Source organism: Mesorhizobium sp. WSM1497 (assembly GCF_001672455.2).
GTDB classification, from domain to species: domain Bacteria; phylum Pseudomonadota; class Alphaproteobacteria; order Rhizobiales; family Rhizobiaceae; genus Mesorhizobium; species Mesorhizobium ciceri.
This window is the reverse complement of the sequence record NZ_CP021070.1, coordinates 4,480,562-4,594,638: the sequence shown is the minus strand read 5'-3', so window position 1 is coordinate 4,594,638 and position 114,077 is coordinate 4,480,562. Positions and strand designations below refer to the sequence as shown.

The following is a 114,077-nucleotide window of genomic DNA, read 5'->3' as shown; positions in this document are numbered from 1 at the left end:
ATCGGCGCATCCGCCATCGACCATGACGGCGCCTTGCTCGACTTCGATTTTCGCGAGGTCAAGGTGGCGCAGGCGATCATCGCCAATGCAAGGCATGTCATCCTGGTTTCCGACCAGACCAAATTCGAGCGAACCGCACCGGTGCGCATCGGCCATCTGTCGCAGGTCAACACCTTCATCACCGACCGCTGCGACATCCCCTCGGTGCGCAAGATCTGCCAGGAGGCCGAGGTTCAGCTGATCGAGACGTCGCTCGCCTAGGCGGTTTTTCAGCTGATATCACGCGCCCGTGATATTTCGTTTGACATTCGTTATCATTTCGAAATAATTCCGACACGGTTTCGTAAAAGCCCAAAAATGGTGCAATGCGAAATCGCTGGAGGAATTTGTGGACGCATCTCCGATCCGTGACATTTTCGTCATAGGCGGCGGCATCAATGGCTGCGGTATCGCCCGCGACGCCGTCGGGCGTGGCTTTTCCGTCTTTCTCGCCGAGATGAACGACCTCGCCAGCGGGACCTCCTCGGGCTCGACCAAATTGATTCATGGCGGCCTGCGCTACCTCGAATTCTACGAATTCCGCCTGGTGCGCGAGGCACTGATGGAGCGCGAGGTTCTGTGGAAGAACGCGCCGCACATCATCTGGCCGATGCGCTTCGTGCTGCCCTATGCCAAGGGCCTGCGCCCGGCCTGGCTGATCAGGCTCGGTCTCTTCCTCTACGACCACATTGGCGGGCGCAAATTGCTGCCGGCGACCCGGACGCTGGACATGGCCAGGGATCCGGCCGGCAAGCCTTTGAAGCCGCTATTCAAGAAGGCCTTCGAATATTCGGATGGCTGGGTCAATGATGCGCGGCTGGTGGCGCTGAATGCACGTGATGCGGCCGACCGCGGCGCAACGGTCCGCACCCGCACGAAAGTGACCGGCGCGCGCCGCGAAAACGGCTTGTGGACGGTCCAGGTCGAGGATCTGCAGACCGGCGAGACCGAGGAGATCAAGGCGCGCCTGCTGGTCAATGCCGCCGGCCCCTGGGTCGATCATGTGCTTTCCGGCGTCGTCGGCCTCAACGATGTGCACAATGTCCGCCTCGTGCAGGGCAGCCACATCGTCATCGCCAGGAAGTTCGACGATCCGCGCGCCTATTTCTTCCAGAACAGGGATGGTCGAATCATCTTCGCCATTCCCTACGAGGAAGAGTTCACCCTGATCGGCACCACGGACCAGGATTATCCCGGTGATCCGCATGACGTGAGGATCAGCGACACCGAGATCGACTATCTCTGCGCCGCAGCAAGCGAATATTTCGCTGAAGCCGTCAAGCGCTCGGACATCGTCTGGACCTATTCCGCCGTCCGTCCGCTCTATGATGACGGAGCCTCCAAGGCGCAGGAAGCGACGCGCGACTATGTGCTCAAGGCCGATGGCGGCGAGGGTGCCGCCCCGATCGTCAACGCCTTCGGCGGCAAGATCACCACCTATCGCCGGCTGTCGGAATCGATGCTGGAAAAGATCGAGGGTTTTCTGGGTAAACGCGGCAAGCCGTGGACGGCAAACGCGCCGTTGCCGGGCGGCGATTTCCCGGCCACCGGTTTCGATGCCGAAGTGGCGAAACTGAAGACTGCCTATCCGTTCCTCGACGCGCGCCTGGCTCGCCGGCTGACCCGGCTCTATGGCACCCGCGCAAGGATGCTGCTGGGGCTGGCCAAATCGAACGTCGATCTCGGCCGCAACTTCGGCGCCGATCTCTACGAGGCCGAGGTGCGCTATCTCGTTCAAAACGAATGGGCCGTCACATCGGAAGATGTATTGTGGCGCCGTACCAAGCGCGGTCTGCATCTCAGCCGCGAGCAGGTGGCGGCTCTCGATGAATTCATGCACGGCATAAGCCGGCGCCATGTCGCGGCTGCCGAATGAAGAGGGGTTTGAGCTGATGCGGAAGGCCTGGGAGGAGGCGTCATGCTGGAACTGAGAAACGTCACCAAGACGGTCGGTGCTGTCGCGCATATAAGCGATGTGTCGCTGACGCTCCAGCACGGCTCGCTCAATGTCCTGCTCGGACCGACGCTTTCGGGCAAGACCAGCCTGATGCGGCTGATGGCCGGCCTCGACGTGCCAACCTCCGGTTCGATCTGGTTCGACGGCCAGAATGTCACCGGCGTGCCGGTGCAGAAGCGCAAGATCGCCATGGTCTACCAGCAGTTCATCAACTATCCGGCGATGACCGTCTACGAGAACATCGCCTCGCCGCTCAGGGTGGCGGGAACCGATCAGGCGAAGATCGACAAGGAAGTGCGCCATGCCGCAGCACTTCTCAAGCTGACGCCCTATCTCGACCGCACGCCGCTGAGCCTGTCCGGTGGCCAGCAGCAGCGCACCGCACTGGCGCGCGCCATCGTCAAGAACGCCAGCCTGGTGCTGCTCGACGAACCGCTCGCCAATCTCGACTACAAATTGCGCGAGGAACTGCGCGCCGAATTGCCCAGGATCTTCGCCGCCGCCGGCACCATCTTCGTCTACGCCACGACCGAGCCGCACGAAGCGCTGCTGCTCGGCGGCAACACGGCGACGCTTTCCGAAGGGCGCATCACCCAGTTCGGACCGACCATCGACGTGTTCCGCAAACCGGTCGATCTGGTGACGGCCAAGACTTTCGCCGACCCGCCGCTCAACACCATCGTGCTGGCCAAGAAAGGGGGGGATTTCCTGCTCGAAGGTGGGGTCAAACTGCCGGTGCCCGCCGATCTCGCCGGCATTGCCGATGCCATGTATACGGTCGGTTTTCAGCCGCATCACCTGTCGCTCGATCGGCCCAATGCCACCGCTGTGCCGGTGCGCGCCAAGGTGACGATCACCGAAATCACTGGCTCGGAAAGCTTCATCCATCTCGATTTCGCGGATGCACGCTGGGTGATGCTGAGCCACGGCATCCGCGACTTCGAACCCGACGCCGAGATCGAGGTGTTCATTGATCCGCGCCACATCATGGTCTTCGACGAGCACGGCCGTGCCGTGGCCGCGCCGAAGCTGGCGGCTTGAGGGGAAAGATATGGCACGCATAGACGTCAACCATGTCAGGCATTCCTATCTGCCGAACCCTCGGAAGGATGCCGATTTCGCGCTCAGGGAAGTGCACCACACCTTCGAGGACGGCGGCGCCTATGCGCTGCTCGGGCCATCGGGCTGCGGCAAGACCACGCTGCTCAACATCATTTCGGGATTGCTGCACCCGTCGCACGGTCAGTTGCTGTTCAACGGCAAGGACGTGACCAATTTGTCGACGCAGGAGCGCAATATCGCGCAGGTGTTCCAGTTCCCGGTCATCTACGACACCATGACCGTCTACGACAATCTGGCCTTCCCGCTGCGCAATCGCGGCGTGCCGGAAGCCGATGTCGACCGCAAGGTGCGCGAGACGCTGGAGATGATCGACCTGGCGTCCTGGGCGAAGAAGAAGGCGAGGGGGCTGACCGCCGACCAGAAGCAGAAGATCTCGCTCGGCCGCGGGCTGGTGCGCTCCGACGTCAACGCCATCCTGTTCGACGAGCCGCTGACCGTCATCGACCCGCATATGAAATGGGTGCTGCGCTCGCAGCTGAAGCAGCTGCACCGCCGCTTCGGCTATACCATGGTCTATGTGACCCACGACCAAACCGAGGCGCTGACCTTCGCCGACCAGGTTGTGGTCATGTATGACGGCGGCATCGTCCAGATCGGCACGCCAGCCGAACTGTTCGAACGGCCACGCCATACCTTTGTCGGTTATTTCATCGGCTCGCCCGGCATGAACGTCATGCCGGTGGCCATCGACGGCAAGACGGCGACGCTCGGCTCGCAGCGCATCGAACTGCCGGGCGCGCCAAAAGCGGGCAGCGGCGCCATCGAACTCGGCATCCGTCCCGAATATGTCCGGCTTGGCCGCGACGGCATGGCCGTGCAGGTCAGCAAGGTCGAGGATCTCGGCCGCCACAAGGTGGTCCGCGCCAAGCTAGAAGGCCGCGAGATTGCGGCCGTCATCGGCGAGGACGAGACCGTGCCGGCCGATCCGAAGGTGCGGTTCGAGCCGGCCGGCATCAACATCTATGCCGATTCCTGGCGCGTCGAGATGGGGGCATAGATGGAAAAGACCTGGAACAACAAGGCCTGGTTCCTGGTGCTGCCGGTGCTCGTGCTGGTGGCGTTCTCGGCGGTCATCCCGCTGATGACCGTGGTCAACTATTCGGTGCAGGACACGTTCGGCAACAACGTCTTCTTCTGGGCCGGCACTGAGTGGTTCGAGGAACTGCTGTCTTCCAGCCGTTTCTGGGAAGCGATGGTACGCAACCTGATCTTCTCCTTCATCATCCTGGCCATCGAAGTGCCGCTCGGCATCTTCATTGCGCTCAACATGCCGAAAAAGGGGTGGGGCGTGCCGGTCTGCCTGGTCCTGATGGCGCTGCCGCTGCTGATTCCGTGGAACGTCGTCGGCACCATCTGGCAGGTCTTCGGCCGCAACGACATCGGCCTGCTCGGCTACTACGTCAACGCGCTCGGCATCGACTACAACTACGTGCAGGATCCGTTCGATGCCTGGGTCACCGTCATCATCATGGATGTCTGGCACTGGACCAGCCTCGTCGTGCTGCTCTGCTATGCCGGCCTGGTCTCCATTCCGGATGCCTTCTATCAGGCGGCCAAGATCGATGGCGCCTCGCGCTGGGCGGTGTTCCGCTACATCCAGCTGCCGAAGATGAACAGGGTGCTGCTGATCGCCGTGCTGCTTCGCTTCATGGACAGCTTCATGATCTATACCGAACCCTTCGTGGTGACGGGAGGCGGTCCCGGCAACTCGACGACATTCCTGTCGATCGACCTCGTCAAGACCGCGCTCGGCCAGTTCGACCTCGGTCCGGCCGCAGCCATGTCGCTTGTCTACTTCCTCATCGTCCTTCTGCTGTCATGGGTCTTCTACACCGTGATGACCAACTACGACGCGGAGCGCTGAGATGACCGGCGCCAACGAAAGAGCCGATAGAGTGAGCGAGACCACAGCAGCGGGCAAACTGGCGAGCACACTGTCGCAGGATCAGGTCGCCCGGCTGATGCGCAAACGCGGCGAGGAATCGCGCTGGTGGTGGATCGTGCCGACAATCTACATCGTCGTGCTTTTGCTGCCGATCTACTGGCTCATCAACATGAGCTTCAAGACCAATGCCGAGATCGTCTCCTCGCTGACGCTCTATCCGCACCAGCCGACGCTCGCCAACTACGTCACCATCTTCACCGACGCCTCCTGGTACTCGGGCTACATCAACTCGATCACCTATGTGGTGATGAATATGGTGATTTCGGTGGCTGCCGCGCTGCCGGCAGCCTACGCCTTCTCGCGCTACCGCTTCCTCGGCGACAAGCACCTGTTCTTCTGGCTGCTGACCAACCGCATGGCGCCGCCGGCGGTGTTCGCGCTGCCGTTCTTCCAGCTCTATTCGGCCTTCGGCCTGATCGACACCCACATCGCCGTCGCGCTTGCCCATTGCCTGTTCAACGTGCCGCTGGCGGTGTGGATCCTCGAAGGCTTCATGTCGGGTGTGCCGAAGGAAATCGACGAAACCGCCTATATCGACGGCTATTCGTTCCCGCGCTTCTTCGTCAGGATCTTCATGCCCCTGATCGCCAGCGGCATCGGCGTGGCCTGCTTCTTCTGCTTCATGTTCTCGTGGGTGGAACTGCTTATCGCCCGTACGCTGACCACCACCGACGCCAAGCCGATCGCCGCCACCATGACCCGCACGGTTTCGGCCGCTGGCATGGACTGGGGCCTGCTCGCCGCCGCCGGCGTGCTGACGTTGATCCCCGGCGCGCTCGTCATTTGGTTTGTGCGCAATTATATCGCCAAGGGCTTCGCCCTGGGGAGGGTTTGACGATGAATTTCGACCTCACCTGGATGGCGTGGACGTGGCCGACGGCGGCCTTTTTCGGGACCATCCTTCTGCTGCTTTGCGGCATGGCGGCGTGGGAATACGCCTCGCCGGGCGGCAATCCGCGCGTCGGCGTGCTGCGCTTCGAGACAACGCGCGGCGACCGTCTTTTCCTGTCGCTGCTTGGCAGCGCCTTTATCCATCTCGCTTGGTTGGGTCTTGTCGGATCCAACCTGTGGTGGGCTCTCGCTCTCTCCGTGGTCTACGCCATTGGCGTGTTCCGCTACGTATAGAGGGGGAAACTGTTGGAGCGACCGCGTGCCGGCGGCCGCTCCAGATCGCACTTGAACCTTAAAACTGTGGAGGAAACACATGCGAAGGCAATTTTTAACATCAACGACGGCCCTTGTCCTGTTGCTGGGCGTGGGCAATGCCTATGCCGGGATGGACGAGGCAAAGGCTTTCCTGGACAAGGAAATCGGCCCGCTCTCGACGCTCGACCGCGCTGGCCAGGAAGCCGAAATGCAGTGGTTCATCGATGCCGCAAAGCCTTTCGCCGGCATGGACATCAAGGTCGTTTCGGAAACCATCGCCACGCACCAGTATGAATCACAGGTGCTGGCGCCGGCCTTTACCGCCATCACCGGCATCAAGATCACGCATGACGTCATCCAGGAAGGCGACGTCGTCGAGAAGATCCAGACCCAGATGCAGACGGGCCAGAACCTTTATGACGGCTGGGTCAACGATTCCGACCTGATCGGCACCCACTGGCGCTACCAGCAGGTGCGCAACCTGACCGACTGGATGGCGGGCGAGGGCAAGGATGTCACCAACCCGAACCTCGACCTGAAGGATTTTATCGGCACCTCGTTCACGACCGCTCCGGACAAGAAGCTCTACCAGCTTCCCGACCAGCAGTTCGCGAACCTCTACTGGTTCCGTTACGACTGGTTCAACGACGAGAAGAACAAGGCGGACTTCAAGGCCAAGTACGGCTACGACCTTGGCGTTCCCGTCAACTGGTCTGCCTATGAGGACATCGCCGAGTTCTTCACCGGCCGCGAGATCGACGGCAAGAAGGTCTATGGCCACATGGACTACGGCAAGAAGGACCCGTCGCTCGGCTGGCGGTTCACCGACGCCTGGCTGTCGATGGCCGGCAATGGCGACAAGGGCCTGCCGAACGGTCTGCCTGTCGATGAGTGGGGCATCAAGGTCGACGAGAATTCGCGTCCGGTCGGCTCCTGCACGGCGCGCGGCGGCGACACCAATGGCCCGGCCGCCGTCTACTCGATCCAGAAATACCTCGACTGGCTGAAGGCCTACGCTCCGGCGGAAGCCCAGGGCATGACCTTCTCCGAATCCGGCCCGGTTCCGGCGCAGGGCGCGGTTGCCCAGCAGATCTTCTGGTACACCGCCTTCACCGCTTCGATGGTCGATGCCGGCGCCAAGGCGGTGCTGAACGACGACGGTACGCCCAAGTGGCGCATGGCGCCGTCGCCGCATGGCGTCTACTGGAAGGACGGCATGAAGCTCGGCTATCAGGACGTCGGCTCCTGGACGCTGATGAAGTCGACCCCGACCGACCGCGCCAAGGCCGCCTGGCTCTACGCGCAGTTCGTCACCTCGAAGACAGTCGACGTGAAGAAGAGCCATGTCGGCTTGACCTTCATCCGCGAGAGCACGATCCACGACAAGAGCTTCACCGAGCGGGCTCCGAAGCTCGGCGGCCTGATCGAGTTCTACCGTTCGCCGGCCCGTGTCCAGTGGTCGCCGACCGGCACCAACGTACCTGACTATCCGAAGCTGGCACAGCTCTGGTGGCAGGCGATCGGTGATGCGTCGTCGGGCGCCAAGACCGCGCAGGAAGCGATGGACTCGCTCTGCGGCGAACAGGAAAAGGTCATGAGCCGCATCGAGAAGTCGGGCGTTCAGGGCGATATCGGCCCGAAGATGGCCGAAGAGCATGACCTCGCCTACTGGAACGCCGACGCGGTCAAGAAGGGCAATCTCGCTCCTCAGTTGAAGATCGAGAACGAGAAGGAAAAGCCGATCACCATCAACTACGACGAACTGGTGAAGAGCTGGCAGAAGTAGCCTTGGTTTCGGCGCTCGCGCCAGCATCATGAGAATAGGGGGAGGCGGCATCTTGCCGTCTCCCCTGTTTGTGTAAAAGACTAAAGCGCGTCGCGTTGAGACGGATTCATGCAACGCGCTTTAGGTCTTTGTTTTTGTGCATGTCGTTCTCCCAAAACCGAGGTCATTTTTGGGCGACATGCATTAAGCGGGGAAGCAGAATGACCGGATACATCCTTGCCATCGACCAGGGCACGACTTCGACCCGGGCGATCCTGTTCGACGGCGATATGAAGGTTGCCGGCAGCGGGCAGAAGGAATTCACCCAGCACTATCCGGCCTCCGGCTGGGTCGAGCACGATCCCGAAGACATCTGGGCGAGCGTGGTGACGACCGTGAAGGCGGCGCTGAAGAATGCCGGCCGGGCTGCTTCCGAGGTGGCCGCGCTCGGCATCACCAATCAGCGCGAAACCGTCGTCATCTGGGACAAGGCGACCGGCAAGCCGATCCACAATGCCATTGTCTGGCAGGACCGGCGCACCACGCCGCTGTGCCAGAAACTGAAGAAGCAGGGACTGGAGAAAAAATTCACCAAAAAAACCGGCCTGCTGCTTGATCCGTATTTTTCCGGTACCAAGATCGCCTGGATGCTGGACAAGGTAAAAGGGGCGCGGCGTCGTGCCGAGAAGGGCGAGTTGCTCGCCGGCACCATCGACAGCTTTCTGATCTGGCGGCTGACCGGCGGCAAGGTCCACGCCACGGATGCCACCAACGCGTCGCGCACGCTGGTCTACAATATCGAGAAAAATGCCTGGGACAACGAACTGCTGTCGATACTGAACATCCCGGCGAAAATGCTACCCGAGGTAAAGGACTGCGCCGATGACTATGGAATCACGGAGAAAAATCTCTTCGGCGCCGAGATAAGAATCCTCGGTGTTGCCGGCGACCAGCATGCGGCGACCATCGGCCAGGCCTGTTTCGAGCCGGGCATGATGAAATCCACCTACGGCACGGGCTGCTTTGCGCTGCTCAACACCGGCAGCGACCTTGTGCGTTCGAAGAACCGGCTCTTGACCACTATTGCCTACAGGCTGAACGGCAAGACCACTTATGCGCTGGAGGGCTCGATCTTCATTGCCGGCGCCGCGGTCCAATGGCTGCGCGACGGCATCAAGGTGATCGGCAAGGCCGAGCAAAGCGGCAAGCTGGCTGCCGAGGCTGATCCAACGCAAAACGTCTACCTTGTGCCGGCCTTCGTCGGGCTCGGCGCGCCGCATTGGGACGCCGAGGCACGCGGCGCCATTTTCGGGCTGACGCGCAATTCCGGGCCGGCGGAATTCGCCCGCGCCGCACTCGAATCCGTCGCCTACCAGACGCGCGACCTGCTCGACGCCATGCGTAAGGACTGGAAGGGAGCTTCGGCCAAGACCGTGCTGCGGGTCGACGGCGGCATGGTTGCGTCGGACTGGACCATGCAGAGGCTGGCCGACATCCTCGACGCGCCGGTCGACCGTCCGACCATCCTGGAGACGACGGCGCTGGGTGCCGCGTGGCTCGCCGGGTCGAAGGCAGGCGTGTGGCCGGATGCCAAGAAATTCGCGAAGAGCTGGGCGCTGGAGCGGAGGTTCCAGCCGGCCATGGATGGCTCCGCGCGCGCAGCCAAACTTGCTGGTTGGCGCGATGCTGTGCGCCGGACGCTGAGCGTGTAGTGAGCAGCCATCAGGGTGAGGGGGAGAATGAAGCCAGACTGGTATCCTGCTTGGCGCGACGGCCGTTGAGCAACTGCATGCCAAGAATGACCGCTTGCATAGAGATTTTCGCCTCGGCAGTTGGTCACGCTATGACTATGACCTCACGGCCGGAAAGCTTCTGTTCTCGGATGAAGGAGGCGTCAAGATCGTCACTGAGATCCAGATTGCAGGCTCCACGAGCGCCAAGGCCAGCAATTGGCTGTGGGCTTGGGCAAATTCGAATTTGCCCAGCGAGCTTCTCAGCGACGCCAAGCTGGTTCGCTCCTTCGGCGAGAAGAACAGCATAGATGAGTTGGCCCAGGCCTATGTGCCCAACGCCGGCAATGACCTGGAAGCGCTGGGTTGGGAATTGACGGGAACAATGGTTCGAATTTGCCATGCTCTCGGTGCGTATCGCTCACCGCGTGGTGAGGGTGGAGCGCTCTATTTGATTTTCAAAAGTATCAGCTGGGCGAACTGACCAGCACTCTCGCGCCTGGGCACGTCGAAAAATGGCCCGCGCTGTTGCCGGCGCAGGCCATTTTTACTCGGTACTCACACTTCGGATCAGTAAGGCGAGCGGCACTCCTTGCGAGGGCCGTAATTCGGCTGGAACGTGTTGTCCGAAGCACGGTAGCTGCGATAGCGGTCGTAGCACCACTGGACGTGGGCGTTGCCCCCGTAGACGCGGTTGTTTTCGTTGTTGATGATTGCCCCGGTAATCAGCGCGCCGGTAGCGAAGGCCGCAAGCGGGAACCAATAATCGCCGTGACGACGGTAGCCGGGGCGATATTCACGATAGCCCCGATGGCCGTTCCAATACGCGCCGCGATTGCGGGAAAAATTGCGGTCACGCGAAAAACTGCGGTCACGCGAAAAATTGCGATTGTAGCGGTCCTTGCGCCACTCCCGGTACTGGACTGTCTGTACATCCGGCACCGCGACCTGGGACTGCGGCACATAGTTCGGTTGGGCATTAACCGACACCGCCTCCGCCGCAACGAATGTGGCGGAGAGAGCGGTCGCCAGCAGGCTCGTTGTGATTCTGTTCATTGGTCTTCTCCTCGATGGTTTGGCGGACGTCCCTGTGCCCGAAAAACGAGCGGCGCATACAATTGTTCCCCAGACTGGATGCCACCGTCAGGCATAAATGGCAGCGTTCCTTGGCCGTTCTCCCCCGACAGCGCGTGGGACAAGTGCCGCGACAGGGCGAAGCCGCCCGTGTTTGCGAGACCTCTTTTTCCGGTTGACCGGTCGAGGCACTCTCCCTATGTTCCGCGCAATTTCGAGGGCCGCCTTTCGCCCGCGGGAGCGCGTAGCTCAGCCGGTAGAGCAACTGACTTTTAATCAGTAGGTCATGGGTTCGAATCCCATCGCGCTCACCATTGTTTTAGCGTTAAATATCAGCCACTTAGGATCTTTGAGCCTTTGAGAAAAGCAGCGACTGTGCGAGTTTTCACGGTCTGCACGCCCTTCTCAAGGATCTCGCCACGGGCAACGCATGACAAGATCGTCCGACTTCGGATCGTTGATTCTACAAGTCTTTGATTTTGTTGAACGGCGGCGGTGGCTCCCACCGCGATCCGACAGTCACTGCTGCCATTGATCGACCTTACCAACCGGGACGAAGCCGTCAGCGCTTCCAGAAATCGCGGTGCGGTGCGAGCATCTCGTCGGCGATTTCGGGGAAGGGGCCAAAGACCTCGATCTTTTTCTGGCCGGAGCCGAGGACGGTGCGCGAAGAGAGGCTCATCGTCGGATTCTCCGCGTGATCCCCGGTGAGCGCCAGGAGCTCGGTCTCCTCTACCCCGTAAACCAGCCGCCCGATATTGGCCCAATACATCGTGCCGGCGCACATCGCGCACGGCTCGAAGGTTGAGACCAGCGTGCATTGCCATAGGAACTCCGGCTCGTAGGCAGCCGCGGCGCGCCGGGCGAGCTCCGTCTCGGCATGGCGCACCGTGTCGAGATTGCCCTGCCGCATCAGCACGCGGTCATCCGGCCCGACCAGAACGCAACCAAAGGGATGATGCCCATGTGCCGCCGCCTCGCGCGCGACCGCGTCGGCGGATCGAAGGTGGGCGAGCATCTGATCGCGTGTCATGGCAAAACCCCGGGACGCCGACATCCACCCGATGAGCGGCTCTTTGATCCGAGATTGCTGCCAAGCGATGCGAGTGGCAAGAGCGAACCGTGGCTTGAGACCTTTGCGCCGGGATATCAGACCTTTGCGCTAGAATCGCCGACCGGTCTTGGCGTCGAACAGATGAGCACAGGCGCGGTCGATCTCGATGCGCATCTGCGCGCCTTGCTTTAGCGCAAGCCGCTCCCGGAACAGGCAGGAGATTTCCTCGCCGGCGCAGTCGACCCTGGCGAAGATTTCCGAACCCGTGGCTTCCAGAAGCACGATCGTGCCGGCAATACCCTGGGAAATCGTTGCTCGGATATGTTCGGGACGGATGCCGTAGATGAGTTCACCCGCGGGAATTTTTGCCAGGTTGATGCCTTCCGGCAACGGTAGGGTTAGCCCGCTGGCGCTGCGGAAAACGCCTTCCTCGACGCGGCCGGCAATGAAGTTCATGGCCGGCGAGCCAATGAAGCCGGCAACGAACAGATTGGCCGGACGGTCATAGAGGTCGAGCGGCGCACCGATCTGCTCGACAAGGCCGTCATGCAGCACGACGATCTTGTCGGCCATGGTCATGGCCTCGATCTGATCATGCGTGACGTAAATGGTGGTGGTGCCCAGCCGCTGGTGCAACGCCTTGATCTCGCCGCGCATCTGGACGCGCAATTTGGCGTCGAGATTGCTGAGCGGCTCGTCGAACAGGAAGACTTGCGGGTCGCGCACGATGGCGCGGCCCATGGCGACGCGCTGGCGCTGGCCGCCGGAGAGCTGGCGCGGATAGCGGTCGAGCAGCTTGTCGAGGCCCAGGATGCTGGCGGCCCTGCCGACGCGGCTTGCGGTGTCGGCCGGATCGGCTTTCTTGATCTTGAGGGCAAAGCCCATATTGTCCGCCACCGTCATGTGCGGATAGAGCGCGTAGTTCTGGAACACCATGGCGATGTTGCGGTCGCGCGCCCGCAGATTGTTGACGGTGCGATCGCCAATGGCGATCCTGCCGCCCGAGATCGTTTCAAGTCCGGCAATCATGCGCAGCAGCGTCGACTTCCCGCAGCCCGACGGGCCGACCAGGATGACGAACTCGCCGTCAGCGATATCGACGCTGACATCGTGGATAATCTTGGCCGTTCCGAAAGCCTTTTGCACGTTGTTGATTGTGACCGATGCCATTGGGTTTTCCTCGAAAAAGAGTGCGATGTCGTAGCGTGCCTTCAGCCGCCCTTGACGGCGCCCGCGGTCAGTCCGGCGACGATCTGCCTTTGTGCGAACATGGTCAGGACCAGTACCGGCAGTGTCACCACCAGGGCCGCGGCGGCGAGCGGCCCCCAGCTCACTTGCTCGTAGGAGAGCATGTTGTAGACGGCGACCGGCAGCGTGCGCGTCTCACGGCTGGCGAGCACCACGCCGAAGACGAAATTGTTCCATGAGAAGATGACGGACAGGATAAAGGCGACCACTATGCCCGGCTTGGCGATGGGCAAGGCGACCAGCCGGAACACCTGCCAGGAACTGGCGCCGTCGATGTTGGCGGCCTCTTCCAGTTCCATCGGGGTGGTCTCGAAATAGCCGATCATCACCCAGACGACGATCGGCACGGTCACCACCAGATGGATGATGATCTGCGGCCACAGCGTGCCGAGAATGCCGACCCATTGGAACAGCAGGAACAGCGGGATGAGATAGGAAAGCCCCGGCGTCATGCGGGCGATCATGATGACCACCGCCGACCGCTCGGCCTTGAGCCGCGCGATGCCATAGCCGGCCGGCACGCCGATCAGCAGCGCCAAAAGCGTCGCCGTGCCGGTCACCAGAACCGAATTCCAGAGATAGAGCAGGAAATTGTTCTCCTCGAACACTTTTGCATAGTTCGACCAGGCGAGATGTTCGGGGATCAGGATCGGCGGATAGGCGCCGTTGTCGATCTCGAATTTCAGCGACAGCGAGATCATCCAGAGGAAGAACAGGATCGCCGGCGAGACGAAGACCAGGGCCGCGAAGAACAGCCCGATCCGGTTGAGCAGTCGTGAACTCATCTATTTGCCCTCCACGCCGATCCACTGCGAGCGCTGGCGCAACATCAGGAGGATGAAGGACAGGGCGACGATGACGATGAAGAACACCACGGCCATGGCCGAGCCATAGCCGATGTCGTAGTAGGAGAAGGCGGTGTTGTAGAGATAGATGTTGATGGTCTCCGAGGCCGTGCCCGGCCCGCCCTGGGTCATCGCATAGATGATGTCGAAACTCTTCAGTGCGTCGATGGTGCGGATGATCACCGCGATCATCAGGAACGGCGCGATCATCGGCAAGGTGAGATAGCGGAATTGCTGCCAGGCATTGGCGCCGTCGATCTCGGCGCTTTCGAACGGCTCGCGCGGCACGGACGCCAGGCCGCCGAGCACGATCAGCATCACCAGCGGCGTCCACTGCCAGGTCTCGACCGCAACCAGCGACGGGATGACCGTGTTGGCGTTGAAGATCCATTCCTGCGCCGGAATGCCGACCAGCGACAGAAGATAGTTGAGGACGCCGAGCTGGGGGTGGAACATCATCGTCCAGACCAGCGCCACGGCGACGGGCGTTGCCATCATAGGCATCACGAAGACGCCGCGCAGCAGGCCACGCAGCGGAAACCTGGCGTCGAAGATCAGGGCGGCGATGGTGCCGAGCAACATCGGCGCGGCAACCGAAAGGAAGGTGTAGCTCAACGTATGGAGAAGCGATTCCCAGAAGCGTTGGTCGTACGCCAGCCGCAGATAATTCTCCATCCCGGCAAAGCTTCGCGACTGGCCGAGCGTCCAGCGGTTGACGCTCATCCACAGCGTGAAAGCCCAGGGAAAGACGATCACGGCGCCGACGACGACGAGCGCCGGAACGACGAAAGGCCAGTAGTTGGGAGCCAGCCGGATCGTCTGGCTCCCTTCGATGGCTTGCGTCGTCACCCCGGTGCGTTCTGGGGTGGTGGCGGACATCAGCCTTGCTCGCTCCTGTCGAGGACCGGCTGGAATTGGTCGGTAGCCTTCTTCAACTCCTCGGCGGGATCGGCGCCGGCGATCAAATTGGTCAGCGCCACGCCGTAGATGTCGCGGAACTCTGTGACCGGGATGATGACCGGCAGCGACAGCCGGCTGACATTGCCGGAGCCGACCACCGCATCGAGCCAGCTTGCCGGCATGGTGACACCTTCGCGCACCTTTGGATCTTCGAGCACCGATTTGCGGAACGGTACGCCGGCGCCTGCCTGCAGCAGGCGCGCGCCCATGACCGGCGACACTGCCCACTGGCAGAACAGATAGGCGGCCTCCTTCTTCTCGCTGGTGGCCGTCACGCCGATACCGTCGCCGAAGGTGCCAGCCGCGTGCGCCTTGGGACCCTTGGGCATGACGCCATAGCCGACCTTGCCGACCACCCGCGATTTTTCCGGATTTTCCATCGGCGGGGCAAAGCCGACGCCATCGAACCACATGCCGATCTTGCCTTGCAGGAAGGCGGACTGCGCTTCGGCCCAGTTGAAGCCAGTGACGCCTGGAGGCGCGGATTTGGTCATCAGCCGCTGGTAGAGGCTGGCGGCCTCGATCGCCTCGGGCGACGTCGTGCGCAGCTTGCCCTGAGCGTCGAGTGGCGTCATGTCGTAGCCGAGCATGAGCGATGTCCACACCGGCGTGTTGGCGTTCTTGATGCCGCGGGCGACGAAACCGTAAGTATTGGTCGACGGGTCGGTCAGCGCCTCGGCCGCGGCCACCAGCTGCTCGAAGGTTTCGGGATATTTGAGGCCCTTGGCCTCGAACAACTCCTTGTTCCAGTAAACGATCCAGTAGTCGACCGAGAAGGGCAGCGAGCGCAGCACGCCCTGACCGTCCTTGGCGAACAGCATGCCGGCGTCGGCGAAATCGTTTTCGACCAGACCCGGATCGGTAAGGGTGGGGTCGGCGAGATAGCCTGATATGTCGGCAAGCCAGCCGCCTTTTTCGAACTGCCGCTTCTGCACATGGTAGCTCAGATGCACGACGTCGAAGCTCGGCTTGCCGGAGCTCAATTCGATCACCGTCTTCTGGCGCTGCTGCTGCTCAGGCGTTGCCTCGGCATTGACCTTGATCCCGGTCAACTCCTCGAACTCGGCGAGATATTTTATCAGGGTGTCGCTGCGCGGGCTTTTCACCAGATTGACGTCGAGCGTCGTGCCGGCAAAGCGCTTCCAGTCGACGGCCGCGGCAAAGCCTGGGCGAACACCCACAAGGCCGGCGGCGGCAAGTGCCGCGGTTCCCTGGAGGAGTTGCCTCCTGGTTGGGTTGAACAGATTGGACGACATTTCTTCCTCCCGGTTGCTGTCGTTGTCGAATGCGTCGCGACCGCGACGCGGCTCATGCTTCCTCAGATTTGCAGCGCCAGCCGGCGCGCCTTGTCGATGTGCAGGCTGATCGCCTCGACCGCCTTCTGCGGGTCGCGGCTTTCCATGGCTTCGATGACCGCAAGGTGCTCACGCATGACCGGCACGACGCGCCCGTCGATGCGGAAGCGCTCCTGATGGATCAGCCGGATCTTCACCGAGTTGACCAGATAGGCCTTGGCGATGATCTCGTTGCCCAGCGCATCGATGAAAGTGTCGTGCATCGCCCAGTCGATGCTCTGCGCCCTGGCTTCCATTTCCGGCGTCGGCGCCTGCGAAAGGGCTTGAGCCAGCATCTCCTCGTGTTCGCGCCGCAGGCGGGCAAGTTCGTCATCGGAAGCGCTGGCGGTGAACAGCGCCACCGCTTCGCGCTCCATGAACAGGCGGAACTGAAAAGCCTCGCGGATCAGGCTGATGTCGATATGGGCGATCTGCATGCCGCGCTGCGGGATCGTCGTCAGAAGCCCTTCGGCCTCGAGACGCGGCACGATTTCGCGAATGGCGCCGAGCGGCAGACCGGTGAAGGCGACCAGTTCGCGCTGCGATACGAACTGGCCCGGCAGCAGATCGCGGGCCAGCAAATGCCGCGTGAAGCTGGCATAGGCTTTTTCCCTAAGCGTGGTCGGCTCGCTGCCGTCTTCCATTTCAGCGCGTTTCCCTTTGCCGGTCAGGCTGATTCCCTGGCAAACAGCCCATCATAGGCGTCAGCCAGCTGTTGTCGCCCCTGGGAACCGATCGGCTCCAGCGGCGGACGGACCGCCAGCCAGCGGTCGTCGCCGGTTTTGCGCGCCACCATGACCTTCACCGCCGGCGTTACCGGGTGTTTGAGCAATTCGAGCACGAAACGCTCGACGCGTGTGTCGTCGCGCCCGTCCTCGGCCATGGCCCGGATTTCGCTGGTAACGAAATTGGCCATGCCGGAGATTGCGCCTTGAGCGCCAATTCGCACGGCTCGTGCCAGATGCCGCTCGTCACCGATCAAGATCACCAGATCGCCATGGGCGCCGAGCAGCGCCTCGCTGTAATCCCAATCCCCGCCGGAATCCTTGACCCCCGCAACGACATCCGGAAAAGCCGTACGCAATCGGCCGATCAGGTCAAGCGAGAGCTGCACCATGGTGACCGACGGGATGTTGTAGAGCAGAACGCCACGGGCGAGGGGACCGAGCACGGCAAAGACAGTGGAAAACCAGCCGAAAAGACCATCGTCGCCGACATTCTTGAAGTAGCTCGGCGGCGCCAGCAGAATGTTGCGGGCGCCGCGCTGCAAGGCATGCCGGGCCTGCTCAGCGGCGTCTTCGGCCGCATCGACCAGCACGCCGGCAACAAGCTGATGCGGCAGGATGCCGGCAGCCAGCATGGCTTCGGTCACCGACCTCCGCTCCCCGGTGCCAACCGATGCGCCTTCGCCGGTGGTGCCAAAAAGCGTAACACTGGTGCACCCCTCCGCCAGGCAACGCTTGGCCTGGGCGACCATGAGGGCGGTGGCGATCTGCCCGGAGGCATCGAAAGGCGTGGCGAGGGCGGCCGAAAGGCCAAAACGTGATGTCACCGGGGGTCTCCGAAAAGAAGTTCGAAGGCAGTGATATCTCACTAACATGTCAGTTGTAAATCGGTCTGGTGCGAATTTTCTGCCCCGGATGACGTGGGCGAATCTTCTTGCTGGGAAGCGAACAGCGTCACACCGGAGATGTCGGTCAGACAGAAGAATCCCCCAACACCAGCGAAACATTGCCGCCGGCATGGCGTTCTAGCCGGCCGGCGAGGTCGAGTTCCAGCAGCACCATGAACACTTGGGCCGGGTGCAGGCGGGTATGGCGGATGATCTCGTCGACCGGCACTGGGGTCGGGCCGAGCGCCTCGATGACGCGGGCGCGGTCGCTTTCGCCGGGCGGTGGTGCGGCCAAGAAGTCGGGCGGCTCTTCGAACGGCGGCACGTCGGGCGCTCGCATGCCGGTCAGCGGCGCGATTGCCCTGGAAATATCCGATGCCTCGGTGACCAGGGTGGCGCCATCCTTGAGCAGGCCATTGGCGCCGGCGGCGCGTGGATCGAGCGGTGAGCCCGGTACAGCGAAGACCAGTCGGCCCATTTCGCCGGCAAGCCTGGCGCTGATCAGGGACCCAGAGCGTTGCGCTGCCTCGACCACCACCAGCCCAAGGACCGCACCCGCGACAAGGCGGTTGCGGCGCGGAAAATCCTGAGCGCGCGGCTGCCAGCCGAACGGCATCTCCGAAATGATGGCGCCACGCTCGGCAATCTCTTCGCACAGGCCTGCATTTTCAGGCGGATAAGGCTGGTCGAGGCCGCCGGCCAGCACGCCGATCGTGCCGGTCGCAAGACTGCCCTGATGCGCCGCTGTGTCGATGCCGCGCGCCAGGCCGGAGACGATTGCGTAGCCGTCGCGGCCGAGGTCGGCTGCCAGCATGCGCGCCATCTTGATGCCGGCCAGCGACGCGTTGCGTGCCCCGACTATGGCGACACCCGGCAGCCGGAAAACAGCTGCGTTGCCCTTTACCGCCAGCAGGGGCGGCGGATGATCCATGTTGCGCAAGAGGGGTGGGTAGTCTGCTTCACCGATGCCGACGAAGCGGGCGCCGGCCTTTCCAGCTATTTCCAGTTCGGCCTCGGCCTCGGCAACGGACGGGATGCGGGCGATGCGGATGGCGCCGCCCGAAATCATCAGTTCCGGCAGTATTTCAAGCGCCGCTTCGGCTGACCCGAAGCGGTGGATCAGGTCGCGAAAGGAGGCAGGGCCGACATTCTGGGTGCGGATCAGTCGTAGCCAGCTCAGCCGCTGCCGGTCGCTGAGGCGCGGCCCGGCGGTCGGCTCGCTCATCCCTTGGCTCCGATCTTGCCCTCGGTGCCGGCAAGCAGGCGCGAAATGTTTTCCCGGTGCTTGATGAAAACGATGACGCTCATCACCACGAACAATCCGGCAATTTGCGGCGTGCTCAGGACATAGAGGGCGATCGGCACGATGACCGCCGCCGTCAGCGCCGCAAGCGAGGAATAACGGAAGAGGAATGCCATCACCAGCCAGACGACGGCGAAGATCAGCGCCACCTGCCAGGCAAGGCCGATCAGCACGCCGAGATAGGTGGCGACGCCCTTGCCGCCCTTGAAGCCCAGCCATACCGGGAAGAGATGACCGAGAAAGGCGCCGAGACCGGCCCAGATCGCCAGGTCAGGCGCGAAATAGCCAGCAATCAGCACGGCGGCCGTGCCCTTCAGCACGTCGAGCAACAGCGTCGCCGCGGCTAGGCCCTTGTTGCCGGTGCGCAGAACATTGGTGGCGCCGATGTTGCCCGAGCCGATCTGGCGCACATCGCCAAGGCCGGCCGCGCGGGTGAGCAGAAGCCCGAACGGAATCGAGCCCAGGAGATAGCCGAACACAAGCGATGGGATGAGGCTGTAAGTCATTGTTTCCCCCGCATTTCCCCCAGTTTGGCCGGATCAGGCGCGGTGCGCGGGTTGTCCGGCTCAGACGGAGAACACTGTGCGGCCCGCAACCAGCGTTTGCAAGACCTTGCCTTGCAGGCGCGCACCTTCGAAACAGGTGTTTTTCGAGCGCGAACGAATGCCGCTTTCGCTGACGATCCAGGGTTCGTCGAGGTCGACAAGCGCAAGATCGGCGACAGCGCCGGGCTTCAGCGTGCCACCGGGCAGTCCGAACAGTTTTGCCGGGGCCGTGGACAGGGTCTCGATCAGCCTCAGCAACGGCACGTCGCCATTGTGGTAGAGCCGCAAGGCCGCGCCCAGCAGCGTCTCCAACCCGATGGCGCCGGCCGCCGCATCGGCGAAGGGCAGGCGCTTGGTGTCGACATCCTGCGGATCGTGCGAGGAGACGATGATGTCGATCGTACCGTCCCTGACCGCCTCGATCATCGCCAGCCGGTCTTCCTCGGCACGCAATGGCGGCGTCAGGCGAAAGAAGGTGCGGTATTCGCCGACATCGTTTTCATTGAGCGACAGATTGTGGATCGCCACGCCCGACGTCACCGTCGCCCCGTCGGCCTTGGCACGCGTTACAGCGTTTGCCGCCATCGCCGTCGAGATCTTCGCCGCATGGTACGAACCGCGCGTCAGCCGCGCCAGCGCAAGGTCGCGTTCCAGCGGGATGGATTCGGCCTCGCGCGGAATGCCGGAAAGGCCGAGCCAGCTGGCGTAGAGGCCTTCATTCATCACGCCGGATGAACCGAGGTCCGCATCCTGCGTCTCATGCACGATGGTGGCGCCGAAGTCGCGCGCATAGGTCAGCGCGCGGCGCATCACCAGCGCACTCGATATGGTGTGGCGGCCATCGGTGAAGGCGACCGCGCCGGCTTCGCGCAGCAGGCCGAACTCGGTCATCTCGCGCCCGTCGAGGCCCTTGGTGATCGCCGCAGCCGGAAAGACGTTGACGATAGCCGTGTCTTTGGCGGTGCGCAGCACGAACTCGACAAGCGCCACATTGTCGATCACCGGGTCGGTATCGGGCATCATGACGATGGAGGTGACGCCGCCAGCCGCCGCCGCGACACTCGCCGACGCAATGGTTTCGCGATGCTCGCCGCCCGGTTCGCCGATGAAGACGCGGCCATCGACCAGGCCTGGAATGATCGCCTTGCCGGCGCAGTCGATAATGGTGGCGCCCTCGGGCGCGCCCTGGTTGAGCGCTGGCTTGCCGGCGGCAACGATCTTGCGGCCATCGACGATGACGGCGCCGATCTCGTCCATGCCGCGCGAGGGGTCGACGATGCGGGCGCGCTCAAAGACCGTTATGCTCATGCGCCGCGGCCCTCTTGATTGCGACGGGGATCGAGCAGCGCTTCCATGACCGCCATGCGCACAGCAACGCCCATTTCGACCTGTTCCTGGATGACGCTTTGCGGGCCGTCGGCGATTTCCGAAGCGATCTCGACGCCACGGTTCATCGGTCCGGGGTGCATCACCAACGCGTCGTCTTTGGCCGCCTTCAGTTTTTCCGCATCGAGGCCGAAATAGCGGAAATACTCACGCACCGAAGGCACGAAGGCGCCTTCCATACGCTCGCGCTGCAGGCGCAGCATCATCACCACATCGGCGTCCTTGAGGCCTTCGGCCATCGAACGGGTGACGATGACGCCCATCTTCTCGATGCCAGTGGGCAGCAGCGTCGACGGCGCAACGACGCGCACCTGCGCGCCGAGCGCGTTGAGCAGCATGATGTTGGAGCGCGCCACGCGCGAATGCAGGATGTCGCCGCAGATCGCCACGATCAGCTTCGACAGCGGGCCTTTGGCGCGGCGGATGGTCAGCGCGTCGAGCAGCGCCTGTGTCGGGTGCTCATGCGCGCCGTCGCCGGCATTGACGACGGAGCAGCCGACCTTCTGCGCGAGAAGCGCGGCCGCACCGGCCGACTGGTGGCGGATGATCAATATGTCGGGCCGCATGGCATTCAGCGTCATCGCCGTGTCGATGAGCGTTTCGCCCTTCTTCACCGAAGAGCTTGCCACCGACATGTTCATGACATCGGCGCCAAGCCGCTTTCCGGCCAGTTCGAACGACGACTGCGTGCGCGTCGAGGCTTCATAGAACAGGTTGATCTGTGTGCGGCCGCGCAGCGTCGAGGTTTTCTTCTCGGACTGCCGCGAGATCGCGACCGCCCGGTCCGCCCTGTCGAGCAACAGCTCGATGTCGGCAGGGGAAAGGTCGCGGATGCCCAGAAGATGGCGATGAGGATAGGGGGACGAAGCGTCGGTCATCTCAAGGGGCTGCTATAGGGTGGAGACTTTGCGGCTGCAAGCGCCAGCTTTGCATTGGAGCCGTTCTCCTCATTTTTTTCGTGTAGATGGCCGATTGTATCGGCCGGTATTTTCATCGCGCGCGCTGCATGGCTTGGCTATATCTAGCCGACAGCCTCGGATTCGTGGCTTTCTGACGATAGAAGGATTGGGCGTGACCGACGACGTGACGAACCAGCCGCCGCCGCTGACGGGCGGCAACGCCTGGCGGGGCGATCCGTTGCTGATCCAGCTCGCGGAGCGTTTTTCCGATCCGGTGCGCCGGGAACTCGACGGTCTCGGCCGTTTCGTGCTGACGCAGGAGGCGCAGGAACTGGCGCGCCTCGCCAATGTCGAGACGCCGAAGCTGAGGACGCATGATCGCCAAGGACGGCGCATCGACGTGGTCGAGTTCCATCCCGCCTATCACGCCTTGATGCGCCGCTCCGTGGCCAATGGGCTGCATTCCTCGGTGTGGGAAAACGGCGACACCGAGATCGGCCGCCGCCATCAGGTCCGTGCCGCCCGGTTTTATCTGACGGCGGAGCTCGAGACCGGGCATCTGTGCCCCATCACCATGACCAATGCTTCGCTGGCGGCCTTGATGGCAAGCCCGAAACTGTTTCGTGAATGGGCGCCGCGCGTGACGACGCGCAAATATGACCAGAGCCAAAAGCCGCCGGTCGAGAAAACCGGGCTGACGCTCGGCATGGGCATGACCGAGAAACAGGGCGGCACCGATGTGCGCGCCAATGTGACGAGGGCGGAACGCGCCGGCAGCGGTTTTTATCGTCTGACCGGGCACAAATGGTTCATGTCGGCGCCGATGTCGGATGCCTTCCTGGTGCTGGCGCAGGCGCCGGAGGGGCTGTCGTGCTTCCTCGTACCGCGCGTTCTCGGTGACGGCTCGGGCAACGGCTTCCGCTTCCAGCGGCTGAAGGACAAGCTCGGCAACCGTTCCAACGCATCCTCCGAAGTCGAATTCGTCAATGCCATCGGCGAGATGGTCGGCGAACCCGGTGCCGGTGTGAAGACGATCATGGACATGGTGACGCTCACCCGGCTCGATTGTGCCATCGCCTCGTCGGCGATCATGCGCGCGGGCCTCGCCGAGGCCGTTCATCATGCCCGCCATCGTCAGGTGTTCGGTTCGACCCTGATCGAGCAGCCGTTGATGCAGCGCGTGCTGGCCGACATGGCACTCGATGTCGCCGCCGCCACCGCACTGTCGTTCCGGCTGGCGCGGTCCTTCGACGAGGCGGCCAGCGACCGCGGTGAAGCGGCGTTTGCCCGCGCCATGACGCCGGTCGTCAAATACTGGGTCTGCAAGATCGCGCCGCCTTTGCTCTATGAGGCGATGGAGTGCCTCGGCGGCAATGGCTATGTCGAGGAGGCGCCGCTCGCCCGCTATTATCGCGAGGCCCCGGTCAACGCGATCTGGGAGGGCTCGGGCAATGTCATGGCGCTCGACGTGCTGCGCGTGCTTGGCCGTGCGCCCGGCCTGTTCGAGGATGTGCTGGCCGGCATCGACCGCGATCTCGGCGCCGGCGGACGCGGCACGATCGGCGTGCTGAAGGCGGCGATGCAGGTCGCTTCAACCGACGAAGGTTCGGCTCGGCTGCTCACCGAGCAGCTGGCTCTGTCGGCTGCGGCGGCAGAATTGCGCCGTCTGGGGGCAGGGCGGATCGCCGACGCTTTCGTCGAGACGCGATTGGCCGGCCAATGGCGCAACACCTATGGCATGATCGATTCGCGCCACGATGCACGCATGATCATCGACACGCTCTATCCGCCAGTGAACTGAGCCGCGAGCATCGCAAAAACCGGCGCCATCCACAGTTTTGAGGCGTTGGTCCGTATCCTCTCGCATATGGCTAATTTCCGTTAACCTTAACAAATGGTTTCCGTTGCGATGGCGAGCGGCAAGGCCCACTGTCCCGGCGCAAGCAGGCAATGGTTCAGATTGGCCGTCTCCTGCTTTGCGAAGCAGGAACACCGATGCGACAGGTACTGACCTCTTTTCTGACCTTGCACTGGACGATTGTTTTCGCCCTGCTTGCGCTCATCTGCATCGACGGAAACCGTGGTGTGGCGGCGGCGCTCGGCGTGATCGGTGCCACAATCGAGGGTACCCGCTTCGTCAACCTCGACAATTTCGTTGTCGTGGCGCCGCTTGCCACCGCATTGCTGGTCGTCGCGGTTCTGTTTTTCTGGGCCTTTGTCGAAGCCCTGGTCAACGACGCGACCAGCCCGGACGCCGACAGCGTTGCCCGCATCGCCTTCATCTGCGCGTCCGGCGTGTTGTCGCTGATCGTCATCGGGGGTGCTGCGCAAGGCATAAACGGGCTGTTCATGGCTGTTGCCGTGCAGCTGGCAGCACTTCTGGCATCCTATGTCGCCATGCTTGCCGAACGGCGGTCCGTGGTTGCGGCTTCGGGCGAAGGCGAGATCCATGCCGTCGCGCACGGCATGGCAAAAGCCGCAGCCCACAATTCGCTGCTTTCACTCATATCAGGCCGAACGGTGTCCAAAACCGGCTCCAATCCCAGGGGAGGCCGCTGATGCGCTACATCTTCGGATTCTGGGCGGCGCCGATGGCGATTTTCTGGGGCTGGTTCTATCTGTCGGCCAATGACATCAATTTCGGCTACGCTATGCTCAGCCGACAGATGCACGACTTCTTCTTCCAGCTCTACGGTCAGATGCTCGGCATCGATCCGGCGATCATCCCCGGCATGGTGGCGAAGACGTGCGTCTTCGACGGGTTGCTGCTGATGGCGCTTTGGGCATTCCGCCGTCGCCGCGAAATCGCCGGCTGGGTCAGACAGCGCTGGGCGGGTCCGGTTCCGTTCGAGCGGATGCGTGGAGCGACTGAAGCCGGTCCAAAACTCCCTGCAGAATAAACGCGGCTGCCGCCGAATCGATCTTACCGGCGCGCTTGCGGCGCGAGAAATCCATCTCGATCAGCGTCCTTTCGGCCGCGACCGTCGATAGCCTTTCGTCCCAGAGCACGAAGGGCAGGTCGCTCATTTGTGCCATGTTACGGACGAAGGCGCGCGATTTCTGCGCACGCGGACCTTCCGAGCCGTCCATGTTGATCGGCAGCCCAATCACCACGGCGCCGGCATTCTCCTTCTGCAGCAAGGCGAGCAGCACCGCCGCATCGAGCGAAAATTTCCTTCGCATGATGACCGGACGCGGATGGGCGAAGGAAAACCTCTGGTCCGAGACCGCGACGCCGATCGTCTTGTCGCCGAGGTCAAGCCCCGCCAGCGTCTTGCCGCCGGCTAACCGCGCCGGCAATTCTTCGATCGTGATAATGCCCACCGGCCGTCCTTCGCCTTTCACCACCAGGTGTTTTGTCAAACGCGTGGCGGACAAGTAACCCTTTGATCTCGGGGCCATTGGCGTTCTATCCTTTGGCAAGCCAAAAATCGAGGAATGCATTCATGAAACTGACCTGGTACGGCCACTCGGCCTTTCGGATCGATACCGCTGATGCCAAGATCCTCATCGACCCCTATCTGATAGGCAATCCGTCATGGACGGGTGGCTGGGAGGGCCCGGCTGAGGGTGTCACGCATGTGCTGCTGACGCATGGCCACAGCGACCACATCAGCGGCGCGGTGGAGGTGCTCGGCAAAAGCGGCGCCCAGCTCGTCGCCAATTTCGAGATCTGCATGTATCTGGTCGGCAAGGGCGTCAGCGACAAGAAGATCAATCCCGGCAACATCGGCGGCACCGTCGATTGCGGCAGCTTCACCACCACTTTTGTCCAGGCGCTGCACTCATCCTCGTTCCCGGGCGAGGGCGGCCAGAACACCTATCTCGGCAATCCGGGCGGCCTCGTCCTGCATTTCGCGGAAGACAAAACGCTCTATCACATGGGCGACACCGACATCTTCTCCGACATGGCGCTGATCAACGAGTTGCATGAGCCGAAGATAGGCCTGGTGCCGATCGGCGACCGCTTCACCATGGGCGGCGCGGTGGCGGCACTTGCCTGCCGGCGCTTCTTCAAATTCGACACCGTGGTTCCCTGCCACTTCGGCACGTTTCCGATGATCGACCCGACCGCCGATAAGTTCGAGGCCGGCCTGGAAGGATCCGGTGTAAGGCTGGCGTTGCCGAAAATCGGTGAGACGATTACGATCTAGAAACAGCTAAAGTGGAATAAATCCATGGTATTGGGGCGATCTCTTTGCGTTTCGATGTTTGTCGCGGCGTCGCCCGCGCTCGCCGCGGATGATTTCATCGAAGGCGTCTATCTTCAGTCCGAAGAGCTTTGCACGCAGGCCAAAAAGGACACGCTGCAAACGCTGATCGACGCCGGCAACATCGTGCTTTCGGCGCACGGCCTGCAGAGCGTGGAATACAATTGCGAGTTTCTGCAGGTCAGCAAGGCGACCGCTTCGCCGAGTTGGGCGGTGACGGCCATCTGCCAGGAACCGGGCTATGTCTTCCCAGATGTCCTCTCGGTGACGCAAATGAATGAGAAGCAGATCGATCTCGTGTCGGTCCGGCCCATCAACGACGAAAGCGAAGCAAGCGGCAACAGCGGCAGCTACTATTTGTGCGAGGGCGTTGCCCTGCCGTAGACATCATCCTGTGCGTGGATCGATGGCCGAAGACTAGGCCGCCGCCGCAGCCTGGTTCTCTCGCACGATGCATGTTGCGCAGCGCGCGCGGCGCCGCTATAGCCCGAACTGGTTTTCCCCGAGGCAAAAACATGTCCGTAGATCTTCAGACAGTGAAGCGCGTCGCGCATCTCGCCCGCATTGCAGTGAGCGAGGAAGATGCCGAACGGATGACCGGCGAGCTGAACGCCATTCTGGGCTTCGTCGAACAGCTGAATGAGGTCGACGTTTCCGGCATCGAACCGATGACCTCGGTGACGCCGATGGACATGAAGAAGCGTCAGGACGTTGTTACTGACGGCGGCAAGGCAGCTGACATCGTCGCCAACGCGCCGGCGACCGAAGAGAATTTCTTCCTCGTGCCGAAGGTCGTGGAGTAAACCGGCCGATGGCAATCGACATCGCCATTGAAACGCCACTGCAGGACGACGTGCGCGGCCTGGTCGAGGAACTCAACCAGACCTTGCTCGAACTGACGCCGCCGGAGCATTGCTACCATCTGACGGTCGAGCAGATGGCTGGTGAGGACACGACTGTCTTCATCGCCCGCGACAACGGCATGGCCATTGGCTGCGGTGCGCTGAAACGCCATGACGGCGCTGTCGGCGAGGTCAAGCGCATGTACACGCGGCCCTCGCATCGCGGGCAGAAGATCGGCGCGAAAATCGTCGAGCAGGTCGAGGCGCTGGCGCGCAACGAGGGGCTGAAGCGCCTGGTGCTGGAGACGGGCGACCGTCACCCCGCGGCGTGGACCGTCTACGAACGCGCCGGGTTTTCGCGTTGCGGCCCGGTGCTGGATTATCCCGATTCCGAGTGGTCGGTGTTTTACGAAAAGAGCCTTTGATGAGCGACCTGACCCAGCTGACGATTTCACAGGCCCGCGCCAAGCTGCACGGCAAGGAAATCACCGCGACCGAGATCACCGAGGCCTATCTCTCGGCCATCGATCGCGCCAATCCCGCGCTCAATGCCTATGTCGCGGTGACAGGCGACAAGGCGCGCGACATGGCCAAGGCGTCCGACGCAAGGCTGGGCAAGGGCGAGGGCGGTGCGCTGGAAGGCATCCCGCTCGGAATCAAGGACCTGTTCGGCACCGAAGGCGTCCATACGCAGGCCTGCAGTCATGTGCTGGACGGGTTCAAGCCGCGCTACGAATCGACCGTTACGTCAAATCTGTGGGCCGACGGCGCCGTCATGCTCGGTAAGCTCAACATGGACGAGTTCGCCATGGGCTCGTCCAACGAGACGTCCTACTATGGCCCGGTCATCAATCCGTGGCGGCGCTCGCGCCTAGACACGGTGGTGATGCCGACGACGCATCAGGGTGATGGCGGCTTCGTCTCGGCCGGCGGCACCAGGACCGCGCGCAGCCTGGACAATGCGCAGCTGGTGCCGGGCGGTTCTTCCGGCGGTTCGGCAACCGCAGTGTCGGCCTTCCTGTGTGCCGGCGCGACCGCGACGGATACTGGCGGCTCGATCCGCCAGCCGGCCGCCTTCACCGGCACGGTCGGCATCAAGCCGACCTATGGCCGCTGCTCGCGCTGGGGCATCGTCGCCTTCGCCTCGTCGCTCGACCAGGCCGGCCCGATCGCTCGTGACGTGCGCGATGCCGCGATCCTGCTGAAGTCGATGGCCTCCGTCGATCCGAAGGACACGACGTCGGTCGACATGCCGGTACCGGACTATGAGGCCGCGATCGGCAAGCCGATCAAGGGCATGAAGGTCGGCATTCCCAGGGAGTACCGCGTCGAGGGCATGCCCGAAGAGATCGAAGCGCTGTGGCAGAAGGGCATTGCCTGGCTGAAGGACGCCGGCGCCGAGATCGTCGATATTTCCCTGCCGCATACGAAATACGCGCTGCCCGCCTATTACATCGTGGCGCCCGCCGAGGCTTCGTCCAATCTCGCCCGCTACGATGGCGTCCGCTACGGCTTGCGCGTGCCGGGCAAGGATATCGTCGACATGTATGAGAAGACCCGTGCCGCCGGTTTCGGCCGTGAGGTCAAGCGCCGTATCATGATCGGCACCTATGTGCTGTCCGCCGGCTATTACGACGCCTACTATCTGCAGGCGCAGAAGGTGCGCAATCTGATCAAGCGGGATTTCGAGACTGTCTTCGCCGCCGGCGTCGATGTCATCCTGACCCCGGCAACGCCATCCGCCGCCTTCGGCATCGCCGACGAGGACATGGCTGCCGATCCGGTCAAGATGTACCTGAACGACATCTTCACGGTCACCGTGAACATGGCCGGCCTGCCGGGCATTGCTGTACCCGCCGGGCTCGACGCCAAGGGTTTGCCGCTCGGGCTGCAACTGATCGGCCGGCCGTTTGACGAGGAAACCCTGTTCCAGACCGCTGCCGTCATCGAGCAGGCCGCCGGCACATTCCAGCCGGAGAAATGGTGGTAGCATGCCGCCCCCGTCTCGCATTTCCATCGTCGAGACGGAAGACGAACTGCTGATAACCAACCCACCGCGCATCTCGGATTTCAGGATGGGCTTCGTCCTGGTTGGGGCCGCGATCGTTGCCTACACCGGCTACATGGGATTGACCGACACGTCGCCCGCAAACGTCGCCAGCGGCACTCTCGGACTGCTGTCGTTCACTGCGATCATTGCCCTCTTCACCTACTTCCTCGGCAAGGATTTCATGTGGCTGGTGTTCGGCAAGGAAACCCTGCGGCTAACCGACGTGGCAGCCGTGCGCGACGTCAGGGGTTTTGTGCGAAATCGTTCCTCATTGCCTTTGAAAGGGCACCTTGAGGCCGAAATCCTCGACCATACCTATCCAACGGATGAAGCGGGGCTGTCGGAAGTCATCAGGTTGACCAACACCAACGGCGTCCTTGTTTTCGGCAGGGAGTTGAGCCGGCCCGAGGCCGAGGCTGTGACAAGTGCCGTCGAGCACTTCATCGGTCGTGAGAATTCGAGCCGACGATAGGCAGCCAATGTTCTTCTACCTTTCCAAGATCTTCTGGTTCTTCATCCAGCCGCTCAACCTGGCGATCTTCCTGCTGCTAGCGGGACTGCTCGCGGTCACGATCGGGCGCCGACGGTTAGCGGCCGCCGGCAGCGTGCTGGCATTTTTGATCCTTGCGCTGTCAGCATGGACGTCGCTCGGCGCCATGATGCTCAATCCGTTGGAAGAGCGCTTTCAACGCCCGCCGCTGCCGGAAAAGGTCGACGGCATCGTCGTGCTCGGCGGCGGCTTCGAGGGCGCCATCAATCTGGCGCGCGGCGGCTATGAGCTGAACAGCAGCGGCGATCGGATGGTCGAGACCGCGATTCTCGCCCGGCGCTTTCCCGCCGCCAAGGTGGTCGTCTCCGGCGGCACCGGCGCGTTGTTTCTCGATGGCGAGGGCGATGCCGCAACCGCGCCGCGCCTGCTCACCGCGCTTGGCGTGGCCGCCGACCGGATGATCCTGGAGAACAAGTCCCGCAACACCTATGAGAACGCGGTCTTCACCAAGGAGTTGGTAACGCCGAAGCCCGGCGAGACCTGGCTGCTGGTGACCTCGGCCTTCCATATGCCGCGCGCCAAGGCGCTGTTCGACAAGGCCGGCTTTGCAACCGTTCCATGGCCGGTCGACTATCGCACCTCGGGACGGGAAGGCGTCGGCCTGTTCCGCGACAATCCAGCCGATTCGCTGCAGGCCACCACCATGGCCATCCGGGAATGGATCGGGCTTTTTGCCTACTGGCTGTCAGGCCGGATCGATCAGCCTTTTCCGGGTGGCTGACCGATCACCGCCTGCCTGGCCGCCGAGAAGAACTGGCGCCGCACCAGCACCGCCAGCAGCAACAGCGTCGACAACACGAACACCATGGGGTCGACGAACCAGCCGAGATAACCGATCGAGAAGAACACGCCGCGCAGGCCGGAGTTGAAGTGCTTTCCGGCCAGCATGTTCATTTGCGCCGCACGCCACACCGCCGTTTCGGTGACCGGATTGCGCGAGGCTTCGCCATGCGGGATCGGTACGGCGCCGATCAGGATCGTGCAATAATTGAACAGCCGGTACGCCCAGCCGAATTTGAAGAACGAAAACGCCAGGATCAGCACCAGCCCAAACACCTTTATCTGGAAGGCCGCGCGCGACGGCGCGCCACCCAGAGGCAGGTCGCTGAGCACTTCAAGAACCCGGTCGGACGCGCCGAGCAGGGCAAAGCAGCCGCCGATCGCGATCAGCGAGCTGGAGGCGAAGAAGGCGGTGCCTTGCTGCAGCCCGCTCATGATGGCGGTGTCGACGATGCGGATCTCGCGCTCGGCCATGGTCCGCATCCAGGCTTGCCGCTGTGCATTCATCGCCGTCGTCAGCGACATCCGGCTGACAAGCTTGCCGTCGGAGGCAAACGTGTGCAGCAGCCACGCGACGAGGAAGAAGGCCAGCGCCGCGAGATCGGCTGTCGAAAGATCGAGGGAATCGCCCATGGCCTGAATTTATCACATTCAGGGCGATCGCTTCGATGTCCGCATTCAGCGATCGTGCCAATGTCGCTGCCGGAGCAAACAAGGTCGGCGGGTGCAGCGCCGCGATTTCCAAAAGAGCGGAAACATCGTGGGAATTCCTATATGTAGTCCTCGACCTGACTCCAGGAGACAACGCCGCGTGTTCCTTTCGGTTTTCGACCTGTTCAAGATCGGCATAGGACCCTCGAGTTCGCACACGATGGGACCGATGACCGCCGCGGCGCGGTTTCTCGACGAGGTCGCGGGAAATGACTGGCCGCGCCCGGCGGGTGTGAAGGTCGACCGCCTTGGCGCCAGCCTGCACGGGTCACTCGCCTATACCGGCATCGGCCACGGCAGTGACCGCGCCGTCATGCTCGGCCTTGCCGGTCTGACGCCGCAGACGGTCGATCCCGACCAGGCCGATGGCATTGCCAGCCGCATCGCCGCCGAAAAGCGCATTTCGCCGCCCGGCCATCCCACCTATCGCTTCGATCCGGCCACCGATCTGGTGCTGGACCGCAAGACGCCGCTCACCGGCCACGCCAACGGCATGGCGTTCTACGCCTATGATTCCGGCGGCCGCCTGCTGCTCAAGCGCATCTATTATTCGATCGGCGGCGGCTTCGTGGTTTCCGAAGAGGAACTGCAGCGGATGAAGGCCAAGGGATCGGTGACGACGGAAGGCAAGAAAGTGCCTTATCCGTTCAAGAATGCGGTCGAGATGCTGGCCATGGCCGGCAAAAGCGGCCTTTCCATCGCCGACATGAAACGCGTCAACGAGGAGACGCAGATGACGCGCGAGGCGCTCGACGCCGGCCTCGACGGCATCTGGAGCGCCATGAAAGGCTGCATCGACCGTGGGCTGTCGCAGGACGGCATCATGCCGGGCGGGTTGAAGGTGCGCCGCCGGGCCCGCATGCTGCATGACAAGCTGCAGGAGCAATGGCAGCAGAACAAGCCCAATCCCTTGCTCGCCAATGACTGGCTGTCGATCTACGCCATGGCGGTGAACGAGGAAAATGCTGCCGGTGGCCGGGTCGTCACAGCGCCGACCAACGGTGCGGCCGGCACGCTGCCGGCGGTGCTGCGCTACTGGCTGCATTTCCATCCCGAGGCGGACCAGCCGAGCATTCGTGATTTCCTGCTGACGGCTGCTGCCGTCGGCGGCATCATCAAGACCAATGCTTCGATCTCCGGCGCCGAAGTCGGCTGTCAGGGCGAGGTCGGGTCGGCATCGGCAATGGCGGCGGCCGGCCTGTGCGCCGTCATGGGCGGTACGCCCGAGCAGGTCGAGAATGCCGCCGAGATCGCGCTCGAACACCATCTCGGCATGACCTGCGATCCGGTTGGCGGGCTGGTGCAGGTGCCGTGCATCGAGCGCAATGCGCTGGGCGCGGTCAAGGCGGTGACGGCAGCGTCACTGGCCATCAAGGGCGACGGCACCCATTTCGTACCTCTCGATGCAGCGATCGAGACCATGCGCCAGACCGGCCTCGACATGAACGAGAAGTACAAGGAGACCAGCCTGGGTGGGCTCGCCGTCAATGTCGTGGAATGCTGAAGGCTGGCCTAAACTGCCACTGTGGAGAAGTCGATCCGGTCGTTGACGCGTCCGCATGCGGGACTAACCTTAAGCGATGTCTCTCAATCTCATAAAACTCTGTGTCGGCTGCGACAGCGTCGAAGATCTCGAGGAGTGGATCGCCTTCCGCCTCGACGAGCGGCGGCGCGCCGGTGAGCCCGTCGAGCAATATCACACCACGCGCATGATGCCGACGCGCGGCGCCGAGGTCACCGATGGCGGTTCGCTCTATTGGGTGATCAAAGGAAATGTGCAGTGCCGCCAACTGATCACCGAGATCCGGCCGTTCACCGATAGTGAAGGCATCGGCCGCTGCCACCTGATTCTCGACCCCGAGGTTGTTCGAACCGACTGGCAGCCGCGCCGGGCCTTTCAGGGCTGGCGCTATCTGAAGCCGGCCGACGCGCCGCTCGATCTGGGCAAGGGCAAGGCCGGACTGATCGAGATGCCGCCGAAACTCAGGCGCGAGCTTGCCGATCTCGGCCTGCTCTGACCTCAGGTGGCATCACCGTCTGGCCCTTTGTGCCACCCGATGTGGGGCTTGCAAGCGATGTGGCAACGCCACATCTTGTTTTTTATGAGCGATAAGAAGCAACCTGTGCCAGCGAGGACCAATCCTGCGCCGATCAAGCCTCAATCCAACGCTGGCGAGATCGACGCCTTCATTCGCCAGGCGAGGACACTTGCCGCATCGGCGACCGGTTCGGGCAGGCTGATCCTTGCTCTCGACGCGACGATGAGCCGCCAGCCGACATGGGATCTGGCCTGCACGCTGCAGGGCCAGATGTTCGACGCCGTCGGCAAGGCAGGAACCCTCAGCGTGCAACTGGTTTATTTTCGCGGTATTGGCGAATGCCGTTCGTCCGCTTTCGTGAGCGACACCAATGCCTTGAAGCAGCTGATGACGCGGATCGAGTGCCGCAGCGGTCATACCCAGATCGGCAAGGTGCTGGCGCATGCGTTGAAACAGACGGCAACCGCTAAGGTCAATGCGCTGGTCTATATCGGCGATGCGATGGAAGAGGATATCGACGATCTGGCCGAAAAGGCCGGCAGCCTCGGCCTTCATGGCGTTCCTGTCTTCGTCTTTCAGGAAGGCCATGATTCCAGCGCGGAAAAGGCGTTCAAAGAGGTTGCGCGGCTGTCCAAGGGGGCCTGGTTCCGGTTTGATCGGCGGGCTGCCGCGACCCTGGCCGGACTGCTTTCGGCTGTCGCCGTGTTCGCGACCGGCGGGTTGAAGGCGCTCGAAGCCAGAGGCAGGCCGGAAGACCGGCTGATGATCGAGCATCTGCGGGGCGGCGGAAAATAATGGGCGCAATCATCGCTTTTGTAGCGTTGCTTTTGCTGCTGCTCGGCGCGGTGACGATTTTTCTGCGTGCCGAGCCAGCGAAACTGGCGGGCACGCTGCGAACGCTTGGGCCGGCTCTTCTGGCAGTTGTCGGCGTCGCCGTGCTGGTGGTCGGCCGTGAAGGCGTCGGCGGCATGATCCTCACCGCGGCAATTGCCTGGTATGGTTCCATGCGAATGAAACGCCAGCCGGCGGGGCTTGCACCGGGCAAACGCTCGACGGTGCGCACAGCGGCATTGGAAATGGAGCTCGATCACGATACCGGCGGCCTCGAAGGACTGGTCCTGGCTGGCCGCCACGAAGGCAAGATGCTTGGCGCGATGGGGCTGGTGGAATTGCAGCACCTCTACCGCGAACTCTCCGGTGATCCGGAGAGCCGGCAGTTGCTAGAGACGTATCTTGACGGCAGATTTCCCGTCTGGCGCAAAAACACTGAGACGAACGGTGGCGAAGGGCTGGGTGTTGCGCCAGGTCCGGGCGCCATGACTAAGGAGGAGGCCTACAAGGTCCTTGGTCTTGAAGCGGGGGCCGCCGCGGCGGATGTCCGCAAGGCGCACCGCCGCCTGATGCAGCGCCTGCACCCCGATGTCGGCGGCACGTCTTTCCTGGCGGCGCGGATTAACGAAGCCAAGGACGTCTTGCTCTCCAATCACAACTAGTCTCCTTCGACGCAGAATTTTTCCGGGAGATGATTTCCACGCCGTCCTACTGCTGGACGGCGTAGCACTCGATGTTCTTCTTCTTCAAAGCGGTGCAGGCCTTCCAGGCGGCGGTCTTCGAACCGAAGCCGCCGAAGCGGGCGCGGTAGTAGGTGACGCCGTCCTTGTCGAAGGCGACGGTGAAGCCGGAGGCGTCGGCCAGCACCTTGGGCGCCTGCTTGGTGGTCTTGTCGAGGAAGGCCTGTGCCTCGGACTGCTTTGGCGACGAGGCGACCTGAATGGCCCAGCCCGACGGCACCGACGCCGTGTTGACCGGGTCGACGGCCGCTGGCGTTGGCTCGGCATAGGCAGCGACGACCTGGGCCGTCGCGACCTGGGGAGCTGAAACGATGACGGTCTTGACCTTTCTGGTCTTGACGACGGGGGCTGCTTCTTCGGCCTGCGGGGTATCGTCTTCCGCGACCGTGGCGTCCTCGGCGACGGTGGCGTCGTCCTGCGCCACAACAGGCTTGTCATCGGGCGTCGGAGCGTCATGCTTGGGCAGGAGAACCTGGGCGAGGGCGGTGACCGGGTTGTTGCCGCCGGCCTTGGCCACCAGATCGCCACCGCCGCGAGTCGATGCCCTCGGCAGATAGGTGTTGATCAAGCTGGCCATCTGATTGTCGCGGCTGCGGCCGGAACTGCCGCCCATGACCACGCCGACGATGCGGCGATTGCCGTCGGAAACCGACGAGACGAGGTTGAAGCCGGAGGCGCGGGTGTAGCCCGTCTTGATGCCGTCGACACCCTTGATGCGTCCGAGCAGGCGATTGTGACCGTTGATGCGCTGACGCCCGTAGAGGAAGGAGCGCTGCGAGAAATAGCCGTAATATTGCGGAAAATGCTCACGCAGCGCGATGCCGAGCGTCGCCATGTCGCGCGCGGTGGTGAACTGGCCAGGGTCTGGCAGGCCATTGGCGTTGCGGAACACGGTGCCGTTCATGCCCAGCGCACGCGCCTTGGCGGTCATCATGCGGGCAAAAGTGGTTTCATTGCCGCCGAGCATTTCGCCGAGCGCGGTGGCCGAGTCATTCGCCGACTTGGTGACGATCGACAGGATCGCGGTCTCGACCGTGACCGAACCGCCCGGCTTCACGCCAAGTTTCGTCGGCGCCTCGGCGGAGGCCTTGGCGGAAAACACCACTGGCGTATTCCTGCTGATCTTGCCCTTCGCCATCGCTTCGAAGGTCAGGTACAGCGTCATCATCTTGGTCAGCGAAGCTGGATAGCGCCTGCCGTTGGCATCTGCGGAGTAAAGCACCTTGCCAGTCTTGGCATCCACGACGATGGCCGCCTGCTTGGCCGCCAGCGACGAGGCAACGTCGCCAAAAACGAATGTCATCGCCAAGGCCATGATCATCATCGTTTTGAGAGGGGAGGTGGATTTGGAAACGATGCCCAACAACGCCTTACGCACTGGTACTTCCCTTGGATTTCTTCGTTGCGTTGGAGGCGGCAAAGGGTCCTGCCTCGCTTCCGGCCAAGCTACCGGCGCAGCGTTACCAATCCGTTTATGGTAACCGCCGCGTTCACCATTTTCTTCGTGCTTGAAGCTCTCTTTATTCGATTTTTAGCCATTGGCTACGCAGGCGGGTCCGCAAGCCCGCGAAATCTTGACTTTTGTGCGGCGCACAATATATTATCTTGCATTGCACAAGGGCGCCCCGAAGAAGGACGCCTCAACCGTCAAGGGAATCGTGAAATGACCCAGACCTATGAGGACTTCAGCAAATACGGCAAAGAGTTCGCCGACACCGGATTGAAGAGCTTCGCGTCGCTCTCCAAGGGCGCACAGGCGATTGCCACCGAGGCTGGTGAATACACCAAGAAGAGTTTTGAAACCGGCAGCGCCACTGTGGAGAAGCTGTTTTCAGCCAAGTCGCTGGAAAAGGCCATCGAGATCCAGTCGGACTATGCCAAGCAGTCCTATGAGGCTTTCGTCGCCGAGGCCACCAAGATTGGCGATCTCTATGCCGAACTCGCCAAGGAAGCCTACAAGCCATTCGAATCGATCGTTGCCAAGGCGAAGTAATTTCGCCCGGGCGAACTGATTTCGCCTGACGTGACCCAGATTCAGCCTTTTGACCCGAGAAAAAGCCCGGCCGTGGAAACGTGGCCGGGCTTTTTCGTGTCAATTTCCGTTCCAGAGCCTCGCGCCCCTTCACGATTGCGAAAATCGTCCAAGTTTGGTGACCTAGCCATATTGTCAGCTAACCAGAAGGGCTTAAAATCGTACATCGAACACCTACATGTCGAACTCGCATGGGGAATCGAAAGAGGCAGGAATACGTGACGATCGGTTTGACTGCCACGAGACGCGTGGTGCGAATGCAAGACGGCGACGGTAACGGCAATGGGGCCGGCCGTGGGACGGCCGTCATCACGCGCACCAAAACCAAGACCAAGAAGCCCAGCCTTTATCGGGTCCTCATCCTCAACGACGACTACACTCCGATGGAGTTCGTGGTTCACGTGCTGGAGCGTTTTTTCCAGAAGGATCGCGAAGCCGCCACACGCATCATGCTTCATGTTCACAATCATGGAGTGGGCGAGTGCGGGGTCTATACATTCGAGGTGGCCGAGACCAAAGTGTCCCAGGTCATGGATTTCGCCCGACAGAATCAGCATCCGCTGCAATGCGTGATGGAGAAGAAGTGAGGTAACATGCCGGCTTTCTCCCAAGGCCTGGAAAAGGCGCTTCACCAGGCGCTGACGCTCGCCAATGAGCGGCACCATGAATATGCAACCCTAGAACATCTGCTGCTCGCGCTCATCGACGACACCGAGGCGGCCGCCGTCATGCGCGCCTGCAATGTCGATCTCGATGAGCTCAAGCATACGGTTCTCACCTATATCGACACCGAGCTGGACAACCTCGTCACCGGCTACGACGAGGACTCCAAGCCGACGGCCGGTTTCCAGCGCGTCATCCAGCGCGCGGTGATCCATGTGCAGTCTTCTGGCCGCGAGGAAGTGTCGGGCGCCAACGTGCTCGTCGCTATCTTCGCCGAGCGCGAGAGCCATGCCGCCTATTTCCTGCAGGAACAGCAGATGACCCGCTACGATGCGGTCAACTACATCTCGCACGGCATTGCCAAGCGTCCGGGCGCGTCGGAGACACGCTCGCCGCGCGGCGCCGATGACGAGCAGGGCGGCCAGAACGGCGCCGAGCCGCAAGAGGAAGGCGGCAAGAAGAAGCAGCAGCAGGACGCGCTGACGGCCTATTGCGTCAATCTCAACAACAAGGCCAAGGCCGGCAAGATCGACCCGCTGATCGGCCGCGAGTCCGAGATCAACCGCACCATCCAGGTGCTGTGCCGCCGCTCCAAGAACAACCCGCTCTACGTCGGTGACCCCGGCGTCGGCAAGACGGCGATCGCCGAGGGCCTGGCCAAGCGCATCGTCGAGGGCGACGTTCCCGAAGTGCTGCACAATGCCACCATCTTCGCGCTCGATATGGGCACGCTGCTCGCCGGCACGCGCTATCGCGGTGATTTCGAGGAACGGCTGAAGCAGGTCGTCAAGGAGCTCGAGGATTATCCTGGCGCCGTGCTGTTCATCGACGAGATTCACACGGTGATCGGGGCAGGGGCGACTTCAGGCGGCGCCATGGATGCGTCCAACCTGTTGAAGCCGGCGCTGTCGTCGGGTGCGATCCGCTGCATCGGCTCGACCACCTACAAGGAATTCCGCCAGTTCTTCGAGAAGGACCGTGCCTTGGTGCGGCGCTTCCAGAAGATCGACGTCAACGAGCCGACCATCGAGGACGCGATCGAGATCATGAAGGGCCTCAAGCCCTATTATGAGGAGTTCCACAAGGTGAAGTTCACCAACGAGGCGATCAAGGCCTCGGTGGAACTGTCGGCACGCTACATCAACGACCGCAAGCTGCCGGACAAGGCGATCGACGTGATCGACGAGACCGGCGCCTCGCAGATGCTGGTGCCGGAAGCCAAGCGCAAGAAGACTATCGGCATCAAGGAGATCGAGGCGACGATCGCCACCATGGCCCGCATCCCGCCGAAGACGGTTTCGGCCGACGACGAGAAGGTGCTGCAGGGCCTCGATATCGAGCTGAAGCGAGTCGTCTATGGCCAGGACACTGCGATCACCGCACTGACCTCGGCGATCAAGCTGGCGCGTGCCGGCCTGCGCGAACCGGAGAAGCCGATCGGCTCCTACCTGTTCTCCGGCCCGACCGGCGTCGGCAAGACCGAAGTGGCCAAGCAGTTGGCCGCGTCGCTCGGCGTGGAGCTGATCCGCTTCGACATGTCGGAATATATGGAGCGCCACACCGTGTCGCGGCTGATCGGTGCTCCTCCCGGCTATGTCGGCTTCGACCAGGGCGGTCTTCTGACGGACGGCGTCGACCAGCATCCGCATTGCGTGCTGTTGCTGGACGAGGTCGAGAAGGCGCATCCGGACCTGTTCAACATCCTGTTGCAGGTTATGGACCATGGCAAGCTGACCGACCACAACGGCAAGCAGATCGACTTCCGCAATGTGATCCTGATCATGACCACCAATGCGGGCGCGTCGGATGCGCAGCGTGCGGCGATCGGCTTCGGCTCGACCAAGCGCGAAGGCGACGATGTCGAGGCGATCAACCGGCTGTTCACGCCGGAGTTCCGCAACCGTCTCGATGCGATCATCCCGTTCGGCTCGCTGCCGGTGCCGGTCATCCATCAGGTGGTGCAGAAGTTCGTCATGCAGCTCGAGGCCCAGCTTTCCGAGCGTGGCGTCACCTTCGACCTGTCGGCGGACGCGATCGCCTGGCTCGCCGACAAGGGCTATGATGAGCGCATGGGCGCGCGGCCGCTCGGTCGTGTGATCCAGGAGCACATCAAGAAGCCATTGGCCGACGAGGTGCTGTTCGGCAAGCTCAAGAAGGGCGGCACGGTGCGCGTCACCGTCGAGAAGAAGGAAACCGGCGAGACCGGCCTGAAGCTCGAATCGCTGGCCGACGAGGCGCCGGTGAAGCCGAAGAAGGAAGAGCCGGAAGAAACGCCGAAGTCCAGAAAGGCCGTGGTGAAAAAGCCGGCGGCCAAGAAGCTGGTGGCGCAGAAGCCCGAAGCCAAGGGCAAGGACGGCGGCAAGCGCAGCCTGGTGCCACAACTGCCCCGAAAGAACTGAGCTTACGAAAGTCAAAAAAGCCCCGGAGACGGGGCTTTTTTATTGGAGCGAGGGTAGGCATAATCGGCCAGATCATCATCCTGAACGGTGCGCCGCGATCGGAAAACAAGCATCGCCAAGGCTGTTCAGGAGTGCTTCGATAGCGTCTGGATCAATCTCGGTGTCGACGTTTGCGAGCAGGCCATGCCGCCGCGCTATCGACCCGGGATGGGATTGCGGCCCGGTGGCGCGCCTGTGGCAGGAAGAGGTGCACCGGCCCGGCGTGTACGATCTGGAAGTCGACACGTCGCTCCTGAGCCCTGGGCAATGCGCGGACACGCTCGCAGAGCAGCTTCGGCAAGGATCGTATCGAACAGCGTTTCGGAAATTGTCCAACCCATCCAGCGCCGCCCTTGAGGCGTTTTGACCGGCATGCCGCCGCAGGCGAGTTCGTCCAGATCGGCGAATTTACATCCCGCAAAGGGCCGGCGATTGCATGGTGGAGCTCTCAGCGGCCGCGCTGTCCGACTCGAAACGGGTCAGCAAATATCCGCACGCCTTCCAGATCGCGACCATCAGGGATGCGCCCGCATAGCCATCCACGGCATAGTGCCAGCCAAGCACGACGGATCCGACCATAATGACGCCCGCGAATAACCACATCACAACACCGGCCAGCCGAGACCGCCGCGTTGCATAGAGAGCGAACAGCACCGCCATCGCAACGTGCAGGGATGGGAAGGCGGATATACCGACGCTGCCGGTAGTTGCGCCGGTGTAGCCACCCCACAGCATATCCTGCGTGTTGAGCGCCCAGATTGGATAGATGCGATCGGCGGTGGCGAGTGCTTGCATGAGGGCGTGAAAGTCGTTGCCGAACCCCAATCGCTCGTAAAAGCAAGGGCCAGCCGACGACAGGCCCATCGCGAGGAAGAAGCCACCCAGCGTCCACACCGTCATGAAGCTCATCAGGAACTGGTGACGCAGCTTCGTATCCTTGCGTGCGATGCACACGGTGAAAACCGCGGTAATGAGCACGACGAACCAGAAATTGTAAGCGATGTTGATGATCTTCAATGCAAGCGGCGACTGGACGATAAACCACAACCATTCGTGCGGGGCTCGACCGAAATGCAGGATGCGGTCGGCCTGAGCCATGCCTTGTCCCATGCAAACGGAGAGAGGATTGCAATGGCTCCCTTCAACACACCGATCGCGGATATGAAGGCAAGACCCGCACCCAGGCCATTCAGGCTGTTGGCAATGCGTTCGGCGTCGCCAAAGAATCTACCCAGTGACTTGAGGAAGGTGTGCAGCGGTTCGGTATCCCGCTGGACCAGCGCAAGATGGAGAAGCGTCCCAAGTGCAAAGGCTGAGCCGCAAATCCAGAAGGCGATGAAAAGATACTCAGCGTATTCCTCCAGAACGCCGAAATCCCGCATGTTTCCAGTGTGCCACCCGACTGCGCTTGCCAGAAGCAGCGCAGCGGCAGCCATAGCGTGCAGCAGCCGGTGTCGCCAAAAGGCATCCGCCAAGATGCCAAGAAAAGCACGCTCGACAATTGCCCCCGCCAGTGGGGCCGATGCCGCAACCGAATGTTCCATGGTTTTGAAGCCCCACAGCTCGCCACGCGTTAGCATTTTACCGTGAGATGGTTCGATATTTCCTAATCAGACGATTAGAGTTGCAAACGGTTGAGTCGGCACTGGGCACGGCCGGGCATTAGAATCGGCTTCTGGACTGAACGGCGCTTGTTAGTCCGATATTCTCGACCAGGTCCACCACATCATTGGCGGACCTCCCGCTCTCAATTTTTGAGTGCAGTCCGTATCTTTTCGGCGTTCCCGACCAGAATCTCCGGCTTCTCCATCTCGCCCGTGTGCGGCTTCAGCGGGATGCCGTCGAAGCGCGGAATGACATGCACATGCAGATGATAGACGGTCTGCCCCGAGGCCGGCTCATTGAACTGCATGACGGTGACGCCATCGGCGCCGAAGGCCTTTTTCACCGCCAGCGCCACTTTCTGAACGGCGCTCAAGAGATGGCCGAAAATTGACGGATCGGCATCGAGAAGGTTGCGCGACGGCGCTTTCGGCACCACCAGCGTATGGCCGGGCCCCTGCGGCATCACATCCATGAAGGCGATGACCGCGTCATCCTCGTAGACACGGTGCGAGGGAATTTCGCCGCGCAGGATCTTGGCGAAAATGTTGTCGGTATCGTAGGCGGCCTCGGTCATGGCGAACGCTCCGGATTGTGCCTTCGTGTAGCGAAGGCGTCGAAATTCGGCAAGATAATCGTCGCCCCCCAAGCCGGCCAACCGGGGCTACTCCTCGAGATCCTTGCGGAACGGGGTATGCTCTTCCAGATATTCGCTCATCCGCTCCACCTCCTGCCGTTCGCGCCGAAGATAGTCGGCGACGGCGTTGCGCAGGCCTGGGTGCGCAATGTAGTGCGCGGAATGCATGGTCACCGGCCGGTAGCCGCGCGCCAGCTTGTGCTCGCCCTGCGCTCCCGCCTCGACCACCTTGAGCTTGCGCTCGATGGCGAAGTCGATCGCCTGATGATAGCAGACCTCGAAATGCAGGAAGGGATGGTCCTCGATGCAGCCCCAGTTGCGGCCATAAAGTGCATCCGAACCGATGAAATTGATCGCGCCGGCGATATAGCGCCCGTTGCGCCTGGCCATCACCAGCAGGATGTCGTCGGCCATGCGCTCGCCGATCATCGAGAAGAATTGACGATTGAGATAGGGCCGGCCCCATTTGCGACTGCCGGTGTCCATGTAGAAGGCGAAGAAATCGTCCCAGGCTTTCTCCGTGAGGTCCTTGCCGGTCAGCCGGTCGATTGAAATGCCTGGGGCAAGCGCTTCGCGCCTTTCCTTTTTCATCGCCTTTCGCTTGCGCGAGGCAAGGGTGGCGAGGAAGTCGTCATAGGTTGAAAAGCCTTCGTTGAAGAAATGGAATTGCTGGTCGGTGCGGTGCAGGAAACCGGCTGCTTCCAGCACCTCCACATCGCTCTCTTGCGCGAAGGTGACATGTGCGGAAGAGACACCGAGCTTTTGCGTCACCGCCTTCAGGCCCGCCGCGAGACCGGCCTTCACCTTGGCACTGTCCTCGCCCCTGGTGACCAGCAGGCGAGGGCCGGTGACCGGGGAGAACGGCACGGCACTTTGCAGTTTGGGATAGTAGCGGCCACCAGCGCGCTCGAACGCATCCGACCAGCCATGGTCGAACACATATTCGCCCTGGCTGTGCGATTTGAGATAACAGGGCACCGCGCCCAGCAATCTGCCCCGCCCATCCTCCAGCCTGAGATGGTGGCCCTGCCAGCCGGTACGCCGCACGGCGCATCCAGAATCTTCGAGCGCGCCTAGAAAAGCAAATGAAACCAAAGGATTGTAGCTGGTTTCTAAATCGCCGCGCGCAGTTCCCGCAAAGCCATTCCATTCATCATAGGTGAAGGCACCGATGCCGGCGGCGACGCGGATCGAATAGTCCGCATTGGCCGTTTGTCCGTCACCCTCGTCGCCCTGATCCATGAGGCTTATTTAAGCTCCGTCCGGCCTGGTGCAAGTCACGTTTCAGACACTCAGGCGACTTTGACCAGATCGGGTTCGAACCCTTCGAAAGTCATCTGGTCGGCATATCTGAAGGTCAGGTCGACCGCCGGCTGGTCATGCACCGTCCAGGTGATAACAGGCATTTTCAGCCTTTCACGCACGAAGCTGACAAATGGGTTTGGCAGGTCGCCGGCGGCGTAGGAGGTGAAGGCGATCTCATGCGCCAGCATGGCGAAATGCGCCTCGATCAACCCGACGTCCTTGCCGTAGGCAGTGAGACCCCCTGGAATACCCGGCGCGTCCTTCGGAAAATCGCGGACCAGCCAATGGTCGAACGACATGATCGCCGCCTTGCCCTTGTAGCGCTTGAGCATCTTGCCGACGCTTGCCACCAGGCCTTCGTCATAGCCGGGCGTGCCTTTCAGCTCGACGACCAGTGGCACGCGGCCATCGACCAGGTCGAGCGCTTCCTGCAGCGTCGGCACATGGTCCGCCGTGCCACCGACCCTGAGCGCCGCGAGTTCAGCTGCGGTACGCTGCCAGACGAAACCATCCTGGCCGGTCAGGCGCTTGAGATCGCCGTCATGGATGATGACGGGAACGCGGTCGGACGACAGGTGCACGTCGCATTCGATGGCGTAGCCGCGTTCGGCGGCTGCGGCGAAGGCCGACAGCGTGTTTTCCCAGCGCGTCTTATTCATGTCGTGGAAGCCGCGGTGGGCAACGGGCCGGGCGGTCAGCCAGGATAGGTCGGTCATATCTGTACCCTGGCTCATGCGACTTCGAAGATGGCTTCGATTTCCACTGCGGCATTAAGCGGCAGGCAGGCCGTGCCGACGGCGGAGCGTGCATGCTTGCCGCGCTCGCCAAGGGCGGCGACCAGGAAATCGGAGGCGCCGTTGGCAACCAGATGCTGCTCGACGAACTCGGGTGTCGAGGCGACGAAAACGGTGATCTTCACCAGACGGCTGATCTTCTCGAGATCGCCGAGTGCTGCCTTGGCCTGCGCCAGGATGTTGATCGCGCAGTATTTTGCCGCGTCCTTGCCGCCTGCCGTGTCGACGTCGCGGCCGAGCAGCCCGCTCGCCTGCAGCTTGCCGTCCTTGAGCGGCAATTGCCCGGCAGTGAACAGCAAATTGCCGGTCCTGCAATAGGGCACGTAGTTGGCGGCGGGCGCGGCGGCGACGGGAAGCGTCACACCCAGATCGCTTAGCCGCTTTTCGATTGTTTCACTCATGGTATTTCCCTATTGCTTGGTGACGCCGCGCCGGCCGGGCCGAAATTGCTATTTTTGCCTCGCTTCCGCCACGACTTTTTTTAAGCTGGACCATCTTTCCCTGCGGCCTGCCATCAGTCGCGACGATCGGAGTACCTCATGCGCGCAACGCGCCTCGCATTCCATGCCGTCCTGTTGTCGGGGATATTCTCGATAGGTCCTGTCTTCGCGGCGCCGGCGCTGCAAGCCCACCGCGCCGTTTACGATCTTACCCTGAAAAAGGCTTCCGATCAGTCCGGCATCACGGGCATATCCGGCCGCATGGTCTATGAGTTCAATGGCTCGGCCTGTGAAGGCTATACGGTGAAATTCCGTTTCGTCACCCAGATCGTCACCGCCGACAACACTAGGTTGACCGACCAGCAGACGACCACTTTCGAGGATGCCGAGGGCAAGACCTTTTCGTTCGTGACAAAGTCCTTCGTCGACCAGAATCTCGACAAGGAGGTCAAGGGCATCGCCACGAAAGAAACCAAGGGCCTGAAGGTCGACATCGACAAGCCTGAAAAGAACAGCGTCGAGCTCGCGACAACCCAATTCCCGACCCAGCATTTGGTCGAATTGATCGGCAAGGCCGAAAAAGGCGAGAATTTTTACGAAACCAACCTGTTCGACGGTTCCGAAGACGCCAACAAGGTGATGACCACCACCGTCGTTGTCGGCAAGAAAACCGATGCCGACAAGGCCGACCCGGAAGCTTCGGCACTGGCAAAGCTCGCCACCGACAAATACTGGCCGGTCGACATCGCCTATTTCGACGACACCAACAAGACCGGCGAAGAGGTTCCGGAATACCGTATCAGCTTCAAGCTGCATGAGAACGGCATCACCCGCGATCTCGTCATGGACTATGGCGACTTCTCGATGACCGGCAAGCTGGTCAACCTGTCGCTGTTCGACCAGACAAAACCTTGTCCCGCCAAATAGTGCCCGTTTGCCACGGCACGGCGTGGTCGTAACGAACGACTTGAACGTGCCGCAATCGTCTCCCAACCTGCTTCCCAGCGTCCAGGCGCGAGGGGGATCAGCTTGAGCAGGATCGATACGTTCGTCGCGCCGCGGCCCAACCCGGCACTGATCAGGGCCATGACATCCGTCAACCGGATCGTCATGCTGCGCGGCATTCCCGGGTTTCGGGATCTGTTGCCGTTCAATTGCCTGGCCGGTCTGCGCGGCGTCTCAAATGTCCGCCATATCGACTTTCCCGACGCCGATCTTGAGCGGCTGAAGGCCAGTTGCGGGGCAGGGAAGGCGACCTTCATCACGCCCAATCATCCCGAGTTCTTCACCGACTGGATGATCGACAAGGAAATCGTGTCGCAGGTCAGCCCGCTCACGGCCTCATGGGCGACCAATGGTGTCGTCAACGGCCTTGGCCGGCTGATGCAGAAGTTCTGGCTTGCCAACAATCTGATCGCCCAGATACCCGGCAACAGCGGGGCAGCGAAGGAACACTCGATCGCCTGGGCCCTGAAAGGCCATGGCGTGCTGCTGCATCCCGAAGGCGGCGTCGGCTGGCATGCCAATGTCGTTGCGCCTTTGCTGCCGGGTGCCGTCGAGATGGGACTGGAAGCCCTCAAGCGCGGTCGGGCCACGGATCCCAATTTCAAGGTCTGGATCGCGCCCGTCGTCTGGAAGCTTGCTTCACCGGCAACGTCGAAGCGGCACTGGCGAAGGAATGCGCCTATGTCGAGAAAAACCTCAAAATAGAACGCCAGGCGACCGACACGCTGCCGCAGCGCATTCACCATGTCTATTCGACACTGCTGGCCCGCGATGAAGCTGCCAGGGGCATGCCGTTCGACCAAGGCGCTTCCTATGCCCAGCGTCAGAGGGTTTTGGTCACCGAGCTCAGCCGCCAGCTCGGCAAAAGCATCTCAGCCGACATTGATGTCGCCGACATCACCGAGCTTCTGCGGCGGGCGCGCCGCTGGCAGCGCGAAAACACTGGCGATGCCGAACGGCAAAGGCAGGTCCGCGCGCTCGTCGATAGGGTTCAGAGGCTGCAACGCGTCGGACCCTGGGCCTGCGCCAATCCGCGCATTAGCCAGGAGGAGATCGCCGAACATCTGAAGCGGATCCGCAACGACTATTGTCGGGGCGGGCTGCGCGACACGATGAACCGGTTCGTTCCGCAGCCAGCCGGGCCGCGTTGCGCCCACATCCGGGTGCCGGAGGCACTGGGCTTGCATGAGCATACGGGCTCGATCGACGATGCGGTTGCCGATCTGCACCGTCGCATGCAGGATACAGTCACCAACATCGTCGCCGAGCTTGCAGCCAATGGCGGCTTCATTTTCTATCCGAATCCATTCTATCGTCACTGATATCAGCCGGGCCATGTGGCCGACTGTCGTGACGGATGGAAGGCAGACAGCAAGCTTTATGGCAGCCTATGTCGACGCAGCGATCTGGAACTGGGCCGGCCATCGCTGGTGCCATCTGTTGGCCGACGACACCGACGAGTTGCATCGCTTTGCCGCGCATCTTGGCGTCAAGCGCTCATCCTACCAGGGGCCGCCCAAGACATCGGCGCCGCATTATGACATAACCGGCTTCGAGCGTGACCGAGCGGTGCGGCTCGGCGCCATCGAATGCAGCCGCGAGGAGATCGTCGCGGTCTTCCGGCGGGTGCGGGTGCCGAACGGCAAGATAAAGCGCTGACGGCAGCGCGCGGATCGTCGCACGCCGCACACAGGTCCCGCGGCCCTTGCGTTTATCGCGCATCCCCTCTATATGCGCGCTCATTCCACACACGGACTTTGGTGTCTGCCCGGGAGAAATCCGGCTGAAACCTCCGGTGGCGTTCGAGGACAAAGTCCAAAAATGCCTGTGTCCGTGGAGGCTAACCGGAAAGGAACTTTGAATGGCACTGCCTGATTTCAGCATGCGCCAGCTTTTGGAAGCTGGCATTCACTTCGGCCACCAGACCCATCGCTGGAACCCGAAAATGGCGCCCTACATCTATGGCGCCCGCAACAACATCCACATCATCGACCTCTCGCAGACGGTGCCTTTGCTGCACCAGGCGCTGAAGCAGGTTTCCGACACCGTCGCCAAGGGCGGCCGCGTGCTGTTCGTCGGCACCAAGCGCCAGGCGTCCGACATCGTCGCCGATGCGGCACAGCGTTCGGCCCAGTACTACGTCAACTCGCGTTGGCTCGGCGGCATGCTGACCAACTGGAAGACGATCTCGAATTCGATCCAGCGCCTGCGCAAGCTCGACGAGATGCTGGCCGGCGAGGCGCAAGGGTTGACCAAGAAGGAACGCCTGAACCTCGACCGCGAGCGCGAGAAGCTCGACAAGGCGCTGGGCGGCATCAAGGACATGGGCTCGACGCCCGACCTGATGTTCGTGATCGACACCAACAAGGAAGCGATCGCCATCCTCGAGGCCAAGCGCCTCGGCATTCCGGTCGTCGCCATCATCGATTCGAACTGCGATCCGGACAAGATCGACTTCCCGATCCCCGGCAATGACGACGCGGCCCGCGCCATCCAGCTCTATTGCGATCTGATCGCCAAGGCTGCGATCGACGGCATTGCCCGTCAGCAGGGCGCGCTCGGCGTCGACATCGGCGCTTCGATCGAAGCTCCCGTCGAACCGGCGCTCGACCCGGCTCCGGCCCCGGCTGCAGACGCTCCGGAAGCTTGATAATCGAAGGCCGGTTGCGGCCTTCATCTTTCTCATATTCTGGCACGCTAAACAGACGCACCATCGAATACCGATGGTGCGTCGGTGCATTTAAAACAAAGAGGCGACAATGAGCATTTCGGCTGCACAGGTCAAAGAACTCCGCGACTTGACCGGCGCGGGCATGATGGATTGCAAGGCGGCGTTGACCGAGACCAACGGCAACATGGAAGAGGCCGTCGACTGGCTGCGCAAGAAGGGTATCTCCAAGGCTGACAAGAAGGCTGGCCGCACCGCGGCTGAGGGCCTGATCGGCGTCGACAACGGCGTGCGCGAGGCTGCCGTCGTGGAAGTCAATTCCGAGACCGACTTCGTTGCCCGCAACGCCGCGTTTCAGGAAATCGTCGCCAATGTTGCCAAGGTTGCGCTGGCCTACGGCACGACGGAAGCTGTGGCCGCCGCAAAGTATCCAGGTTCCGACAAGTCGGTTGCCGACACCATCAAGGACGCTGTCGGCACCATCGGCGAAAACATGGGCTTCCGCCGCTCGGCCAAGCTCACCGTCCCGCACGGTGCTGTCGCCACCTACGTCCACAACGCAGTTGCCGATGGTCTTGGCAAGCTCGGCGTTCTGGTCGCGATCGAGACCACGGGCAATGAGCATGCCGCCAATGCCTTTGGCCGCCAAGTTGCCATGCATGTCGCCGCCACCAACCCGCTGGCGCTGACGGCCGAGCAGATCGATCCGGCTGCGGTCGAGCGCGAGAAGGCGATCTTCGCCGATCAGGCGCGCCAGTCCGGCAAGCCGGAAGCGATCATCGAAAAGATGGTCGAAGGCCGCCTACGCAAGTTCTATGAGGAAGTCGTGCTCCTGAAGCAGGCCTTCGTGCTCAATCCCGACATCACTGTCGAGCAGGCACTGAAGGATGCCGAGAAGGAAATCGGCGCTCCGGCCAAGATTTCCGCCTATCTGCGCTTTGCGCTCGGCGAAGGCATTGAAAAGGAAGAGACCGATTTCGCGGCGGAAGTCGCGGCTGCGGTGAAGAAATAATCCTTACAAATAGCCCCTGAAGGGGCTTCTCAGCTCAGGCAACTCGGCCGGGTGTCCGCAAGGATGCCCGGCCGATTTCTTGTGCGGTGTCGATAAAGGCCCTGAGCTTCGGCGCCATTGACGCCCGGCGCGGGAAATAGAGGAATAGCCCCGGTTCCTCGATCGCCGTCTGCGGCAGCATCTGGACCAGGCGGCCCGCGGCAAGATCGGCGCGCGCCAGCGGCTCGAAGACATAGGCAAGCCCGACGCCTGCAAGCGCAAGATCGATTGCTGCGAGCGAATCCGTCACGACAACGCTGCCCCGCGTCTCCATGGCGATGTCCTTGCCATCCTCGATCAGATCCCAGCGATAGAGCGCACCGGAGCGGACGAGCCGGTAGCCAATACAATTGTGGTTCGCCAAATCGGCAACGCTGCTGGGACGGCCGTGCCGTCCGATATAAGCGGGCGAGGCCACGATGACGACGGAGAACGGCGGCGTCAGCCGGACCGCGACCATGTCCTGGGCGATCATCTCGCCAAGCCGGATGCCGGCATCGAAGCCTTCGCCGACGATATCAACCAGACCCTGGTCAGCGAAGACCTCGACCGTAACCTCCGGATAGCGCTCGGCCATCGCGGCGACCACCGGCGTCACCGCCAATGGTATGGCGATGTTGGAGGCGTTGATCCTGAGCAGGCCAGACGGCCTGCCTTTGACGCTGCGGATACGGTCCATCCGCTCGGCAATATCCTGGAGGGCCGGAGCCGCCGTTTCCACCAGCGCCTTGCCGGCCTCGGTGAGCGAAACGCTGCGCGTCGTCCGTGCGAACAAAGGCTGGCCGATCCGCTCTTCGACAATGCGCACCGCATGGCTGACTGCCGAAGGGCTCATACCGAGTTCGGCGGCGGCAAGCGCGAAGCCGCCGCGTCGGGCCACGGCGACGATCACAGGCAAGTGGGTGAGCAGGTCCCGGTACATTCATGCATGATATCGCATGGTCCATGCGAACAATGCAATCTTATCGATGTCGGCCGAGCGGTCCACATTGCCGGCCGCACGTCGGCGATGGGCTGATGGCATCGAGGAGAAAGAACATGAATGCTTTGAAGCGCGTAACTTTCGCGGCAGGCATGGCGTTGGCGCCGATGGACGCCGGCGGGGCGGAGCCATCAGACTGGCGGGCCCTCGCAGACGAACGCGCGGTCATTCGCATCGCCGATGCCATCGACCGGGCCGTCGACGCCCAGGACTGGAAGCTTGCACGCAGCTATTTCGCGGATCGGGCCACTGCCGATTTCAGCAGCCTTTCCGGACAGCCGGCGGCCAACATCGCTTCCGACGACCTGATTCGCGCCTGGGCGGCCAACCTCAAGGGCAGCAAGACAAGCCTGCATCTGCGCACCAATCACCAGGTCGTTCTCGAAGGGGACACGGCGACTGTCCTGTCGAACGGCTATGCCTGGAACCGGATGGAAGGCAATGGCGACCCGCTTTGGGAGGTCTGGGGCACCTATGAGCATCACCTGACGCGTTTTGCGGATGGCTGGAAGGTCGATGGCTTTGCGTTCCGCATGACACACGAGCGCGGCAATCCCTGGGTCAAGACCACTCCGGGCCAGTGACGCTCGGGCATCTATCACCAAGCATTGGAAGACGATTATGACCATGACCTACTACACTCTTGGCAACAGCGGCCTCAGGGTCAGCCGGCTGGCGCTGGGCACGATGACTTTCGGCACGGAATGGGGCTGGGGAGCCGACAGGGATACGGCGCGGGCGATGTTCGACGCCTATGTCGAGGCGGGCGGCAATTTCTTCGACACGGCGGATCTCTACACAGACGGCACGGCCGAAGCCTGGCTTGGCGAATTCATCGCCGAGCGCGGCTTGCGCGACATGGCGGTGATCGCCAGCAAGTTCACCATGAACATGCAGCCCGGCAATCCGAATGCTGGCGGCAATGGCCGCAAGAACATCATGCGGGCCGTCGATGCTTCGCTGAAACGGTTGGGGACCGACTATATCGATCTCTATCTCATGCATGTCTGGGACAGGCTGACCCCGGCCGAGGAGGTCATGCGCACGCTGGACGACCTGGTTCGGATGGGCAAGGTGCGCCATGTCGGTCTTTCGGATGTGCCCGCCTGGTATGCGGGCCGCGCACAGGCGATCGCCGAATTGCGCGGATATGAGCCGGTTTCGGCGCTACAGCTCGAATATTCATTGGCCGAACGCGCGATCGAGAATGAGTTCGTGCCATTCGGCACGCGCCATGGCGCCGGCATCATGGTGTGGAGCCCGCTGGCCAGCGGACTGCTGAGCGGCAAGTATCGGCCGGCTCAGGCCGGAACCGCGGGCCGGCTCGACGGATTTCGCAACTCGACGCATCCGGGGTTCCAAAAGTTCACGCAACGCAACTGGGCTATCGTGGCCGAACTCGAGAAGGTCGCATCCGAGATCGGCCGCAGCATGCCTCAGGTCGCGCTCAACTGGGTAGCGACGCAGCCGGGGATCGCGACCGTCATTCTCGGTGCGACGACGCTCAGCCAAATGCAGGACAATCTTGGCGCGCTGGATTTCGAGATTCCGAAAGCGCATCGCGACCGGCTGGAGAGGGTCAGCAGAACTCCAGCGCCGTTTCCCTATTCCTATTTCGGCGCGCAGATACAGGCGCGCGTCACCGGCGGCGCGACAACCGGCGACAAGCCCTCCAACTACGTGTCACCGGTGCTTATCGAAGGAGAGTCGGCCAGCGTGTCCACCAATTGATTGATGGGACAGGAAACCGGCGAATTTGCCGTTTGGGCGCCGCGTGACATCGCGGCGCCCTTCGTGTATCGGAACGCCATTGTTTCGAGGCGGCGCCTGCGCGAGGGTAGCCACCGGAACGCGCCACATGCAAATGAAGAGGCCCAGATGACGGTGAAGCCCCTCTACCGACGTGTCTTGTTGAAAGCGTCGGGCGAAGCATTGATGGGCGAGCAGCATTTCGGCATCGACGTTTCAGTGGTGGATCGCATCGCCGGCGACATCGCCGAGGCGCGTGCATTGGGCATCGAGGTCGGCGTCGTCATCGGCGGCGGCAACATCTTTCGCGGCGTGGCGGTTGCCTCCAAGGGCGGCGACCGTGTCACCGGCGACCACATGGGCATGCTTGCCACGGTGATCAACTCGCTGGCGCTGCGCACGTCGTTGAACAAGATCGGCGTCGACGCCGTGGTGCTTTCGGCGATCGCCATGCCCGAACTTTGCGAGAGCTTTTCGCAGCGCCAGGCGACTGCCTACATGAACCAGGGCAAGGTGGTGATCTTCGCCGGCGGCACCGGCAATCCGTTCTTCACCACTGATTCGGCCGCCGCCCTCCGCGCGGCTGAAATTGGCGCCGACGCACTGTTCAAGGGTACTCAGGTCGACGGCGTCTACTCGGCGGACCCGAAGAAGGACCCGAATGCGACGCGTTTCGAGCGCATCAGCCATGGCGAAGTCATAAATCGCGGCCTTTCCATCATGGATACTGCAGCGATTGCACTTGCGCGCGAAAACAACATTCCGATAATCGTCTATTCGATCCACGAAAAAGGTGGTTTCGGCGATATTCTGAGGGGCGGCGGCCGCTGCACGGTCGTCGCGGACGATTGATCGGCGGCCTGGCCCGAAGGGAAACCGGTTTTCGAAGGTCCGATTCGAAGACGGCCCCGAAGCAGTGAGCCCGCATTAGACGGGTCGAGGAGATAAAGATGAGTGGTGAGTACGACGATCTCAAGCGGCGCATGGATGGGGCCATCGCCGCGTTCAAGCATGATCTGGCTTCGCTGCGGACCGGTCGCGCCTCCAGCAATCTGCTCGATGCGATCCAGGTGCAGGCCTATGGCACCACCATGCCGATCAACCAGGTCGCCAACGTCTCGGTGCCGGAGCCGCGCATGATCTCGGTATCGGTATGGGACAAGTCGATGGTCGGCGCGGTCGACCGCGCGATCCGCGAATCCAATCTGGGTTTCAACCCGATCGTGGACGGCACCAACCTCAGGATTCCGCTTCCCGAACTCAACGAACAGCGACGCAAGGAACTGGTCAAGATCTCGCACACCTACGCCGAGAACGCCCGGGTCGCCGCGCGCCATGTGCGCCGCGACGGCATGGACTTCCTGAAGAAGGCGGAGAAGGACGGCGACATCAGCGAGGACGATCAGCGCAAGCGCTCGGACCAGGTTCAGAAACTTACCGACGAGACGATCAGCACCATCGACCACCTGCTTTCCGATAAGGAAGCTGAAATCATGCAGGTTTAGGGTCTTGGCCTCCGGCTGACCCGAAAGCGAGAACATGGCAACGCCCGCGCATGTCGCGATCATCATGGACGGAAACGGACGCTGGGCCAAGGCGCGCGGCTTGCCTCGTCTTGCGGGCCATCGTGCCGGCGTCGAGGCGCTGCGCAAGACGGTGCGCGCAGCACCCGGGCTCGGCATCTCCTACCTGACCGTCTACGCTTTCTCGTCGGAGAACTGGTCGCGGCCGAAATCCGAGGTCAGCGACCTGATGGGCCTTCTGAAAATGTTCATCCGCCGTGACCTTGCCGAACTGCACCAGAGCGGTGTGCGGGTTAGAATCATCGGCGACCGGGCAGGGCTGCAGCCCGATATCAGGGGACTGCTCGACGAGGCCGAAACGCTGACGGCCGCAAATGAATCTCTGACGCTGGTGATCGCCTTCAACTATGGCGGACGCGACGAGATCGTTCGCACGGCGCAAAAGCTCGCTTTGGCCGTGGCGCGTGGCGAACTCGACGCCGAGGCGATATCTGCCGAAAGCTTTGCCGTTGCGCTTGATACGCAAGGCATTCCCGACCCGGAACTGGTCATTCGCACCAGCGGCGAGCTTCGGCTGTCGAATTTCCTCCTGTGGCAGGCCGCCTATAGCGAGCTCGTCTTCCTGCCTTGCTACTGGCCCGACTTCAGCCGCGAACACCTTGCCGAGGCCTTGCGTGAATTTGCTGGCCGCGAACGCCGTTTCGGCGGACTTGGAGGCCAGGACGTCGCTTCGCGACCGGCCGCGGGATGAGCAATCTCCAGCTGCGTGTCGTTTCGGCGATCGTGCTCGCCATCATCACTCTCGGTTTGACCTGGATCGGCGGTCTGCCGTTCCGGCTGCTGTGCGCCGTAATATCGGCGGCGATCTTCTATGAATGGACCCGCATGTCGCGCCCGACCGGGGTCACGGGCCTGGGTTTCCTGCCGGAAGCATTGCTGGTCGTCTTCGTTGGCGCCTTGATCGGCGGCCTGGCCGCCTCCTGGCTGCTACCGCTTGTGGCGGCCATTGTTGCCGCAACGGCGATAGCCGCCTCGCTTCGCAAGACCGGACAATGGGATGCGAGCGGCCTCGCCTATGCCGCGGTTTCAGGCCTGTCGCTCGCCTTGCTGCGCGATGGCGATCGTTCGGGCCTCATTGCCATCCTGTTCCTGTTTGCGGTCGTCTGGGCCACCGATATCCTTGCCTATTTCGTTGGCCGTGCCGTTGGGGGGCCGAAACTGGCGCCCTCTATCTCGCCCGGCAAGACGCGCAGCGGCGCGCTCGGCGGTGCGCTCGGCGGCGTCGTCGCCGGGCTGGTCCTCGCCGTAGCTGCCGGTGTCGGCAATCTGGCATTGCTCGGCCTGGTGGCGCTCGTGCTGTCGATTGTCTCGCAGGCAGGCGACCTGTTTGAATCCTGGGTCAAGCGCCGCCATGGCCGCAAGGACTCAGGCGCGCTCATCCCGGGCCATGGCGGCGTCATGGATCGTGTCGATGGGCTTGTCGCAGCCGCATTCGCCCTATACGTCATCGGCTGGATTTCGGCGAACGCCGATCATCCGGCGCAGGGTCTGTTTCCCGTTTGAGTGGTGTCATTTCAGGTCCTTTGCGCGATGCGCCTTGGATTCGCCCGGATTGGTGTCACAGTCACGGCGCAGTCTGCGCCGTGGAAGAATTTGAGGGTTTGTCTTGAACGAGATTCTTCACGCGCTTTTCAGCACACAAGGCTTTGTCCTCGGCACGCTGGTGCCATTCCTCTTCGTGCTGACCGTGGTCGTGTTCGTCCACGAAATGGGCCATTACCTTGTCGGGCGCTGGTGCGGCATCGGCGTCAGGGCCTTCTCGATCGGCTTCGGCCCGGAACTCTTCGGCTTCAACGACAGCCACGGCACGCGCTGGAAACTGTGTGCGATACCGCTTGGCGGCTATGTCAAATTCGTCGGCGACATGAACGCCACATCGAGCCAGCCGACGTCGGAAGAAATTGAAAGGCTGACCGAGGAAGAGCGCAAGGTCGCCTTCCACACGCAGCCGATCTGGAAGCGCGCGGCAACGGTGGTGGCCGGACCGCTGTTCAATTTCCTGCTGACGATCGTCGTCTTTTCCGTGCTGTTCACCGCCTATGGCCGCTATGTCGCCGAGCCGATGGTGGCCGAGGTCACCGCCGACAGCCCGGCGGCGAAGGCCGGCATCCTTCCCGGCGACCGATTCGTCAGCGTCGACGGCAACAAGGTCGAAACCTTTGGCGACGTCCAACGCCTGGTCTCGGGCCGTGCGGACGACGCAATCACTTTCGTCATGCTGCGCGACGGCCGGGAGGTCACTGTGACCGCGGCGCCGCGGCTGATGGAGCAGGAAGACGCGCTCGGCAACAAGGTCAAGGTCGCCGTGATCGGTGTCGTCAACAACAAGGAACTCGGCCAGCCGAGGCTCATCACCTACACGCCTGTTGGAGCAGTCGCGGCGGCGGTCGAGGAAACCGGTCACGTCATCCAGCGCACCGGCCAGTTCCTGCAGCGCTTTGTTGTCGGGCGCGAAGACAAATGTCAGCTGGGCGGTCCGGTGAAGATCGCCGACATGGCGGGCAAGGCTGCGAAACTGGGATTCGAATGGCTCGTGCAACTGGTTGCACTGCTATCCGTTGGCATCGGAATTCTGAACCTTTTGCCGATTCCCCCTCTCGACGGCGGTCACCTCTTGTTCTACGGGGTGGAGGCTGTCATTCGCCGTCCGGTGTCGGAACGGATGATGGAAATGGCCTATCGGGCCGGGTTGCTTCTGGTGCTGTGCTTCATGGGGTTCGTTTTTTGGAACGATCTGTTTGGGTGCTGAAATCATGAAGAAATTTGGCTTCTGCATGGACGATGTTGAGACGCCGTTTACCATGCAAGGGGATATGAGTGACGCGAAAGCCACGCCGCAGGGTTAAGTAAATACAAATTAACCAGAAGCCTTGCGTGTAGGGAAAATCCGGTTAATACGGTAGGGGAAATTACCGCACGTCCGGTTTTCTCGCCGTGGGGACTACGAGAAAAGGTTATTAAGCCCGATGAAGGCAGCATCCAAGTTTCTAAGCGCCGCGTCCGCGGTGACCCTGTCCGCGGCCATGATCGTGCCAGGCGCGCTCGCAGTGCAGTTCGTTGCCACATCGGCGGCTGAAGCCGCTGTCGTCAGCAGAGTCGAAGTAAGCGGCAACCAGCGTATCGACGCTGAGACCATCCGCAATTACATCACCATCAAGCCGGGCAAGGCTTTCTCCAGTTCCGATATCGACGGTGCGGTCAAGGCACTGTTTGGCACCGGCCTGTTTTCGGACGTGCAGATCAACCAGGTCGGCTCGACGCTGGTGGTCAAGGTTGCCGAGTATCAGGTTGTCAACCAGGTGCTGTTCCAGAACAACAAGAAACTCAAGGACAATGCGCTCGCGGCGGCGGTGCAGCTGAAGCCGCGCGGAACGTTCTCGCAGGCGACGCTCGATGCCGACGTGGAGTCGGTCAAGGCTGCCTACAAGCGCATTGGTCGCGACGACGTGACCGTGACCACGCAGGTCATGCAGCTTGGCGACAATCGCGTGAATGTGGTCTTCAACATTGCCGAAGGCGATCGCACGCAGATCGCGGCGATCAATTTCGTCGGCAACAGCGCCTATTCCAGCCGCCGCCTGTCGGATATCATCAACACCAAGCGTTCGTCCTGGGTTTCCTTCATCCTGCGTGACGACGTCTACGACGATGACAAGCTGCGCGCGGACCAGGAGCTGCTGCGCCGCTTCTACTACAATCACGGCTATGCCGACTTCCAGGTCGTGTCCGCCGTCGGCGAGCTCGACAGCGCGACGAACAAGTACACGGTCACCATCACCGTCCAGGAAGGCGACCGCTACACGTTTGGCGATGTCAGCGTCGAGAGCACGATCCCTGAAGTCGACGGCAAGTCGCTGGAATCGGTGATCGAGACCCACAAGGGTGACGTCTACAACGCCAAGAACGTCGAGGATTCCATCATCGCGCTGACCGAGAAGGTGGCCGGTTCCGGCTATGCGTTCGCGCAGGTCACGCCGCGCGGCGACCGCAATTTCGAGAACCACACCATTTCGGTGGTCTATACGATCGACCAGGGCACCAAGGCCTATATCGAGCGCATCGAGATCCGCGGCAACGATCGCACGCGTGACTATGTCATTCGCCGGGAGTTCGACGTCAGCGAAGGCGACGCCTTCAACCAGGTGCTCATCCAGCGCGCGAAGAAGCGCCTGGAAAACTTGAATTACTTTGAGAAAGTCGACATCTCGACCGTGCCTGGCTCGCAGCCCGACCAGGTCGTTCTGGTGGTCGACGTGGTTGAGAAGTCGACCGGCGAGTTCTCGGTGGGGGCTGGTTATTCGACCGGTGGCGACACGGCCGGTCCGTCGGTCGAAGGCTCGGTGACCGAGCGCAACTTCCTCGGTCGCGGTCAGTTCATCAAGGTGTCTGCGGGCGGCGGCAAGAATTCGCGCGACTACAGCCTGTCCTTCACCGAGCCCTATTTCCTTGGACGGCGCATCGCCGCCGGCTTTGACATCTTCAAGCAAACCCGGAACTACGATCACTACGACAGTGACACCACGGGTGCGACCGTGCGTTTCGGCCTGCCGATCACCGACAGCATCACGACGCAGCTGGCGTATAATATCGCTCAGGAAAAATATAAATACGACGACAGTTGCGATGATAACGCTGATGGTGTCCTTGGCGATTGCGACCTCTCTACGGCAATTAAGCAGGGTATTGCGGAAAGCCCATGGATCAAATCGTCGGTCAGTCTCGGTCTGGTCTATAACACGATCGATGACATGAAGAACCCACACGAGGGTATCTATGCCACCACGACCGTGGAGGTCGCAGGCCTCGGTGGTGATGCGAAGTTCGTGAAGGTCACGGGGCGCGGCAGCATCTATCAGACGCTGTCGGAGCAGTACGACCTGGTCGGGCTCATTTCAGGTGGCGCTGGCCATGTTGAAGGATACGGCAGCGATGGTCTGCGGATCTTCGATCAGTTCCAGAGCAGCGATCGCATGATCCGAGGCTTCGCTTATGGCGGTATCGGTCCTGTCGATATTGCTACGGGCGACCACCTCGGCGGCACGACCTATTTCAATGCGTCGGCGGAGGCCCAGTTCCCGCTGCCGGTCATTCCGGAGAGCTTCGGCTTGCGCGGCGCTGTCTTCGCGGACGCGGCAACCCTTTATGGAAGCAAGGTCGACACCGCTGGAGTTACTCAGGACTCGGTCGGCATGAAGTTGCGTGCCTCGGTCGGCCTCGGCCTGATGTGGGCGTCGCCGTTCGGTCCGATCCGTATCGACTATGCGATCCCGGTCAAGAAGGAAGCGCGCGACGACGTGCAGGAATTCAACTTCGGCATATCGACCCGCTTCTGATCGGCGGCCAACGATGCTCCCGGGTCTTCAGGGTCCGGGAGAAATGTTCCGACCTAGCTGGATATAGCTTCTGGAATGACCGATCCGGTGTTCTTCGCGCCATCACGCCGGTATACGGCGGGCGAAGTCGCGAATCTGACCGGCTCGGTGCTTGTCGATTCCGGCCACTCCAATATTTCGATCGAAGCACTCGCGCCGGCCAGCGAGGGCGGCGAGAATGCGCTCGTCTTTGTCGACGGCAAGCGTAATTCCGCGCTGATGCCGTCGCTGCGGGCTGCCGCGGTCCTGTGCCCGGCGGAATTTGCCGGCAAGGCGCCGGCAAGCGTTGCCGTTCTCATTCATCCGCGCCCGCAACAGGCCTTTGCGCTGATCGGGCGTCTGCTGTTTCCGAGGGCGGCGACACCAGGGCCGATGACCAGTGAAACCGGCGTCTCGCCGCACGCTCATGTCGATGCGACCGCGCATGTCGAAGCCGGTGCCGTCATCGAGGCCGGCGCGGTTATCGGGCCAGGCGCTTCGATCGGCAGCGGTACTGTCATCGCCCCGAATGCGGTCATCGGACAATCCTGCCAGATCGGCCGCGACGGCTATGTCGGTCCGGGCGCCAGCATCCAGTATGCCTTGATCGGCAATCGCGTCATCATTCATGGCGGCGCCAGGATAGGCCAGGATGGTTTTGGGTTCGTCGGCGGGGCCAAGGGTCCCGAACGCGTGCCGCAGATCGGCCGTGTCGTTATCCAGGACGACGTCGAGATCGGCTCCAACACCACCGTCGATCGCGGCGCCATGTCCGATACGATCATCGGCCAAGGCACCAAGATCGACAATCTCGTGCAGATCGCCCATAACGTCCGCATCGGCCGCAATTGCATAATAGCCGGGCTTTCGGGTATTTCGGGTTCTGTGGTCGTGGGTGACAATGTCACCATGGGCGGCGGCGTGGGGCTTGCGGATCACCTGACCATAGGGACAGGGGCCAAGCTTGCCGCCAGAAGTGGATTTATGAGCAATGTCCCTGCAGGCGAGATCTGGGGCGGCTATCCGGCACAGCCGATGGCGGAAGCCATGCGGGAGATAGCCATGCTGCGCAAGCTCGCCAGGACCCGCAAACAGGGCGAGGGAGGCAATGGCTGACATGATCACGTCGACGACGCTGGAAGCGGTCGACATCATGGGGCTGATGAAGCTCCTGCCGCACCGCTATCCGTTCCTGATGATCGATCGTATCGTCGACATCGATGGTGACGAATCCGCCATCGGCATCAAGAACGTGACCATAAACGAGCCGCATTTTCAGGGCCATTTCCCTGAGCAGCCGGTCATGCCGGGTGTGCTTATCGTTGAGGCGATGGCGCAGACGGCCGGCGCCATCTGTATCCGCAGCCTGGGTACCGAAAAGCCGTCGCTGGTCTATTTCCTGACCATCGACAACGCCAAATTCCGCAAACCGGTCGTTCCCGGCGACCAGTTGAAGATCTATGTCAAGAAAATCAAGAAACGCGGCAACCTGCTCAAATTCGCTTGTGAAGCCATGGTCGACGGCGCCAAGGCGGCCGAGGCCGAGATTTCAGCCATGATGGTCACCAGCGACTGACGATCGAGTGCTTATGAAAATCAAGACATCCATCCATGCTTCCTCCATTGTCGAGGAAGGCGCCAAAATCGGCCAAGGTGTGCGCATCGGGCCGTTCTGCCATGTCGGCGCCGATGTGGTGATCGGCGACGACGTCGAACTGGTCAGTCATGTCTCGGTGATGGGCGCGACGTCGATCGGCGCCTCGACCAAGGTCTACCCGATGGCGACATTGGGCGCGCCGCCGCAGAACACAAAGCACAAGGGCGGCCGAACCACCCTGGTCATCGGCAGGAACTGCACGATCCGCGAAGGCGTGACCATGCATCTCGGCACCGATTCCAGCCGCGGTGAGACGACGGTCGGCGACAACGGCAATTTCCTCGCCTACGCCCATATCGCCCATGATTGCGTCGTCGGCAACAATGCGACGTTCGCCAATGGCGCAACGCTGGGCGGCCACTGCGAGGTCGGTAACAACGTCTATATCGGCGGCCTGACCGCAGTGCATCAGTTTGTCCGCATCGGCGACAACGCCTTTCTGGGCGGCTGCTCCGCGATCGTCGGCGATGTCATCCCCTTCGCCATAGCGGTCGGCAACCGCGCCAGTTTGCGCGGTCTCAACATCATCGGGCTCAAGCGCTCCGGCCTGCCGAGGTCCGAAATCCTTGTGCTGCGCAAAGCTTACAGGATGATCTTCGATCGTTCCCGCACTGTTGGCGAGAACATCGAGTTCGCCAAGGCGGAGTTCGCGTCGTCGCCGACCGCCATGAAGATCATCGATTTCATCACCAGTCGCGGCAAGCGGCACTATGCTGTGCCGTCGCTCAAGGGCGGCGATGGCGACGATGTCGATGACGAAGACTGAGACAGCGGCAGCGCGTCTTGATCTTCCGCCGGGCTCCAGGGTCGGCATCATTGCCGGCGGCGGCAGTCTGCCGGTCGAAGTCGCGGCCGGTTCGGCTGAACAAGGCTATCCGCCCTTCGTCATCCTGATGGAAGGCGAGGTCGACCGCATCGCGGAGCTCTCCCGATACGATCATGAAAGCCTCGCTCTGGAAGGTATAGGCTCGCTGGTCCCATTGCTACGGCGGCACCGGATCACCCATCTGGTGCTTGCAGGCGAGATCAAGCGCCGGCCGCGATTGCTTGCGCTGCGCCCCAGTCTCAGCCTGCTCGCGGTAATTCCGCTGGTCGTCTTGGCGCTCGCGCGTGGCGACGATGGCCTGCTGAAGGTCTTGGCGAGGGGCCTCGAAGCCCGTGGAATAAAAGTTGTCGGCGCCCATGAAGTCGTGCCGAGCCTTGTCGCCGCCGAAGGCGTCCTGACCAACGCCGCGCCACAAAAGTCGGACTGGCGTGACATCGAGGCAGGCCTTGCCGCAGCAAAAGCCATCGGGGCGCTGGACATCGGCCAGGCCGCGGTCGCCATCGGTGGCCGGACCATTGCGCTGGAAGGCATCGAAGGAACAGCCGGACTGCTCGAGCGGGCAAAGCTCTTACGCGGCCACGGCCGTATTGCGGGCAAGACCCGCGGCGTCCTGGTCAAGTGCGCCAAGCCTGGTCAGGAACTGCGAGCGGATCTTCCGTCCATCGGCCTGCAGACGGTCGAAGCAGCGCATGCAGCCGAGCTTGCCGGGATTGCCGTCGAGGCGGGACGTTCGCTGGTTCTCGAAGGTCCTGAAACCATCGCGCGCGCCAACGCACTCGGCCTGTTCGTCATTGGCCTGCCTGCCACGACGGAGCCGCACAATGGCTGACAGGGCATTGAAGATCGCGATTGTTGCCGGCGAGGAGTCCGGCGACCTGCTCGGCGCCGACATAGTACGCTCGCTCAGGCAGGCGGCCGGGCGCGAGGTGCAACTCGTCGGCCTCGGCGGCCGTCATTTGCAGACGCTGGGACTGGTCTCGCCATTCGATGCCGGTGAGATCGCCCTCATGGGGTTCAGTGCCGTCCTGCGCGACCTTCCGCGCCTGATGCGGCGGATCAGCCAACTGGCCAAGACCGTTGCCGACGAAAAGCCGGATTGCCTCGTCACCATCGACAGTCCGGACTTTTCGTTGCGCGTCGCCAAAAAGGTGCGTGCGGCCAACCCGTCGATTCCGATCATCCACTATGTCTGCCCGAGCGTGTGGGCGTGGCGGCCGGGCAGGGCGGTCGCGATGAAGCCCTATGTCGACCACATCCTCTGCATCCTGCCTTTCGAGGTTAAGGAGTTGGAGCGGCTCGGCGGGCCACCGGGCACCTATGTTGGGCATCGCCTGACGCACGATGCGGGCTTGCTTGCTGCAGCCAAGGCGCAGGAGCTGCCACGCGACCTTTCTCCTGATCGTGTCAAAACCCTGCTCGTCCTGCCCGGTTCGCGGCGTGGCGAGGTACGGCGGCTGCTCGACCCGTTCGGCGAGACGGTGTCAATCCTGCGCGCGCGCGGCCACCGCCTGCGGCTGCTGCTGCCGACCGTCCCGCATGTCACCGACCTCGTCAAATCTTCTGTCAACCGCTGGGATGAAAAGCCTGAGATCATCGTCGATCCCCAGCGCAAATGGCAGGCTTTCGGCAAGGCCGATGCGGCGCTGATCGCGTCCGGGACGGTATCGCTGGAACTGGCGCTGGCCGGCGTGCCGATGATTTCCTGCTACAGGCTCGACCCGGTCGCGCGCATCTTGGCGCCGTACCTCGTTTCCGTCTGGTCGGCGCTGCTGCCCAATCTGATATCGGATCGAGCGCTTATTCCCGAATTCTACGACGGCTATATCAAGCCGAACAATCTTGCCCGGCAATTGGAGGCACTGTTCGCCGACAGCGGCATGCGTGCCTGGCAGAAGGATGGATTTGCAGAGATCAGGCGGCGCATGGCTACGGGCAGACCGTCCGGCGAGATCGCCGCGCAGGTGGTGATGCGGTATGTCAAGAGAGTGAGTAGTCAGTAATCAGTAGAAATGGTCGACTTCACTACTCACTACTCACTACTCACTATTTCCTGATTCACCGCTTTGCGATCGGCACGTAATCCCGCTCCGGTGCACCGGTATAGAGCTGGCGCGGGCGGCCGATCTTCTGGCGCGGATCCTCGATCATCTCTTTCCACTGGGCGATCCAGCCGACGGTGCGGGCGACCGCGAACAGCACGGTGAACATGGTGGTGGGGAAGCCCAGCGCCTTCAGCGTAATGCCGGAATAGAAGTCGACATTCGGGTAGAGCTTCTTCTCGATGAAATAGGAATCGGTCAGCGCGATCTTTTCCAGCTCCATGGCGATGTCGAGCAGCGGATCGTCCTTGATGCCGAGCTCGCCCAGAACCTCATGTGCCGTCTTCTGCATGATCTTGGCGCGCGGATCGTAGTTCTTGTAGACGCGGTGGCCGAAGCCCATCAAGCGGAACGGGTCGTCCTTGTCTTTGGCGCGGGCGATGAATTCGGGGATGTGATCGACATGGCCGATCTCGCCAAGCATGTTGAGCGCCGCTTCATTGGCGCCGCCATGCGCGGGTCCCCACAGGCAGGCTATGCCGGCGGCGATGCACGCAAACGGGTTGGCGCCCGACGAGCCGGCGAGGCGAACGGTCGAGGTCGAGGCATTTTGCTCGTGGTCGGCGTGCAGGATGAAGATGCGTTCCATGGCGCGCGCCAGCACCGGATTGATCTTGTATTCCTCGCAAGGCACGGCAAAGCACATATGCAGGAAGTTGGCGGCAAAGTTCAGCTCGTTCTTCGGGTAAATGAAGGGCTGGCCGATGTGGTATTTGTAGGCCATCGCCGCGATCGTCGGCATCTTGGCGATCAGCCGCATGGAGGCAACCATGCGCTGGTAGGGGTCGGAAATGTCGGTGGAGTCGTGATAGAAGGCCGACAGCGCGCCGACCACGCCGCACATCACCGCCATCGGATGCGCGTCGCGGCGGAAGCCGGTGAAAAAGCGCGACATCTGCTCATGCACCATGGTGTGGCGCGTCACGCGGTAATCGAAATCGTCCTTCTGCGCCTTGGTCGGCAATTCACCGTAGAGCAGGAGATAGCAGACCTCGAGGAAGTCGCCATGTTCGGCCAACTGGTCGATCGGATAGCCGCGGTGCAACAGGATGCCGGCGTCGCCGTCGATGAAGGTGATTTCGGACTCGCAGCTTGCCGTCGAGGTGAAGCCGGGATCGTAGGTGAAAGCGCCGGTGGTTGAGTAGAGCGAGGCGATGTCGATCACATCAGGCCCGACCGAACCGCTTCGCACCTTGAATTCATGGGTCTTGCCGGCGAATTCAAGCGTTGCGGTGGCCTCTTGGGTCTTGCCCAAATCCAGTTTTTTCGCAGCTTCGGTCATTGCAAACTCCTTCTTGTTTCCTCATGCCGGCAAAGGCAAATTTCGCAGAGCGACACGTCGAAAATCACCGCAATGCGCGTATTCGCCACCGCATTTCAGGAGGTGCGTGCCAGATTGGGCCAAGGCCTAATGTTGCACTGCGAAACCCGCCTTTCAATGCCAATCTTCTTGGGCCAGTTTGCTCCTAATCGATTTGATCTGAGATGCGCGCCAGGCTTTCCTCGCGGCCGAGCACGGCGAGCACATCGAACACGCCCGGCGAGGTGCTTTTGCCGGTCAAAGCGGCGCGCAAAGGCTGGGCCACCGCGCCGAGCTTGTGGCTGCCGGCCGCCGCCACCTCGCGGATCGCCGCCTCCGCCGAGGCGGCTGTCCAGTCATCCGCAAGCCCGTTCAAAGCTTCGTGAGCACTGCGCAGGATCTTGCGGGCGTCATCGGTGAGCAGAAGGGCCGCCTTGTCGTCGATCGGCAGCGGTCGCGTGGCAAACAGGAAGGCCGCGCCGTCGACGAGCTCCACCAGCGTCTTGGCGCGCTCCTTCAGGCCCGGAAGCGCTGCCAGCAACTGCGCCTTGGTGCTGTCGTTCAGGCGTGCGGCGATCGCCGGGCCACCTTCGAGGTAGGGCAGGGTGGCGATGAAGATGTCGAACAGTTCGGCATCGCTCATGCGGCGCATATGCGCGCCGTTGATTGCCTCCAGCTTGGCGAAGTCGAAGCGCGCCGCGCCCTTGTTGACGTCGCCGATGTCGAACCAGGAAATCATGTCCTTGATCGACATGATCTCGTCGTCGCCATGGCTCCAGCCGAGACGCGCCAGGTAGTTGAGCAGCGCCTCCGGCAGGTAGCCCATGGCGCGATAAGCCTCGACGCCAAGCGCGCCGTGCCGCTTCGATAGCTTGGCGCCATCGGCGCCGTGGATCAGCGGGATATGCGACATGGACGGCACGTCCCAGCCCATGGCGTTGTAGATGACGGTCTGGCGGGCGGCGTTGGTCAGATGGTCGTCGCCGCGGATGATGTGGGTGACGGCCATGTCATGATCGTCGACGACGACGGCATGCATGTAAGTGGGATTGCCGTCGGAACGCAGGATGATGAAGTCATCGAGATCCTTGTTAGGAAAGCGCACGTCGCCCTGGACCCGGTCATGGACGACGGTCTCGCCTTCGGTCGGCGCCTTGATGCGGATGGCGCCCTTGGCGCCTGCGGGTGCTTCTGAGGGGGCGCGGTCGCGCCAGCGGCCATCGTAGCGGGGTGGCAGCCCCTTGGCTCTGGCGGCCTCGCGCATGGCCTCCAGTTCGGCTGGCGTGGCGTAGCAATAATAGGCCTTGCCGATGCGCACGAGCTCCTCGGCCACCTCGCGGTGGCGGGGCGCACGCTCGAACTGCGACACCGGCTCGCCGTCCCAGCTCAGGCCAAGCCAGGAAAGCCCGTCGAGGATGGCAGCCGTCGCGGCTTCATTGGAGCGTTCGCGATCGGTGTCCTCGATGCGCAGCAGCATCGTGCCACCGGTGTGCTTTGCATACAGCCAGTTGAACAGCGCCGTGCGCGCGCCGCCTATGTGCAAATAGCCGGTGGGCGAGGGGGCAAAACGGGTGACGACCTTGTCGGACATGGAACTCTCGGAAACCATCTGAAGCGGGGTGCGGTCGCGCGGACTTTCGCGCTTTGCGCGTTCATGTAGCATAGGGTGTCGAGGGCGCAAGGGGCAGACCCGATGGCTGGACGAGGCTGGGGCTCGGATCAGGGCGAGGACGCTGCCATTGGCGTCAGCGAACGGTCCCTGTTTGCGCCTCTGCCAGCCTCATTGCCGCCGCCGTCGCCCCTCGTGCCGGATTCCGGCAAGCTGCCCTTGCAAACGGGTGTCGCCGCCTCTGTTCCGGTTGCCGGAACCGGCAGGATCGTGCGCGTGCGCCGGCAGATCGGCCTGATATCACTGCCTCGCCTGCGCCACAGCGTGAACATGGCGGCGAGCCTGGAACTCGACCGGGGCGTGGCCTTCCTGCTGGTGCCGGTCTGCCTTGCGATCGGAGCGATCGGCTATTTTTCGCTGACGGCTGAACCCGACTTTGCGAGACCTGTCGCGGTTGTCATCCTGACGGGGATCTGTGCGCTGGTCTCGCGCTCATGGCCAAAGACCCATCTGTGTTTCATGGCGGCACTTTTGTGCGCCCTAGGACTGCTTGCTGCCAAGGTCGAGACGTGGCGTGCGGGCACACAAATGTTGGGCTCGGAAATCTCGACGCAGGTGACCGGCCGCGTCGTCTCGCTCGACCGGATGGAAACTGGCCGTATCCGGCTGACCATCGACGTAACATCGACCGCAAGACCGAAACTGCGCTATGCGCCGGAACGGGTGCGGCTTTCGGCACGCAAGATCCCGGCTGACGTGACCGCAGGCTCTCTCATCACTGGATATGCCAAGCTTTTGCCGCCGACCGGGCCGGTGCGACCGGACAGCTATGATTTCTCCTTCGACAGCTATTTTGCCGGCATTGGTGGCAGCGGATTCTTTCTCGGCAATCCAAAGCTTGTCGTCAGCGATGATGGCGACATGCCGCTGTCGGCCCGAATTTCCTCCAGCGTGGAAAATGCCCGTGAAGGCATCGCCGACCATATCAGGGCGAGCGTCGGCGGCGCCGAAGGCGAGATCGCCGCGGCGCTGATCGTCGGCGTGCGCGCCGGCATTCCCGACGACATCAATGAGGCGATGCGACGTACCGGCATCTACCACATCATCTCCATTTCGGGGCTGCATATGGCTCTGGTCGCCGGCACCATCATGGGGTTGCTGCGCGGCGCCTTCGCCTTGTTTCCCGATCTTTCCGCGCGTCGCCCGGTCAAGAAGTATGCCGCTGCCGCCGCACTGTTCTCGATCGCAGCCTACCTCGTCATCTCAGGTATCGTCGTCGCCGCCGAGCGCAGCTTCCTCATGCTGGCAGTGATGCTGATTGCAGTTCTGTTCGATCGAGCAGCACTCACCATGCGCAATCTGGCGATCTCGGCGATCGCCGTCATCGTGGTGTCGCCGCATGAGGTGGTCGGCCCGAGTTTTCAGATGTCGTTCGCCGCGACCGCGGCTCTGGTCGGCGCTTATGCCGGCTGGGCGGATCACCGCGCGGGAAAAGCAAGACCGCCGCCGCCGAAGCGATCCTTGCCCGGGTTCCTGACACGAAAATTCCTGCTGGCGGCAATTGGTCTGGCCATGACCTCGATCATCGCCGGCAGCGCCACGACGCTGTTTGCCATCTGGCATTTTCAGCGTGTGTCGCCGCTCAGCCTGTTCGCCAATCTCGCGGTTATGCCGATCGTCACCGTCGTCATGTTCCTGGCCGTCGCCAGCGCGCTGCTGATGCCTTTCGGATTGGATTGGCCAGCTCTCTACCTGATGGGCAAGGGCCTGACGATGATGATCGCCATATCGGGCTGGATCTCCGAGCGTTCGCCTGTCGATGGGGTCGGGCTGATTTCGCAACAGTCGGTCCTGCTGGTGGCCATTGCCCTGGTCATCGCGACGATGGCGACGACATGGCTGCGGCTCGCGGCTCTGCCATTCGCGTTGGCAGGCTTGCTGACCGTCTCGGATACGCGCACGCCCGATGTGCTGATCTCGGAAGACGCCCGGCTGGTGGCGTTGCCGATCGGTGGCGGTGAGCTTGCCGTTAGCCGGCAACGGCCGAACGAATTCACCGTCGACAACTGGAAACGCGCGCTGACATCGGAAACCATCGTCGTTCCGGAAGTGTTCGACAACAGGGATGGGCAATTCGACGTCGCGGATGCCGTTGAGCTACCGCCGGGATCGCCGTTCTATTGCTCCTCAGGCGTTTGCGTGGCCAGGCACATGTCCGGTGCGATCATTGCCTATGTCGAGGACCGCAAGGACACCTGGAAAGCCTGCGGCTTCGCCGAGCTGATCGTCGTCAACGACGCCACCGCCTATGACGCCTGTCATAACCAACTGGTTCTCGTCATCACCAAGCGGCAACTGGCTCGCAAAGGCAGTGCCGCGGTCTTCTTCGATCGCCAATCGGCGACCACGCCGGCGACGATCAGCTTCGCGGTGGACAGCCCATATCGGCCCTGGCACACGCAACGCAAATACTCTCGCGAGGCGAGGGGGCTGGCACCCTTCAAGAAACCCGAGAAGCCAGTGGTCAACCCACAGCCGTCTCAGTAGCGACGGATCAGGCCGACGAGCTTGCCTTGCACCTTGACCCTGTCCGGCCCGAAAATCCGTGTCTCATAGGCTGGATTGGCGGCTTCGAGGGCAATCGAGGCGCCCTTGCGGCGGAACCGCTTCAGCGTCGCTTCCTCTTCATCGACCAGCGCCACGATGATCTCGCCGGGGCTGGCCGTGTCGGCGTTACGGATGATAACGGTGTCGCCGTCGAAGATGCCGGCCTCGATCATCGAATCGCCCTTGACCTCCAGTGCATAGTGCGCGCCGCCCATGATCATGTCCGGCGGCACCGAAATCGAATGCGTCTGATGTTGGATGGCATCGATCGGCACGCCGGCGGCGATGCGACCCATGACCGGGATCGAAACGGCAGAGACCGCATCGTCGTCATTGCCGGGCGAAGGCATCCGCGAAGGCGCCGGCTTGATCTGCCGGCCAAGAGCACCACCCTGACCAAGACTGCCCTGGATGACGCTTGGCGAAAACTTCTTTGCCGCATTGAGGCCTGGCGCGATGGAGTCCGGCAGCCGCAGCACTTCCAGCGCGCGGGCCCGATTGGGCAGCCGGCGGATAAAGCCGCGCTCCTCAAGGGCCGTGATCAGCCGATGAATCCCGGATTTGGAGGCAAGGTCGAGCGCCTCCTTCATCTCGTCGAAGGATGGCGGAATGCCGCTCTCCTTCAGGCGTTCATGGATGAACATCAGCAGTTCATGTTGCTTGCGTGTCAGCATGGCGGCCCCCAGGTTCCCTGAAACCAGAATCGAAAAACAAACCCAGAACAAACACTATCTGTTCCAGTTGTGTTCTGCAACCGTTTAAAGTTTAATGAATTTGTTAAGGCTGCTGAAATTATTTGGCGCTTGCCAGCGGGTTACGATCGACGGGCGCCACCTTCGGCAATGCGCCTGCTCACATTGAAATTGTTATGGTTAATGACCTGTGGCTTATCCCCTACCAAAGCTTGGCATTATCTGTCGATCGACCTCGACAAGGGGCGATTGCAACCTTCGGGACGTTCGTTGGCCGTGAACGAAACGGAGCCAAAACGCCAACGTCAGTTGGGCATTTTGGCTGGAAATTCAGCTCTCCGTCATTTGCCAGGCAGTGAGGGCAGCGACGGCGGATCGCCGGGATCGGTGCGTCAGGTAACGGCTTCCTTGACGGCGAAACGCTGGTCCTTCCATGCACCCGTGCGCAGAATGTCTTCCAGAACCTCAACCGCCAGCCACACATCCTTGTAGCTGACATAGAGCGGCGTGAAGCCGAAACGGATGGTCGACGGTGCGCGGAAGTCACCGATCACCCCGCGCTCGATCAGCGCCCGCATGATTTGATAGCCATGGTCGTGAAGGAACGACACCTGGCTGCCGCGCCTGGTCGCGTCGCGGGTAGTCTCCAGCGTGAGACCGTAGGCGCCGCACTTGGCTTCGACGAGCTGGATGAACAGTTCTGTCTGCGCGACGCTCTTCTTTCGCAATGCCGCCATGTCGACGTCGCTCCAGATGGCAAGCGCGCCTTTGAGCGCCCGCATCGACAGGACCGGTTGCGTACCGCACAGAAAACGGTGGATGCCGGTGCCGGCAACATAACCCCGTTCGAAGGCAAAGGGCCGCGCATGGCCCCACCAGCCGCTGAGCGGCTGGCTGATATCGCCGTGGTGGCGCTGCGCGGCATAGATGAAGGCCGGCGCGCCCGGACCGCCGTTGAGGTACTTGTACGTGCAGCCGACAGCGAAATCGGCATTTGCCTGATCGAGCTCGACGGGCAGGGCGCCGGCGGTGTGGCAGAGATCCCAGACGATCAACGCTCCGGCCGTATGAGCCCTGCGCGTCAGCGCCGCCATGTCGCGCAGTTCACCCGATTTGTAATTGACGTGGTTGACCAGCACCACCGCCACGTTTTCGTCGATCAGCTCTTCGATGGTCGGCGCGTCGACGCCCGCGAGGCGCAGCAGGACGCCATCCCGGGTCGAGGCCACGCCTTCGGCGATGTACAGGTCGGTGGGAAAACTGTCACCTTCGGCGACGATGGCTGACCGGCCGGGCCGCATCTCCATCGCTGCGTGCAGCACCTTGTAGATGTTGGTCGATGTCGTGTCGCAGACAACGGTCTGGCCGGCCGCGGCTCCTATCAGGCGTCCGAGTTGGTCGCCGAGTTCGATCGGCATCTCGAACCATCCGGCCGTGTTCCAGGCTCGGATAAGATCTCGGGCCCATTCCTGCGTCGCCGCCTGCTGCAGCTCGCCGAAAACGGCATGAGATGCTGCCCCCAGTGAATTGCCGTCGAGATAGATCACCCCCTCCGGCAGAATGAAACGGTCGCGCATGGCCCGCAGCGGATCCGTGGCATCCATCGCTTCGACTGCGGCGAGATCAGGAATTCCACTCATGGTCAGTCCCCGGTTGTTCGCGAAGGGTTTCCGCCACAGAGCGTCCCTTCGGTGAGCCTGTTCTCATTTCGATGATGTCAGAGCCGAGTGCGGACCGTCCACAGCTCCGGAAACAGCACGACCTCGAGCATTTTCTTCAGATACGAAGCACCCGACGTGCCGCCGGTGCCGCGCTTCAGACCGATGATGCGCTCCACCGTGGTCACGTGGTTGAAGCGCCAGCGGCGGAAATAATCCTCGAAGTCGACCAGCTTCTCGGCCAGTTCGTAGAACATCCAGTAGCGCTGCGGATCGCGGTAGATAGTCTGCCAGGCGACCAGGACCTCTTCATTCTCGGTTCGCGTCTCACGCCAGTCCGTGCGCCTGGCATCGGCACCGATGTCGAATCCGTTGCGCGCCAAAAGCAGCAGCGCTTCGTCGTAGAGCGATGGCTCGGCCAGGATGGCTTCCAGCTTTCCGCTGAGGTCAGGCCGATGCTTGTGAGGGCCGAGCATGGCCAGGTTGCGGTTGCCGGCCATGAACTCGATGGCGCGATACTGCCAGGACTGAAAACCCGAGGACTGGCCGAGCGCGTCGCGAAACTCGGTATATTCGCTGGGCGTCATCGTCCGCAGCACATCCCAGGCATTGTTCAGCTGCTCGAAGATGCGCGCGACTCGCGACAGCATCTTGAAGCTCGGCTCGAGCCGGTCGGCGCGGATCGAGCGGATCGCGGCGCCAATCTCGTGCAAAGCGAGCTTCATCCACAGTTCCGAGGTCTGGTGCTGGATGATGAACAGCATCTCGTCATGCGCCGACGACAGCGGCGTCTGCGCCTCCAGCACTTTCTCCAGGTGCAGATAGTCGCTGTACGACATGCGCTCGTTGAACGACATCTGTGCGCCTTCGGACGCCGGATCGTAGGGCTCGCTCAATTGACTTTCTCCGTGCGCAGCCGGAAGCGCTGGATCTTGCCGGTCTGGGTCTTGGGCAAAGCAGCAATGAATTTCACCGATCGCGGGTATTTGTAGGGCGCGATCGTCGCCTTGACATGGTCCTGCAGGCGCTTGGTGGTCAATGCGTCAGGCGCCACGCCCTGCACCAGCACGACATGCGCCTCGACGATCTGGCCGCGCTCGGCGTCCTCGGCGCCGATCACCGCGCATTCGGCGACGTCGGGATGTGACAGAAGTGCGGCCTCGACCTCGGGGCCGGCAATGTTGTAGCCGGCGCTGACGATCATATCGTCGGAGCGCGCGGCGAAATGGAAGAAGCCGTCCTCGTCCTGCGTGAAGGTGTCGCCGGTGATGTTCCAGCCGTCGCGCACGTAGTCCTTCTGCCTGATATCGGCCATGTAGCGGCAGCCGGTCGGGCCGCGCACCGCCAGCCTGCCGGTCGCGCCGCGCGGTACTTCGCGCATCTCGTCGTCGACGATGCGCGCCTCGTAGCCGCCGACCGGCTTGCCGGTCGACGCGGGCTTCATGTCGCCAAAGCGGTTGGAGATGAAGATATGCAGCATTTCGGTGGCGCCGATGCCGTCGAGGATCGGCTTGCCGGTCTTTTGCGTCCACTCTTCGAAAACCGGAGCGGGCAAGGTTTCGCCGGCTGAAACGGCAACGCGCAGCGACGACAAGTCGGCACCTTCATCCATGGCCTTCAGCATGGCGCGGTAGGCAGTCGGCGCGGTGAAGGAGATCGTGGCTTTGTAGGTCTCGATGATGTGGATCATGTTGGGTGGCGTCGCCTGCTCCAGCAGCGTCGCCGCCGCACCGAAGCGCAGGGGAAAGATAGCGAGCCCGCCAAGGCCGAAGGTGAAGGCCAGCGGCGGCGAGCCGACGAAGATGTCGTCCGGCGTCACCTCCAGGATTTCGCGGGCATAGGCGTCGGCGATGATCAGGAGGTCGCGGTGGAAATGCATCGTCGCCTTCGGCACGCCTGTCGTGCCCGAGGTGAAGCCGAGCAGCGCGACATCGTCGCGGCCGGTGTTGACGGCGGTGAATGTCACCGGCTTGTCGAGAGCGGCACGATCGAGCTCGGCATCATGGTTGGCGGTGCCGTCGAAGCCTATGACCTGTTTGAGGAAGGTGCTGTCCTTGGCGCAGGCGGTCATCTCGTCCATCAGCCTGGTGTCGCAGAGCGCGACGGTGATTTCCGCCTTGTCGACGATCTTGGCCAGTTCGCCGGCGCGCAGCATAGGCATGGTGTTGACGACCACGGCGCCGACCTTGGTGGCAGCCAGCCAGCAGGCGACCATGGCGGGGTTGTTGGCCGAGCGGATCAGCACCCGGTTGCCGGGCTCGACGCCATAATTCTCGACCAGCGCGTGGGCGAGCCTGTTCGTCCAGTCCGACAGTTCCTTGTAGGTGCGGCGGCGGCCATTGCCGATCAGGGCTGTGCGGTCGCCGAGGCCCTTCTCGACCAGCCGGTCGGTAAGTTCGACACCGGCGTTGAGGCGTTCGGGATAGTCGAAGCCGTCGAGCAGTATATCGGGCCATTGCTCCGGCGGCGGCAGGTGATCGCGCGTGAACGTGTCGATATGCGCTGAAGGCCCAAGCATGTCGCCGCTCTCCCGTCTGCTGCCTGGCCAGTGCGCAATGCGCCTTGGCTGGATGTGGTGGATCCTAAGGTCCTGCTCTGAGGAGGCTTCGTGCTGCCCATCACGCCTGCTCGGAGATGCGCGCCGAAAGGGTGAACATCTGCAGGTGAGGGCAGCACAGCAGACCTCCCATTGTCGGCTGTTCGTACGGGCAGGATCGCACCAGTCGAAATTTGTTTCAAGCCTAAAATGTTTTTGCCCTGGAGCATTGACGCATGGCGTGGCGCTGGCCATTGCTAGCGCAACAGCGATGCCGTTTTGGGGGAGGGCGCAGATGTTCGAACGTCACATCGTCGATTGGGATGATGCCTATGCCAACGGCGCGAACATTGCCGGCAGCGACCGTTGGCCAGCCGCCTGGGCCGAGCCAGCGGCAGCATTCCGCGATGCGCTCTCGGCAGAGAGCCGGGCACGGCTCGACATCGCCTATGGCGACGGGCCGCGAAATCGGCTCGATCTTTTCCTTCCCAAGGCCGCGCCCAAAGGACTGGTGGTGATTATCCATGGCGGTTACTGGCTGGAGACCGACAAGAGCTTGTGGTCGCATCTCGCCAATGGCGCGGTCGGCAGCGGCTTCGCCGTTGCGATGCCCTCCTACACGCTGTGCCCGGACATACGCATCGCAGGCATCGTCCGGGAGGTCGGGGCGGCGATTGGCAAGGCAGCGGCAATGGTTGACGGACCGCTGATGCTGACCGGACATTCGGCCGGCGGCCATCTCGCCACCCGGATGGTGACGACAACCACGCCTCTGGCGCCGGATGTGGCGCGGCGCATACGCCATGTCGTTTCGATTTCAGGTCTACACGATTTGCGTCCGCTCATGCGCACCGGCATGAACAAGGACCTGGCAATCGACGAAGAGGAGGCGCTGGCTGAAAGCCCAGCCCTGCTGCGCCCGATGGATGGCGCCCGCATCACCTGCTGGGCCGGCGGCGGTGAGCGCGCCGAGTTCCTGCGCCAGAATGCGTTGCTTGCCAACATCTGGACCGGCCTTGGCGCCACCACCAGCACCGTGGTCGAGCCCGACCGGCATCACTACGACATTGTCGACGGCCTTACCGATCCGGCGCATCCGCTGACGCAGAGCTTGATCTCGAACTAGAGCCGAGATCACTTTCTCGTCTGTTATGAACGGCTTGCCTGGAATTCCTCAGCGCAGCATCAAAACGCTGCAAGCCTCGCCCGCGGCTGCTGCAGGGGCAAACGGCGCCCGCACGATCAGCCCGTTGGCGTCGGCCAGCATTCTCAGCATCGAGGAATCCTGAATGCCGAACGGCGTCGCCACCAGCGCGCCGTCATCTTCCCTGACCACGGCTCGGACATAGTCCTGGCGCAAATCATTGGCCGGCATTGCGGTACCCAGTCGCGCTGGGCGAATGTCCTGGCGATGGTTGCGGCCACCGAGCCGCGCCAGCAGCGGCTTCAGGAACAGTTGCGAGCAGACCAGGCTTGCCACCGGGTTGCCGGGCAGGCCGATGCACCTGATATCGCCGAGGCGGCCGAACATCAGCGGCTTGCCGGGGCGCATGGCGATCTTCCAGAAGCCGAGCGTCATGCCTTCGCCGGTCAGCACATCGTGGATCAGGTCGTGATCGCCGACCGAGGCGCCACCAAGCGTCACGATGACATCCGCACCGGCCGCGACCGCTTTTTGCACCAGTTCGGCGATGGCCTCCTTGCGATCGGCGGCAATGCCGAGATCGAGCGCGCGGGCGCCGACCGAGTGTGCGGTGGCAGCGACGCCATAGGCATTGGACGAGATGATCTGGTCCGGGCCGAGATCACTGCCCGGCGGCAGCAATTCGTCGCCGGTGGCAATGATGGCGACCAGCGGTCGTCTTACCACCTTGACCTGGGGATGGTTGGCCGATGCTGCCAGCGACAGTGCCGCCGGGTCGAGCAAACGGCCTCTTTCGAGCAGCATGTCGCCTGTTGAAAAATCGAGCCCGATGCGACGGATATTGCGCCATTGCGCCGTCGGCTCGGTCACTTCGATTTCGCCGCCGCCGAGGTCGCGGACATTCTCCTGGATGACGATGGTGTCGGCGCCTTCGGGCAGCGGAGCGCCGGTGAAGATACGCACCGCTTGTCGCTGGCCGACCGTGCCGTCAAAGCCGCGCCCGGCAGGCGCCATGCCGATTACTGATAGTTTCGATGGTACCGACGCCACGTCGGCGGCTCGAGCGGCATAGCCATCCATGGCGGAAGCATTGAAAGGTGGCTGGGTACGGAGTGCCACGACCGGTTCCGCCAGAACACGATCCACCGCCTCGAACAGAGGAACGCTTTCGCCGGCTAGAGGTGCCGCACCATCGAGCAGGCGCTCAAGCGCCTCCGCGATAGGAACCAGCGCCATCAGGAACTCGCCTTGTAGTCACCCGACTTGCCACCGGTCTTTTCGACCAGGCAGATGCCGGTGATGACCATGGCGCGGTCTACTGCTTTGGCCATGTCGTAGATGGTCAGGCAGGCTACCGAAGCGGCCGTCAGCGCTTCCATCTCGACGCCCGTCTTGCCGGTGACGCGGGCCAGTGCGGTGACCTTCAGGCCAGGTAAAGCGTGGTCCGGCTCGATGTCGACGGAAACCTTGGTCAGCAGCAGCGGATGGCAGAGCGGGATCAGCTCATGCGTCTTCTTCGCCGCCATGATGCCGGCAATGCGCGCGGTGCCGAGCACGTCACCCTTCTTCGCGTTGCCGGCGAGGATCATCTTCAGCGTCTCGGGCTGCATCGCGACAAAGCCTTCGGCGATCGCCGTGCGCGTTGTTTCTTCCTTGTCGCCGACATCGACCATGTTGGCCTCGCCCTGCGCGCCGAGATGGGTCAGGCCTGATACCATCGTCAGATAGCCTCGGCCAAAGCCTTGCCTGTCAGAAGCAGGCGCGTCGCGGTGGTGACGTCCTGTTGCCGCATCAGGCTCTCGCCGACAAGAAAAGTGCCGATGTCGCTCTTTTGCAGCCTGAGGCAGTCGTCATGGGTGAAAATACCGCTCTCGCTGACCAGCAGGCGGCCGCCCGGCACCATGGGTGCCAGCCGCTCCGACGTTTTAAGGCTGGTTTCAAATGTTCTCAGATTGCGGTTGTTGATGCCGATCAGCCGCGACGACAGTTTTAGCGCGCGCAGCGTCTCGGACTCATCATGCACCTCGATCAGCGCATCCATGCCGAGTTCGAATGCCGTTGCCTCAAGCTCGCTCGCCAGGGCGTCGTCGACGCTGGCCATGATGATCAGGATGGCATCCGCCCCCCAGGCGCGGGCTTCGTAGACCTGATAGGGATCGAACAGGAAATCCTTGCGCAGCGCCGGCAGCGCGACGGCGGCTCGCGCCCGGGTGAGAAATTCCGGCGCGCCCTGGAAGGACGGTGCGTCGGTCAGCACCGAAAGACAGGCAGCGCCACCCTTGGCATAGGCCTGCGCCAGCGCCGGCGGATCGAAATCGGCGCGGATCAGCCCCTTGGACGGGCTTGCCTTCTTGATCTCGGCGATCAGCGCAAAGGCGCCGGATTTGCGCTTTGCTTCGAGCGCGGCAAGAAAGCCGCGCGGTGCGTCGGCGTCCTTGGCTCGCGCCTTGATTTCGGCCAGCGGCACACGTGCCTTTGCCGCCGCGATCTCGTCGCGCTTGTAGGCCTCGATCTTGCGAAGAATGTCAGACACGTTTTACCCGTTCGAAATCTCGACCAGCCTGTCGAGCACTTGCAGGGCCCGGCCGCTGTCGATGGCTTGCGCGGCGAGCGCGATGCCGTCGGCAAGCGTCGTCGCCTTGCCCGCCACCACCAGGCCGGCGCCGGCATTCATCAGCACGGTGTCGCGATAGGCGCCGGCAGCGCCGCCCAACATATCGCGCAAGGCTTTGGCATTGTAGTCCGCATCGCCGCCACGCAGTTCGTCCCTGCTGTGGCGCGGCAACTCGACCGCTTCAGGCGTCAGGGTGAAGCTGCGGATCTCGCCGCCGATCAGTTCGGCGACCTGCGTCTCGCCGGTGGTGGTGATCTCGTCATAGCCGTCGCCATGAGCAACCCAGGCATGCTCCGCACCCAGTGCCTTCAGCGTCTCGGCAACCGGCAGGATCCATTCCGGCAGGAACACACCGACCAGCTGCCGCTTGACGCCAGCTGGATTGGAGAGCGGCCCGAGCAGGTTGAAGATGGTGCGGGTGCCGAGTTCGACGCGGGTCGGACCGACATGTTTCATCGCTGGATGGTGCGCGGGCGCGAACATGAAACCAATGCCAGCCTCGTGGATGCAGCGGCCGATGAATTCGGGCGAGATGTCGATCTTGACGCCGAGCGCAACCAGCACGTCGGCGGCTCCTGTCAGCGAGGACAGGCCACGATTGCCGTGCTTGGCAACCGGCACACCACTGCCGGCGATGACAAAGGCCGATCCCGTGGAAATATTGACGCTGTGGGAATTGTCCCCGCCGGTGCCGACGATATCGATGGCGCCGTCCGGCGCGTCGACTTGCAGCATCTTGGCCCGCATGGTGGCGACGGCGCCGGAAATCTCGCTCACCGTCTCGCCGCGCACGCGCAGCGCCATCAGGAAACCGCCGATCTGGCCGGGGGTCGCATCACCCGACATGATGATGTCGAAGGCCTCGCGCGCTTCCTCGAAGGAAAGCGCGCTACCGGTCGCGATCTTGGCGATATGGGTTTTCAGCGCGCTCATCTTGTCGAGGCTTGGGCGACGGCGGCCTGGTCGACGCGAACGTCGTACTGCGTCTGCAACTGCGCCACCAATTGGTCGAGCAGGTCGTCCGACATGCCGGAGGTGAAGGATTTCTGTGCGTCATCCGGCACCGAGCTGGCATCGGCCCCGGCGGGCTCGAACACTTCGGCGACCTTGTACAGGATCTGTCCGTCGCCGGTAGGCGAGGGGATCAGGCCGGTACCGCCTTCGCCGACTCCGAACATCGCTGCGGCACCTTCCTTGCCGAAATCGACGTCGTCAGCCTCGCGCTTGACACCGCGCTTGGTCTGCTTTTCCAGCTTCAGTTCGCTGGCAATGACATCGAGCGTTGCGCCGGCCTTGAGCCGCTTTTCCAGCTCGTCAGCCTTGGCGGCGAGCCGCTTGCTTGTTTCCGCCGCCGTCCAGTCGGCCACGACTTTCTGACGAACCTCATCCAGCGTGCGGTCGCGAGCCGGCGTGATGGACGCCACCTCATAGAAGACGAAGCCGTTGTCGGCTGTGGTCAAGGCATCGTTTTCCGTGTTGGGTTCGGCGTCGAAGACGGCTTTGATCAGCTCCGGCGATTGCGGCAGGTCCTTGACGATGCTTGCATCTGGCCGCAGTCCACTGCGATCGATGGCATCGATGGTGACGACCTTCAGCTTCAGCTTGGCCGCGGCGTCGGCCAGCGAACTGCCGGCGGCGCGGGTGTCATCGTAATTGTCGCGCACGTCCAGAAGGATGCGGCTTGCCTCGCCCAGCGCCAGATCCTTGCGGATCTGGTCGGACACCTCGGCCAGCGGCTTCACCACTTCGGGCTTGATCTCGGTGACACGCAGCAGCACCGGACCGAAGGCGCCCTGCACGACCTGGCTGACTTCATTGGCGTTAAGCGCGAAGGCGGCGTCGGCGACCGCCTTGTCGGCGATCTTGTCCTTGGCAAGCGTGCCGAGCAACGTGTCGGCCGGGGTCTTGCCTTCCGCCGTGACCAGCTTGTCGAAAGTGGCGCCTGCCTTGAGCGAATCGAGCGCGGCCTTGGCCGCATCCGGCGTCTTGAACACGAGCTGCTCGATGGTGCGCAATTCCGGCGTGGTGTAACGCGCCTTGTTCTTGTTGTAGTCGTCGCTGACCTGTTGGTCGGTGACGGCGGTCGGATCCATGATGTCGACCGGCTCGAGGCGGACATAGGAGAATTTGCGGTATTCGGGTGCCGCATATGTCTTCTTGTTGGCTTCGAAATAGGCCGAAAGCACGCTATCGGATGGCGCCGCGATCGGCTCCACCAGTGCCTTGGGCAGCGTCAAATAGTCGATGGTGCGGTCTTCGCCGCGATAGAGCGCAACTGCCTTGAAGAAAGTGTCCGGAGCCTTGAGGCCGTCCGAGACCGCCTCGACAATCTGCTGGCGCACCGCCACCTGAGCACGGTTCTTCAAATAGTCCTCGGGTCGCATGCCAATCTGCTGCAGCATATATTCGAACGTTCTGCGATCGAACTGGCCGCCCGGGCCTTTGAAGGCCGGGTCTTCGCGTGTCAGCTCGGCCAGCCGGTCCTTGGAAAGTCCGAGGCCCAGCTTGCGGGCCTGTTCATCGAGAACGGCACCCGAGACGAGCTGCGCCAGCACCTGGTTGTCGACACCGAGCGCCTTTGCCTGTTCGTGGCTGAGACGTTGGCCGAACTGCTGCGACATGACGGCGAGCTGGCGATCATAGGCGAGACGGTATTCGTTGATCGACACTTTGGTGCCGCCAGCGGTTATCACCGAATCATGGCCGGCCAAACCGCCCATCAGCCGTCCGGAAACGCCCCAGACCAAAAAGCTGAGCACCAGCAGCACCAACAGCCCCTTCGCGACCCAGGTGCCTGCCGCGCTTCTCAATATACCAAGCATTTTTACTTCCGATTTATGCGCATTTTCGCATGCGCCGAGTCTGAAACAAGCGCAATAGCGCCCTTCCGGCCCACTGTCGATTGCTTTGTGGCCTGATTTTGGTAGTGAGGGCCAGAGCCCCGATATCATCCGGAGAAGCAAACCCATGACGCCAGGAATTCGCCCGCTCGTCGCCGGCAACTGGAAAATGAACGGCACCAGCGCCTCCCTCAACGAGCTCAGGATGATCGGCAACGGCTTCATGAGTGGGCTTGACGCGGAGACCGAAGCGCTGGTTTGCGTTCCCGCAACCCTGCTTGCCCACGCCGCCGAGATCCTGTCGCGCACGCCGGTGCATGCCGGCGGCGAAGATTGCCACACCAAGGAGAGCGGCGCCTACACCGGCTGCATCTCGGCGGAAATGCTCAGGGATGCCGGTGCAAGCCATGTCATCGTCGGCCATTCCGAATGCCGCGAGCAACGCGGCGAGGATGACGCCACTGTCCAGGCCAAGGCATCCGCCGCATGGCGTGCCGGGCTTGTTGCCATCATTTGCGTCGGCGAAACGCATGAGCAGCGTGAAACGGGCGCCACGCTGGACGTGCTGTCGCGGCAGGTCGAGGGCTCGGTCCCGCCAAGCGCCACCCCGTCCAACACCATCATTGCCTATGAGCCGGTATGGGCGATCGGCACCGGCCTGACGCCGACGGCGGCCGACGTCGCTGCGGCACACGCACATATCCGCGAAAAGCTGTCGGAAAAGCTCGGCGGCGTCGCGGCGAAGGTGCGCATTCTCTATGGCGGCTCGGTCAAGCCCTCCAACGCGGTCGAACTGCTCGGCGTCAGGAATGTCGACGGCGCGCTGGTTGGCGGCGCCAGCCTGAAAGCGGCGGACTTTCTCGGCATCGCCGAGGCCTATCGCAATATTGCTTGAAGACATTTTCCCCGCCGGACAGGGCTTCCGGTGCACGAAATCGTTGCAAAGGACGGGTTGCTTCCCATATTCCGGCCACGGGCTTGGAAATGCCGTCAAAGCATTGTATTGAGCCGCCTCCAATTCACCGGTCGTGTCCGCGGCCGGGCAAGGCCTTGCCAGGATAAACTATGGAAACCGTACTGATCGTCATCCATCTCATGGTCGTGCTCGCCCTTGTCGGCGTGGTGCTGCTGCAGCGTTCCGAAGGCGGTGGCCTCGGCATCGGTGGCGGGTCCGGCTTCATGACCGCGCGTGGTGCGGCCAATGCGCTGACGCGTGCGACGGCGATCCTGGCGGCTGCCTTCTTCGCCACCTCCTTGACCCTGTCGATCGTCGCCCGCTACGGCGAAAAGCCGATCGATATCCTGGACCGCGTGCCGGCGACCTCGGACGGCGCCGGCAAAGGCGTGCTCAACCAGTTGCCTGGAACCACAACTTCGGCGCCCGCGGGCACCACCACGCCGACGCCGCCTTCCGGCAACGATGCTTCGGCTCCTGCGACTGCCCCGGCCACTGCGCCTGCCGCCGGCTCGACGCCGCCGGCGACCAACGGCACGGCTCCCGCCGCACCGGCGACCCCGCAGGTTCCAAACCAGTAGTCCTCGGTGCCTGAACCGCGATCTGTGGTCGTTTGAACACAGTCGCGGCAAATGCAGCGAGATCACGAAGATTCGACGGGGTGAGGCATAGCCCCACGCTTGAGGCGGCCGCGCTTATTCGACTATAGATTGCACGCGGCATTTCCGGCGCCCTTGGGGGGCGCTGGGCGACGCCGTGGCAACAAGCATAGAACGATCGGATCTTCGCCATGCAGCTTCGCAGCTTCATTTTCCTGGGACTTTGCGCCGCACTCGGCGTGAGTTCCCCCGCTTTCGCAGGCGTTCCGGCCAATATGGCCGCACAGCCTTCGGCTGAAACAACTTCTGCCATCAACATCGCCGTCAAGAGTGATGCGTCGCAACTGAAGCTTCTCAAGAAGAAGAAAAACCCGACGCCCGACGACCTCGCCCAGATCAAGAAGATCGAGGCCAAGATCGTTGCCGACAAGGAAGCCGCCAAAGCCAAGGCGCTCGAAGCCAGGAAGCTGGCAATGCGCGAGGCGGCAAAGGCCAAGGCCGACGCGGAACGGCAGGCGTTCCTTGCCAAGAAGGGCAAGAGCGCGCCGGCAACCGAGGTGGCCGATGCCAAGCCGGCCAAGAAGCAGGCTGCCAAGATCATCGAGCCTATCGAACCGATAGCGCCGATCCAGTCGGCCGAGCCGCTTCCGGCGGAGGCCATGAACGTCGCCCTGACCGGCAACAATGGCGAACTGCGCAGCGAAGTCATCGGCCAGAAGAAGCCGAGCGGCGGCGGCCTGTTCGCCGGCCTTTTCGGCGGGACGTCGTCCGGCTCCTCGATAAGCTATCTTCCCGAGACGCGGGCTCTCGATCAGGCTCTCGCCAAGAGGGAGGCCAAGAAGCAGTTCAAGGTGAAGCCGGAATTCGTGCCGCAGGACGTGGAATTCACTGGTTACGATGCCGGCACCATCGTCATCGACACCAGCGCGCGGCGCCTTTACCTCGTCGAATCATCTTCCACCGCGCGGCGCTACGCCATTGCGGTCGGTCGCGAAGGCCTGCAGTTCAAGGGCACGGTCGCGGTCGGTGACAAGCAGGAATGGCCGCGCTGGATCCCGACGCTGGACATGCAGAAGCGCGAGCCGAAGCATTACGGCCAGTATAAGGACGGCATGCCTGGCGGTGGCCAGAATCCGCTCGGCGCCCGCGCCATCTATCTCTATGACGGCAAGAAGGACACGCATCTGCGCATCCACGGCACCATCGCGCCGCAGTCGATCGGAACCAGCGCCTCTAATGGCTGCTTCCGCATGATCAACGAGCACGTCATGGACCTCTACAGCCGCGTCAGGGTTGGCACCAAGGTCGTCATCATCTGACGTTTTCGTCATCCTGCCGAAAGGGCCGGCTCAGCCGGCCCTTTTGTTTTGCCCTATTCACGATCCGAGCGCCTTCTTGGGAAAAAACCTTCGCGGTGGTTTTTTCTCTGGCGGAATCAATCCGGCCGCGTTAAGCGATGACTCCCATGGCGCGATATGTATTCATCACAGGCGGCGTGGTTTCCTCACTTGGAAAAGGCATTGCCGCAGCGGCCCTTGGGGCTCTCCTGCAGGCGCGAGGCTATCGCGCACGCATCAAAAAACTCGATCCCTATCTCAATGTCGATCCGGGGACGATGTCGCCGTACCAGCATGGCGAGGTTTTCGTCACCGACGATGGTGCGGAAACCGATCTTGATCTTGGCCATTACGAGCGCTTCACAGGCCGCTCCGCCAACCAGCAGGACAACATCACCACCGGCCGCATCTACAAGAACATCATCGAGCGCGAGCGGCGCGGCGACTATCTCGGCGCCACCGTGCAGGTCATCCCCCACGTCACCGACGAGATCAAGAATTTCGTCCTCAACGGCAATGACGACTATGATTTCGTGCTGTGCGAGATCGGCGGCACGGTCGGCGACATCGAGGCGATGCCGTTCCTGGAGGCTATACGCCAGCTCGGCAACGACTTGCCGCGCAACAATGCCGTCTACGTGCATCTGACGCTGATGCCCTATATCCCGACGGCCGGTGAGCTGAAGACCAAGCCGACTCAGCATTCGGTCAAGGAACTGCGCGGCATCGGCATCGCGCCCGACATCCTGCTGGTCCGCGCCGACCGCGCTATCCCCAAGGAAGAGCGCAGAAAACTGTCGCTGTTCTGCAATGTGCGCGAAAGTGCCGTGATCCAGGCGCTCGACGTGCCGCATATCTACGACGTGCCGATGGCCTATCACAAGGAAGGGCTCGATTCGGAAGTCCTGGCCGCCTTCGGCATCGATCCGGCGCCGAAGCCGCGTATGGAGCCGTGGCAGGCGGTGTCCAACCGCATCCACAATCCGGAAGGCGAGGTGACCATCGCCGTTGTCGGCAAATATACCGGCCTCAAGGACGCCTACAAATCGCTGATCGAGGCGCTGTCGCATGGCGGCCTGGCCAATCACGTCAAGGTCAAGCTCGACTGGATCGAATCGGAGATCTTCGAAAAGGAGGATCCGACGCCGTGGCTGGAAAAGGTGCATGGCATCCTGGTTCCCGGCGGCTTTGGGGAGCGCGGCTCGGAAGGCAAGATCCTGGCGGCGAAGTTCGCGCGTGAGCGAAAAGTGCCGTATTTCGGCATCTGCTTCGGCATGCAGATGGCCTGCATCGAGGCGGCGCGGTCGCTGGCCGGCGTCGAGCATGCGTCTTCGACCGAGTTTGGTCCGACCGAGGAGCCGGTCGTCGGCCTGATGACCGAATGGCTGAAAGGCAACATGCTGGAGAAGCGCCGCGAAACCGGCGACCTCGGCGGCACGATGCGGCTCGGCGCCTATCAGGCCGAGCTCGCCAAGGGTTCCAAGATCGCCGAAATCTATGGGGACACGCAGATTTCCGAGCGCCATCGCCACCGCTACGAGGTCAATGTCGACTACAAGGAGCGGCTTGAGGATTGCGGCCTGGTGTTTGCCGGCATGTCGCCCGACGGCGTGCTGCCGGAAACGGTCGAATACCCGGACCATCCCTGGTTCATCGGCGTGCAGTATCATCCGGAACTGAAAAGCCGGCCGCTCGACCCGCATCCGCTGTTCGCCAGTTTCATCGAGGCAGCGGTGGAGCAGAGCCGGCTGGTGTAGCCGGTCGGCCATGCAGACCTATGTCGCGCTGCTTTACAGCATCATCCTGGGCGAGGGCCGCCGGGTCGTCATGGCCGATCTCAAGGCCATGGCGGAAGATCTCGGGCTGAAGAACCCGCGCACCCTGGTGGCGACCGGAAATCTGGTCTTCGAGGCGACGGCAACTGATATTGCCGACCTTGAACAGCGGCTGGAGGCAGCCTTCGAAAAAACCTTCGGCCGCCATGTCGACATCATCGTGCGTGGTGCCGAGGACTGGCTGAAGCTTGCCGCCGGCAATCCGTTCCCGGCCGATTCGGCCAAAGCAGGCGATCAGGTGGCCGTACGGGTGATGCGCAAGCCTGCGCCCGTGGAGGCCGTGACGGGGCTCCAGGCCTATGCCGGCGAGGATGAAAAAGTGACTTCGGTCGGCGGCGACATCTGGGTCGTCTTTTCGCGCGAGAGGCCAAGCTCGCGGCTGCTTGCGGCGATGAATCACAAGCGCATGGGCACGGGCACGTCGCGCAACTGGAACACGGTGCGCAGATTGGCCGAGATGCTCGGGTAGGTTTTGGGGCGGCTCTCGCCGCCCCAAAATTCACCTTGTCAGGCCTTCGCGGTCCTTGCGCCGGCGCCCAAAGCGGCGGTGCGCAGCACGTAGTAGATGATGCCGGCGATCGCCACGCCGAAGAACCAGCCATAGACACCCCACCAGGACGGCAGCCAGTTGGTGAAGTTGGGCAGGATCGACGAGAAGATGGCGCCGATGCCGGCGGCGATGAAGGCGTTGACGTGCCAGCCGCCCTGGAAGCGGAATTCGCCATCTTCGCGATAAAGCGCCTCGACGTCGACCTCACCCTTCCGGATCAGGTAGTAGTCGACCATCATCACCCCGAAAATCGGCCCCATCGTCGCGCCGATGATGTTGACGAAGGAAGCCGCACTGCCTTCCCATGGCGCGAAGGGATAGAGCAGCAGGGCGATCACGGCCGCGATATAGCCGCCCTTCTTGAAGTCGATCTGCCTGGGAAAGACATTGGAGAAGTCGAAGGCCGGCGAGACGAAGTTCGCCACGACGTTGATGCCAAGCGTCGCAACTGCAAAGGTCAGGGCAGCAAGGGCTGCCAGGAACCAGCTGTCGAATTTCGCCGATATCTGGTCGGGATGCAGCAGCACCTCGCCATAGACGTCAAAGGCGGCAATGGTGGTGACGCCGGCCACCAGAGAAAACAGGATCAGGTTGATCGGCAGGCCCCAGATGTTGCCCTTGCGCAGCGATGCCTTGTCAGGCGCGTAACGGGCGAAATCGCAGAAATTGAGATAGAGCGCCGAGAAATAGGTGACCCAGATCGCGGCCACCGCAAACAGCGAGGTCCAGGAGCCAGGCGTGCCGGGCACGCCCGCATCCTTCGTCTTGTCCAGCAGCACGTCCATCGGGATGTCGCTGGTGAAGGCAAATCTCCCGGATTTGACACAGAGATAGATCGCCAGGATCAGCATCATCACCCACACCGCGGGGCCGGCCCAGTCCTGGAAGCGGCGGACCGTTTCCATGCCGTTCTGGATGATCAGCAATTGCAGCCCCCAGATGACCACGAAGCAGATCACCTCCAGGCCGGTATGACCGAGGAAGTGCGTGCTGGCGTTGAAATCGGCGAACCATTGCGTGCGGATCAGCAGCGCCACGATCGCGCCCGAGGCGGCGGCAGTCTGCGCGCCGTACCAGAAGCAGGCGACGACGGCGCGCACCAGCGCCGGTATGTTGGCGCCCCAGATGCCGAAAGAGGCGCGGGCAAGCACGGGGTAGGGCACGCCCGTCTTCACGCCGGCATAGCCGACCATGTTCATCAGCGCGTAGATGATCAGCGAGCCGATGCCTATGGCGATGATGAAATTGACGAAGCCGCCGCAGAACAGGAACAGACTGGCGGCAAGATAGTAGCCCCAAAGGCTGTGGACGTCCGACGTCCAGACGTTGAAGATCGAGAATGGTCCCCAGTTTCGAACTTTGGCCGGAGCCAAATCCTCGTTGTACAGATCAGGTGAAGCACCCTGTATCGTCATGGCAATGTTCCCCTTTTGCAGCACGCGCCCTCACGCGTTGGCCGCGTGCAGGTTAAGCCTGCCGCAGGGGAACCGACAAGCAACCTATTTGCCGGCTTTGGCCTTAAAGATATTCAATGAGAACTGCGATTATCGATGCACGGCGATGGTGGGTCATCGCTGAACCACGGATGAGTCGAGGTTCGACGCGGGGATTCCAATCTGAAGCGGTGGCTCCCGACATCTTCGGTTGGGGGCATCTAAGCGATTGCCATCACCTGCTTGTGGTCCGCGACTTCGGCGAGCAGCCAATCCTGAAACAGACCGGTGCCTGGTTTGTTGCCGATGCTGCGACGCTGATGCAGGTAAATGCCGGCCGGATAGGTGTGGCGGGCACGGAACGGCGCGACCAGCTTGCCTTGCTGCAGAAAATCTTGCGCCATCATCGTGTCCGCAAGCGCTATTCCGGCGCCATTGATCGCTTCGCGCATGATCAAGGTGCAATCATCCAGTGTTGTGCTGGATTTTGGCGTCGTTTCCAGAACGCCTTCCTGCTCCAGCCAACGCTTCCATCTCATGGTTTCGCATTCATGGATCAGATGATGATTGACCAGATCGGCCGGCGATCGCAGCGGCACAGGCCCCTCCAGAAGCGAAGGCGCACAGACCGGCGTCAAAAGCAGCGGGATCAGCAGCGTCAGAGCCGGGCCGGCCTTGTAGACGAACTCGTCGACAATGGCCAAATCGAAGTTGGCGCGCTTGCCTGAAGTGGAGATCTCCAGATCCACCGACGGATGCAACCGGCGAAAGTTCGGCAACCGGTCCGCCAGCCAAAGGTTCAGAACGGTGGGCACGCACAAGACCCGAACACGTTGGATCTTGCCGTGGCGCGACCCCTCGGAGAGGCTGACGTCATCGGTGGCGCGCCAGATCGCTTCGAACGCCTCCGAGAGGCTGCGCGCATAGTAGGAGCCCCTTATGGTTGGCGTTATCTGGCGAAAACCGCGTTCGAACAGGTCCTGGCCAAGATTTCGTTCAAGCGCGCGGATGTGCCGGCTGACAGCCGAGGGTGTCAGATGCAGTTCTTCCGCCGCGTCCTTGACGCTGCCAAGGCGAGCGGCGGCCTCGAAAGCGCGCATGCCATTGAGTGAGGGAAGGGCCATTGGCCGATCATGAATTGTGAGTTGAGTTTTTGTCAATCGACATGGGCAGAATTCGCGTTTGATCGCCTGCCCTGTTAGGGGATACCCAGATGACAAGAGCAATTAAGTCGTCTCAAGAAAGCGACTATTTGGGGACCGGCATTATACCACGAACGGCGGAGACCGGCTTGACCAGTCTCCACCGGGGTGAGCGAAGCGTTGCTCGCTACCCGGCTGGTATTGCCGCAATCGGAGAGAGCGCCAGCCTATGCCTCAATCGCCAGCGCCGGTTTTCGAGACCGCGGACGAGATTTCCTCGGAAGCCTCCGTCGTCGTGATCTTGCAAACTGCCCAAACAGGCTTCGGCCCGCGGGCAGCCGCCTTGGATGCCGAGATGGGCGGGATTCTCTCGCGCGCCTGCTCCGACCCGGCCGCCTTGATCGAATCCGGCACCTGCATCGATCTTATTGCCCCGCAGTCCGTATCGCCCAAGCGCGTGGTCGTCCTGGCCCTGGGCAAAGCTGAAGCCGTAACCACCCTATCACTGGCGCGCGCCGGCGGTCTGCTTGCCGCGCATCTCGAGGGCAAGGGGGAATGCGCGCCCACCCTGGTCCTGGACCCGATCGCCGGCGTTGACCTGCCCGGCGCCGAAATCCTGGCGCGTGTCGCGCTTGGCATGCGGCTACGCCGCTATCGTTTCGATATGCGCAACCGGCGGCAAGGGGCGGGAGCGGATAGAACCTTGCGGGTGAAACTGGTAGGGGCTCGCGGCCCGGATCTGACAGCGGCGCTGGCGCGGATCAATGCCATCGCCGACGGCGTCGAATATGCACGCACCTTGGTCAACCTGCCGCCGAACCATCTCCATCCAGACAATTTCCACGATCATCTTGAGCCCCTGCGTGAAGCCGGCATCGACATCGAAATGCTTGATGCCGCGCAACTGAAGGAGCTCGGCATGAACGCGCTTCTTGCTGTCGGATCGGGCTCGGCGCGCCCGCCGCGGGTCGCTGTCCTGCGCTACCGGGGCAAGGGTGCTCCCGCCCAACCACTCGCTTTCGTCGGCAAGGGCGTCTGCTTCGATTCGGGCGGCCTCTGCATCAAGGGCGGAGCGCAGATGTTCGACATGAAAGCCGACATGGGCGGAGCGGCCGCTGTGGTCGGCCTGCTGATCGCACTCGCCCGGCAAGGCAGCCCGGTACACGTTGTCGGTGTTCTCGGCATTGCGGAGAACATGCCATCCGGCACGGCGCTCAAACCGCGCGACATCATCACGACGGCGTCCGGACAGACAGTGGAAGTGTTCGACACGGATGCGGAGGGACGCCTGCTTCTGGCCGACTGCCTCCACTATGCAGCCACGCGCTTCAACCCTTTAGTGATCGTCGATCTGGCAACGCTGACCTATTCGGTGACGCGTGGGTTGGGGTCGATATTCGCCGGCCTGTTCAGCACCGACGATGCCATCGCGTCACAGATGATCGCGGCCGGAGAAACGGTCGGCGAGCGGTTCTGGCGGCTGCCGCTCGACCGGGCCTACGACGAGGGCCTGCAATCGCCGTTCGCGGACCTGCGGCATCATGCCAAGGATATGGAAGATGGCGATGCTCCCTATGCCGCAGCCTTCCTGCGCCATTTCACGGAAGATCGCCCCTGGGTGCATCTCGACATCGCCAGCAAGGAACTGACCGACACCGATCGGCCGCTCGGCAGGCAAGGTGCCACGGCATTTGGCGTGCAGATGCTGGAAGAGTGGGTGCAGGTCACCCGTAACATGAGTTAGGCGCCTGCCGCCGCGGACGATAAAAGTACCTTCAATCGCACTGGGAATTGGGATGTCATCTGAGATCATCGGCATGGAAGGACGGGCCGCTTTTGGCGCCTACGAGACCTGGTATCGGGTCAGTGGCGAACTCGGCGGCGAAAAGGCGCCTGTGGTGATCCTGCATGGCGGCCCGGGCGTCGCTCACAACTATGTCGATGCCTACAAGCTTCTTGCGCGAAGGGATCGCGCCGTCATCCACTACGACCAGTTGGGCTGCGGCAATTCCACCTTGCTGCCTGAGAAAGGCGCCGATTTCTGGACACCTGGGCTGTTCATCGACGAGCTTGAAAACCTCGTCGACCACCTCGGCATTCGGACAGGCTTCCACGTGCTCGGCCAGAGCTGGGGCGGTATGCTGGGCGCCGAATATGCCGTGACGCGGCCGCAAGGCCTGAAATCGCTGACCATAGCCAACTCACCGGCTTCCATGAAACTGTGGGTCGAAGAGGCCAACCGGTTGCGTGCGGATCTGCCCGCGGATGTGCAGGAGACCCTGACCCGGCACGAACAGGCCGGCACGACGGACGATGCGGCTTACCAGGCTGCGACGATGGTGTTCTACGAGCGGCATGTCTGCCGGGTCGTGCCTTTCCCGCCCGAAGTCACGGAAAGTTTCGCCCAGGTCGTGCGCAATCCGACCGTCTATAATCTGATGAATGGGCCAAACGAGTTCCATGTCATCGGAACGCTGAGGAACTGGAGCATCGTCGAGCGCCTGCCGGCCATCGATGTTCCCACACTGATCATCTCCGGACGTCACGACGAGGCCACGCCCGCGACCGTGCAGCCCTACAAGGACGGCATCAAGGGGTCTCGCTGGGAGATATTCGAGCATTCCAGCCACATGCCGCATGTCGAAGAGCAAGATGCGTGCATGCGGGTGGTGGGAGACTTCCTGGACCACAACGATAACTGAAAAAAGGGGAATCAAGACATGAAGAAACTGCTTCTGGCGGCAACAGCCGCGGCATTGCTGGCCGGTACATGGCTGGCCCCGGCACAGGCCGAATATCTCAAGGAGCACCGAGGCGGCACCATCCGCCTGCTGGCCCGCTCCGCGGCGGGAACGCTCGATCCGCACATCAATTACACGGACCAGGGCTGGCAGATGTACCAGCCGATCTATGACGGCCTGGTGGCCTTCCGCAAGGCCGAGGGCATGGACGGTTTCACCATCGTCCCCGATCTGGCCGAGGCCCTGCCGCAGGTCAGCAATGACGGCAAGACCTTCACCTTCAAGCTGCGCAAGGGCATCAAGTTCTCCAGCGGCCAGGATCTTGGCGTGAAGGACGTCGTCGCTTCTTTCCAGCGCATCTTCAAGGTTTCCGGACCCACCTCCGGCACGTTCTATGCCGGCATCGTCGGGGCCGACAAATGCCTGGCCGACACCAAGAGCTGCACGCTGGAAGGCGGCGTTGTCGGCGACGAAGCGGCCGGCACCATCACCATCAACATCACCAAGCCGGATGCCGAGCTGCTCTACAAGCTTGCCTTGCCGCATGCCGTGGTCCTGCCGGCGGACACGCCCGCTGAAGACATGGGTTCCAAGCCCATTCCCAGCACCGGCGCGTACATGATCTCCGCCTTCGACCCGAACAAGGGCATGACGGTTTCCCGCAACCCCAATTTCAAGCAGTGGAGCGAAGAAGCCCAGCCGGACGGCTATCCGGATGTCGTCCAATATGATTTCGGCCTGTCCGAAGAGGCAGCCGTCACCGCGATCCAGAACGGCGAAGCGGACTGGATGTTCGACGCTCTGCCCAGCGATCGCCTGGGCGAACTGGGTAGCAAGTCCATGGACCAGCTGCACATCTCGCCGCTTTCGGCTTGGTGGTACGCGCCGCTGAACAACCGTCTCGCACCCTTCGACAATGAAAAAGCCCGTCAGGCCGTTGCCTATGCGATCGATCGCAACACGCTGGTCAAGCTGTTCGGCGGCAAGGTGCTGGCTTCGCCGGTCTGCCAGGTCCTGCCTCCGGACTTCCCCGGCCATGAAGACTATTGCCCCTTCACCAAGAATCCGGGCGCCAAATGGTCGGCCCCCGACCTCGACAAGGCAAAGCAGCTCGTTGAGGACTCCGGCACCAAGGGCCAGAAGGTGACCATCATCGTCGAGGACACCGCCATTTCGCGCTCCATCGGCGTCTATCTCCAGAGCGTGCTGACCAGCATCGGCTATGTCGCCGACGTCAAGCCGATCTCGTCGAACATCCAGTTCACCTATATCCAGAACACCAACAACAAGGTGCAGATGTCCGTCACCCAGTGGTACAAGGACTATCCGGCGGCTTCGGACTTCCTGAACATCCTGTTCAGCTGCGCCTCCTTCCGCGAAGGTTCGGACGCCTCGATCAACATCGCCGGCTTCTGCGACAAGGAAATCGACGCCAAGATGCAAAAGGCATTGGACCTCGGCGTCACCGATCAGAAAGCCGCCGATAAAATGTGGGCTGAAATCGACAGGCAGGTCACCGACAAGGCACCTGCCGTCGGCCTCTTCACGCCGAAGCGGCTCGATTTCGTCAGCAAACGTCTTGGCAATTTCAAGTTCAACCGGCAGTTCAACTGGATGATCACCCAATCCTGGGTACAGTAATGGCCTGGGTGCAGTAACGAACCGCGGAGGGGCACGTCCGTGTCGAACGTAGCTGTCGCCGCGCCGCGCAAAACGCGAGGGCCCTGGGCCGTCGCGTTTGCGAAGCTGGCAAGGGACAGGGCTGCCATGGCGTCGCTGGCCGTGTTCCTCCTCATCGTCCTTGCCTGCCTCAGTGCGCCTCTTTATGCGAAATGGGCAGGCGTGGACCCCTTCGCCTCGACGCTCGACGCCGTCATCCAGATCGACGGCGTCGACGTTCCAGTGATGGAACAGTCGACGGAGGGGCTCGGGCTTGGCTACACACCGCTCGGCCCGACCTGGCGGCTGGGCAATTACTTCCTCGGCGCCGACAGCCAGGGGCGCGATGTCATGGCCAGGATGCTCTATGGCGGGCTGAGCTCGCTGCTGATCTCCGGAGCAGCCACCATCTTCACCCTGATCCTGGGCACGGCGGCGGGATTGATCGCCGGCTATTTCGGCGGCGTCACCGACACGGTGCTGTCGCGCTTCCTCGACATACTGTGGGCGTTCCCCATTTATCTGCTGGCGATTTCGCTCTCCATCGTCACCATCGCGCATGGCATCACGATAGGACCGATCCAGATCGAGTCCGGCAGTCTGTGGCTGCCTGTCATCATCATCGGTATCGTCTACGTGCCCTATGTGGCTCGTCCGATACGCGGGCAGGTTCTGGCACTGCGCAAAAGCGAATTCGTGCTCGCCGCGATCAATCTGGGCGTGCCGGGATGGCGCATCCTGTGGCGCGACATCCTGCCCAACGTCACCACGACGCTGATCGTCTTCGTCCCGCTGATGATGGCGCTGAACATGCTCACGGAATCAGCCCTTTCCTTCATTTCGATCGGCGTGCAGCCGCCGGCCGCGAGCTGGGGCACCATTATCCAGGACGGACAGGCGCTGCTCTACACCAGGCCACTGGTGGCGCTGGTGCCGGGCCTGGCGATCGCGGTTTCCGTCATGGCGCTCAATGTCTTCGGCGACGGTCTGCGCGACGCGCTCGACCCGCGCTCCAAGGTTCGGCTGGGGCGCGACTGATGATCTACGCAATCCTGCGCCGGTTCGGCCAGATGCTGTTCGTGATGTTCGGCATCTCGGTCATCGTCTTCCTGATTTTCTTCGCCACGCCGGGCTCCGATCCGGCGGCGCGCATCGCCGGCCGCAATGCATCGCCCGAAGTGCTGGAGGCGGTACGCCACAGCTTCGGCTTCGACCGGCCGCTCTACGTGCAATATGTGACGATGATGGAGAAGATCTTCGTCACCGGCGATCTGACCTCCTTCGTCAATCGTGGCTGGAAGGTGGTGCCGGCGGTCATGGATTCGATCCCGGTCACGCTCTCGCTGGTGTTCGGAGCGGCGATCCTGTGGGTGGTCGTCTCCATCATCATCGGCATCGCCGCCGCCGCCACGCGCGGCAGCTGGCTGGATAAGCTGCTGATGGCGCTAGGGCTGCTCGGTATTTCGATGCCGGTGTACTGGCTGGGCGAGGTGATGAACCTGATCACCCAGAGCCGCTACCACGACAGCTGGGCGTTCTCCTGGGTGCCGCCGCTCGGCTACAAGAACTTCTCCGACGATCCAAAGGGCTGGTTCCTGACCCTGGTCATTCCGTGGATCACGCTGTCCATTCTCTACATCGGCATTTATGGGCGCGTGCTGCGCGCGGCGATCATCGAATCCCTGCAGGAGGACTATATCCGTACGGCCCGGGCCAAGGGCCTGTCGGAGACCCGCATCCTGCTGCGCCATGCCTTGCGCACGTCGCTCATCGCCTTCGTCACCTTGTTCGGCCTGGATTTCGGTGCGCTGGTCGGAGGCTCGGCCCTGCTGACGGAGGTGGTGTTCGGGCTGCACGGCATCGGCAAGCTCACTTATGACGCGCTGCAGAATCTCGATCTGCCGATGATCATGGCAACGGTGATGTACGCTTCGATGTTCGTGGTTGTTGCCAATGCGGTGGTCGATTTCGTCTACATCCTTCTCGATCCGCGCCTGAGGACATCATGATACTGTCGGTGCGCGACCTCAAAGTATCCTTCCGCACAAATGATGGCCTGGTGCGGGCCATCGATGGCGTTTCCTTCGACCTCGAGGAGAGCGAGATCCTCGGCGTCGTCGGTGAGTCCGGTTCCGGCAAGACCGTGTCGCTGCTGGCCGTCATGGGTTTGATCACCGATCCCAACGCCACCATCGAAGGCTCGATCCGTTACAAGGGCCGCGAACTGGTGGGACTGCCCGCGCGCGAACTGAGGCGGCTGCGCGGCAACGAGATCGCGATGATCTTCCAGGATCCGATGACCGCGTTGACACCTGTCTACACGATCGGCTGGCAGATCGCCGAACAGATCCGCGCGCATCGCAACATCAGCAAGTCCAAGGCGATGGAGCGCGTGGAGGAATTGCTGGCCGAGGTGAATTTTCCGAACCCGCACGAGGCGATGTCGCGCTACCCGCACCAACTGTCCGGCGGCATGCGTCAACGGGCGGTGATCGCAATGGCTTTGTCCTGCAATCCGGCGTTGCTGGTGGCTGACGAACCGACCACGGCGCTCGACGTCACCGTACAGGCCGGCATTCTCGATCTGGTGCGCAAGCTGCGCGCGACGCACAAGTCGGCGGTGGTCTTCATCACGCATGACATGGGCGTGGTCTCCGAACTCGCCGACCGGGTCATGGTCATGTATGCCGGCCGCGTGGTGGAGCGCGGCAGTCGCGCGGAGCTGTTTTCCGATCCGCGACACCCCTATACGCGCGCGCTGCTCGGTTCGATCCCGCCGCTGACCGGCGAAAAACCACGCCGCCTGCCGGCCATTCCCGGTTCGCCGCCGTCATTGCTGCGATTGCCGCAGGGCTGTGCGTTCGGTCCGCGGTGCCCAGTTCACTATGAGCCCTGCGAGGCCGGCAAACCCGACCTCGGGAGCGGCACTCATGCCGCGGCGTGCTTCAGGGTGGCACAGGCATGAGCGGATCGATGACCGACAAGAACCGCCCCATTATCGAGACGCGTTCGCTGGGCAAGCGCTTTTCCATCGGCAGCCGTTTTTCCGCCGAAGGCAAGCGAACCGTTCATGCGGTCGACAATGTTTCCCTGACCGTGTGGCGCGGCGAGACGGTCGGCCTGGTCGGCGAATCCGGATGCGGCAAGTCCACGCTGGCGCGCTGCCTAGTGAGGCTCTACGACATATCGGACGGCGAGCTTCTGTTCGAAGGCAACGATATCACCTCGAAGTCGCTGTCCGAACTCAGGCCGCTCCGGCGCCGCTTGCAAATGGTTTTCCAGGATCCGTCGGCATCGCTCAATCCGCGCCGGCGCGTCGGCGACCTGGTGGCCGAGCCGCTGCGCATCCATGGCAGGCTCTCGTCGAGCGAGATCACCAGACGCGTGGCGGAACTGTTCGACCTTGTCGGCCTGCTGCCGGATCACGTCATGCGGTTTCCGCACGAATTTTCCGGCGGGCAACGCCAGCGCGTCGGCATCGCGCGGGCTATTGCATTGAACCCGGACCTCGTGGTCCTCGACGAACCCGTCTCCGCGCTCGACGTGTCGGTGCAGGCGCAAATCGTCAACCTGCTTGCCGATCTGCAGGAGAAGCTCAATCTCACTTACATCTTCATCGCCCACGACCTGTCGGTGGTACGTCAGGTTTCAACCCGCATAGCGGTCATGTATCTCGGCTCGATCGTCGAAGAAGGGCCGGCGGAAGAAGTGTTTGCAGCACCGGCCCATCCCTATAGCCAGGCGCTGATCTCGGCGGTTCCTATCGTGGAGACGACGCCCAGCGGGACGCGCAAGCGCATCATCCTCACCGGCGACGTACCGAGCCCTCTGAACCCTCCAACCGGCTGCCGTTTCCATCCCCGATGCCCGATCGCGGCGGAGCGCTGCCGTTCGGAGCGGCCGCAGTTGCGGGAATACCGACCCGGTCGCAAAGTCGCCTGCCACTTTCCGACGATGTAGGCGACACTCACCACCGCACAGGTGATCGCCTTCGCCTGACAGATTTCTCAAAAAATTCCATTTTTTGGCTGGAACCAACCGGCTGTTGGTGCGTTTAGTGGGGTTCGATCGAGCGCATTGCGGTCGACCGGGAGGAAACGATGGATCAATTGCATTTCTTTTCGCCCGTGCGGATTTCGCGCGGGCAAGGACACCCTGCGGAAGAAATCGATAGTGTTGCCGAAGCCATGATGTTCTTGCGGAAATGGCCAACGGGACGGCGCGGTCCGGTTTATCAGTGCGCGCTGAACTGTTGCTCGGCCGCTTTGTCGGGCCAGATGTCGGCCGAGGAAGCAAGGAAAGCGTTCACCGGCTTTGCCCGCATCACGCGCCTTCTCGACGATGACATGGCTTTGCCGGTAGGCAGCGAAGGCAAGGCAAGCGTGCACGCATTGCGGCGATAGGCTGTTGTCCTGACGGTCCTACAAGGTCTCGCGCTGCAGCGGCGCGGGATCTCGTTGTGCAATGCGCTCCGGGATGGGGCCTCGAAAGTTCGTCCTACATGGCGCACTTTCACAGCGGACGGTCGTCGTTCATGCTTACTTCAGTCACGAGCTTGCGGCGAAGCGCCATGGTGTAGTCGTCTGGCCCCTTCGGCGTCATGACGAAGGCCTGGGAACCGCCAATGACCGATTTGGCAAAATAGGATGCCAGAGGTTGGTCGGGATTCTCATCCTCCGTCGGGATGGCGATGGCATTGATCGTATATCCCTTGGCTATGGCGTTCGACCTGCTCGGCTGGACGGGAAGCCCGTCGTTGTTCTCGCCATTGGAGGAGATATCGATGACTTTCTTTGCGGCCTTTCCCGGGAACTGGTCGAGCAGGAGACTGCCGATGTCGATAGCCGAGGAGACGGATGTTCCGCCACGCCCTCTGCGGATGAAGCCGGTATCGCCTTTCCTGCTGATCACCGCAGCCGCCGCTTCGGCATCTTCCAGTCCGCAGATGCTTGTCCACGGCAGCACGACGCGCGCGTGTCCGGGGCTCGACCACTCAAAATAGGCAACGCCGATGCAACCAATATAATTCCGGCTGATGGCGGCGATGATCTCTGGCGAGGTGAGTGCCGCGGCATGTCCCTCGCGTTGCATATCGGCGATCTTCGGATCGATGGATGACGAAAAGTCGACCGCGAACACGATGGCGACGTCAACGTTCGCGGCATGGGCAGAGACCCCCCAAAACAGCGAAGCTGCAAGTATTCCTGTCATTCTCGAGATTGAACCGGCCGGCGTCAGGAGACTGCCCCAGCCTGTCATCCGCACCCGTTCGCGAAAGGGTGGGGGGCCGGCGTCCTGATGATACACACTGCCAAACATGTCATTCTCCATCTCGACATCCGGTCGTTTCAAAAAGCGGGTTCAACATGTGAAAATTTGGCGGGTGGCCTTGGTGCCCACGCCGAAGAGCAGCAGATCGGCCTTGGTCCACAAGAGATAACAGCCGAGCAAGGTCAGTGGCATGGCGAGGGCCGCGAAGGAGCCGCTCCACCAGACCTCAGGCAAAGCGCGGGCGAGGGCCACTGTCGTCGCCAGCATTGCCGGCAACCGGCTGGCGAGCACCGCACTGCGGAACGGATCGGGCCAAGCGGCCGGCCAGATCGAAATTGGCGTGCCGGGCCTGTGGAAGGTGCTGCCGAATTTGCCCAGCGCATGCAGCAGGCCGGAGGTCGCCGCAAGCAATGGATCGCCGAGCAGCAACAGGGCAATGCCGAGCCCGATCGCACCCAGGCCCGACAGGAAGTCGCCTAGACGGTTGAGGGCGGGATCGGGAGCATCCGGCCTTGCCCAGGCCCGGTGATAGGCCTCGCCGCCCCAGAAGAAGACCAGGGTGGTCAAGGTCAGCGCAACAGTGCCATGGCTGCCAGCGAAATATTCGATCACCGCCATGGTGACGCTGCTTCCCTCATGCAAGCCGACCGGCGCGGTGGCAATCTGGATCGCCAGACCGACAATGAGGCCGAGCGCATTGCCGCTGTTGTAGTAGCCACCCGGTCCCTTCATGCGGGCGCGAAGCGCCGATACCAAATGTGCGACCGGAAGAAGGATTGTCCGCGCATCCATCACTGCGCCCCCGCGACAAGTCCGGCCGGGTCTGGAATACGTTTCGCATCACCGGCAAGGGCCATCACATTCCTCCACTGGACCTGAATTGTTGGGATGACGATCGCCCGCCCAATTTGCGGCGGCAGCTGCAAAGGCAGGGGCCGCGTCGAAGGGTTGAACCGAAGCGGTTCGCAAGGACGTGCGTGCCTGCGGCGCTCGGTTCGACATTGCAACGGACAGGATGGCACCCAGGATGATGCCGGCACCCAAGACGCTCGCGGACGAGCTCCGCTCGCCGAGAAAGATTGCCGCGCCCAGCGCCCCGAAAACGCTTTCTGCGCTGACGATCACGGCGGCGTGGCTGGCCGGCGTAAAGCGGAGGGCAACCGTCTGTATGCCGAAGGCAATCGCAGTGGAGAACACGCCGAGGATCGCCAGTTCCGGGCCGGCTGCGAATGCGGCGGCCAGCGACAGATTGCCTTGCATTGCACCGAGCGGCAGGGCGAAGGCTGCGGCGCCGAAGAACTGTGTCGCGGCAGCGGTGAACGGCCGCGCATGCACCTGCATGTGCCGGCCCAGCTCGACTGCCCAGAGCGCATAGCAGGCAGCCGAGAGCACAGCGGTAAGATCGCCACTGCTGAACCCGGCTATCCCATCCGACAACAGCAGGGCTCCAACAAGGGTCAATCCGGCGGCGATTGTAAGACTCGCTGTCGGACGTTCGCCTACGAGAAACCAGGCGGCCAGCGGTGTCATTACCGTTGCCGTGCTTACCAGGAAGCTCGCATTGGTGACGGAGGCCCCGAGATAGCAAAGCTGCTGGAGCGTGATGGAGATGGCAAACAGTGCGCCCACCTTGGCCAAGCTGGAAAAATAGTCCGGCCCGAGCGGAAGCCGCTTCTCCATGAAGACAAAGGGCAGCACAAGCAGCCCGCCGATCAGGCATCGCAGACCCACAGCACTCATCGCGTCGAGATGCACAAGCACCATCTTTTGCGAGACATTGCCGAAGCCCCACAAAGCGGCTGCAAACAGCAGCAGCAAATTGGCTCTTGTCCTGGACACGCACCCCCCTCGAACCAAGCCTTTCGTTGACTTGGTCGCCTTAATTTAGCAAAGCCTAAACAGTCTGCCGTTACGGCAGCGCTTGAGCGCGAAGGCCGACTGTTGCGAAGCGTTAGTTTTGAGTTAGGATTTCGTCAGGCTGGGATAGCAAATGCAAAGTGAGGACAGCGGCGCTGCAAATAGAATCTCACTCTTCGGCGGTTTCCGGATTGAAAATGAAACGGCCGGCCCGCTTCGGCTGACCGGGAAACGAGGGCCGGCAATCATCGCCTATCTGGCCCGGTGTCCGGGCATGGCGGCGACGCGGGAGAGGCTGGCTGACCTCCTATGGAGCGACAGCGACGCTGAACATTCGCGCAACAGCCTTCGGCAGGCCCTCAGTGTCCTGCGCCAGGATCTGGCGCGAGAGGGGGTGGATCTCATCCATTCCAGCGGTGAGTTGATCGCCCTGAGGCCAGAGCTGGTTCAAGTCGACGCGGAGAAGTTCGAAACGGGTCTCTCGGCCCGTTCCGCCCAGGAGCTCGCGAAGGCCTTGGCGAACTACACCGGGCCCTTCCTCGACGGGCTTTATCTGGGAAGCAATGCGTTCGATGGCTGGATCACATCGGAACGCGACAGGCTGCTCGGCCGCGCGCTTGAGTCCTTCGAAAAACTGGCCCGTCTCGTCGACCCCGATGCCGGGCTGATCCTGGCCGATCGTATTCTGACCATGGAACCGACACGGGAGGAATCCTATCGGCTCAAGATGGAATTGCTGCTCGCATGTGGCCAACGCGACAGGGCAATCAGGACATACGAAGCTTGCAGAAGCATGCTGAAGAAGGAGTTCGGCGTCGAAGCCGGCCCTGAAACGCGGGCGCTTTGGCAATCTCTGTTGCTCGCCGCCGACGACGCTTCAAATGTGCAGTCGACAAATGGTGTTCCGTCCAGCCAGCGCCTTGGGCGTCCGTCCATCAGCGTTGCCGACTTCGTCAATCTGACCGGAAAGCAAGGCGACGACTTCTTCGCAAAGGGACTTGTCCAGGACATCACGACAGCCCTCTCCGAAGTGGCCGACTATGTCGTGCTCGCCGCGCTTCCGCCCGAGAAGAGCGGCCCAGGCGAAGAAGCCAAGACACCAGGGATACTCCGGGCGCGATATATGCTCAGCGGCAGCGTCCAGAGATCCGGCAATGGGTTGAGGGTGAATGTCCAGCTCGTCGATGCCGCCGGCGGCCACCACGTCTGGGCCCAGAAGTTCGACGGCCACTCCGAGAACGCGCTCGAATTCCAGGACAGGATCGCACAGTCTGTTGTTCTTGCCGTGATCCTCGAACTTCAACTGACCAACTGGAAGGTTCGAGACAAAAGCCCGCCAGGGATCCCTGAAGTGCGCAGGCTGGTGAACGAAGCCCTCATGAAATATTTTGAGATGACTCGGGACTCACTTTTGGTCGGGATAGAGCTCGCCGAGAAGGCCTTTTCGATAGGTCCCGACAACGCCCGTGCAAAGCGGACGCTCTCAATCGTAATATCCATGGGCGTGGCGTTTGGTGCGCTGCCTCGGGAGCGTGGGGTGATCGAGCGTGCGGTCGAGCTTGCGGAAGCCGCAGTACGGGCGGTACCGGACGATGAAATTGCCCGATGTATTCTGTCGTTCGCTCTCGAAAGTTGCGGTCGCATCGACGAGGCGATCGCCGAATGCCGCCACGCGATCAGCCTCAACCCAAGCTACCCGACTGGCCACGGCGATATTTCGATGCTCTTTGCGTTGCGCGGACAGGTCGACGAAGCGGTGCGTGAGGCCAACGAAGCGATCCGGCTCGGAACGCACGATGTCATCGACTTCTGGCGCCACCACGGCCTGGTTGTGGCGCTCTTCGCTGGCGGAGACAACCAGCGGGCGCTCGAAGCCGCCCGCAAAGTGGTCAGGACAAAGCCTGGCTTCGTTCGCGGCGCCCTTTATTGGGCCGCGACCGCGTCGGCCACCGGAAACAACGAAGAAGCGTCCCGGGCCATCCACCATTGCCTGTCACAACTTCCGCATCTCAATCTGAGCAACGTCTGCCCTGGCTTTGTGCCGCGCTATGTAAAGGATCATCATCATTCCCGGTTCCTTGAGATGCTGTCGAGGGCTGGCCTTCCCAGTTCCTAGCCACATCGTTGGCGCAGACACCGTCATACGAAGCTGGAGGGTTCCGTCCTCCGCCCAGGCATCGAAAGCAGACGACGCGTTGGCAATTCCGGCCAGGTCGACCTATACGCTACCCTGCGATTGAGGTATTCGACGCCCCACGCCGTGGCGCCGGCCAGTCATCCGCCGATTTGCGGCTTGGGCCTATCATGGCGCGTGATAGAGCCCGTACGACGCGATCCAACCTGTCGAAGTTATGAAGCATGAAAGATTATCAAAGGTTTAGGGTAGCCATAGCGCCCATGATGGATGGGGCAGATAGATAAGTAAGATCAGACAGTTGCGGGAGACCGTGTGCAAAAATCGCACATGAAAGTTCTGCTTCTCTTCTTTTTTCGTTCCCGCGACGTAGCCGCCCACAGCTTTATTTTGAAGCTCTTTTCGCCCACGATATTAACCTTTCCACCGCAGGCGTTCTCTGCAATATCCGTGGAAGCTTTTCGAATGGTCTGTCTTACTCCGCCAACCGAATTACCCGTGCTGATGAAAGAGATTGGCAAGTCCGGCTAGGCCGTGGGACAGCCTTGATCATGGAGGCGTCCGCTCATGATCGGGTGTCCGAGTCGGAAGAAGGCTACCGCCAAGATGAACTCGGCCTCACCACCCAAGCGCATTGCCATCCTCACCAACCACATGAAGGGCAAGGGCTCGCATCATGCTGGAGAGCGGACTCGTTTAGCATATGCTTGACCAGAGAAGCGTCGTACTGCTTCTGCTTAGCTGAGTGAGGCAAAGTGCATGACTGCATATGTTAAACAAGGTCTTGTGGAAATCGGGGCGAACCCTGCTCCGCGGCGGCGTCCGACCAAGCGCCCTTCCTTCCGCGAACGGGTGGCGGTCGCGGCGCGGTTGCTTGCTGCCCTCGCCAACGACAAGCGCCTGTTGATACTCATTCATTTGATGGATGGCGAAAGAACGGTGTCAGATCTGCTCTCCCCAGTGGGCTGTACCAAGCACTCCATTTCGCTACATCTAAGAGAGCTCGTCGAACATGGAGTTCTCGAGTGCCGCGCCGAAGGCTCCTGGCGGTATTATTCCTGCAAGTCCGAAGAAGCCAAGGCTCTCATCAGGTTGCTTGATGATCTGGCCAGAAATAGCGAGCTTCCAGCATTTCCATCTTGGGTTCCGCAGCGACCTTGCAGAAAGAGGCGATCAAGTTAGGCCGTCCGATTGGCTTGACAACTATTGTTCGCTCCAACGAGTTGCGAGCGCGTCACAAAGATCGAAACACACCATGGGACAAGCTTGATCAAGGCCGGTAAAGAGGTGTGGCCACCACAACCAGCGCAGGAAGAGTAAGGACATCAGGTTTGTCGAGCCAGTTGATGGAGAGCCTGGTTTATGCGTGCGCGCAGCGGCCGGCGAGCATCCCTCAAATGCATGATTTTCACTGGCATAGCGCCTCAGTCGGCGTCGGCCCTCTTTACTATGGCTCGCAAAAGAATCGCGGCCGATAGCGTGACAACGTCGAATGATATATAACGATTGCCTAATGTGCGTGCATTTCGCTGGGGGCAATTTTGGGCATGTCCAGTTCTACAAACCGAAAGGTGCTATCGAGAAGCGTGGTCGAAATGGGCCTATTCTCCGCGGTGATGAACACCCTGGTGTTAATTCTGCCCCTCTACATGCTGCAGGTATATGATCGGGTTTTGCCCGCTGCCAATCTGGATACTCTCACCTACCTGACCTTGCTTGCCCTCTCGTCGCTTTTGCTGTTCGGAGTGCTCGAAGTCGTGCGGGGTGTATATGCAAGCCGACTCGCGGCGCGGCTCGATGTCTCTTTGGGTGCATCGTCTTTTCTCGCCGCAATGAGCGGTCCCCGCGCTGGGCTCGGCGATGTCCAAGCCTTGCGAGACCTGGCCACCCTGCGAGGTTTCATCGCTTCACGAACGATTTTCTTTCTCTTCGACCTTCCTTTCGGGCCAATCTTCGTGGGCCTCCTGTATTTCATTCATCCGTTGCTTTTTCTGGTAACGGTCATCGGGGCGGCTCTCATGGTCGCCCTCGCCGTGCTGAACCAGGTCGCGAGTTCGCGACCTGGTAAGGAGGCGGCGGAAAATCTTAGCGCCTCAATGAATTCGGCGCAGGCCTTCGCCCGAAACTTCGAAACGGTTCGCGCGCTCGGCATGGTGTCCAATGCAATAGAGTTCTGGGGGACCCGTTTTTCCGGCTCTCTGCACGCTTCGGACGGGCTCGCCCGCGTCAACGCATTTTATGGCGGTGTGTCCCGCACCACTCGATCGGTACTGCAAATCGCGATATTGGGTGTCGGCGCTTATCTGGTTCTTCACAACGAGATGACCGCCGGTATGATATTTGCGTCCTCGATGATTTCGGCGCGCGCTCTGCAGCCTCTTGATCAAATCATTGGGAGCTGGCGGCAGATTATCGATGCCAATCTTGCATGGAAGAGGCTTTCGGCTGGCCGATCGAAGTTAGTTCCAAAGGAAAATATTGCATTGCCGACGCCCGAAGGGTCTTTGGGCGCGGATCAGGTAGTTTATCATCTTCCAGGTTCGGCCGATGGCGCGCTACCGCTCATAAAGCGGGTGACCTTTGAAGTCCCCGCTGGCGAAACAGTCGCGATCGTCGGGCCAAGTCAGGCTGGAAAATCGACTCTGGCGCGCCTCATAGTCGGTGCCATTGAGCCCCGTTCTGGGGTGATCCGCATCGATGGCGGCGATATGCGAAGCTGGGATCCGGAGGAGCTCGGCCGTCATATCGGCTATCTTCCGCAGGACGTGGAACTCTTCCCGGGAACCATCGGCCAGAACATTGCGCGTTTCGAGCCGGACGCGCCCGATGAGAAATTGGTTCAAGCAGCCCAGGAGGCGCAGGTGCATGAGCTCATCCTGGGCCAGAGGGATGGATATTCGACAGTGATCGGCCCGACCGGCGTTCGCTTGTCGGGTGGCGAGCGTCAGCGCATTGGGCTTGCGCGCGCCTTCTACGGCGATCCCAAGCTGTTGGTTCTCGACGAGCCCAATGCAAATCTCGATTCCGACGGCGAAGCCGCGCTCGAGCGGGCGATCATCCAGGCGCGGTCACGAAAAACGACCGTGCTCGTCATCACCCATCGGCCCTCGCTCGCTTCCAAATGCGATCGCATACTCATGCTGCGCAATGGCCAGGTCGAGATCTACGGTTTGACCAAGGACGTGCTCGACCGGCTTGCCGAGCGACGTGGTCAAGCGGCGGCGGCGGCGGCCGCTCAGTCGCATGACAATGAAGGAGTGGTGCCTTTCCCGTCACCAGGTCGCGTGGAGATAAAGGTCGCCAATGACGGTTCCTAGCCAAACCATGCAGGCGGTCGGCAAGACGTATCGCTGGCAGCGCAACATCGATACACGCACAGATCGGATCACGCTGGCGGGATATGCAAGCGTGGCCGTTTTCGTGCTCGGCTTCGGGTTCTGGGCAACCACTGCACCGATTGGGGGAGCGACGATCGCGCCGGGCGTGGTCGCAGCAGCTGGGCAGAACGTCATGATCCAGCATCTCGAAGGAGGCGTCGTCACAAGCATCAAGGTCCGGGAAGGCGACAGGGTCTCAAGAGGCCAGGCCCTGATCGTGCTCGATCCGACGGTGGCGCAGTCCCAGCTCAACCGCGTTCTCAAGCAGTGGGTTGCACAAAAGGCTGAAATCGCGCGGCTCGAAGCAGAACGGGACGGTCTGGAGAAAATTGTCCTGCCCGGTGACCTGGGAGCCTATTCGGGCGCGGCTGAATTCAGCGACGTCTTTGCACAGCAGACAAAGGAATTTCAGGCGCGATTGGCGCGGTATACCGCGGAACAGGCGATTTTGATGCAACGGGTGGCAGCCCTTCAGGAAGCCGTTGCCGGCCTGAGAGCGCAGAAGAAAGCTGCAGAAAACCAGCTCGCGATCGTCAATACGGAAACGGAACGCAAAAAGCGCCTGTTGGAGAGAGGACTGACAAATCGTTCGGAATATACCGATCTTCTACGCAGCACCGCCGACCTGGTAGGCCAGGCGGGATCTCTGGAGGCGCAGATCGCCACCTCGGCTACCCAGACCGTGGAAGCGCGTCAACAGATCGAGCGGCTTACGACCAGCCGGGTCGAGGACGCCGTGACCGACATGAACAAAGCTCGGGCACAGGTCGCCGACCTCGAGGAACAAATCAACGCTGCTCGATCGGTCCTGGACCGGACGACCATCCGGGCGCCGGTGGATGGCATCATCGTTCGATCGCTCTACAATTCTCAGGGCAGCGTCATCAGAGCGGGAGAGATGGCGATGGAGCTCCTGCCGACCACGAACGAGCTCATCGTCGAGGCCAGGATAAAGCCCGAGGATATCGATTCCATCCGGATCGGGCAGGACGCAAACATGATGTTCACGGCGCTGAATGCGCGCACGACGCCGAAAGTGCCCGGAAAGGTGTTCTACATTTCGGCGGACCGGCTGATAACACCCAGCACGGGACTGCCCTACTTCACCGTCCGGCTTAAAATGGCCGACAAGCTGCCACCGCAGGTCAAGCCCGAGCAGATCTATCCGGGCATGCCGGTCGAAACGTTCATTTCAACCGGCGAACGGACGTTTTTGGCCTACCTGACCAAACCCCTGGTGGATTCGTTCCAGCGCGCCTTTAGGGAGAGATAGCTCGCCCTGCCTCCTTGATATCGCAAGTATCAGATATGAAGCGGGCGCCGGATCAATCCGGCGCCCGCTCCTTATTGGAGCGCGCGGCTTCACGTCACACGAAGTGGAAGTCGTCCGCTGGATTATACGCGACCGCGGTCCGGCCGGTGCCATCGTCAGCGAGCGTAAAGGTGCCCGTTTCGTAAGCGCCGAGCAGGTGGAGCGTGGCGTCATGAGTGCCGTCCGAAACCAGCAGCGTTCCCCCACTTCCGTCCTGGTTTGCCTGATAGATAGCGGATGTTCCGGTGTTGAACAGGATGTCACCGAAATCGATCTTGTCATCACTCGTCATGCCGGCGATGCTGCCGCTGAAATCGAACGAATCGTCCAGCCGCAATGTGCCGGCAGCATCCGCCGCGAAAATGACGTCCGAGGAAGAGGCGGCGTGAAACTCCAGCTGCGACATGTTTCCAATGATGGCATCGCCGTCTCCGGTAACCTGGCCGTCTATCGCGATATCACCCCCATTGGCCCAGATCAGTCCGGAATTGGCGACGGCACCGTTGATCGTCAGGCCACCCGACCCCGTTGCCTCCAGTGTTCCGGAATTGGAGACGGTGCTGCCGCCGGTGTTTATAACCAGCGCGTGGGTGCCGGTGGCGATGATTGTGCACTGATTGTCCAGACCCAGCAGGCCGCCGCCGAGTTGACCGGCGCCGGAGATGGTGTTGTCGATATTGGTCAGAGTGACATCGGCGGCCGTGCCCGAAATCACGTTCGCGTCACTGTCGGACAGGATGATCTGTCCGCCGCCCTGCAGCGTTATGCCGTGCTGGATGAGCTGCAGCAGCGTATCGCTACCGTTCGAGTCGAGCGAGATAAGGCCGGTATTGTTGATCGTGCCGCTCAGCGGCAGCAATGCGCCATCACCGATCGTCATGGTTCCGGCATTGTTGACCACCGGCGTCTGGTCGAAGACAAAATTGCTACCAGTCAGCGCGGCTGAGTGCACGCCATCCAGCATGATCGACTGCCCGTCGCCAAGCGTGATCACCGCGTTGCCGTTGGCGTCGTCGGCCAGGTGCGCCTGGACGTCAGCGAAACTCGCGAAGCCGGAATAGCCGATCAGGTCGATCTTGTCCGCGTCGAAGCTATGCACGGTGTCGTTTCCGATGGGCTGCGAGAAGACAAACAGGTCGTTCCCGCTGGAACCTGTCAGAACGTCGTCGCCGGACCAGGCAAAGATCGGCGAACCCGGCGCGTAAGCTTCGACATTGTCGGTGATCATGGCGAGCCCGGTGCCGCCGGTGGAATCGATCCAGGTTTGCGACATGTGCAGCGAAAGTGCGCCAGCGTAGTCTCCTGGCGAGGTCACGGCGAGCGCGGTGACGTCGTTTGTTTGCACTGACCACGTGCCATCGCCGTTGTCGATGCCCTGGCTGACTGTCCATCCGACGGGAACTCCGCTGATGGATACGCTGATCGAGCCGACATGATCCGCCGGATTGGTCAGGCCAAGGTTGATAGCTTCGCCTGCAGCGCCTGCAGGCGCCACATGCGCGCCGCTGACGTTGGTCAACGTCACATTAGCGAGTTCGACCAGCGTGTATCCGCCGGCGTTGCCATTAGTGGTAGCAGTCTGTTGGTAGACAAAGGTATGATTGCCGATAGCGCCTGATGTCGTGAATGCAACGGTAGAACCTGCGTTGCCAATGTCACTTCCTAAGAGATATTGAACGACAGCGGCAAGACTGCCAGTTGACGTGACGGTCAGCGGAGCGGTGAAAGTGTCTGTACCAAAGAAAGTGGCAATCCCGTTCGTAACATTGTGGGATTGGACAGTATCACCCCCGATCGTCAGGGTTGAATCGCCGGCTCCATTGACGTTTCCGGAAGTTGCTGATGCCCCGACAATTGGCAGATCGAGAATGTCGCCGCCTGCGGTCGTGTTGAAGTCAGTGATGACGTCGTACCCGGATATTGTGCCGCTATTTCCGGCGCCGGCAATCGTCACCGTGGAGTGGCCGGTGTTAATTATGAAAGTGTCAATGCCGCCATTGCCGGTCATTGTATCAGCACCAGTGCCACCGGTGATGCTGTCTGCACCTGAGCCGCCTTTGATTATGTCGATGCCCGACGAGCCGGTAATAGCAAGCGCTTCGCTCTGATTCGTCAGATCAAGAGTCAAACCGGATGCCGTCAGCGTCACTGCTTCTATGTTAACAATTTGTGCGTCGCTGGTGCTGGTGAAATTGGCGCCGACCTGAAGCGTATCACTGTTTGCACCGCCATCGAGCAGGATGTCGCTCTGATCACCAACGATCGTGTCGGTGCCACCACCGCCCATCAGTGTATCGCCGCTGCTCCTTCCAACCAAGATATCGTCCCCATTCCTCCCGACTAGGACATCGTAACCGCCAAGCGATCCACTAACGATAGCGCCCCCTAAATCTTTGTTGCCGTTATTAGATATATCAAGATATGAGGCAATATACGTGCCGGGAGTTCCCGGAGCTCGATATGCTGTGTAAGCGCCGTCGGTTTGAAGGTCTGAGCTGTTCGATGAGTTATCGACGATCAGCTTCCAGACCAACACTCGCCCATCATTAAGGGTAACGGAGAGGAAGTCATTTGCTGCCGATCCAGGTGCCGTAAATGAAATATTACCCCCGGCAATGGTTGCCGTACTGATAAATGCTCCGCTTGAATCCTGTACCCTGGCCGAAGTTATCGAGTTTAGATCGTTGGTAACATCTGAATCGTTGGCGAGCAGCTGGGCGATTGACCAGCTGACGGCGGCGCTCTTAGTGACGATTAATGGCCAATCGGAGGACGTGGGCGGTGGTGCCGCGGTGACCGTCAGATTGACTGCCGCACTCGAGGTCGCCTGCCCATCGCTAACTGTATAGGTAAATGCCTGGAATGTGCTTCCAGAAAAACCCGTATTAGGCGTGTAGGTAATAGTTTTGTCAGCGTTTAGTGTAGCCGTTCCATTAGCGACATTAACCGCCACGCCCACTGTGACAGCCGAGCCATTGATCTGCGTCACGCTCAGTTGAGCATTAGTGTTGTCCACCTCGGTATCGTTGGCCAGCACGGAAATCTGAACTGGTACGTTCTGGGTCGTGGTTGCCGAATCCGCTACCGCCACAGGAGCATCATTGGCACCGTTGATGAAGACGGTGAGCTGCGCAGTATCGGTGAGGTTGCCCGGATCCTTGACCGTGTAGGTGAAGGTGTCGGTCAACGTGCCACCGACATTGAGCGCCTGGACGGTGGCATTGCTGTTGTTGACTGCATAGCTGTAGCTGCCGTCGGTGTTGAGCGTCAGCGTGCCATACTGGCCAGCCAGCCCGGTGCCGACCGTGCCGCTGGTTCCCGAGCCGGCCTCGGTGCCGGTGCGGATCGCCGAGACCACCAGCGAGGCGGTGGCGTTGTCGGCGTCGCTGTCGGCACCCGGTCCGGTGGTGATGACGTTGCCGGTCGCATTGCTGCCCGCAGTGCCGTTAGCGATGCCGCCCGCCTCAGTGGCTGAGCCGGCGTCGTCGGCCGCGATCGGCGCGTCGTTGACCGGCGTGACGCTGATCGTGACACTATGCGAGGCACTGCTGTCTGTGCCGTCGCTCGCAACCACGTTGACGGTCCGCGCCGCTGTTGTCGGCGTGTCGCTGGTGTTGTTGTAGACGATGCCGTCGAGGATCGTCTGGTAGGTGGCCTGTGAAGCCGAGCCTGTGATCGACAGAATGCCGGTGCTTGCCGTGTAGAGCACCGTCAGCCCGCTTGCGGCCGCCGTGGCGCTGGCGTTCAGCGACAGGGATTCGACCCCATTGCCATCGGGCCGCGCCGTTAACGTCGCCGTCAGTGACGTCAGGTTCGCCGAGTCGGCATTGGTCACCGTCGCCAAAGGTGCGATCACCAACGGCGTCTGCTCCGTGAACGAAGCCGTCGCGTCATTGCCGGCGCCCGCGCCGTTCAGATCAATGACCGGCGCGTCGTTGACCGGCGTGACGCTGATCGTGACACTATGCGAGGCACTGCTGTCTGTGCCGTCGCTCGCAACCACGTTGACGGTCCGCGCCGCTGTCGTCGGCGTGTCGCTGGTGTTGTTGTAGACGATGCCGTCGAGGATCGTCTGGTAGGCCGCCTTCGCGGCCGAGCCTGTGATCGACAGAATGCCGGTGCTTGCGGTGTAGAGCACCGTCAGTCCGGCGGCGGCCGCCGTGGCGCTGGCGTTGAGCGACAGGGATTCGACCGCGTTCCCATCGGGCCGCGCCGTCAGCGTCGCCGTCAGGGACGTCAGGTTGGCCGAGTCGACGTCGGTTACTGTTGCCAAAGGTGCGATCACCAGCGGCGTCTGCTCCGTGAACGAAGCCGTCGCGTCATTGCCGGCGCCCGCGCCGTTCAGATCAATGACCGGTGCATCGTTGGTGCCGGTGATGGTCACCGAAACCGTGCGATCCACGGTGCCGCCGTTGCCATCGTCGAGGGTGATGGTGAAGGTCTCGACCTTGGTCTGGTCCTTGGCGAGGTACTCCACGTCGCTATCGGCGACGCTGTAGTTCCAGGTGATCACGCCACCCAGGCCGGAGCCGGTGGTGTCGGAGGTGACGCTGGCGGTGAGGGCGCCGAGCGCGCCGGCCGAGGCCGTGATCGTTGGGCTGATGCTGTGGGCGTCGGTGAGGTCGACGTCGGTGAAGGCAATGGTGCCGGTGTCGGTGAGGTTGCCGAGCGGGGTGACCTGCTCGGTGACCGCGCCGGTGACGTCCGTCGCCGCCACGACCGGTGCATCGTTGGTGCCGGTGATGGTCACCGAAACCGTGCGATCCACGGTGCCGCCGTTGCCATCGTCGAGGGTGATGGTGAAGGTCTCGACCTTGGTCTGGTCCTTGGCGAGGTACTCCACGTCGCTATCGGCGACGCTGTAGTTCCAGGTGATCACGCCACCCAGGCCGGAGCCGGTGGTGTCGGAGGTGACGCTGGCGGTGAGGGCGCCGAGCGCGCCGGCCGAGGCCGTGATCGTTGGGCTGATGCTGTGGGCGTCGGTGAGGTCGACGTCGGTGAAGGCAATGGTGCCGGTGTCGGTGAGGTTGCCGAGCGGGGTGACCTGCTCGGTGACCGCGCCGGTGACGTCCGTCGCCGCCACGACCGGTGCATCGTTGGTGCCGGTGATGGTCACCGAAACCGTGCGATCCACGGTGCCGCCGTTGCCATCGTCGAGGGTGATGGTGAAGGTCTCGACCTTGGTCTGGTCCTTGGCGAGGTACTCCACGTCGCTATCGGCGACGCTGTAGTTCCAGGTGATCACGCCACCCAGGCCGGAGCCGGTGGTGTCGGAGGTGACGCTGGCGGTGAGGGCGCCGAGCGCGCCGGCCGAGGCCGTGATCGTTGGGCTGATGCTGTGGGCGTCGGTGAGGTCGACGTCGGTGAAGGCAATGGTGCCGGTGTCGGTGAGGTTGCCGAGCGGGGTGACCTGCTCGGTGACCGCGCCGGTGACGTCCGTCGCCGCCACGACCGGTGCATCGTTGGTGCCGGTGATGGTCACCGAAACCGTGCGATCCACGGTGCCGCCGTTGCCATCGTCGAGGGTGATGGTGAAGGTCTCGACCTTGGTCTGGTCCTTGGCGAGGTACTCCACGTCGCTATCGGCGACGCTGTAGTTCCAGGTGATCACGCCACCCAGGCCGGAGCCGGTGGTGTCGGAGGTGACGCTGGCGGTGAGGGCGCCGAGCGCGCCGGCCGAGGCCGTGATCGTTGGGCTGATGCTGTGGGCGTCGGTGAGGTCGACGTCGGTGAAGGCAATGGTGCCGGTGTCGGTGAGGTTGCCGAGCGGGGTGACCTGCTCGGTGACCGCGCCGGTGACGTCCGTCGCCGCCACGACCGGTGCATCGTTGGTGCCGGTGATGGTCACCGAAACCGTGCGATCCACGGTGCCGCCGTTGCCATCGTCGAGGGTGATGGTGAAGGTCTCGACCTTGGTCTGGTCCTTGGCGAGGTACTCCACGTCGCTATCGGCGACGCTGTAGTTCCAGGTGATCACGCCACCCAGGCCGGAGCCGGTGGTGTCGGAGGTGACGCTGGCGGTGAGGGCGCCGAGCGCGCCGGCCGAGGCCGTGATCGTTGGGCTGATGCTGTGGGCGTCGGTGAGGTCGACGTCGGTGAAGGCAATGGTGCCGGTGTCGGTGAGGTTGCCGAGCGGGGTGACCTGCTCGGTGACCGCGCCGGTGACGTCCGTCGCCGCCACGACCGGTGCATCGTTGGTGCCGGTGATGGTCACCGAAACCGTGCGATCCACGGTGCCGCCGTTGCCATCGTCGAGGGTGATGGTGAAGGTCTCGACCTTGGTCTGGTCCTTGGCGAGGTACTCCACGTCGCTATCGGCGACGCTGTAGTTCCAGGTGATCACGCCACCCAGGCCGGAGCCGGTGGTGTCGGAGGTGACGCTGGCGGTGAGGGCGCCGAGCGCGCCGGCCGAGGCCGTGATCGTTGGGCTGATGCTGTGGGCGTCGGTGAGGTCGACGTCGGTGAAGGCAATGGTGCCGGTGTCGGTGAGGTTGCCGAGCGGGGTGACCTGCTCGGTGACCGCGCCGGTGACGTCCGTCGCCGCCACGACCGGTGCATCGTTGGTGCCGGTGATGGTCACCGAAACCGTGCGATCCACGGTGCCGCCGTTGCCATCGTCGAGGGTGATGGTGAAGGTCTCGACCTTGGTCTGGTCCTTGGCGAGGTACTCCACGTCGCTATCGGCGACGCTGTAGTTCCAGGTGATCACGCCACCCAGGCCGGAGCCGGTGGTGTCGGAGGTGACGCTGGCGGTGAGGGCGCCGAGCGCGCCGGCCGAGGCCGTGATCGTTGGGCTGATGCTGTGGGCGTCGGTGAGGTCGACGTCGGTGAAGGCAATGGTGCCGGTGTCGGTGAGGTTGCCGAGCGGGGTGACCTGCTCGGTGACCGCGCCGGTGACGTCCGTCGCCGCCACGACCGGTGCATCGTTGGTGCCGGTGATGGTCACCGAAACCGTGCGATCCACGGTGCCGCCGTTGCCATCGTCGAGGGTGATGGTGAAGGTCTCGACCTTGGTCTGGTCCTTGGCGAGGTACTCCACGTCGCTATCGGCGACGCTGTAGTTCCAGGTGATCACGCCACCCAGGCCGGAGCCGGTGGTGTCGGAGGTGACGCTGGCGGTGAGGGCGCCGAGCGCGCCGGCCGAGGCCGTGATCGTTGGGCTGATGCTGTGGGCGTCGGTGAGGTCGACGTCGGTGAAGGCAATGGTGCCGGTGTCGGTGAGGTTGCCGAGCGGGGTGACCTGCTCGGTGACCGCGCCGGTGACGTCCGTCGCCG

General features: G+C 62.1%; 105 protein-coding genes, 1 tRNA gene and 1 pseudogene (2 of these 107 running past the window's edge). 68 read left to right on the top strand and 39 right to left on the bottom strand.

Going from position 1 to position 114,077, the window contains the following annotated elements:
• The 10 genes from A9K65_RS22480 to A9K65_RS22430 all read left to right on the top strand — a co-directional run.
• A protein-coding gene (locus tag A9K65_RS22480) for a DeoR/GlpR family DNA-binding transcription regulator (protein WP_013531814.1) crosses the window boundary here: on the top strand, positions 1-261 show its end. It extends 507 nt beyond the left edge of the window; only the last 261 of its 768 coding nucleotides appear in the window; the start codon falls outside the window, past its left edge; its stop codon occupies positions 259-261.
• Between the two features lie 127 nt (positions 262-388).
• Complete coding sequence (glpD, locus tag A9K65_RS22475; RefSeq protein WP_013531813.1) at positions 389-1,915, top strand: glycerol-3-phosphate dehydrogenase; 1,527 nt, start codon at positions 389-391, stop codon at positions 1,913-1,915.
• A 42-nt stretch (positions 1,916-1,957) separates the two neighbouring features.
• On the top strand, positions 1,958-3,037 hold the full coding sequence (locus tag A9K65_RS22470) for an ABC transporter ATP-binding protein (RefSeq protein ID WP_064995842.1): 1,080 nt from the start codon (positions 1,958-1,960) through the stop codon (positions 3,035-3,037).
• 10 nt (positions 3,038-3,047) lie between these two features.
• Positions 3,048-4,115: an ABC transporter ATP-binding protein gene (locus tag A9K65_RS22465; protein ID WP_013531811.1), complete on the top strand. Its 1,068-nt coding sequence runs from the start codon at positions 3,048-3,050 to the stop codon at positions 4,113-4,115.
• Positions 4,116-4,982 carry a sugar ABC transporter permease gene (locus A9K65_RS22460; protein ID WP_013531810.1) on the top strand — a complete coding sequence of 289 codons (867 nt, stop codon included), beginning with the start codon at positions 4,116-4,118 and terminating at the stop codon, positions 4,980-4,982.
• 1 nt (position 4,983) lies between these two features.
• Positions 4,984-5,898, top strand: a complete 915-nt coding sequence (locus tag A9K65_RS22455) for a carbohydrate ABC transporter permease (protein ID WP_013531809.1) — start codon at positions 4,984-4,986, stop codon at positions 5,896-5,898.
• Positions 5,895-6,188 carry a DUF2160 domain-containing protein gene (locus tag A9K65_RS22450; RefSeq protein WP_024503495.1) on the top strand — a complete coding sequence of 98 codons (294 nt, stop codon included), beginning with the start codon at positions 5,895-5,897 and terminating at the stop codon, positions 6,186-6,188. The genes A9K65_RS22455 and A9K65_RS22450 overlap by 4 nt, the downstream gene beginning before the upstream one ends.
• A 79-nt stretch (positions 6,189-6,267) precedes the next feature.
• Positions 6,268-7,995 carry an ABC transporter substrate-binding protein gene (locus A9K65_RS22445; protein ID WP_013531807.1) on the top strand — a complete coding sequence of 576 codons (1,728 nt, stop codon included), beginning with the start codon at positions 6,268-6,270 and terminating at the stop codon, positions 7,993-7,995.
• A 200-nt stretch (positions 7,996-8,195) separates the two neighbouring features.
• A complete protein-coding gene (glpK, locus tag A9K65_RS22435; RefSeq protein ID WP_013531806.1) occupies positions 8,196-9,686 on the top strand; it encodes a glycerol kinase GlpK in 1,491 nt (496 codons plus the stop codon).
• A gap of 94 nt (positions 9,687-9,780) precedes the next feature.
• On the top strand, positions 9,781-10,188 hold the full coding sequence (locus tag A9K65_RS22430; protein WP_224672845.1) for a DUF6882 domain-containing protein: 408 nt from the start codon (positions 9,781-9,783) through the stop codon (positions 10,186-10,188).
• A gap of 86 nt (positions 10,189-10,274) precedes the next feature.
• Here A9K65_RS22430 and A9K65_RS22425 read toward each other — a convergent pair whose 3' ends face one another.
• Positions 10,275-10,760: a BA14K family protein gene (locus A9K65_RS22425; protein ID WP_064995843.1), complete on the bottom strand. Its 486-nt coding sequence runs from the start codon at positions 10,758-10,760 to the stop codon at positions 10,275-10,277.
• A 256-nt stretch (positions 10,761-11,016) separates the two neighbouring features.
• On the opposite strand from A9K65_RS22425, the gene A9K65_RS22420 reads away from it, so the two are divergent.
• A tRNA-Lys gene (locus tag A9K65_RS22420) sits at positions 11,017-11,092 on the top strand.
• 248 nt (positions 11,093-11,340) lie between these two features.
• Here A9K65_RS22420 and A9K65_RS22415 read toward each other — a convergent pair.
• The 11 genes from A9K65_RS22415 to A9K65_RS22365 form a co-directional block, all read right to left on the bottom strand.
• Positions 11,341-11,811 (bottom strand): nucleoside deaminase, encoded by a 471-nt coding sequence (locus A9K65_RS22415; RefSeq protein WP_064995888.1) that lies wholly within the window; start codon positions 11,809-11,811, stop codon positions 11,341-11,343.
• A gap of 129 nt (positions 11,812-11,940) precedes the next feature.
• Complete coding sequence (gene ugpC / locus A9K65_RS22410; protein ID WP_064995844.1) at positions 11,941-13,002, bottom strand: sn-glycerol-3-phosphate ABC transporter ATP-binding protein UgpC; 1,062 nt, start codon at positions 13,000-13,002, stop codon at positions 11,941-11,943.
• A gap of 41 nt (positions 13,003-13,043) precedes the next feature.
• Positions 13,044-13,865, bottom strand: coding sequence for a carbohydrate ABC transporter permease (locus tag A9K65_RS22405; RefSeq protein WP_013531802.1), 822 nt, complete (start codon positions 13,863-13,865; stop codon positions 13,044-13,046).
• Positions 13,866-14,804, bottom strand: a complete 939-nt coding sequence (locus tag A9K65_RS22400) for a sugar ABC transporter permease (RefSeq protein ID WP_013531801.1) — start codon at positions 14,802-14,804, stop codon at positions 13,866-13,868. It lies immediately after the preceding gene.
• Positions 14,804-16,141: a sugar ABC transporter substrate-binding protein gene (locus A9K65_RS22395; RefSeq protein ID WP_064995845.1), complete on the bottom strand. Its 1,338-nt coding sequence runs from the start codon at positions 16,139-16,141 to the stop codon at positions 14,804-14,806. The genes A9K65_RS22400 and A9K65_RS22395 overlap by 1 nt, the downstream gene beginning before the upstream one ends.
• A 62-nt stretch (positions 16,142-16,203) precedes the next feature.
• Positions 16,204-16,863, bottom strand: a complete 660-nt coding sequence (locus A9K65_RS22390) for a GntR family transcriptional regulator (RefSeq protein ID WP_064995846.1) — start codon at positions 16,861-16,863, stop codon at positions 16,204-16,206.
• A 23-nt stretch (positions 16,864-16,886) separates the two neighbouring features.
• Positions 16,887-17,771 carry a dihydrodipicolinate synthase family protein gene (locus A9K65_RS22385; RefSeq protein ID WP_064995847.1) on the bottom strand — a complete coding sequence of 295 codons (885 nt, stop codon included), beginning with the start codon at positions 17,769-17,771 and terminating at the stop codon, positions 16,887-16,889.
• A gap of 145 nt (positions 17,772-17,916) precedes the next feature.
• Positions 17,917-19,056: a DNA-processing protein DprA gene (dprA, locus tag A9K65_RS22380; RefSeq protein ID WP_064995848.1), complete on the bottom strand. Its 1,140-nt coding sequence runs from the start codon at positions 19,054-19,056 to the stop codon at positions 17,917-17,919.
• A complete protein-coding gene (plsY, locus tag A9K65_RS22375) occupies positions 19,053-19,640 on the bottom strand; it encodes a glycerol-3-phosphate 1-O-acyltransferase PlsY (RefSeq protein WP_013531796.1) in 588 nt (195 codons plus the stop codon). Before plsY ends, dprA begins: the two co-directional genes overlap by 4 nt.
• 60 nt (positions 19,641-19,700) lie before the next feature.
• A complete protein-coding gene (locus tag A9K65_RS22370; RefSeq protein WP_064995849.1) occupies positions 19,701-20,987 on the bottom strand; it encodes a dihydroorotase in 1,287 nt (428 codons plus the stop codon).
• On the bottom strand, positions 20,984-21,943 hold the full coding sequence (locus A9K65_RS22365) for an aspartate carbamoyltransferase catalytic subunit (protein WP_013531794.1): 960 nt from the start codon (positions 21,941-21,943) through the stop codon (positions 20,984-20,986). Before A9K65_RS22365 ends, A9K65_RS22370 begins: the two co-directional genes overlap by 4 nt.
• Before the next feature lie 193 nt (positions 21,944-22,136).
• On the opposite strand from A9K65_RS22365, the gene A9K65_RS22360 reads away from it, so the two are divergent.
• From A9K65_RS22360 to A9K65_RS22350, 3 genes are all read left to right on the top strand, one after another.
• A complete protein-coding gene (locus A9K65_RS22360; RefSeq protein ID WP_013531793.1) occupies positions 22,137-23,765 on the top strand; it encodes a DNA alkylation response protein in 1,629 nt (542 codons plus the stop codon).
• Between the two features lie 194 nt (positions 23,766-23,959).
• Positions 23,960-24,523, top strand: a complete 564-nt coding sequence (locus A9K65_RS22355; RefSeq protein ID WP_064995850.1) for a hypothetical protein — start codon at positions 23,960-23,962, stop codon at positions 24,521-24,523.
• Positions 24,523-24,864, top strand: a complete 342-nt coding sequence (locus A9K65_RS22350; RefSeq protein WP_013531791.1) for a DUF6105 family protein — start codon at positions 24,523-24,525, stop codon at positions 24,862-24,864. The genes A9K65_RS22355 and A9K65_RS22350 overlap by 1 nt, the downstream gene beginning before the upstream one ends.
• Here the strand turns inward: A9K65_RS22350 and ruvX are convergent.
• Positions 24,782-25,288 (bottom strand): Holliday junction resolvase RuvX, encoded by a 507-nt coding sequence (gene ruvX, locus A9K65_RS22345; RefSeq protein WP_013531790.1) that lies wholly within the window; start codon positions 25,286-25,288, stop codon positions 24,782-24,784. The genes A9K65_RS22350 and ruvX overlap by 83 nt on opposite strands.
• Positions 25,289-25,410: 122 nt before the next feature.
• On the opposite strand from ruvX, the gene A9K65_RS22340 reads away from it, so the two are divergent.
• The 7 genes from A9K65_RS22340 (at position 25,411) to A9K65_RS22310 (ending at position 30,338) form a co-directional block, all read left to right on the top strand.
• Positions 25,411-26,118 carry a metal-dependent hydrolase gene (locus A9K65_RS22340; protein WP_063167956.1) on the top strand — a complete coding sequence of 236 codons (708 nt, stop codon included), beginning with the start codon at positions 25,411-25,413 and terminating at the stop codon, positions 26,116-26,118.
• A 24-nt stretch (positions 26,119-26,142) separates the two neighbouring features.
• Positions 26,143-26,559, top strand: a complete 417-nt coding sequence (locus A9K65_RS22335) for a hypothetical protein (RefSeq protein ID WP_084016345.1) — start codon at positions 26,143-26,145, stop codon at positions 26,557-26,559.
• Positions 26,560-26,690: 131 nt separating this feature from the next.
• Positions 26,691-26,978, top strand: a complete 288-nt coding sequence (gene gatC / locus A9K65_RS22330; RefSeq protein ID WP_013531787.1) for an Asp-tRNA(Asn)/Glu-tRNA(Gln) amidotransferase subunit GatC — start codon at positions 26,691-26,693, stop codon at positions 26,976-26,978.
• Positions 26,979-26,986: 8 nt separating this feature from the next.
• A complete protein-coding gene (locus A9K65_RS22325; RefSeq protein ID WP_013531786.1) occupies positions 26,987-27,442 on the top strand; it encodes a GNAT family N-acetyltransferase in 456 nt (151 codons plus the stop codon).
• Positions 27,442-29,007, top strand: a complete 1,566-nt coding sequence (locus A9K65_RS22320) for an amidase family protein (RefSeq protein ID WP_024503484.1) — start codon at positions 27,442-27,444, stop codon at positions 29,005-29,007. Before A9K65_RS22325 ends, A9K65_RS22320 begins: the two co-directional genes overlap by 1 nt.
• A 1-nt stretch (position 29,008) precedes the next feature.
• Positions 29,009-29,539 (top strand): hypothetical protein, encoded by a 531-nt coding sequence (locus A9K65_RS22315; RefSeq protein WP_013531784.1) that lies wholly within the window; start codon positions 29,009-29,011, stop codon positions 29,537-29,539.
• A 7-nt stretch (positions 29,540-29,546) separates the two neighbouring features.
• The gene (locus tag A9K65_RS22310) at positions 29,547-30,338 is read left to right on the top strand and encodes a YdcF family protein (protein ID WP_064995853.1); all 792 of its coding nucleotides are present in this window, start codon (positions 29,547-29,549) and stop codon (positions 30,336-30,338) included.
• On the opposite strand, the gene A9K65_RS22305 is transcribed toward A9K65_RS22310, so the two are convergent.
• On the bottom strand, positions 30,317-31,030 hold the full coding sequence (locus tag A9K65_RS22305; protein ID WP_027161543.1) for a DUF599 domain-containing protein: 714 nt from the start codon (positions 31,028-31,030) through the stop codon (positions 30,317-30,319). The genes A9K65_RS22310 and A9K65_RS22305 overlap by 22 nt on opposite strands.
• 178 nt (positions 31,031-31,208) lie before the next feature.
• Between A9K65_RS22305 and A9K65_RS22300 the strand changes: the two genes are divergently transcribed.
• From A9K65_RS22300 to A9K65_RS22285, 4 genes are all read left to right on the top strand, one after another.
• The gene (locus tag A9K65_RS22300) at positions 31,209-32,612 is read left to right on the top strand and encodes an L-serine ammonia-lyase (RefSeq protein ID WP_013531781.1); all 1,404 of its coding nucleotides are present in this window, start codon (positions 31,209-31,211) and stop codon (positions 32,610-32,612) included.
• Positions 32,613-32,688: 76 nt separating this feature from the next.
• The gene (locus A9K65_RS22295; protein WP_013531780.1) at positions 32,689-33,126 is read left to right on the top strand and encodes a DUF1489 family protein; all 438 of its coding nucleotides are present in this window, start codon (positions 32,689-32,691) and stop codon (positions 33,124-33,126) included.
• 84 nt (positions 33,127-33,210) lie between these two features.
• On the top strand, positions 33,211-33,942 hold the full coding sequence (locus A9K65_RS22290; protein WP_063173673.1) for a hypothetical protein: 732 nt from the start codon (positions 33,211-33,213) through the stop codon (positions 33,940-33,942).
• Positions 33,942-34,640, top strand: a complete 699-nt coding sequence (locus A9K65_RS22285; RefSeq protein ID WP_013531778.1) for a DnaJ domain-containing protein — start codon at positions 33,942-33,944, stop codon at positions 34,638-34,640. The genes A9K65_RS22290 and A9K65_RS22285 overlap by 1 nt, the downstream gene beginning before the upstream one ends.
• Before the next feature lie 46 nt (positions 34,641-34,686).
• Here A9K65_RS22285 and A9K65_RS22280 read toward each other — a convergent pair whose 3' ends face one another.
• On the bottom strand, positions 34,687-36,096 hold the full coding sequence (locus A9K65_RS22280; RefSeq protein ID WP_064995854.1) for a D-alanyl-D-alanine carboxypeptidase: 1,410 nt from the start codon (positions 36,094-36,096) through the stop codon (positions 34,687-34,689).
• A gap of 285 nt (positions 36,097-36,381) precedes the next feature.
• Here A9K65_RS22280 and A9K65_RS22275 point away from each other — a divergent pair, with 285 nt between their 5' ends.
• The 4 genes and pseudogenes from A9K65_RS22275 to A9K65_RS22260 all read left to right on the top strand — a co-directional run bounded on the left by A9K65_RS22275 (position 36,382) and on the right by A9K65_RS22260 (position 40,218).
• A complete protein-coding gene (locus A9K65_RS22275) occupies positions 36,382-36,711 on the top strand; it encodes a phasin family protein (protein ID WP_013531776.1) in 330 nt (109 codons plus the stop codon).
• 296 nt (positions 36,712-37,007) lie between these two features.
• Complete coding sequence (clpS, locus tag A9K65_RS22270; RefSeq protein WP_023812950.1) at positions 37,008-37,337, top strand: ATP-dependent Clp protease adapter ClpS; 330 nt, start codon at positions 37,008-37,010, stop codon at positions 37,335-37,337.
• A gap of 6 nt (positions 37,338-37,343) precedes the next feature.
• Complete coding sequence (gene clpA / locus A9K65_RS22265; RefSeq protein ID WP_013531774.1) at positions 37,344-39,812, top strand: ATP-dependent Clp protease ATP-binding subunit ClpA; 2,469 nt, start codon at positions 37,344-37,346, stop codon at positions 39,810-39,812.
• A gap of 59 nt (positions 39,813-39,871) precedes the next feature.
• Positions 39,872-40,218, top strand: a pseudogene (locus tag A9K65_RS22260) (hypothetical protein).
• A 41-nt stretch (positions 40,219-40,259) separates the two neighbouring features.
• Here A9K65_RS22260 and A9K65_RS22255 read toward each other — a convergent pair.
• The 6 genes from A9K65_RS22255 to A9K65_RS22235 form a co-directional block, all read right to left on the bottom strand.
• Positions 40,260-40,949, bottom strand: coding sequence for a phosphatase PAP2 family protein (locus A9K65_RS22255; RefSeq protein ID WP_245321879.1), 690 nt, complete (start codon positions 40,947-40,949; stop codon positions 40,260-40,262).
• Positions 40,865-41,395 (bottom strand): hypothetical protein, encoded by a 531-nt coding sequence (locus tag A9K65_RS36085; protein ID WP_245321878.1) that lies wholly within the window; start codon positions 41,393-41,395, stop codon positions 40,865-40,867. Before A9K65_RS36085 ends, A9K65_RS22255 begins: the two co-directional genes overlap by 85 nt.
• 203 nt (positions 41,396-41,598) lie before the next feature.
• Positions 41,599-42,030 carry an HIT family protein gene (locus A9K65_RS22250; RefSeq protein WP_013531772.1) on the bottom strand — a complete coding sequence of 144 codons (432 nt, stop codon included), beginning with the start codon at positions 42,028-42,030 and terminating at the stop codon, positions 41,599-41,601.
• An 87-nt stretch (positions 42,031-42,117) separates the two neighbouring features.
• Entirely contained in the window at positions 42,118-43,332 is a 1,215-nt protein-coding gene (locus A9K65_RS22245) for a GNAT family N-acetyltransferase (RefSeq protein WP_064995857.1), read from the bottom strand.
• A gap of 50 nt (positions 43,333-43,382) precedes the next feature.
• On the bottom strand, positions 43,383-44,111 hold the full coding sequence (locus tag A9K65_RS22240; protein WP_024503355.1) for a glycerophosphodiester phosphodiesterase: 729 nt from the start codon (positions 44,109-44,111) through the stop codon (positions 43,383-43,385).
• 14 nt (positions 44,112-44,125) lie between these two features.
• The gene (locus A9K65_RS22235; RefSeq protein ID WP_064995858.1) at positions 44,126-44,590 is read right to left on the bottom strand and encodes a RidA family protein; all 465 of its coding nucleotides are present in this window, start codon (positions 44,588-44,590) and stop codon (positions 44,126-44,128) included.
• Positions 44,591-44,728: 138 nt separating this feature from the next.
• Between A9K65_RS22235 and A9K65_RS22230 the strand changes: the two genes are divergently transcribed.
• The 6 genes from A9K65_RS22230 (at position 44,729) to tsf (ending at position 49,314) form a co-directional block, all read left to right on the top strand.
• Positions 44,729-45,556: a cell envelope integrity EipB family protein gene (locus A9K65_RS22230; protein WP_013531768.1), complete on the top strand. Its 828-nt coding sequence runs from the start codon at positions 44,729-44,731 to the stop codon at positions 45,554-45,556.
• A gap of 102 nt (positions 45,557-45,658) precedes the next feature.
• Positions 45,659-46,339: a hypothetical protein gene (locus A9K65_RS36080; protein WP_245321877.1), complete on the top strand. Its 681-nt coding sequence runs from the start codon at positions 45,659-45,661 to the stop codon at positions 46,337-46,339.
• A gap of 83 nt (positions 46,340-46,422) precedes the next feature.
• Positions 46,423-46,956, top strand: coding sequence for a hypothetical protein (locus A9K65_RS36075; protein ID WP_245321876.1), 534 nt, complete (start codon positions 46,423-46,425; stop codon positions 46,954-46,956).
• 58 nt (positions 46,957-47,014) lie between these two features.
• Complete coding sequence (locus A9K65_RS22220; protein ID WP_013531766.1) at positions 47,015-47,293, top strand: DUF4031 domain-containing protein; 279 nt, start codon at positions 47,015-47,017, stop codon at positions 47,291-47,293.
• Between the two features lie 202 nt (positions 47,294-47,495).
• On the top strand, positions 47,496-48,284 hold the full coding sequence (gene rpsB, locus A9K65_RS22215) for a 30S ribosomal protein S2 (protein WP_013531765.1): 789 nt from the start codon (positions 47,496-47,498) through the stop codon (positions 48,282-48,284).
• Positions 48,285-48,393: 109 nt separating this feature from the next.
• A complete protein-coding gene (gene tsf / locus A9K65_RS22210; protein WP_013531764.1) occupies positions 48,394-49,314 on the top strand; it encodes a translation elongation factor Ts in 921 nt (306 codons plus the stop codon).
• A 34-nt stretch (positions 49,315-49,348) separates the two neighbouring features.
• Here tsf and A9K65_RS22205 read toward each other — a convergent pair whose 3' ends face one another.
• Positions 49,349-50,275 (bottom strand): LysR family transcriptional regulator, encoded by a 927-nt coding sequence (locus tag A9K65_RS22205; protein ID WP_064995859.1) that lies wholly within the window; start codon positions 50,273-50,275, stop codon positions 49,349-49,351.
• Between the two features lie 116 nt (positions 50,276-50,391).
• Here A9K65_RS22205 and A9K65_RS22200 point away from each other — a divergent pair, with 116 nt between their 5' ends.
• The 13 genes from A9K65_RS22200 to lpxB all read left to right on the top strand — a co-directional run bounded on the left by A9K65_RS22200 (position 50,392) and on the right by lpxB (position 63,501).
• The gene (locus tag A9K65_RS22200) at positions 50,392-50,919 is read left to right on the top strand and encodes a nuclear transport factor 2 family protein (RefSeq protein ID WP_064995860.1); all 528 of its coding nucleotides are present in this window, start codon (positions 50,392-50,394) and stop codon (positions 50,917-50,919) included.
• 37 nt (positions 50,920-50,956) lie between these two features.
• Positions 50,957-52,066 carry an aldo/keto reductase gene (locus tag A9K65_RS22195; protein WP_063167967.1) on the top strand — a complete coding sequence of 370 codons (1,110 nt, stop codon included), beginning with the start codon at positions 50,957-50,959 and terminating at the stop codon, positions 52,064-52,066.
• 147 nt (positions 52,067-52,213) lie between these two features.
• Complete coding sequence (pyrH, locus tag A9K65_RS22190; protein WP_013531760.1) at positions 52,214-52,936, top strand: UMP kinase; 723 nt, start codon at positions 52,214-52,216, stop codon at positions 52,934-52,936.
• 98 nt (positions 52,937-53,034) lie between these two features.
• Positions 53,035-53,589, top strand: a complete 555-nt coding sequence (gene frr, locus A9K65_RS22185; RefSeq protein WP_013531759.1) for a ribosome recycling factor — start codon at positions 53,035-53,037, stop codon at positions 53,587-53,589.
• Positions 53,590-53,623: 34 nt separating this feature from the next.
• Positions 53,624-54,358: an isoprenyl transferase gene (locus A9K65_RS22180; RefSeq protein ID WP_013531758.1), complete on the top strand. Its 735-nt coding sequence runs from the start codon at positions 53,624-53,626 to the stop codon at positions 54,356-54,358.
• Positions 54,355-55,170, top strand: a complete 816-nt coding sequence (locus tag A9K65_RS22175) for a phosphatidate cytidylyltransferase (RefSeq protein WP_013531757.1) — start codon at positions 54,355-54,357, stop codon at positions 55,168-55,170. Before A9K65_RS22180 ends, A9K65_RS22175 begins: the two co-directional genes overlap by 4 nt.
• A gap of 103 nt (positions 55,171-55,273) precedes the next feature.
• Complete coding sequence (rseP, locus tag A9K65_RS22170) at positions 55,274-56,416, top strand: RIP metalloprotease RseP (protein ID WP_064995861.1); 1,143 nt, start codon at positions 55,274-55,276, stop codon at positions 56,414-56,416.
• Positions 56,417-56,633: 217 nt separating this feature from the next.
• Positions 56,634-59,000, top strand: a complete 2,367-nt coding sequence (bamA, locus tag A9K65_RS22165; protein ID WP_064995862.1) for an outer membrane protein assembly factor BamA — start codon at positions 56,634-56,636, stop codon at positions 58,998-59,000.
• 75 nt (positions 59,001-59,075) lie between these two features.
• The gene (lpxD, locus tag A9K65_RS22160) at positions 59,076-60,134 is read left to right on the top strand and encodes a UDP-3-O-(3-hydroxymyristoyl)glucosamine N-acyltransferase (RefSeq protein ID WP_013531754.1); all 1,059 of its coding nucleotides are present in this window, start codon (positions 59,076-59,078) and stop codon (positions 60,132-60,134) included.
• Entirely contained in the window at positions 60,127-60,594 is a 468-nt protein-coding gene (fabZ, locus tag A9K65_RS22155) for a 3-hydroxyacyl-ACP dehydratase FabZ (protein WP_064995863.1), read from the top strand. Before lpxD ends, fabZ begins: the two co-directional genes overlap by 8 nt.
• Before the next feature lie 13 nt (positions 60,595-60,607).
• The gene (lpxA, locus tag A9K65_RS22150; RefSeq protein ID WP_013531752.1) at positions 60,608-61,441 is read left to right on the top strand and encodes an acyl-ACP--UDP-N-acetylglucosamine O-acyltransferase; all 834 of its coding nucleotides are present in this window, start codon (positions 60,608-60,610) and stop codon (positions 61,439-61,441) included.
• Entirely contained in the window at positions 61,413-62,330 is a 918-nt protein-coding gene (locus A9K65_RS22145; protein WP_064995864.1) for an LpxI family protein, read from the top strand. The genes lpxA and A9K65_RS22145 overlap by 29 nt, the downstream gene beginning before the upstream one ends.
• Complete coding sequence (gene lpxB / locus A9K65_RS22140) at positions 62,323-63,501, top strand: lipid-A-disaccharide synthase (protein WP_064995865.1); 1,179 nt, start codon at positions 62,323-62,325, stop codon at positions 63,499-63,501. The genes A9K65_RS22145 and lpxB overlap by 8 nt, the downstream gene beginning before the upstream one ends.
• Before the next feature lie 55 nt (positions 63,502-63,556).
• On the opposite strand, the gene gltA is transcribed toward lpxB, so the two are convergent.
• Together gltA and gltX are read right to left on the bottom strand one after the other, a co-directional pair.
• Positions 63,557-64,882: a citrate synthase gene (gene gltA, locus A9K65_RS22135; RefSeq protein ID WP_013531749.1), complete on the bottom strand. Its 1,326-nt coding sequence runs from the start codon at positions 64,880-64,882 to the stop codon at positions 63,557-63,559.
• Between the two features lie 184 nt (positions 64,883-65,066).
• Positions 65,067-66,491 (bottom strand): glutamate--tRNA ligase, encoded by a 1,425-nt coding sequence (gene gltX, locus A9K65_RS22130; protein ID WP_013531748.1) that lies wholly within the window; start codon positions 66,489-66,491, stop codon positions 65,067-65,069.
• A gap of 102 nt (positions 66,492-66,593) precedes the next feature.
• Here gltX and A9K65_RS22125 point away from each other — a divergent pair, with 102 nt between their 5' ends.
• Complete coding sequence (locus A9K65_RS22125) at positions 66,594-69,056, top strand: ComEC/Rec2 family competence protein (protein ID WP_064995866.1); 2,463 nt, start codon at positions 66,594-66,596, stop codon at positions 69,054-69,056.
• On the opposite strand, the gene lexA is transcribed toward A9K65_RS22125, so the two are convergent.
• From lexA to A9K65_RS22105, 4 genes are all read right to left on the bottom strand, one after another.
• On the bottom strand, positions 69,050-69,790 hold the full coding sequence (gene lexA / locus A9K65_RS22120) for a transcriptional repressor LexA (protein WP_013531746.1): 741 nt from the start codon (positions 69,788-69,790) through the stop codon (positions 69,050-69,052). The genes A9K65_RS22125 and lexA overlap by 7 nt on opposite strands.
• 410 nt (positions 69,791-70,200) lie before the next feature.
• Complete coding sequence (gene kynU, locus A9K65_RS22115; protein WP_064995867.1) at positions 70,201-71,448, bottom strand: kynureninase; 1,248 nt, start codon at positions 71,446-71,448, stop codon at positions 70,201-70,203.
• A 77-nt stretch (positions 71,449-71,525) separates the two neighbouring features.
• Complete coding sequence (gene kynA, locus A9K65_RS22110; RefSeq protein ID WP_013531744.1) at positions 71,526-72,362, bottom strand: tryptophan 2,3-dioxygenase; 837 nt, start codon at positions 72,360-72,362, stop codon at positions 71,526-71,528.
• Positions 72,359-73,984, bottom strand: a complete 1,626-nt coding sequence (locus A9K65_RS22105) for an AMP-binding protein (protein WP_063167974.1) — start codon at positions 73,982-73,984, stop codon at positions 72,359-72,361. The genes kynA and A9K65_RS22105 overlap by 4 nt, the downstream gene beginning before the upstream one ends.
• A 313-nt stretch (positions 73,985-74,297) precedes the next feature.
• Here A9K65_RS22105 and A9K65_RS22100 point away from each other — a divergent pair, with 313 nt between their 5' ends.
• Positions 74,298-75,128 (top strand): alpha/beta hydrolase, encoded by an 831-nt coding sequence (locus A9K65_RS22100; RefSeq protein ID WP_064995868.1) that lies wholly within the window; start codon positions 74,298-74,300, stop codon positions 75,126-75,128.
• A 48-nt stretch (positions 75,129-75,176) separates the two neighbouring features.
• Here A9K65_RS22100 and glp read toward each other — a convergent pair whose 3' ends face one another.
• Genes glp through A9K65_RS22075 form a run of 5 tightly spaced genes read right to left on the bottom strand, consistent with a single transcriptional unit; the run spans position 75,177 to position 80,582 of the window.
• Positions 75,177-76,382 (bottom strand): gephyrin-like molybdotransferase Glp, encoded by a 1,206-nt coding sequence (glp, locus tag A9K65_RS22095; protein ID WP_064995869.1) that lies wholly within the window; start codon positions 76,380-76,382, stop codon positions 75,177-75,179.
• Positions 76,382-76,864 carry a cyclic pyranopterin monophosphate synthase MoaC gene (gene moaC / locus A9K65_RS22090; protein WP_064995870.1) on the bottom strand — a complete coding sequence of 161 codons (483 nt, stop codon included), beginning with the start codon at positions 76,862-76,864 and terminating at the stop codon, positions 76,382-76,384. The genes glp and moaC overlap by 1 nt, the downstream gene beginning before the upstream one ends.
• Before the next feature lie 2 nt (positions 76,865-76,866).
• Positions 76,867-77,679, bottom strand: coding sequence for an indole-3-glycerol phosphate synthase TrpC (gene trpC / locus A9K65_RS22085; RefSeq protein WP_064995871.1), 813 nt, complete (start codon positions 77,677-77,679; stop codon positions 76,867-76,869).
• 3 nt (positions 77,680-77,682) lie between these two features.
• The gene (gene trpD, locus A9K65_RS22080) at positions 77,683-78,693 is read right to left on the bottom strand and encodes an anthranilate phosphoribosyltransferase (RefSeq protein ID WP_064995872.1); all 1,011 of its coding nucleotides are present in this window, start codon (positions 78,691-78,693) and stop codon (positions 77,683-77,685) included.
• Complete coding sequence (locus A9K65_RS22075) at positions 78,690-80,582, bottom strand: SurA N-terminal domain-containing protein (protein WP_013531737.1); 1,893 nt, start codon at positions 80,580-80,582, stop codon at positions 78,690-78,692. Before A9K65_RS22075 ends, trpD begins: the two co-directional genes overlap by 4 nt.
• Before the next feature lie 145 nt (positions 80,583-80,727).
• On the opposite strand from A9K65_RS22075, the gene tpiA reads away from it, so the two are divergent.
• From tpiA to A9K65_RS22050, 5 genes are all read left to right on the top strand, one after another.
• Complete coding sequence (tpiA, locus tag A9K65_RS22070; RefSeq protein ID WP_064995873.1) at positions 80,728-81,495, top strand: triose-phosphate isomerase; 768 nt, start codon at positions 80,728-80,730, stop codon at positions 81,493-81,495.
• 170 nt (positions 81,496-81,665) lie between these two features.
• Positions 81,666-82,136 (top strand): preprotein translocase subunit SecG, encoded by a 471-nt coding sequence (secG, locus tag A9K65_RS22065; protein ID WP_064995874.1) that lies wholly within the window; start codon positions 81,666-81,668, stop codon positions 82,134-82,136.
• 209 nt (positions 82,137-82,345) lie between these two features.
• Complete coding sequence (locus A9K65_RS22060; RefSeq protein ID WP_064995875.1) at positions 82,346-83,473, top strand: L,D-transpeptidase; 1,128 nt, start codon at positions 82,346-82,348, stop codon at positions 83,471-83,473.
• 137 nt (positions 83,474-83,610) lie between these two features.
• Positions 83,611-85,248, top strand: coding sequence for a CTP synthase (locus tag A9K65_RS22055; protein ID WP_013531733.1), 1,638 nt, complete (start codon positions 83,611-83,613; stop codon positions 85,246-85,248).
• A gap of 10 nt (positions 85,249-85,258) precedes the next feature.
• Positions 85,259-85,795, top strand: coding sequence for a DUF1697 domain-containing protein (locus tag A9K65_RS22050; RefSeq protein ID WP_027161570.1), 537 nt, complete (start codon positions 85,259-85,261; stop codon positions 85,793-85,795).
• A gap of 38 nt (positions 85,796-85,833) precedes the next feature.
• On the opposite strand, the gene A9K65_RS22045 is transcribed toward A9K65_RS22050, so the two are convergent.
• Both A9K65_RS22045 and A9K65_RS22040 read right to left on the bottom strand, forming a co-directional pair.
• Positions 85,834-87,291, bottom strand: coding sequence for an NCS1 family nucleobase:cation symporter-1 (locus A9K65_RS22045; RefSeq protein ID WP_024503329.1), 1,458 nt, complete (start codon positions 87,289-87,291; stop codon positions 85,834-85,836).
• A 239-nt stretch (positions 87,292-87,530) separates the two neighbouring features.
• Positions 87,531-88,433, bottom strand: coding sequence for a LysR substrate-binding domain-containing protein (locus A9K65_RS22040; RefSeq protein WP_024503328.1), 903 nt, complete (start codon positions 88,431-88,433; stop codon positions 87,531-87,533).
• A gap of 247 nt (positions 88,434-88,680) precedes the next feature.
• Between A9K65_RS22040 and A9K65_RS22035 the strand changes: the two genes are divergently transcribed.
• From A9K65_RS22035 to A9K65_RS22000, 8 genes are all read left to right on the top strand, one after another.
• Positions 88,681-90,195 (top strand): leucyl aminopeptidase, encoded by a 1,515-nt coding sequence (locus tag A9K65_RS22035; protein ID WP_064995876.1) that lies wholly within the window; start codon positions 88,681-88,683, stop codon positions 90,193-90,195.
• Positions 90,196-90,247: 52 nt separating this feature from the next.
• A complete protein-coding gene (locus A9K65_RS22030; protein ID WP_027161573.1) occupies positions 90,248-91,153 on the top strand; it encodes a proline iminopeptidase-family hydrolase in 906 nt (301 codons plus the stop codon).
• An 18-nt stretch (positions 91,154-91,171) separates the two neighbouring features.
• Positions 91,172-92,833 carry an ABC transporter substrate-binding protein gene (locus tag A9K65_RS22025; RefSeq protein WP_024503325.1) on the top strand — a complete coding sequence of 554 codons (1,662 nt, stop codon included), beginning with the start codon at positions 91,172-91,174 and terminating at the stop codon, positions 92,831-92,833.
• A gap of 39 nt (positions 92,834-92,872) precedes the next feature.
• Positions 92,873-93,889, top strand: a complete 1,017-nt coding sequence (locus A9K65_RS22020) for an ABC transporter permease (protein WP_027161574.1) — start codon at positions 92,873-92,875, stop codon at positions 93,887-93,889.
• A complete protein-coding gene (locus tag A9K65_RS22015) occupies positions 93,889-94,860 on the top strand; it encodes an ABC transporter permease (RefSeq protein WP_013531725.1) in 972 nt (323 codons plus the stop codon). The genes A9K65_RS22020 and A9K65_RS22015 overlap by 1 nt, the downstream gene beginning before the upstream one ends.
• Positions 94,857-95,816 carry an ABC transporter ATP-binding protein gene (locus A9K65_RS22010; protein WP_024503324.1) on the top strand — a complete coding sequence of 320 codons (960 nt, stop codon included), beginning with the start codon at positions 94,857-94,859 and terminating at the stop codon, positions 95,814-95,816. Before A9K65_RS22015 ends, A9K65_RS22010 begins: the two co-directional genes overlap by 4 nt.
• An 8-nt stretch (positions 95,817-95,824) precedes the next feature.
• A complete protein-coding gene (locus A9K65_RS22005) occupies positions 95,825-96,811 on the top strand; it encodes a dipeptide ABC transporter ATP-binding protein (RefSeq protein ID WP_013531723.1) in 987 nt (328 codons plus the stop codon).
• A 140-nt stretch (positions 96,812-96,951) separates the two neighbouring features.
• On the top strand, positions 96,952-97,254 hold the full coding sequence (locus A9K65_RS22000; protein WP_027161576.1) for a DUF982 domain-containing protein: 303 nt from the start codon (positions 96,952-96,954) through the stop codon (positions 97,252-97,254).
• A gap of 109 nt (positions 97,255-97,363) precedes the next feature.
• Here the strand turns inward: A9K65_RS22000 and A9K65_RS21995 are convergent, their stop codons facing one another.
• From A9K65_RS21995 to A9K65_RS21985, 3 genes are read right to left on the bottom strand one after another with little or no spacing between them, the layout of a single operon-like run.
• Positions 97,364-98,170, bottom strand: coding sequence for a DUF1194 domain-containing protein (locus A9K65_RS21995; protein WP_027161577.1), 807 nt, complete (start codon positions 98,168-98,170; stop codon positions 97,364-97,366).
• A 42-nt stretch (positions 98,171-98,212) separates the two neighbouring features.
• On the bottom strand, positions 98,213-98,914 hold the full coding sequence (locus A9K65_RS21990; protein WP_086081341.1) for a hypothetical protein: 702 nt from the start codon (positions 98,912-98,914) through the stop codon (positions 98,213-98,215).
• Positions 98,915-98,962: 48 nt separating this feature from the next.
• Entirely contained in the window at positions 98,963-99,961 is a 999-nt protein-coding gene (locus A9K65_RS21985) for a DMT family transporter (protein ID WP_064995877.1), read from the bottom strand.
• 151 nt (positions 99,962-100,112) lie between these two features.
• Here A9K65_RS21985 and A9K65_RS21980 point away from each other — a divergent pair, with 151 nt between their 5' ends.
• The 5 genes from A9K65_RS21980 (at position 100,113) to A9K65_RS21960 (ending at position 106,763) form a co-directional block, all read left to right on the top strand.
• Positions 100,113-102,095, top strand: a complete 1,983-nt coding sequence (locus A9K65_RS21980) for a BTAD domain-containing putative transcriptional regulator (RefSeq protein WP_064995878.1) — start codon at positions 100,113-100,115, stop codon at positions 102,093-102,095.
• 348 nt (positions 102,096-102,443) lie between these two features.
• On the top strand, positions 102,444-102,644 hold the full coding sequence (locus A9K65_RS21975; protein ID WP_064995879.1) for a hypothetical protein: 201 nt from the start codon (positions 102,444-102,446) through the stop codon (positions 102,642-102,644).
• A gap of 228 nt (positions 102,645-102,872) precedes the next feature.
• A complete protein-coding gene (locus tag A9K65_RS21970) occupies positions 102,873-103,295 on the top strand; it encodes a metalloregulator ArsR/SmtB family transcription factor (protein WP_084016349.1) in 423 nt (140 codons plus the stop codon).
• Between the two features lie 365 nt (positions 103,296-103,660).
• Positions 103,661-105,430: a type I secretion system permease/ATPase gene (locus A9K65_RS21965; protein WP_084016351.1), complete on the top strand. Its 1,770-nt coding sequence runs from the start codon at positions 103,661-103,663 to the stop codon at positions 105,428-105,430.
• Positions 105,417-106,763, top strand: coding sequence for an HlyD family type I secretion periplasmic adaptor subunit (locus tag A9K65_RS21960; protein ID WP_245321875.1), 1,347 nt, complete (start codon positions 105,417-105,419; stop codon positions 106,761-106,763). Before A9K65_RS21965 ends, A9K65_RS21960 begins: the two co-directional genes overlap by 14 nt.
• Positions 106,764-106,857: 94 nt before the next feature.
• On the opposite strand, the gene A9K65_RS21955 is transcribed toward A9K65_RS21960, so the two are convergent.
• Positions 106,858-114,077 carry the 3' portion of a VCBS domain-containing protein gene (locus A9K65_RS21955; RefSeq protein ID WP_086081340.1) on the bottom strand. The gene runs 3,895 nt beyond the window's last position, so 7,220 of the gene's 11,115 nt are visible here — the last part of the coding sequence; the start codon falls outside the window, past its right edge — the gene reads right to left on this strand; it ends in the stop codon at positions 106,858-106,860.

Bases quoted from the DNA above. Each gene is read 5' to 3' on its own strand.
- A9K65_RS22125 (WP_064995866.1), top strand. From the start codon at position 66,594: ATGGCTGGACGAGGCTGGGGCTCGGATCAGGGCGAGGACGCTGCCATT.
- A9K65_RS36085 (WP_245321878.1), bottom strand. From the start codon at position 41,395: ATGGAACATTCGGTTGCGGCATCGGCCCCACTGGCGGGGGCAATTGTC.
- A9K65_RS22015 (WP_013531725.1), top strand. From the start codon at position 93,889: ATGATCTACGCAATCCTGCGCCGGTTCGGCCAGATGCTGTTCGTGATG.
- A9K65_RS22005 (WP_013531723.1), top strand. From the start codon at position 95,825: ATGACCGACAAGAACCGCCCCATTATCGAGACGCGTTCGCTGGGCAAG.
- A9K65_RS22285 (WP_013531778.1), top strand. From the start codon at position 33,942: ATGGGCGCAATCATCGCTTTTGTAGCGTTGCTTTTGCTGCTGCTCGGC.
- A9K65_RS22205 (WP_064995859.1), bottom strand. From the start codon at position 50,275: ATGTACCGGGACCTGCTCACCCACTTGCCTGTGATCGTCGCCGTGGCC.
- A9K65_RS22045 (WP_024503329.1), bottom strand. From the start codon at position 87,291: ATGACGATACAGGGTGCTTCACCTGATCTGTACAACGAGGATTTGGCT.
- lpxA (WP_013531752.1), top strand. From the start codon at position 60,608: ATGAAAATCAAGACATCCATCCATGCTTCCTCCATTGTCGAGGAAGGC.
- A9K65_RS22000 (WP_027161576.1), top strand. From the start codon at position 96,952: ATGGATCAATTGCATTTCTTTTCGCCCGTGCGGATTTCGCGCGGGCAA.
- A9K65_RS21960 (WP_245321875.1), top strand. From the start codon at position 105,417: ATGACGGTTCCTAGCCAAACCATGCAGGCGGTCGGCAAGACGTATCGC.
- A9K65_RS22055 (WP_013531733.1), top strand. From the start codon at position 83,611: ATGACTCCCATGGCGCGATATGTATTCATCACAGGCGGCGTGGTTTCC.
- kynU (WP_064995867.1), bottom strand. From the start codon at position 71,448: ATGAGTGGAATTCCTGATCTCGCCGCAGTCGAAGCGATGGATGCCACG.
- ugpC (WP_064995844.1), bottom strand. From the start codon at position 13,002: ATGGCATCGGTCACAATCAACAACGTGCAAAAGGCTTTCGGAACGGCC.
- A9K65_RS22180 (WP_013531758.1), top strand. From the start codon at position 53,624: ATGGCAACGCCCGCGCATGTCGCGATCATCATGGACGGAAACGGACGC.
- A9K65_RS22305 (WP_027161543.1), bottom strand. From the start codon at position 31,030: ATGGGCGATTCCCTCGATCTTTCGACAGCCGATCTCGCGGCGCTGGCC.
- A9K65_RS22075 (WP_013531737.1), bottom strand. From the start codon at position 80,582: ATGCTTGGTATATTGAGAAGCGCGGCAGGCACCTGGGTCGCGAAGGGG.
- trpD (WP_064995872.1), bottom strand. From the start codon at position 78,693: ATGAGCGCGCTGAAAACCCATATCGCCAAGATCGCGACCGGTAGCGCG.
- A9K65_RS22415 (WP_064995888.1), bottom strand. From the start codon at position 11,811: ATGACACGCGATCAGATGCTCGCCCACCTTCGATCCGCCGACGCGGTC.
- A9K65_RS22310 (WP_064995853.1), top strand. From the start codon at position 29,547: ATGTTCTTCTACCTTTCCAAGATCTTCTGGTTCTTCATCCAGCCGCTC.
- A9K65_RS22245 (WP_064995857.1), bottom strand. From the start codon at position 43,332: ATGGATCAGGGCGACGAGGGTGACGGACAAACGGCCAATGCGGACTAT.
- tpiA (WP_064995873.1), top strand. From the start codon at position 80,728: ATGACGCCAGGAATTCGCCCGCTCGTCGCCGGCAACTGGAAAATGAAC.
- lpxD (WP_013531754.1), top strand. From the start codon at position 59,076: ATGACCGATCCGGTGTTCTTCGCGCCATCACGCCGGTATACGGCGGGC.
- A9K65_RS21965 (WP_084016351.1), top strand. From the start codon at position 103,661: ATGTCCAGTTCTACAAACCGAAAGGTGCTATCGAGAAGCGTGGTCGAA.
- A9K65_RS22460 (WP_013531810.1), top strand. From the start codon at position 4,116: ATGGAAAAGACCTGGAACAACAAGGCCTGGTTCCTGGTGCTGCCGGTG.
- A9K65_RS22365 (WP_013531794.1), bottom strand. From the start codon at position 21,943: ATGACCGACGCTTCGTCCCCCTATCCTCATCGCCATCTTCTGGGCATC.
- A9K65_RS22195 (WP_063167967.1), top strand. From the start codon at position 50,957: ATGACCATGACCTACTACACTCTTGGCAACAGCGGCCTCAGGGTCAGC.
- A9K65_RS22325 (WP_013531786.1), top strand. From the start codon at position 26,987: ATGGCAATCGACATCGCCATTGAAACGCCACTGCAGGACGACGTGCGC.
- A9K65_RS22465 (WP_013531811.1), top strand. From the start codon at position 3,048: ATGGCACGCATAGACGTCAACCATGTCAGGCATTCCTATCTGCCGAAC.
- frr (WP_013531759.1), top strand. From the start codon at position 53,035: ATGAGTGGTGAGTACGACGATCTCAAGCGGCGCATGGATGGGGCCATC.
- A9K65_RS22405 (WP_013531802.1), bottom strand. From the start codon at position 13,865: ATGAGTTCACGACTGCTCAACCGGATCGGGCTGTTCTTCGCGGCCCTG.
- glp (WP_064995869.1), bottom strand. From the start codon at position 76,382: ATGGCGCTGGTTCCTATCGCGGAGGCGCTTGAGCGCCTGCTCGATGGT.
- bamA (WP_064995862.1), top strand. From the start codon at position 56,634: ATGAAGGCAGCATCCAAGTTTCTAAGCGCCGCGTCCGCGGTGACCCTG.
- gltX (WP_013531748.1), bottom strand. From the start codon at position 66,491: ATGTCCGACAAGGTCGTCACCCGTTTTGCCCCCTCGCCCACCGGCTAT.
- A9K65_RS22105 (WP_063167974.1), bottom strand. From the start codon at position 73,984: ATGCTTGGGCCTTCAGCGCATATCGACACGTTCACGCGCGATCACCTG.
- A9K65_RS22455 (WP_013531809.1), top strand. From the start codon at position 4,984: ATGACCGGCGCCAACGAAAGAGCCGATAGAGTGAGCGAGACCACAGCA.
- A9K65_RS22145 (WP_064995864.1), top strand. From the start codon at position 61,413: ATGGCGACGATGTCGATGACGAAGACTGAGACAGCGGCAGCGCGTCTT.
- A9K65_RS22050 (WP_027161570.1), top strand. From the start codon at position 85,259: ATGCAGACCTATGTCGCGCTGCTTTACAGCATCATCCTGGGCGAGGGC.
- tsf (WP_013531764.1), top strand. From the start codon at position 48,394: ATGAGCATTTCGGCTGCACAGGTCAAAGAACTCCGCGACTTGACCGGC.
- A9K65_RS21975 (WP_064995879.1), top strand. From the start codon at position 102,444: ATGAAAGTTCTGCTTCTCTTCTTTTTTCGTTCCCGCGACGTAGCCGCC.
- A9K65_RS22200 (WP_064995860.1), top strand. From the start codon at position 50,392: ATGAATGCTTTGAAGCGCGTAACTTTCGCGGCAGGCATGGCGTTGGCG.
- A9K65_RS22175 (WP_013531757.1), top strand. From the start codon at position 54,355: ATGAGCAATCTCCAGCTGCGTGTCGTTTCGGCGATCGTGCTCGCCATC.
- A9K65_RS22100 (WP_064995868.1), top strand. From the start codon at position 74,298: ATGTTCGAACGTCACATCGTCGATTGGGATGATGCCTATGCCAACGGC.
- A9K65_RS22335 (WP_084016345.1), top strand. From the start codon at position 26,143: ATGGTATTGGGGCGATCTCTTTGCGTTTCGATGTTTGTCGCGGCGTCG.
- gltA (WP_013531749.1), bottom strand. From the start codon at position 64,882: ATGACCGAAGCTGCGAAAAAACTGGATTTGGGCAAGACCCAAGAGGCC.
- plsY (WP_013531796.1), bottom strand. From the start codon at position 19,640: ATGACTTACAGCCTCATCCCATCGCTTGTGTTCGGCTATCTCCTGGGC.
- A9K65_RS22295 (WP_013531780.1), top strand. From the start codon at position 32,689: ATGTCTCTCAATCTCATAAAACTCTGTGTCGGCTGCGACAGCGTCGAA.
- A9K65_RS22250 (WP_013531772.1), bottom strand. From the start codon at position 42,030: ATGACCGAGGCCGCCTACGATACCGACAACATTTTCGCCAAGATCCTG.
- A9K65_RS22035 (WP_064995876.1), top strand. From the start codon at position 88,681: ATGCCTCAATCGCCAGCGCCGGTTTTCGAGACCGCGGACGAGATTTCC.
- A9K65_RS22340 (WP_063167956.1), top strand. From the start codon at position 25,411: ATGAAACTGACCTGGTACGGCCACTCGGCCTTTCGGATCGATACCGCT.
- fabZ (WP_064995863.1), top strand. From the start codon at position 60,127: ATGGCTGACATGATCACGTCGACGACGCTGGAAGCGGTCGACATCATG.
- A9K65_RS21990 (WP_086081341.1), bottom strand. From the start codon at position 98,914: ATGGATGCGCGGACAATCCTTCTTCCGGTCGCACATTTGGTATCGGCG.
- A9K65_RS22350 (WP_013531791.1), top strand. From the start codon at position 24,523: ATGCGCTACATCTTCGGATTCTGGGCGGCGCCGATGGCGATTTTCTGG.
- A9K65_RS22370 (WP_064995849.1), bottom strand. From the start codon at position 20,987: ATGAGCATAACGGTCTTTGAGCGCGCCCGCATCGTCGACCCCTCGCGC.
- A9K65_RS22275 (WP_013531776.1), top strand. From the start codon at position 36,382: ATGACCCAGACCTATGAGGACTTCAGCAAATACGGCAAAGAGTTCGCC.
- moaC (WP_064995870.1), bottom strand. From the start codon at position 76,864: ATGGTATCAGGCCTGACCCATCTCGGCGCGCAGGGCGAGGCCAACATG.
- dprA (WP_064995848.1), bottom strand. From the start codon at position 19,056: ATGAGCGAGCCGACCGCCGGGCCGCGCCTCAGCGACCGGCAGCGGCTG.
- gatC (WP_013531787.1), top strand. From the start codon at position 26,691: ATGTCCGTAGATCTTCAGACAGTGAAGCGCGTCGCGCATCTCGCCCGC.
- A9K65_RS36075 (WP_245321876.1), top strand. From the start codon at position 46,423: ATGCCGTTCGACCAAGGCGCTTCCTATGCCCAGCGTCAGAGGGTTTTG.
- A9K65_RS22400 (WP_013531801.1), bottom strand. From the start codon at position 14,804: ATGTCCGCCACCACCCCAGAACGCACCGGGGTGACGACGCAAGCCATC.
- A9K65_RS22445 (WP_013531807.1), top strand. From the start codon at position 6,268: ATGCGAAGGCAATTTTTAACATCAACGACGGCCCTTGTCCTGTTGCTG.
- A9K65_RS22230 (WP_013531768.1), top strand. From the start codon at position 44,729: ATGCGCGCAACGCGCCTCGCATTCCATGCCGTCCTGTTGTCGGGGATA.
- A9K65_RS22060 (WP_064995875.1), top strand. From the start codon at position 82,346: ATGCAGCTTCGCAGCTTCATTTTCCTGGGACTTTGCGCCGCACTCGGC.
- A9K65_RS22025 (WP_024503325.1), top strand. From the start codon at position 91,172: ATGAAGAAACTGCTTCTGGCGGCAACAGCCGCGGCATTGCTGGCCGGT.
- clpS (WP_023812950.1), top strand. From the start codon at position 37,008: ATGCAAGACGGCGACGGTAACGGCAATGGGGCCGGCCGTGGGACGGCC.
- A9K65_RS22390 (WP_064995846.1), bottom strand. From the start codon at position 16,863: ATGGAAGACGGCAGCGAGCCGACCACGCTTAGGGAAAAAGCCTATGCC.
- A9K65_RS21970 (WP_084016349.1), top strand. From the start codon at position 102,873: ATGACTGCATATGTTAAACAAGGTCTTGTGGAAATCGGGGCGAACCCT.
- A9K65_RS22040 (WP_024503328.1), bottom strand. From the start codon at position 88,433: ATGGCCCTTCCCTCACTCAATGGCATGCGCGCTTTCGAGGCCGCCGCT.
- A9K65_RS21995 (WP_027161577.1), bottom strand. From the start codon at position 98,170: ATGTTTGGCAGTGTGTATCATCAGGACGCCGGCCCCCCACCCTTTCGC.
- lpxB (WP_064995865.1), top strand. From the start codon at position 62,323: ATGGCTGACAGGGCATTGAAGATCGCGATTGTTGCCGGCGAGGAGTCC.
- A9K65_RS22320 (WP_024503484.1), top strand. From the start codon at position 27,442: ATGAGCGACCTGACCCAGCTGACGATTTCACAGGCCCGCGCCAAGCTG.
- A9K65_RS22030 (WP_027161573.1), top strand. From the start codon at position 90,248: ATGTCATCTGAGATCATCGGCATGGAAGGACGGGCCGCTTTTGGCGCC.
- clpA (WP_013531774.1), top strand. From the start codon at position 37,344: ATGCCGGCTTTCTCCCAAGGCCTGGAAAAGGCGCTTCACCAGGCGCTG.
- A9K65_RS22290 (WP_063173673.1), top strand. From the start codon at position 33,211: ATGAGCGATAAGAAGCAACCTGTGCCAGCGAGGACCAATCCTGCGCCG.
- A9K65_RS22220 (WP_013531766.1), top strand. From the start codon at position 47,015: ATGGCAGCCTATGTCGACGCAGCGATCTGGAACTGGGCCGGCCATCGC.
- A9K65_RS22255 (WP_245321879.1), bottom strand. From the start codon at position 40,949: ATGGCTCAGGCCGACCGCATCCTGCATTTCGGTCGAGCCCCGCACGAA.
- A9K65_RS22235 (WP_064995858.1), bottom strand. From the start codon at position 44,590: ATGAGTGAAACAATCGAAAAGCGGCTAAGCGATCTGGGTGTGACGCTT.
- A9K65_RS21980 (WP_064995878.1), top strand. From the start codon at position 100,113: ATGCAAAGTGAGGACAGCGGCGCTGCAAATAGAATCTCACTCTTCGGC.
- A9K65_RS22240 (WP_024503355.1), bottom strand. From the start codon at position 44,111: ATGACCGACCTATCCTGGCTGACCGCCCGGCCCGTTGCCCACCGCGGC.
- pyrH (WP_013531760.1), top strand. From the start codon at position 52,214: ATGACGGTGAAGCCCCTCTACCGACGTGTCTTGTTGAAAGCGTCGGGC.
- A9K65_RS22395 (WP_064995845.1), bottom strand. From the start codon at position 16,141: ATGTCGTCCAATCTGTTCAACCCAACCAGGAGGCAACTCCTCCAGGGA.
- A9K65_RS22010 (WP_024503324.1), top strand. From the start codon at position 94,857: ATGATACTGTCGGTGCGCGACCTCAAAGTATCCTTCCGCACAAATGAT.
- glpK (WP_013531806.1), top strand. From the start codon at position 8,196: ATGACCGGATACATCCTTGCCATCGACCAGGGCACGACTTCGACCCGG.
- A9K65_RS22425 (WP_064995843.1), bottom strand. From the start codon at position 10,760: ATGAACAGAATCACAACGAGCCTGCTGGCGACCGCTCTCTCCGCCACA.
- A9K65_RS22470 (WP_064995842.1), top strand. From the start codon at position 1,958: ATGCTGGAACTGAGAAACGTCACCAAGACGGTCGGTGCTGTCGCGCAT.
- lexA (WP_013531746.1), bottom strand. From the start codon at position 69,790: ATGCTGACACGCAAGCAACATGAACTGCTGATGTTCATCCATGAACGC.
- secG (WP_064995874.1), top strand. From the start codon at position 81,666: ATGGAAACCGTACTGATCGTCATCCATCTCATGGTCGTGCTCGCCCTT.
- A9K65_RS22355 (WP_064995850.1), top strand. From the start codon at position 23,960: ATGCGACAGGTACTGACCTCTTTTCTGACCTTGCACTGGACGATTGTT.
- rpsB (WP_013531765.1), top strand. From the start codon at position 47,496: ATGGCACTGCCTGATTTCAGCATGCGCCAGCTTTTGGAAGCTGGCATT.
- A9K65_RS22315 (WP_013531784.1), top strand. From the start codon at position 29,009: ATGCCGCCCCCGTCTCGCATTTCCATCGTCGAGACGGAAGACGAACTG.